Here is a 110,000-nt window from a genome sequence, read left to right on the forward strand (position 1 = left end):
CCAAGGCCCTGAATTGTGAACAGGGGATCAGTGCAGAGCCCTGCCTGCAATGTGAACCCTGTCTTGCCATTGAAGAAGGACGGTTCATTGATCTGATTGAAGTCGATGCAGCGTCCAAAACCCGGGTCGAAGACACGCGCGACCTGCTTGACAACGTCCAATACGCGCCCACCAGCGGCCGGTTTAAAATTTACCTTATTGACGAAGTACATATGCTGTCGCAGCATAGTTTCAATGCCCTGTTAAAAACACTGGAAGAACCGCCGGCTCATGTTAAATTCCTTTTGGCAACGACCGATCCGCAAAAATTACCCGTCACTATTCTGTCCCGTTGCCTGCAGTTTAATCTTCATCATTTATCACCTGAATTAATTAGCCAGCAATTGCAATCCATTGTCGACCAGGAAAAGCAACCCTGCGAACCGCAAGCCCTTGCTTTGCTGGCAAAAGCGGCGAAAGGCAGCATGCGGGATGCTTTAAGCCTGCTCGATCAGGTCATTGCCAGCGCCGATACCCTGCTCACAGCCCAAAAGGTGAAGTCGCTTTTGGGCTATACGCAACAGGATTATGCTCTCCCGCTTTTGCAGGCATTGATTCACCATGACGCCCCAGCCCTGATTCAGTTAAGTCGCACCATTGCACATGAAGGCGGGCATTTTACCTATGTGCTGAATGAGATGCTGGACTACCTGCATCAGATGACCCTGTGCCAGGCTCTTGCCGGCGAACACCCCTTGCTGCAAAGCCCTGAAGCCATCAAGGCATTGGCGCAGCAGGTATCGGCAGAAGACACTCAACTGTTTTATCAAATCGCACTGAAGGGCCTGGAGGATATGCCGCTTGCCCCCACGCAAACCATAGGCTTTGAAATGACGCTGCTGCGGATGCTGGCATTCAAACCGGCAGGCAAGAGCCCCTTGCCGCCGCTGGCTCATGAACTACCGGCTGTTTCAGAACGCCCGCAGCCCGTGCTCGACCCAGGCAATCCATACGCGGCAGGGCAGGCCGCCCGTCCCCTGTCACCGGCAAACCCGTCACCGCGTCAGCCTGAAGACATGACGCCTGTTCCTGAAAAGCCGTCTTTTGATCCAGGTCTGCCGATGGTGAATGAGGCGCCCGCAACGCAAGGGCCGAAACCAACCGAATCCAGCGACATGCGCTGGGACACGCTTCTGCCGCGCTTAAAATTAAGCGGTCTGGCGCAAAATGCGGTGGAAAATGCAGAATTGATCAGTAAGAATGGCCGCGAACTGGTTTTGCGGGTGGATAAGGGCCATCAATCGCTGTTTACCCCCGCCATTCAACAACGCATTGAGCAGGCTTTATCCCAGTTTTATGGTGAATCCATCAAGCTGATCCTGAATACAGACGGTCCTACGCAAGCCACACCCGCTCAAAAAAAACAGCAGGCTCAGCAGGTGCGCATGGAAATGGCCGAAAACAGCTTGCAGAACGACCCCTTTTTACTTGAGCTGCAACAGCAATTTTCAGCGGAAGTGGTTAAAAATTCTATTGTGCCCGCTGAAGATCCATTATAATTAAATTTACAACACGATTGAGAGGTAACGATGGATATTAATCAAAATCTGGGCAATCTGATGAAAGAAGCCCAAAAAATGCAACAACGCATGCAGGAAGCCCAACAGCAATTAAGTCAATTAGTTGTTGAAGGGGAAGCCGGCAGCGGTTCATTGAAAGTACGGATTAAAATGAATGGCCGCCATGATGTCACTGAAGTCCGAATTGGCCAGGCGCTCATGGAAGAAGACGTTGAAATGGTAGAAGATTTAGTCGCAGCCGCATTCAACAATGCTGTCCGCAAAGTTGAGGTTGCTTCTAAAGAAAAGATCAGTCAACTCACCGCCGGGCTTAACATCCCCACTGACTTTCTTAAAGACAAAGACGGGGAATAATCGACGTCATGAGTGCGTTGAATCGTCTAATCGATGCCTTACGCTGCCTGCCGGGTGTTGGACCAAAATCCGCGCAGCGTATGGTCTATCATCTGCTTAGGCATCAAAGACAGCGCGGACTGCATTTGGCCGCATGCCTTGAAGAAGCCATGCACAACATTAGCCATTGTCAACGCTGCAACAATTACACTGAAAACACCCTTTGCCACTTGTGCACCAATACCAATCGCGATTTCAGCCAGCTTTGCGTGGTTGAAAGTCCTGCCGATGTCTCCGCCATCGAACAAAGCAATGCGTTTAGCGGCGGTTATTTTGTTTTGATGGGGAAAATTTCACCGCTCGATGGCTTGGGGCCGGATGATATCGGTTTACCCAAACTCGTTGATTTAATCGCGCGTGAAACGATTCATGAGGTTATCCTGGCTTTAAGCCCTTCGGTGGAAGGACAAACCACCGTGCATTTTATTCATGAATTGCTTAAACCCATTGGGGTGCGAATTAGCCAATTAGCGCATGGTATTCCTTCAGGCGGAGAACTGGAATTTCTCGATGGCAATACCATAGGCAGCGCCTTAAAAAATCGGGCAGCCGTGCATGTCTAGAGTCAAGGCCATTGTCGTCTGTGGGTTTTATTTTTTAATGTTTTGTACCTTCAGCACACAGGCGGCATTTAATAAAAGCCTGTGGCCCATTTGGGAAGTTAATAATCCTCTCTCGACGGCCGTCATTGATCACAGCGACTGGCAAACCCTGCTGAATCAATGCGTGGTGACTAACGAAGAAGGAATTAACCTGGTTGATTATGCTCACCTGACGCCTAAACAGCATGAACGGCTTAAACGCTACATTAATCAATTATCAAAAATCGATATCGATGCCTACAACCGCGACGAGCAACTGGCTTTCTGGATTAATTTATATAATGCCCTCACCGTCAGCATCGTGGCCGATTACTACCCGGTGAGCAGCATAGAAGACATTAATATATCTCCCGGTCTGTTCAGCATTGGCCCCTGGGGAGCAAAGATCATTACCATAAACGAGACTCCTCTTTCTCTGGATGAAATTCATAATCGCATTATCCGTCCCATCTGGAATGATCCGCGCACCCATTACGCGATTAACAATGGCTCCATCGGCGCTGCGAATTTAAGTAAACAGGCTTACCAGGGTAAAACCATTGAGCGACAGCTTAATGACGCTGCAATGGAATACATCAACTCCCTGCGGGGCGTTCAGGTCATTGAAGGCAAGCTCATCGTTTCCAAAATCTACGAATGGTTCAGCGATGATTTTGGCGGCACCAAACTGGATATCATTAATCACATTAAATACTATGCCCGCGAACCTTTAAAAAGTCAGCTGAAACATGTCAATACCATTGAAAATTACATGTATAACTGGCATCTCAACAGCACCGTTGATCCATCGTGAAGAGAAAGGAACAAACCGCGTATTGGCATTATTTCAATCATTTCTTCCTTTTTAATTTAGTCTTTTTAGGATTGCAGTTTGCCTATATTTTAAGCCTGGGCAGCAGTTTTTTGCATGCCATCCCCTTGCCTTTCCAGATCTATCTTGAAATGGCACTCACAGGCGGTCTGCAAGTGGCACTGCATGCACTATTGGCGTTACTTCAGGCTTTCTGGCTATGGGCAATTCTGGCAGGCAAACGTCTCGAGGATAATCAACGTCTGCTTATGCTGCTTTATGCCCTGACTATTCTTTGGGTCCTTTGCCTTAATTGTTATTTCTTCCCTTTAAGTGAATTCAGCCGTTTGTTTTTACCGCCCATCCCTCTGGTCTTGATTCGATGGCTGCTTCTTGCCTTGTCTGCCTTTTTTCTGCTGCTAACCTTGCTGGGTTTGGCAAGGCTCATCCGAAAACAGCCACGCACAGCAGTGACCCTACTGACCACGGTGATAGCCTTCTCGCTTTTTATTATTCTCCCTGACGATGAAATAGTTGCCAAAAGCCCCACCAGCACACGGCCGAATATCATTATTATTGGTGTTGATTCCTTCAGCGCTGAACGTCTCAGTGCAACGGAGACACCCACACTTTTCCGTTTCATTAATCAAAGCGTACACTTTACTGACACCATCAGCCCCTTAGCCCGTACCTACCCGGCCTGGTCAAGTATTTTGACCGGCTTATACCCTATTCATCATCAGGCAAGGGAAAACTTAACGCCCGCCCAATTGGTTAAAAGTTCAGCCAGTATTGTCTGGCCGTTGCGGCAGGCAGGCTATTACACCGTTTTTGCCACGGATGATCGACGGTTTAACACGCTGGGCAAGGAATTTGGTTTTCAGGAAATCATCGGCCCCAGAACGGGGATTAATGATGCGCTGATTGGTACGTTTAATGATTTTCCCCTGAGTAATCTGCTGGTTAATTTTAAATTAAGTCGCTGGCTTTTCCCTTATAATTATTTAAACCGCGCCAGCCACTACACCTATTATCCGGCTACGTTTGATAAAGCACTGGCGGAACGAATTGCAGCGGCACAAACCCGGCAACCGATTTTTCTGGCGGTGCATTTCACGTTACCGCACTGGCCCTATGCCTGGGCACCCTCTTTACCGGCTGAGGTCGGGGACGAATACAGCGTCCTGGAACGGGGCAACCTTTATCATGCTGCCGTTCGCGAAACTGATCAGCAAATCGGGCGATTATTCGCACAGCTTCAACAAGGGGGTTACCTTAAAAACAGTCTGGTTATCGTTTTAAGTGATCATGGCGAAGCCCTGTATGAAGAAGGCAGCCGTAAAACCACCCTTGAGGGCTATCAGGGTAGAAAGCCCAGCCTGTTGGCCAGTTATTTTTCCCGCAAGACGTCAACCGAGCTGCAACGCAGTGCCGGCCATGGCTCGGATTTACTCAGTCCCTCCCAATACACCTGCCTGCTTGGCATCAAAATAACCCAGGCTAATCGCCCCCTGACCCAGGCAAAAACCATCAACACTCGCGTCGCTCTGATTGATTTAGCACCAACCATTGCCGCCTTTGTCGGCCTGCCTGAAAAATTAAAAACAGACGGTTTCTCCCTGTTGCCAAGCCTGTTAACTTCCAGCGAGCCCCCTGCCAATCGGGTGTTCATGCTGGAGAGCGGCATGCTTCCCAATCAATTCATTTCTCGGGAAAAAGCAAGACAATATGGGATTCTGTTATTTCGTGTTAATCCAGAAAATGGCCTGCTGGAACTGCGTGAGGACAAACTTGAAAGCATCAATGCCATGAAAATATACGGTGTTATCCAGGGCGATTGGCTATTGGCCTTATACCCGGATGACCGATTTTATATCCCGGTGCTGTTGCGTTTAAGTAACGGACAATGGACGGATAACCTACAGACACCCTTTGCCAACGCCTCTCCTGCCCAGTCTCTGCTGCGGCAATTGCTGCAATTTTATGCTCACGATTTATCGACTTACCCTGAAACCAGACCTAGCCTTCCACTTCCCTAAACAGGGCTTCGAGGCGTTGGTTAATGCGTGGTGCCGGTTCGGAATACAAGCTGATGACGCGTTTCAGCGCTTGCAGATTACGCCGCCCCGGTTTTACCTTTTTCAACCCCACCTGACGCTCATAAGGCACAGTGGTCATGCCGCGCTCATCAAGCGCCTCCCGCAATGCCTCCATGATGGTTTCCAGCACACTGTAAACATAAAAAACCGTGTCCCTTTCCTGAAGCGTTAAGGCGGGAAAATCGGTAATCTCCTTCCCTTGACAAGCCGCATTCAGGGTACGCATCAGATAGGAACTGTCCTTGTTGGCAAAATAACCGTACAAATCCAGGCAATCGTTGGTCGACAAGTGCTGATACAGCCGCTTTATTTGTTGATTGAACAACACATTCCCCTGGGTAACCGGAAACCCGCTTGCCAGCGATGCTTTAAGCGACATGGCCGCGTCAATCAGTCGGTTAGGATTAAACCAGTATTTGTAAGCCCGAAACATGTCGAACAGCTTCGCCTGTCCCAACGTCTCTTGCTGTTCAAGCCAGTGGGTTAGACGCCAATCCTTGATAACCTCGGTAATCAGTCCCTGGTATTTTTTTTCAGCTTCCACGGTAATTCCTTCCGGCAGCTCGCTGCCGTGGAAAAGAAAATCATGGCCGCTGTGAATGCCGCGCTGCCGCAAGGCCTGCAGTAATTGCTGGTGAAAAAAAACAATAAACTGATACAGGGTGTTGAATCGATTTCTGACCGAAATCATTTTTTCCGCATGCAGCGAAAAATCATAGAGATGGCCAGGATTAATCCAATAATAAAAAATACTGTTAATGAGTGATCGGAACTCAGGCAAAGCCAGACGATGATCCAGCTCAATCAACTGCTGCTCGTCAAGCTGTAAAAACAGATTGCCTGATGCCGCACTTTTTTCACCCGCCGTGTTGGCAAACCGCGTCATCGCCCACAACCACTCAGCCGGTGAATCGGCTTTTATAATCTGGTCAAATAATGTCAATAAAGGCAGTTGATCGGGCTTCCCGGCTTCAGCAGGGGTTGCCGGCTCTCTCCCCGCGAGCAGGCTTACCATGTCAAGGTAATGCCTTTTTACGCGGGCAAGCACAAGCATTTCCTCGCTTTTCGTCGCCGGGGAAAGAAGCAGTTGCCTGCACTTAAGCAGGTTCAAGTAGCTTTCTGAAACAGTTACACTGATGTTGAAAGTGTTCTTGTCTTCAGGGAAAGTTTGGTCAGGGACCGCCATCAAAGCCATGAATTCATCGTAAAGCGCAGCCAATTGCTGGCAAGAGGACGCAATGACCAGGCAATGCTCGGAAGAGAACTGTCCGCGGGTCATTAAGCGATGCAACCTGACCTCTCCCTGGCGAATAGCAAATTTAATCTTCGCTTTGTTGCGGCTGGCATTATCCACTAACCAGCTCAAACCCAATCGATTAAAAAGAGGCATCCCATTCCTCCGGCATCTGATAAGGCTTAAACGCTCGCAGCACCTTAATTTCAGCATAGCAGGAAATGATTGGATTTACTTCCCATCTTCTTCTAGGATCTAGATAAAGCGGTCAGAGGATATGAACATGAAGCCCCCACGATTTGAGGAGTTTTTGGCTATAAAAGTAGCCAATGGCCAACTCGCCCCGGAATTGCTGCCCGAACTCGTTGGCAAGGAAAGTGCCAATCGCATCCTGGACAACAGCATGAATGCCCAGGGAGCACCGGCCATAGGCGGCGGCCACATTGCCGTACAACATGGCGCCATCAGTGAAACACTGGGCAAAATTCCGGATCAAAAAGATCGATTAAGCATGGAAAAGGAACTGGTGGATACACTTAATCTTGAATCGTTCAATACGCAACAGGATAACCTTGAATCCGCCCTTCAAAATCAGGATACCGTTTCTGAAAACCCTGAGAATGACGAAAACGTAGACGATCATTGGGCGAAGCCGCATTAGCGTCGGCTTAAAAAAATCGCCAAATAAAAACCTTCCGGTATATAATCGTGTCCGAAACAAAACAGATCAAACGAGATAGTACGGATGGAGAGATTGTATGCTGCCGCATCGTAAATACTTACTGATTATTGACGATGCCCCCAAAGACCCACGACTGGAGGAGTATTTTGCCAAATTTAACTTCAGTCTGGTTCAGTACAGCGATACACGGCAGCTGGGTCAGGAAAACGAACCGCCAGAGGCCCTGCTTATTAACTGGCGGCTGCTTAAAGACAATGCCTTAACGATTGATATGCTCTATCACCGTTACCCGGCTCCCATTTTAGTCATCAGCGATAAAAGCAACGAGGAAATGTGTGTCAAAATGCTTGAGGCCGGAGCGGATGACTTTTTGGTAAAACCCATTCACCCGCGGGAATTGCATGCGCGCATCAGCGCCATCAGTCGCCGCGTCCAGCGCTTTGCCGATGAGGTCGAGCAGGAAAAAGAAGTCCTTGCCTTCGCCAACTGGCGTCTTTACCCTTCTTCCCGGCAAATTTTTGATGAACATCACCAGGAACTGCAACTCAGCGCCGGCGAGTATGATTTATTGCTGGCTTTTGTCAGGCAGCCGCAACAGATCCTCGGCCGTGAATTCCTGCTGCAGATTACCAAAAACAGTGATCTGAACCCTTTTGACCGCCGCATTGACGTGCAAATCAGCCGCTTGCGTCAAAAAATCGAAACCGATGCAAAAAAGCCTGCACTGATAAAAACCATCCGTAATGGCGGCTACCTGTTTACTGCGCGCGTGCTGTCGCTTAAGGAAGGGACGGAAAGTAAATAATCCCTTCCACTTGAACAAGTTGGTTAGTGGGTCATTTGCGGTTGCCTGACGTTTTCAAGGCCCAGTTGCTCCTTCAAGTTATAATTCCCACCGACTTTCACCGTTTGGGTATAAACCACGCCCATCTGTTGACGTGCCTCCATCAGTAACTCATGGAGCTCACCCAGTTGATCGACAACGCGCCCTTTTTTATTAAAACAATCCATATTGTCTTCAATGGCATCTATTAACGCCTGAGCAAAATGTTGCGGTGTGTCAATCGTGTGGCCATTTTTGGCTTTGCGATCATTGTCTTCCGGCGTGCCGGTCCCTTCACGATCACACAATTGATAACGCTCGATTTGGATTAATAACCTCGATGCGATAGCCACACGGGCTTCCTGCAGCTCCTTGTTATAAAAAAATCCACGGTTAATCACCTTATACCGTTGCGAGACATTACCGCTATGGTCATTTTCTGCGTCCACTTCGTCAATCAATCTGGCACGGCGGCTTAAATAATCCTCAAGTCTTGTGATTAGCTCTTCTCTTACTTTTTCAAGCTGGAAAGCAGAGCCCACGTGGTTTAAAGCCGTTCCAGTATTTAATTTCTGGGTTGCAAAGACGGCAGGAATATCTTCTTCAAATAAATTGCAGATGGCCGAATCAGAAAGCTTTCCTTTGGTCACCACACCCAACTCCGTGAAAACGCGGGCACTGTAGGCTACGGAGGCGATGACAGCGGAGACCGTTTTAGCAGACATGATCAGGTGCTGCATCTGAGTGAGCAGTTTTTTACAGGCTTCCTGCTTTTCTACTGCTACTTTTTCAACGAGTTTTTTTTGCCCCAATTGCGCGGTAATAGCAAATTTTAGTTCCCTCAGGTTTGGGGTTGAGACATGATTAAACGAGCGCGATAACAGTTCTTTATCAGCCTGATAAAGATGTTCAAAGATGGTGCGTCCAGTATTCATTCGCTCACCCATGGCAATCGATTCCAGATTGTTATTTTCCATCATTAAATCAACCTTATGGTGCTTATAAAAAGCATCATTGGTTTTTCTAACCAAATGAATCGTCAACGCCTTGTTGGTGGTCTTGAGCATGGGTTGTAACTCCCTCTCCAGCTTCAAAAACGCCTCAAGGGATTTGGATGAGGTATGGATTTTAGGCTGCAATTGTTTTTTGAAGGTAGCACGTGAGGTAAAGACGTCCGAAAAATAGCGCACTTCACGGCTTTGAAATAATTGAAACAGGTTAGTCATTGATAGATCCATCTGATAAAGGGAAAACTATTCTACAAAACTTACGTGCAGCCGGCGAGCATGTTAACCTATTGACAAATTGATCGGATTAAAACCAATTTCATTTTATGCTAAACTATGCCCTCCCCAACTGGATGATGGCAAAATCGTGTTAAAAATCCAATGGCATCGCCTGGTGCGTTCGCGTTATTACTGGCAAAAAGCAGCACTGATTCTGCTGATTGCCACCCTTGGCCTTTTCTCTATCCGCGCCTTGTTTCACTCCAAAGCCGTTCTCGAAGCGCCGGTTAATAAACTGGTCGAAATCGAGATCGTAAAAAAGCAGACGCTTAGACAAACGATTCACCTGTTGGGTACCATTCATCCTCAACACAGCACCGTGCTGGTAGCCAAAGAGTCCGGCATGCTGGATGCCCTGGTTCCTACCGGCCAAAAAATAAGCAAAGGCACCCTGATTGCCAAAATTGCCAATCCCGATCGTGAAAAAAACCTGCAATTGTCCACAGCGGCCGTTGAACTGACCAAAGCACAATACCAACGCATCAGTCCCTTAATTAAAAAAGGTTACGTCAGCACCAAGGAAGCAGAAGAAAAAAAGCAACTCTGGATTGATGCTCAGAAAGAATTGTCTAAAACCAAGATTGAACTGGATAACTCCCGTTTTTATGCCCCCTTTGACGGCATCATCGGCGCGTATAAAAAACGTGAAGGGGCGGAGGTCAATGCCGGTGAAGCCGTGGTGAGCCTCTATGATCCCTCCTCTCTGATTGTGGATGTGGATATCCCTTGCAGTAACTTAAGCGATATCCATGAAGGACAGCCCGTTTATGTTCAGGGTAAAACCTACGCCTTAAGCCATCTGCAAAAAATGCTCGATGAAGACTCTCACATGTGCCCTGCGGATGTCGCGATCCAGTGCGACGAGTGCCTGCTGGGCTCAACCGTTGACGTCGATTTGGTGGTGGCTGAAAAAAAAGACACCGTGGTTATTCCCTTTCAAGCCCTCTTTTTAAGAAACAGCAAACCTTTTGTTTACGTGGTCAAACAACGTCGTATTGAGCTGGTTGCAGTAGAAACCGGACTTAAGCAACAAGATCAAATTGAAATTGTCCAGGGATTAAAACCCGGACAACAACTGGTTATTCGAGGTCAGGAACGTCTTTACCCGGGCATGACGGTTGATGTTGTAAAACCTTCTGACGTCAAGGCCAGTGATCCATCATGAAACTGACCAGTTATTTTATTAAACATCCCGTCATTGCCATCGTCTTAAACAGCATGATTGCTGTTTTGGGCCTGCTTTGTCTTTATAATCTTTCCGTGCGTGAGTACCCGGATATCAGTTTTCCCACCATCACGGTGTATGCAAGCTACCCCAATGCCAGTCCCGATCTCGTCGAAACCTCCGTCACCAACATTCTTGAAGATCGCCTGGCCGGGATTGAGGGTCTGGAGACTATTACCTCCCAATCCAGCGCCGGCAGTTCACAAATCACGCTGGTCTTTCGGCCAACGACCTCCATGGACAGGGCTTTAAGCGCCACCCAGGATGCCGTGGGTATGGCCAAAGCCCTGTTACCGGCTCAAGTCAAATCGCCTTCCGTAGAACGCCAACGTAAATCCAATGGGTTGCCATTCATTGGCGTGTCATTAGAATCCTCTGTCCGTGATTTTGGTGAATTAACCCATTACGCCAACCTTAACCTGAAAAATGTGTTTCGCAGCGTTCAGGGCGTGGCGACGGTGGATGTCTGGGGGCAGCCTTACACGTACACGATTAGTCTTAAGCCGGAAAAATTATTTGCCTTTGGAGTGAACACCGATGAAGTCGTTAATGCGCTTGATAAAAGCCGCATTTCCCTGCCTGCCGGGAATTACCGCAATAAAATTCCGAGCACTTTAAATTCCACGCTCCATACCCGGGAAGATTATGAAAACCTCCTGGTCAAAACCAACTCCAAACACCCGGTTTTTTTAGGATCCTTAGCCGATGTGGCGCTGGAAACCGATAACAGCCAAATGCGGGTTCGGGTTAACGGCCATGCTGGATTGGTGTTATCCATTAATCGCGCCAGTGATGCCAACCCCATCGAAGTATCCAAAGAGGTTCGTAAAGTCCTTCATGGCATCCAGCAGAGCCTGCCCACGGATTTGCAGGTCAAAGTCATTATTGATCAGTCCGATTTTATTAATGCCTCCCTGAAAAATATTCGCTCTGCGATTGGCGAGGCCATTTTGCTGGTGCTGATTATTGTCTTTTTATTTTTACGTAACCTGCGAGCTACCATCATTCCTTTGATTACTATCCCTGTTTCCCTGTTAGGCTCTCTGCTGTTTCTTAAACTTTTTGGCTTCTCCATTAACTTAATGACGCTGCTGGCGATGGTGCTGGCCATTGGGCTCGTCGTGGACGATGCAATCATTGTCCTTGAAAACATCTGGCGACACATTGAGGAAGGCTTATCGCCTTTCGAGGCAGCCATCCGGGGCGCCAAAGAAATTGGTTTCGCCATTGTGGCCATGACCTTTACCTTGGCCAGCGTTTATCTTCCCATTGCATTCATTCAGGGCATGCTTGGGCAATTGTTTATTGAATTTGCGGTGGCCTTAGCCGGTAGTGTTTTTATTTCAGGCCTTGTGGCTTTAACGCTGTCACCTTTGATGTGCGCGCGTTTCTTAAGTAAAGACTCCAAAAACTGGTGGCCGCAGTTTGATGTGTTTCTTGAAAAATTAGCCGAGCCTTATGGCCATGCCCTTGAATTTATTCTGCATCGGCAAAAGCTCACTTTTGCCACCGCCTTAATCTCGATTCTCGCCTGTGTGGTGTTTTATCAATTAATTCCACACGAAACAGCGCCCAAGGAAGATCGCAGCCTGATTGGCATCTATACTCCTCCCGTTGCGGGTGAAGATCTGGCCACTCTGGATAACAAGATTGCCAAACTGGAAACCAAAATCAATGCACTTCCGGAATCCACCAATCGTCTGACCTTTATTGGTGATTGGGGTGGCAGCATTGTGTTGCCTTTAAAACCCCACGCACAAAGGCACCGTACAGCCAGCCAGCTGGTAGACGAGTTACGGCCTGCCTTTAATCACTATCCTTCCATTGATCCGCACGTGTGGAGCTGGGATACAGGCTTACCCGGCATTGATGATGCGGGAAGCGGGACAGAACTGGCTTTAATCATTTCCACCCCTGAAAGCTACAGGCAACTGTTTGATGAAACCGAAAAATTAAAGTCGGCGCTGGATAAAACACACTTGTTTGATGATGTCAGTTATGAACTTCGTCTCGACACCATGGGCTACACCATTGATCTCGATTACAACCAGTTGGCCAAGCTGGGTTTAAGCGCCAGCCAGGTGGCGAAAACCATTGAAGTCTTTTTCAGTGGAGACAAATCACAGACCTTTGAAAAAGATGGCGTCACTTATAACGTCACCATCAAAGGCAGTAAAGCGCCCTGGGCACTCAATGAACTCTACTTAACCACCCCTGAAGGCAAGCGGGTGTCTCTTGGGGCAATCACCACCATGCAACCCAAGGCACAACCGGCAACGCTTGATCACTATCAACAAATGCGCTCGACTACGCTGCATGTGCAATTAAAAAAAGGCGATGCCATGGCCCATGCTGCGAAAACGCTCTGGACTCAGGCTAAAGAAAACCTGCCGTCTCACTATAAATTAACCTGGACCGGAGCGGCCAAAGCCTTGCAGGAATCATCCCATGTCATGCTCTTCCTGCTGCTGTTATCACTCGCTTTCATTTATGCCATTCTGTCGACACAATTTGAGAATTTTATTGATCCCTTTATTATTCTGTTCACTGTACCGCTTGCCTGCTCAGGCGCCCTGCTATTTACCTGGCTGTTCGGTCAATCGTTAAATATTTATACGCAGGTTGGTTTGATTACACTGATTGGTTTGATCAGTAAACACGGTATCCTGATTGTCGAATTCGCCAACAAGTTACACCAAAACGGCGCGACCCTGCTCGATGCCATTCAACGGGCGGCGGTGTTGCGTTTAAGGCCAGTACTCATGACCACGGGCGCCATGGTGTTTGGTGCAATTCCGCTGGTTCTGTCGCATGATGCCGGCGCCGAATCGCGTCATGCCATCGGCACTGTACTGATAGGCGGGCTTTGTGTCGGGACTTTTTTTACTTTGTTTATTTTGCCGGCCGTGTACATCATTATCAAAGGCAAACGCCAGCAGGTAAAAACACAGTAATCGCTTAAGCAGCTTAAGCAGGGTTGGGGATTTTGATCATCCGCACCGTCTTGATGGTGTTATCGCCCACTTTCAAGACTTCAATCTGGTAGTGATCAATCTGCAAACAGCATTCAGGCGGCGGGATATACCCCAGATGCTCGATAATGACCCCGCTTAAGGTGCGAGGCTCCAAGGCCGGCAATTGCCACCCCAGCAGGCGTTTCAGATGCCTCAAGGTAATGCTTGCATCGACGATCACCGAGCCGTCGTCCTGTTCAATGATATCCTTGCTTAAAGCCGCAATGTCCGTAGTAAACTCACCGACCACTTCCTCGAGGATGTCTTCCATGGTGACTAAACCTTGCAGATCACCGTATTCATCCACCACAAAACAACTGCGTTTTTTCATTTTCTGAAAATTTAAAATCTGTGCATTGAGCGGCGTGGCTTCAGGAATAAAATAAGGTTCATCGGCAGCCTTGAGGAGGCTCTCCTTGTCCAGACGTTCCTCAACCATCAGGTTAAATAAATCACGCACGTGAACTACCCCAATTAAATGATCAATGGTACCGCGATACAGAGGCAATCGTGTGTGTTGCGCTGTTTCCAATTGGTCAAGCAACTCGTGCCAGGATTGATTTACATCAATGCCAACAATGTCGCTTTTCGGAACCATGATGTCTTCCACCGTCGCCTGCTCCAAATCCAGCAGACTAATCAGCATGCTTCGATGTTCCGTTGGCATTAATCCGCCAGCTTCATGCACTACCGAACGCAGTTCTTCACTGGACAGTAATTCCTTCTGGGCCTTATCGATGGAAATACCAAAACAGCGCAGCAGGGTATTGGTTATCCAGGTGACGGTTTTCACGAAAGGCGCAAGCAGGGTCTGCAGTATCGTCAGAGGCAAAGCGCTTTTGAAAGCGACGGCCTGGGGATGCAATGCTGCCAGCGTTTTGGGTGCCAGTTCGGAAAAAACAAGAATTACCAGCGTCAGGATAGCGGTTGCAATCGCCACCCCGGCATCGCCATAAAGGCGTTGACCGACTAAAGTCGCGAGCATGGAGGCAATAATATTGGCTACCGTATTGCCGATTAAAATGATGCTGAGCAGGCGGTCGGGACGAGCTAACAGGTTGTTAACCCGAATCGCTTGCTTATGCTTTTTCTTCACCATGTGGCGCAAGCGATAGCGGTTCAATGACATAATGCCAATCTCTGAACCGGAAAAAAAGGCCGACAGAATGACTAACAGCAATAGCAGCATGAACAATGTCGTCAGTGATAACTGCCCCATGGTTTCTCTTGGTAGTAAAATCAAACCGACATCATAACAAAAGAATTCTGCTTGGCAGAGAGTATTTTTTACGGGCGGCGAACCATAATAAAGTACTTTATGCTGTGTCGTATCCTTGTGGTATAATAACCACTTTTTTCTACAGGGTCATTGTCATGTTTGAGAATTTAACCGAGCGGTTGACGCATGCCTTTAAAACACTGAGCGGCCAGAGCCGTTTCACGGAGGAAAATACCCAGCAGGCTTTGCGAGAAGTCCGCCTCTCTTTACTGGAAGCTGACGTGGCCCTGCCGGTCGTTAAGGATTTTATCGCCCAGATTAAAGAAAAAGCCCTGGGCCAGGACGTGGATGTCAACTTAAAACCGGATCAGGCGCTTATCAAGATTGTGCACGATGAGTTGGTGCATCTTCTTGGCGATACCCGCGCGGAATTGAATTTCAAAACCCAGCCGCCCGCTGTTTTTCTGATGGCAGGTCTTCAGGGTTCCGGTAAAACCACCACCACCGCTAAACTGGCGCGTTACCTGAAAGAGACAGAAAACAAAAAAGTCATGCTCGTCAGCATTGACGTGTACCGCCCTGCCGCGATCGAGCAGTTGCGGTTGCTGGCAGAACAGCTGGATGTGGCTTTTTTTCCGGCTGAAAGCCATGAGCAGCCCGTTTCCATTGCGCAAAAAGCCCTGGATAGTGCACGCAAAAATTACGTCGATGTTGTCATTTTTGATACCGCCGGCCGCTTGCACATTGATACGGAAATGATGTCTGAAATCAAGGCCATTCATAAAGCCATTAATCCGGTTGAAACCTTGTTTGTCGTTGACAGCATGACCGGCCAGGATGCGGCCAATACTGCGAAAGCGTTCCATGAAGCCCTGCCGTTGACCGGGGTTATTCTAACCAAAACCGACGGCGATGCCCGTGGCGGCGCCGCGTTATCTGTCAAACACATTACCGGGCAACCCATTAAATTCATGGGTAGCGGCGAGAAAATCGACGCCCTTGAGCCCTTCCATCCCGATCGCGTTGCGCAACGGATTCTCGGCATGGGCGACATACTGACCCTGATTGAAGAAGTTGAGCGTAAAGCCGATAAGGCCACCAGTGAAAAACTGGCTAAAAAACTTAAAAAAGGCAAAAGTTTTGATTTGGAAGACTTCAAGCAGCAACTTCTGCAGATGAATAACATGGGCGGCATCACCGGCATGATGAGCAAACTTCCCGGGTTAAGCCAATTGCCCAAACAGGCGCTCAATCAAGTGAATGATAAAGCCATGGCGCAAACGATTGCCATCATTAACTCCATGACACCCAAAGAACGGCGTATACCCAAAATTATCGTCGGCTCCAGAAAACGGCGTATTGCCCAAGGTTCAGGGACTCAAATTCAGGACGTTAATCGCCTGCTAAAGCAGTATGAACAGATGCAAAAAATGATGAAAAAATTCACCAAACCCGGTGCAATGCAGAAAATGATGCGCGGTATGGGCGGATTAGCCGGTATGAAAGGCATGTTTCCGGATGAATTTAAATAATTATAGGAAGCTCTTCCCATACGGAGTTAATTTTCGTACAATACACGGCATTTTTACGTAACCACTCTTAACGAGGAAAACAATGGTCGTTATACGTTTATCACGAGGCGGCGCCAAAAAGCGTCCTTTTTATCACATGGTTGTTACCGATAGCCGCAGACGTCGCGATGGTAATTACATCGAGCGCATTGGTTATTACAACCCGGTCGCTCGTGGCCAGGAAATCCCTTTACACGTTGAAATGGATAAATTGGCTCACTGGCAAAGCGTTGGTGCACAATTGTCTGATCGTGTCAGCCAACTGATTAAGCAACACAAGAAGAGCCAAGCCGCTGAGTAACGTGAAAAAAACGATTGATTGGGTTGTTATCGGCCGCTTTGGCCGAGCTCACGGTGTGAAAGGATTGATTACTGTTCATTCATTTACTGAACCCCGTGATAATGTATTGCGTTATACCGACTGGCATATCCAACGCAATAATCAATGGCAACCTGTTAATTTGCTACGCGTTGATGTCACTGACAAGCAAATTCTTGCTCTGGTTGAAGGATGCGCTGATCGAGAACAGGCAGCCAGTTTGACTAATCTGGATATTGCTGTAAGCAGTGAGCAACTGCCTGAATTACCTTCGGGTGATTATTACTGGCATCAATTGATGGGCCTGCAGGTGATGAACCAGCAGGGCGTTCATTTTGGCACCGTGAGTGACATGATGCCGACGGGTTCGAATGATGTTATGGTGGTCCATGGTGAAAAACGCCATTTAATCCCCTACATTCCGGGCCGGTATGTTGTAGCGGTTGATTTAGAGAAACACGTGATTCTTGTCGATTGGGATGCTGATTTTTAATGATTCATCTCGGCGTCATCACATTAATGCCGGAGATGTTTGCGGTTCTTGAACATGGCGTTGTAGGTCGAGCCATCAGTCAGGGAATTGCCAGCGTCGATTATTGGAATCCACGTGATTGGGCTTCCAGGCCTTATCGACAAGTCGATGACAAGCCTTACGGCGGCGGCCCCGGTATGGTCATGATGTACGAGCCCCTGGCTTTGGCAATAACGCAGGCCAGACAGCAGATGCCGAAGCCATGCAAAACGATTTATTTGAGTCCCCAGGGACGAACCATTAACCAGGGCGACTTGAACAAGATAGCCAGCGAAAAGCAATCCTTGCTCTTTATTGCTGGCCGATACGAAGGAATTGATGAACGAATCATCGAAAAACACGTGGATGAAGAATGGTCCATCGGTGATTTTGTATTGAGCGGTGGTGAATTGGCAGCCATGATTTTTATTGATGCCGTGGTGAGACTGCTGCCGGGGAGTTTAGGCCATGCCGGTTCAGCCGAGCAAGATTCATTCATGAACGGCTTGCTGGATTATCCTCACTACACCAGACCGGCAACCATAGACGGCATGAGCGTACCGTCCGTCTTGTTGAACGGCAATCACCGCGACATTGAGCGGTGGCGGCGCAAACACGCTTTGGGGAATACCTGGCTGAAACGGCCGGGTTTATTGGAAACGATTAAATTCAATGAATTCGACCGGCAGTTACTGGACGAATTTAAATGCGAACACGGTGATCCTGATTAATAGGGAACACCCATTTGAGGAGTAACCATGACTAACATCATTGATGAATTGAATGCCGAACAAATGAAAGGCAAAAACATTCCTGAATTCAGCCCAGGGGATACTGTTCTGGTGCAGGTAAAAGTAAAAGAAGGAAGCCGTGAGCGTCTTCAGGCCTTTGAAGGCATCGTGATTGCTAAACGCAACCGTGGTCTGAACTCCGCGTTTACAGTTCGTAAAATTTCTCACAATGTCGGTGTAGAGCGTGTATTCCAGACTTACAGCCCAATCGTTGACAGCATTACTGTTAAACGCCGTGGTGACGTCCGACGCGCCAAGCTTTATTACCTGCGTGATCTGGCTGGTCGTGCTGCCCGTATTAAAGAAAAACTGACTGGTAAGAAAGAAGGGTAATTGCAAAGGCATCCTGTTTCGACAGGATGCCTTTCTTCCTGCCATGCTCAGTTTGACTGCCTATCAAACCCCGGTTGGCTGGCTTAATGTTCGGTACGATGAGCATTTTGTCTTTGGAGCTGTGTTCAGCCACACTCCGTTTGACAATGCAGCACCCACAACAACCCCCTTGTGCCTGACCATTGCCCGGGAACTTGACCATTATTTCAGCGATCCCCATTACCGCTTTCAGCTCCCTTTAAAGCCCCTGGGAACCCCTTATCAACAACGCGTGTGGAATGCTCTGCTGGTTATTCCGGTAGGCCGCACCGTCACTTACGGGGAACTGGCCAATACACTGCAATCCAGCCCACGTGCAATAGGGCAAGCCTGTAAAAGCAATCCCCTTGCTCTATTTATCCCCTGCCATCGTGTGGTCGGTAAGGACAACCCGGGTGGTTACATGGGGCATGCGAATGCCTTAAGTTACAAACATGATTTATTGTCGCACGAAGGCTATAACTGAGGACTTTGTTCCTTGTCTGTTTTGGTTTCTTTGGGCAACTCAACCTCAGCATTGCTAATCAAACGGCTAAACCAGCTTCCGATAAAAAAATGCAGGGATGTTTTGGTATTGTCGAGAAAATCCTCCAGCACGTTTTTAGGCGCCAATTTGGATAAATACAGATTTTCTTCCCAAATCTCAGGTCCCATTTCCCGGAGTTTATTGACATAGTCTTTCAGCAAATTCTCGCTCTCATCACTGCCTATTTTCTTTTTAAATTGGTCAAGTAAGGCCTGAACTACCCCTGACCTGAGCGCAAACGCCTTATCGGTTTGATTTTTTAATTCTTCGCCATAGGCCTCACACAAGTCCAACTGCAGCAAACGCTGTCTGGTGATTTGGATTTGTTTACAATACGGGTTGCTTTTGGTGAGCAGTGCTAATTCGTCGCTTTTCTTAAGCAATCGATCACGGTTGATTGAGGCAGTGAACGCCTCGGTTTCCTGTGAGACCAATTGCTCAATCGTTTTGAGATTATGCGTTACGGGTTGTTGTTTATACTCACTGAGGATTTGCAAATCCTCATAGACCAGGCATTGCATGGCGGCACTGACAAGAATGGTGGCAGCATAATCCAGCGATCCAGGCAACATCGAGGATTGTTCATTGATCAAGGCATATAACACAACAATGGCAGGAAGATCGTCTGCTTTTGAAAAGCCATGGTTGATTAGATCATAAATAGCCACGGGCAAGAGTTGATCAGCTGAGATCTGTTCATTTTTTCCGCCATACGATTGCTCGAGAAAGGAGACCCATTCCAGCGCGCTCAACAGCTCCCCCTTTCGCAATAAGGCTAAGTATTCCTCGGTCGATTCGAGCATTCCATCTCCAAATAGGTCGTCAGCAAGCTCTTAAAAAATAATCTATAGTCATAAAGAGCCTTTCAAATCGTAAGCATGCCCGTAGGTTAATAATAAGAACAGGCAAGGAGCAAGCCGCATGAAAACATTAAGTCTCGCAGGTATTTTAATCACATTGCCCCTAAGCACCGCAATGGCCAATTGCGATCTGACCCGTTTCCGATGGGATTGTGACATTCCCATGCAGGTGAAACCGTCGCATGCGGCACAATCCCTGGTTTATTGCGGCAACACGTACGGTTACCTGACGCCGGCGCAATTTGATGTGTTAACCCGCTACCATCGTCGCAGCGTCAATATGGTATTAAAAATTAATGGCGAATACGTCGACAGCCCCTGCGTTCCCGCACGAAAATACCCTTATTGGGATTAACAGACTGTCATTTATGGCATTTATGTGTAAAATTTCAGCACGTAATGAATGCCTGAGGGTGCTGTGATTGATTTTACCAAATTGACTGACGAGTTGCATGGGCAGGGTTACAGTCTTGTTGAGAATTTTCTCCCCGATACCACCCACCAGCAATTGCTCTCGCTGGCAAAAAAAATGGCCGAAACAGGTGAGTTTAAACAGGCTCGCATTGGACGCCAACTGGATACTTTGCACGATCAGAGCATTCGACGGGACAAAATTCGCTGGCTTCACGACACGCCGGAGCATGAAGCCATCGAAACCTATTATACCGCCATTCACCGGTTAGCCAGCACCCTGAATCAGACGTTTTACCTGGGCCTCGCTCACTTCGAAACCCATTTTGCGATTTATCAACCGGGGGATTTTTATCGCCGGCACGTGGATCAATTCATCAACACACGCGATAGGCGCCTCTCTTGTGTTTATTATTTAAACAATAACTGGCAAACCACCTGGGGTGGGGAATTGAAGCTTTATAATGCCAGGGAGGAACATCTGCAAACGGTACTTCCCCTGGGCAATCGTTTCATCTGTTTTGACAGCCAACTCCCCCACGAGGTCTGTATAACCCGCAAAACCCGTTACAGTCTCGCCGGTTGGCTTAAAACCCGAAGCAGCGCCCCGCTTAATTTATAAAATCAAAGAAACCTGATATTCTCGTGTGTAATCAGAATTCTCTACTTTGCAAGCGATATTATGTACGCCCTTGAAATAAACGAATTGCGTAAAACGTATGCCAATGGGGTAGAGGCTCTAAAAGGCATTAATCTTACGGTCAAAAAAGGCGACTTTTTTGCCCTGCTTGGTGCGAATGGCGCAGGCAAATCAACCACCATTGGTCTGATTACCACCCTGGTCACCAAAACCTCGGGTAAAATTTCAATCGACGGGTATGACCTGGATGAAAAACCTGATTTTGCCAAAGCCTGCCTGGGTCTGGTGCCCCAGGAATTCAATCTGAACATCTTTGAGGCCTGTGATCAAATCCTTATCAATCAAGCCGGCTTTTACGGCATTGGCCGTAAGCAGGCCAGGCAACAGGCAGACATTCTTTTACAGCAACTGGGCTTGTGGGAAAAGCGCCACAGCATTGTCCGGCACCTTTCCGGAGGCATGAAACGACGGCTGATGATTGCCCGGGCATTGATTCATCAACCCAGGGTTTTGATTCTGGATGAACCCACCGCCGGCGTCGACATTGAAATTCGCCGCAGCATGTGGGATTTTCTCACCCAAACCAACGCCCAGGGAACAACCATCATTTTAACCACCCATTACCTTGAAGAGGCCGAACAATTGTGTAAAAACATTGCCATCATTGATCAGGGCCAAATTATCGAAAACACGTCCATGAGAGCACTGTTGAAAACACTTCACCATCAAACCTTCGTATTGAACACCGAATCACCCATCACGGAGCTGCCATCCCTTGAGCCTTTCAGTGCCACCCTGATTGATAATCACACCTTCGAATTGCGGGTCGACAATCAGGTGTCGCTTAACGACGTGTTTTCAGTACTGAGCGAACGGGGTTTGCGTATCCACAGTTTACGTAACAAAACCAATCGCCTCGAAGAACTTTTTCTGGATTTAATTAACCATGACCATTAATCGTCAAGTTGTCGCGTTGTATACCCTGGTTCGCCGCGAATTAGTCCGTATGTTCCGCATCGCAAGCCAGGTGTTTTTACCGCCGGTCATTACCACTGCCCTGTATTTTTTAATTTTTGGGACCTTGATTGGCAATCGCATAGGCCCTGTCGGCGGCGTCTTGTACACCACGTTTATTGCGCCGGGCTTGATCATGATGTCGGTAATTACCAATGCCTACGGCAACGTCTCTACCTCGCTATTCAGCTCACGATTCCAGAAAAACGTGGAAGAAATGCTGGTCAGCCCCATGCACGACAGCCTGTTGCTGCTGGGCTATGTCCTGGGTGGTATTTTACGAGGAATGATCGTGGCGCTGCTGGTCTACCTTGTTTCCTGTTTTTTTGTGCGGATAGAACTTTACAGTCTCAGCATGACTTGCCTCGTGGTTATCCTGGTGTCTGCTATTTTTTCACTGGCCGGCTTTACCAATGCCATGGTCGCCCGCAATTTCGATGATGTCATGATTATCCCGACCTTCGTATTAACACCGCTGACTTATCTGGGCGGGGTTTTTTATTCAACGAGCATGCTGCCTGGCATCTGGAAGACGATTTCTCACTTTAACCCCATTCTTTACATGGTCAATGCACTGCGGCACGCCATGATCAATCAGGAAGAAATACCCATGACTGAAGCCCTGTTAATCATACTGGCCCTGCTGGCATTCCTGACCGGACTCAACCTTTACATGCTTAAAAAAGGGACTGGGCTACGCGATTAACCCGAGCGGGAAGAGCGGACGCCTGCCCGTTTTTCAATTCGCGCATGGGCAATTTTTTCATTGCCTTTTTGTTGCCTTGAAAATCGGATGTGTACATCGTGCAAATCATGCGCTCTATTAAAAAACAAACCAGTGTAGTTTTCTCTGGCAAAAGCCTTCCCGCGATTTAAAGTAAATTCCAGGGTAATCGCTTTAAACGCCTCAATGATTCTGGTTTTAGCGGCGTGAACCAGACGCTCCTGGCTTTCGGGAGTAAACTGTCTGCTATACCAGGGTTGAGGCTCGGGCGTATCAAGAAGCAACCAGGCTTCAGGCGTTGGGTGATCCATGATTTTGCTCATGATGCGTTTTTGTAAAAATTGCATTTTTGCAATGATTTTATTCTGACAAAAATTGCGCTGCAGGAGCCCATCGCCGGTTCCATCATTCGATTTACGTTCAATAATAGTCAGGCAATGGCCGCGAAGCGCAATACCGTCAAATTCCTGTCTGGCCTTTGTTTCCGGATCCATCACCGTAAAGGATTTATACAGGCTCAATGACAGCTTCTGGGTAAAATCCATGATCGTGTCCAACAAGCCTGCCGTGACATCATTCTCATCGATACCGCACAATCTGGCTATTTGTTCCCTTTGCTGCATTTCGAGTTGCGTATTTCTACCGCTTAAATCATCGTATTCGGCGCCAGCTGCAGTCAGCACGGCGGAGGTCAATGTGCTTATTGTCTCTTCCTCATCGGAATCGTAATCCAAAAAGGTATCGACAAAAGCAACGTCGGACTCGATACCCCTATCGGGATAGGGGTAAACCAGAGGCCCTACCATTTTAAACTGCGTGAGATTATTCACCCACTCCTGCAGGCTTCTGGCGTCGGAAGAGTCATGGCCTAACTCAAGAAAAGCCTGATTATAGTGCTGAAAACGCGTTGCTGGCGGCGGTAATGCGTCTTCCAATTGTTCGATTTGCAACGCCGTGTCTTGATATAAACTCTGGATTGCACTCTGAAGCTTGACCATCTCACCAGCCATGTATTTCCGGCAGGAAGCCCGCGCTTTATCCAGCAATTTGCCGTATTCTTTTTGCAGATGATTGCGTAGTTGTTCTTTCTCCCGGGTTGCCAGTTGCCTGATCGTGGAGTAGTTGTATTCACATTGCAGCAGACTTTGGTTAACAACATCAACAAAATGGCGGGAATAGCGGGCATACTCCCCGGAAAGTCCGGTGTGATACGCCAACAATTTAAGCTGCTTATCGAGGACTGCCAGTTCCTGGTGAAGGAATTTTTTTTCTGCCTGCAGGGCTTGCATCTGTTCACTTAACAGGTTTGCAGTCACAGGCTCGCGCGCTAATTGCTGCTGCTCTCCCTCAAGAAGTTGAATTTCCTTAGCTATTTTTTGCAATCGCTCGTTTAAAAATTTTCTGTATTTAAACTGTTCCTTGTCTTGAGAAGACAAGGACGCGACATGCGCCTTCAATAATTCCAGCGTCGTGTAATAGGCTCTATAAACAGCGGCATCACAATCATCGCTTTTTAGAGAAAAATTTTCCAGTTCTTCATTAAGCAGCTTTTTGCGTTTTTCAGTCAATTTTTCATAGCGTTTCAAGGCTGCTTTAAACGGTTGAAGACTTTCTACAGGATTGCCCAAGGACTGACCAGTCAAGTGAGCCCAGGCGTTATTAATGATTTTAATGTCGGCTTTGATTTCTTTGAGTTCGCGCAGGATTGCATCAAAGTCATCTTGAATCGCTAGTATTTCACCCAGCCTGAGAACCTTTTTTTCAAGCTCGGGCAAGGCATAACTGACATTCAAAAAAGGGCTTTTTTCTCTGAAAAATATTCAAAAGCCAACAATTCGTTATAAATGCAACTAAAATACCGGAATACCGCCGGAGAGGGGTAATGCTCCGTTCGCTGGCTATGCTTTGATTTTTTATCCAGTTCCTCTTTTTGCCGCTCAGGCCTACTGCTTGACACCCGATCGTCAAAATGGCCATGTAATCCTTCAGGGCCTTCGCTCTGCAGCACATCGTTCCAGTCGGTTTCTTCCAATGGCGGTTCTTTAACGACTACATTGTAACCGGCCTCAATAAACAGGGTTTTTGCCCTGCCAAACGCTTGATTGGCTGAAGAATTGTCCTTGTCATGATCTTTCAGGAAGACGACGGTCGCCCCGGGAGGGTAATGGGTTTTGACATACCCCAATACGGTCGGTAAAGCATCAACACCCATGGAGGCTAAAATGGCATGATTTTCCTTGATCGCATCGATAACTGCCACACTGGCCGCCGTTTCAACCCCTTCCGCGATGTAGACCTCATCCCGAGAGACACCCGGATTGACAATGGCCGCTTTCCCTAGACGCGGCGGATTGGTCGCGCCAATGTATTTTTTGCAATAGAATTTACGGGATTTACCCTGCGCCTTCTGGCCATCAGCCCCGACTTGAATGAGTTGTACACCCATTAAGCGATTATCAAGGTCATGAACCGGGGTCACCAGGTAATCACGGTACGGCTCGTTGTCATCCAGTTCCTTAATGCCCAAGGGACCGCGTAAATGTTTAAAGGACAGGCTTCTGGCTACTGTCGCCGGAATGTGTCGCGTGTCGACCAGGTATTTTTCTGCCGGAGTGTTGGCAATGGACTGAGACGATTCCCATAATCGCGTTGCCAAGGCTATTTTTTTCTCATCAATGAGAAACGCCTGTAATTCAGTAATGGATTTAATACGCATAAAGGAGAATAAGTAACCAAATTGGTCTTAATATCTCACATTCAGATTAACAAAAGCTTAAAACAACCATAATCCATCACAACTGGCCTTATTTCTCTTTCCTCCAGGGATTGACGCTCTTGTTTAGACTGGTATATGGTAAGTAAATGATCTTTAAATTTAACTTTAATCCACTTTGGACTCTGTTTAACGCATCTACATCTCGGGAATTGTTATAGAAAGAATTTCATAAAGCATCAGGAGGTCACCATGGGAATTTTGGACTCCCTCATCAGTGCAGTCGTCAGTCCAGGCAGCGGCCACGCCATCACCGGTGGATTAGGCTTGATACTCGGAACAGGATTTGGCGCCTATCTCCATTCGCTGAAAGCCAATTGCGAAAAGAAAAATTTAGTCCTTACCCTGGAACATCTTCCTAAAACCCATGCAGAGATCCTGAATGAAAACTGTAAAGAAATCATCGAGAGCATGCTCCAGGAACTGGATGCCCTCGATAAAGGCTGCGAATTACAACTTCAATTAGGCAGTGCACTGCGTGAACACATTGACACGTTCTGCTATTTACGCCAACGAAGCGGCAGTGAGTTTTTTCATATCCCAAAACTGCATGAAGGGGTTAAATCCCTGGATCTGAACCATTCGACTGCTTACGCCATTGAAAAAACAATCAATGAATATTTTGAAACCTACCTGAATGTTAACCGTCAGGTTATTAATTCAGAAAACCGTGCCGCTGCGGTGGCCGCGGTGCAAATCATGCGCAACACCTCCATCATCCTTGTGCAGATGATGAAATCATTGGCGAGTTTACCAGGCTATGAGAATGAATTGCGGCTGCTTAAGCTTAAAGACATCATGAAGAATTTCTACACCAACATTCTTCATAACAAACTATTGACCGGCAATTTCAATAAAAATCTCCACGAATACCTCATTACCACGACGAAACAACGCGAAACCCTGGCATTGCGGGTCCAGGGGCATTATGACCAATTAATTGACCAATTGATTCTTGAACAACGCGACATCAGCATCCAACAATTGGCGCAGCAATCATCCATTCAGTTGCATGGTTTGACCAGTACGTTTCTGGAATTGGTTGCCCGTTTATTCGATAGTCAGGCGGGCAAAGAATTTACAGAAATCACCACGTATAAAATGGCGCAGGGCATGTTAAGAGCCGATACGGCGCAAGCCACTGGCTCATTACCCTTCCCTGATAAAGGAATTTATACCCTGCTGAAACCTTTCGCGGTCATCGCTGAAAATTTAAATCAATTAAGTCATCAGGAGGATTTGCTTTCCTTTGTTCAATACCAGGACCTGTTCAGCGATCCCGCCCTACTTAAAGCAATAGCCAACTGGAATCAGAAATACCACTACCGCACATTAAGCGTCGAAGAGCAGGCGCTTCTCGCGGAAGACCTGGCCATGATCTGCAAATTGCTGTTCGTCTGCCAGGCCCTTGAAAAGAACTTTTTTCAATCCGCAGTCAATTACGGGCACCGCGGCCTGCTGGCACGCGGCGAGTATCAGGCGAAGCGTTTCATCATCTCTTTCTTTTACGAAGCGGCTCTGCAGCGCATCGAACATTTTTTTACACGCCACCCGGCTTTCTCGGAGTTACTGCACCACATTAACGATCCGAAATGGCTCGAAGCGCAGGGCATTCCCATGACAGGGAATGGACAATCGTTTGTCATCAAAACGGAAGAGGCTTCCGATAAAAGCCTGGTAAAACAGAATAAAGTGGTGACCAACTCCGTATTCCGGCGCTGCATTCAGATGTTGAATAGCCTGCGCGTGCGAATGGATTACATCCACAATGCATTTTTAGACAGGCATTACCTGGACACACCAGTGGGTACCGAGGATTCACCTGTTCAGACCCCTGAAAATCGCGTCTACCAGTTTAATGTCGTGCGGTTACTGGAAGAGTTCGGCCTGGTGGATAGTCTGGGGATCAACCTGTCCAGCAAAACCACGCCCAAGCCATCAATCGATAAAAACCTGCTGACCTCCCTGCAATTGACTTATTTTCAAATTCAGCAGGCCGAGAAGCTTCTGCTTGATCTTTCCGGCAAACTGCGATTACGGACCATTTATAACCCAACGCGGTTGACCAGCACTTACCAATTGCAATTTGACGATAACGTGGTGGAAATTGATGCGGTACTCTACGACTACCTGAGAAACATTGGCAATGCCCATTTTGGCTGGCTTGATGTGCCTCAAAACCGTTTGCTTAATTTAGTCACGCAGGAGCAGGAATTTCATTTTCATGAGACGAAAGGCGGCAATCTCGCAGCGTACATGACATTGAATCACCAGTTGACGCGTCTTTATGATTTAACCAAGCAGCAAGTCGCAAGCCAAACCAATGGCGCCATCGAAGCCTTTTTGAGTCGACTGCACGATGTGCTCGCTAACCGGCAGGTGGTGATTGAGCACGTGACGCTGGAATCAGAAAACCTTAAACAATTGGCTGCCAACAACAGTCGCTTAAAGTCCGAATACACCAAGAACCAGCAGCAAATCGCCGCATTAAGCCAGGATGTCAGGTTGCTGCATGGTCAGTTACAAACGACTCAGGCAACCATTGCGGAGTTAAAAGAAAAGACAGAGCAGAATCTTGCCCACATCGAAAAGATTGAAACGATTAATGGCAATATCTACACCTTGTTGCTGGATGAATTTAAGGACAACATCAATGATCTCAATGACATTAACAAGGATTTAAATGGCAAGCTGGATGAAATTCAGCAGTTACTGCGCGGCCATCAATCCAGTCAGATTCAAATGGCCAGCGAGGAAATTTATACGCTGAAGCAGAATATGCGAACGCGCATTGACATCATCCTGCAACGTTTTAATCGTTACGAGAAAAGCTTTGAGTGCGCCAATGATGAAATCCGCAAAGCATTCAGCCGTCTTAAAAGTAATATTTCCCAGGAAAAATTAATCATCGAAAAACTGGAGTCCCAGCTCAATCTGGCCTTACGGCAGTTGGAAGAGCAGCGGCAGAAAGCACAGTTTTTTACTGCAAAACAAGGGCAAATTAAAGTCATTGTCAGTGATTTTAAAACCCTCTTTGCCCATCTTGAAACCACGTTTCAACCACGGCTCACTTTTTTTAGTTCCTACCGCAGTATAAAAACTAAAAATTTAATGACGTTCATCGAAATCCTCCTCGCCAATCAGCGCCATCTGAAAGCGTCTATCGACAGTTACCGCAGCAAGACGGATTTTAACCGCACCATCGATGAGTTATTGAATCAGAGCGAGGTCATTAATTGTTATCATGGACTTGTCAACCGCAGCGTGTCGAAAAAAGTCTTTAAAGACATCATCGACCAGTTTCAACGCGGAACACTGGTGCAGACATTAAAAACACAAGGGGTAGCCTACCACGATGCCTGCATTAAGCTCAGCTATGACGGGGAACTGGTGTATAAAAACGAGCGCATGCCCTGCCCGGTGCAGCCCTAAGCGCGGGGTGCTTTGCGCTTAAATCCGAGCGCCTCCAGCCGTTCATCCACAGCAGGATGGGTAGAGAACGCACTGCTTAAGGATTTTACCGGGTCAAAGCTTGAGGGATCAAACAGGTAAGACGCCTGGCGCACCTGCTCATGGGGGGTATTGCCATACTCCTCGTTGTATTGCTCAGCGTGCTGTTCATGATCCTGACTGATTTTCAATAAGGCCCGGGCCATGGGCTCGTTATCGCGCATTAACTCCACCGCGCCAGAATCAGCCATGTATTCTCTCGTACGGCTTAAAAAGAGCGTTAATAACACCGTCAGGATGGGCAGAACATAACGCAGGAGAACAATGATGAGCACCAAACGGTTGTCGCCGCGGCGATCGCGGCGGTAAATGACGGAATAAAACAGCATGTCAATGACAATCAGCAAAATATTGCTCAATATGGCAACCATCAAGGTCAATTTGATGTCGAGATGGCGAATGTGGCTTAGTTCGTGAGCCATCACCGCCTGCATTTCCGCCCTGTCGAGCTTTTCCATCAGGCCGCGGGTAATTGCCACCATGGCTGATTTTTCGCTGTAACCGCTGGCAAAGGCATTCATGTAGTTGGCTTCAATAATAAACACCTTGGGCATGTAGTGTAATCCGGCCGAGACTTTCATCTCTTCAACGACGTTATACAGTTGCTTTTCCTGAAGATTCGCTGCCGTTTCGGGGGTAATTTCACGGTATTCCGTTCCCATCAGCATGATGCGATCATAGAGCGCGTAGGCAGCAAAAAGAGAAATGACAGCCACTGCCCCCATGGTTAAAGTCGCATACGGTACCGCCTTTAGCGTCAGCAACGCAAGGAAGCATTGCTCCAGTGAAAGACCGGGGTAGCTGGATTGCAGAATGACCACATCAACTAACAGCCCCACGCCTACGTAAATGGCGATGAACAGGAGAATCACCGTGCGGGTTTTCCGCTGGTTGCGCCTCAACTGTTCGCGCCAGTTACCGGTGGTGGCATGGTAATCGGACAGGGCCATGGTCTAACTCAGAACTTAACCGTGTAAGCTTCGTTCGCTTTAATCTGTTCCTCAGGCAACGCCCAATACTCAAATTGCTTGTCCAGAGCTGCCGGGAAAAAATTAACGACCATCGCTTCAACAAAGGATTTTTTCTTGGCGTAATACCGTTCAATGCTGTCGTTGTAGGCTTGTTTGGCATAGGATAGTTTATTTTCGGTATTGACGATTTCTTCCTGAAGTTGCAATACATTCTGGTTGGCTTTCAAATCCGGGTACTGCTCAAAAACCACGTTCAGCCCCGAGGCAATTTGGGAAATGCCATTTTCAGCAGCAATTCTGGCCTGCTCGTCACCAGCCGCCTTAGCCGCTTGCGCCTGATTACGCAGAGCCACCACGTCCTTCAGCGTGGTTTGTTCATAATCCATGTATTTTTTAACCGTCTCAATGAGCGATTCGAAGACTTTGAAACGTCGATCAAGCTGGATATCAATCTGGCGTTTATTGTTGTTAATGGCTTCAATCATGCCGATTAACGCGTTGTAAATACCAATCACCCAAAAGGCAATGATCACCGCAATAACGAGGAGTACGATTAGGAATTTGCCCATCTTTTGCATTCCTTTAATTATTACTGTTCAATAAGTTATAGCTCAAAGTAACAGGAAAATAAAATAGTTTAACCCCATTGCAGCATGATTATTAACGCTGTAAAGCCCACCCTTGCGGCTGCCAGACTGACTTAGGAAGCAGGTTACAGGCCATTGGCGCACGGATAGACATTCATGCGCGACTTTTCTGAGCCTGCGACAGCAATGGCTTTAAAAACTGCCCTGTGTAGGACTGTGGCGAGGCGGCAATCATTTCCGGTGTCCCCATCGCGATGATTTGACCGCCTTTGCTCCCCCCTTCCGGACCTAAATCGATAATCCAGTCGGCGGTTTTAATGACATCGAGGTTATGTTCGATAATGACGACGGTATTGCCCTGATCCCGTAACCTGAATAAAACAGCCAATAGCTGTTTGGTATCATGAAAATGCAACCCGGTCGTCGGCTCATCGAGAATATACAGGGTATTGCCTGTATCGCGCTTGGATAATTCCCGTGCGAGCTTAATGCGCTGAGCCTCGCCTCCTGATAAGGTCGTCGCGCTCTGGCCCAGACGAATATAGGATAATCCCACATCAATCAATGTCTGGCATTTGCGGGCCAGCACTGGAATGGCATCAAAAAATACCCGGGCATCTTCCACGGTTAAATCAAGGATCTCATGAATGTTTTTACCTTTATACTGGATCTCAAGCGTTTCACGGTTGTAACGCTTGCCCTTGCAGACATCGCAGGCGACGTAGATGTCCGGCAGAAAATGCATCTCGACCTTGATTAAGCCGTCGCCCTGGCAGGCCTCGCAGCGTCCGCCGCGGACATTAAAACTGAACCGGCCCGGTTGATACCCGCGAGCGCGGGCTTCAGGCGTGCCTGAAAACAATTCACGGATGGGTGTAAAAAGGCCGGTGTAAGTCGCTGGATTGGAGCGCGGCGTGCGGCCAATAGGGCTTTGATCAATATCAATCACCTTGTCGCAGTGTTCAAGCCCGGTCAGCGATTCAATCGTGCAGGGTGTTAGCAGATTCGCGCGATTTAAGCGGTTGGCCGCCAGCGGATAGAGCGTGTCATTAATTAGACTGGATTTGCCGGAGCCCGATACGCCAGTGATGCAGGTGATTAAGCCTGCGGGAATACTGGCATCCAGGCCTTTTAAATTATTACAGGTCACGCCTTTCAGGTGAATCATGCGTTTTTTATCCACACTCACCCGTTTTTCCGGCACCGGAATGGACTCCTTCCCAGCCAGGTAGCGACCTGTGAGAGAGGCTTTGTTAGCCATGATCTCCTCGGGCTTGCCGCTCGCTACGATCATGCCGCCGTGCACCCCGGCTCCAGGTCCCACATCCAGTACGTAGTCAGCCGCGCGGATGGCCTCTTCATCATGCTCCACCACGATAACCGTGTTGCCAAGATTACGCAAATGCAGCAGGGTTTTAAGCAGGCGGTCATTGTCGCGTTGATGAAGACCGATGGACGGTTCATCGAGAATGTACATCACGCCAACCAATCCCGAACCAATTTGGCTGGCCAAACGAATGCGTTGCGCTTCTCCCCCCGACAGGGTTTCGGCACTGCGGGCCAATGAGAGGTAATCCAGGCCTACATTGACCAGGAAACCCAACCGTTCCACAATTTCCTTATTGATTTTGGCGGCAATTTCCCCTTTGTAGCCGTCAAGTTGCAACCCTTTGAAAAAGTCATAGGCGTTTTCTATCGAATAGGCAGAAATCTCCGGCAGGTTTTTATTATCCACAAACACATGCCGGGCCTCTTCCCGCAACCGCGCCCCCTGACAGGTTTGGCATGGGCGTGAGGAAAGGTACTTGGCAAGTTCCTCACGAACCATGGAGGACTCTGACTCATGGTAGCGGCGCTGCATGTTGGGAATGATGCCCTCAAACGCATGGCGTCTTGACAAAAAATCGCCATGCGGACGCTGGTAGCGAAACTCAATGACCTCGCTGCCGCTGCCGTAAAGAATAATTTGCCGTATTTTTTCCGGCAAATCGATAAACGGTGTTTCCACATTAAACTGATAATGCTGCGCCAGAGACTCAAGCATCGGAAAATAATAGGTGGTTTTCCTGTCCCAACCGCGAATGGCCCCATCGGCCAGGCTTAACCTGTCATCATGAACCACGCGCTCAGGGTCAAAATACTGATCGACGCCGAGACCGTCGCAATCGGGGCAAGCGCCCATAGGGTTATTAAATGAAAACAGCCGCGGCTCGAGCTCGCTTAAACTGTAACCGCACTCAGGGCAGGCAAATTTGGAAGAGAACACCATCTCTGTGAAATCGTTGTCCAGCGACGCGACAATAGCGATGCCCTCCGCCAGATTAAGTGCATTTTCAAACGATTCGCTTAACCGTTGCGCAATATCGTCGCGCACTTTAAAGCGATCGACCACAACCTCAATGCTGTGTTTTTGCCGCAGAGCCAGTTTCGGCGGATCGTCAAGCTCACATAATTCCCCATCAATGCGGGCACGGACATAACCCTGGGCCTGCAATTGCTGAATCAGCTGCAAATGTTCCCCTTTCCGCTCGCGAACCACCGGCGCTAAAATCATGGCTTTGCTGTCTGCCGGCATGGACAAGACCTGATCAACCATCTGGCTGACCGTTTGAGCATGCAGGCTGATGTGATGTCTGGGGCAACGGGGCTCCCCCACCCGAGCAAATAATAGACGCAGGTAATCATAAATCTCGGTAATGGTGCCTACAGTGGAACGCGGATTATGCGATGTGGCTTTCTGTTCGATGGATATGGCCGGCGACAGACCTTCGATGGCATCCACATCCGGTTTTTCCATCATGGATAAAAATTGACGGGCATAAGCCGACAACGATTCCACGTAGCGGCGTTGCCCCTCGGCATACAGGGTGTCGAAGGCCAGCGACGATTTGCCGGAGCCTGACAGGCCCGTAATGACTGTGAGCTTATCGCGGGGAATGGTCACGTCAATGTTTTTCAGGTTGTGGGTTCTCGCGCCACGAATGGTAATGGAATGCATGGAAGTGCCGGATTAATTGAAAAAAATTACAAATTATATCTCTGCTATAATTCTTAAACCAATGTTTATTTTTGACAATAGTAGTTAATTATCAACCAAAATTGCTGTAATTGTTACAAGGAAACCATCGTGAAGAGTAGCCTATTGCGCAATTTTTTTCTACTATTCCTTTTTTCTCTGCCCGTTTTTTCTTATGCTGATGCCCAGGATGATGAGGTTGCCGCCTGGGCTCAGACCACGTTATTGAACACATTAACGGTTAATTACGACAGTTACGAAGAGGACATTGCTAGCAACCGCATCAATTACACTCAAAATGCCAGGGACGCGCTGCGCGGCTTTCTTGGCAATTACCTTTCCGTTATCGAAGAAAACCAGCTCTCTCTGCATCCACAGGCTTTGGGTAACGCACAAATTATCAATGAAGGTTATTTTTCCGGCATTCATTTCTGGCGGATTAATCAGGCCATTGCCATACCCGAATTAAGCATCCAGATTGCCTTTTCCATTGTGGTGGTTAAAGTCAATGGCGACCCTCCCTACCTGGTGCAAAGCGTCAGCATGATTAAGCAGCCTTATCCTTAACGGCGATGGTGTTGGAACCTGGCTAAAAAATGTTATACTGGGGAAATAGCCCCGGCCCTGCGAAATTCTATGCGCGCACTCATCCATTTAATTGCAAGCACCCTGCTGCTGTTGTCCGTGAATTTCGCTCATGCGGAAACGAACCTGAAAGAGATTGAACAGACGTTAAGCGACTCCGTCATTACTGCCAAAATTACCGCGAAATTCACCAAAAACCGTGATCTCAATCCGCTGAAAATCTCGGTAAGTACCCGCGATGGCATTGTCACCTTAAACGGCCACGTGAATGATCGGGAAGCCTTTGTTAACGCCCTTCGCCTTACCAAAAACACCAAGGGTGTCAAGTCCGTTGAAATTGAAAATTTAATCATTCAGCCGGTCAACACCTCGTTTACCGATGCCTACATCACTGCCAAAGTGGAAGCCGCCATACTGAAGGCAAAGGTGTTCGATGACGAAACCATTCCCCTGGTAGGGATTAACGCCACGACCAGCAATGGCGCTGTGACCCTGTCTGGCCGCGTTAAAACCAATAAATCAATCATCGCCATTGTGAAACGGGTGAATGCAGTCAAAGGCGTAAAAAAGATTATCTCCAATCTGGAAGTCAACCGGGAAAGCTAGAGCAAGTGTAGGACACAGGCATGAAACCAATAACCCGCTTTCGTATTTTTCTTTGGCAATTCAGTCATTTCAAGGTACCGTTAATCGGTTATCTGAAGCCTAAACTTTTATCCATCGATGATGCGCAGGTGGTAGTCAAACTTCCCTTAACCCGACGCAGCAAAAACCACTTGAATTCCATGTATTTTGGCGCACTGTCCGTTGGGGCTGACCTGGCTGGAGGTCTGCATGGTTTTTATTATGCTGAAAAAAGCGGGGTTAAAATCTCCCTGGTTTTTAAATCCTTTCAGGCGCAATTCATCAAGCGCCCTGAAGCTGATGTTTATTTTGTCTGCAACCAGGGCGAGGTGGTCAGGCAAATGATTGATGAATCCCGGCAGAGCGGTGAGCGCATCAATAAGCCGCTTACCATTGAAGCGTTTATCCATTATGACAGGGAACCAGAAGAGGTTGCACGGTTTATCCTTGAACTGTCACTTAAAGTAGTTGGTTGAGTCGGTCTCATGGTCGGTAAAAGACATCGCCTGTGGTTCATTCTGGTTACCGGAGTCACGCTTGTTTATGGACTTGTCTTTGCCATGCAGTTTAATAAATGCCTACGCCTTGATATCTCCGCATTTTATACAACCGCGCAGGCGCTGTCCCAAGGGCTTGACCCTTACCAGAATTTTGTTCCGGATTATTTACCTCATGCCAAAAAGCTGCCGGCCAATCTTAACCCACCCATTTTTTTACTTCTCTTCAGACCCCTTTCCCAACTCCCTTATGAGTACGCAGTCCCTGTCTGGTCCTTGTTTATTTTTGCATTGGGCATTTGGGGGGCGTGGCTTACGTTCAGGCTAGCCTTCCCCAAGCCCTTTATCAAAAGGCATGGGATCCTGTTGCTGGCTGTTTACCTGTTGTTGTTCAACACCCTCATGGATACCGTCATTGTCCAGATGGGGTCTGTGATCTTTTTCATGGTAATGGCAGGCTATTTCGCCTACACCCGCGGCCATGATCGCCTTGCCGGTTGTTTGTGGGGAAGCATTACCGCCATTAAACTCTTCCCAGGGTTGTTGTTTGTTTTTGCGTTCAGGCAACGACGATACACCGTCTGTCTGGCCATGGCCTTAAGTTTTATCGTTCTTTGGCTCATCCCCCTGTTCACCCACGGCGCCATTCTTTATGAGCAATACTTCACCATGATGAAGCGGGTATTATGGTATGGCGACAGTTGGAATGCATCCATCCATGGCTACCTGTACCGGCTATTGATTGACAATGTTCACCCTGACCCCGGGATTTTAGTTCTTACCAGGAGCCTGTACCTGGTGTTTTTTACCCTGATTTTTTACTGGTACTGCAAAGCCATCAAACCCGGGAATCATTCAGCCAATCCGCACTATGCGTTTTGTTTAACCCTGCTGCTCATGCTGCTGTTAAGCCCTTTTGGCTGGCTGTATTATTTTTCCCTGCTGCTGTTTCCCTTAGTCTTAAGCTGGCAGACACTGGTCACCTGCAGGGATATCCCGCCGCATTTAACGGCCCTCTGGTTTTTGGCCTTTTTTTTAGTGAACGTGCCACTGGATTATGTCATGTTTACCAAAATGCCTGATTTAATAAGCCGGATGACGTTGTACTCGCTCTTTTTTTATGGCCTGGTCTTGTTGATTTATGTAGTGACACGCCTTTTAGGCCGAACCTACCCCAAGACAGCATGGAGTCTGCATAAAAACCGCGAACTGGCTGTGCCGCTTTTTTTAATCCTTGCTCTGGGTGCAGTTATTCCTGTGTTTTTTTATGGTTTAAGCCTGCTGAAGCGCCTTAGCTAGCCCGGGTTACTGAAATAAAAACTGTTTTTACCCTCGCTTTTAACTTTGTACAACGCGGCATCGGCCTTCTGCAGTAAGGCTTCGGCCGTTTTGGCGGCAAAAGGATACACGGCAATGCCAATACTCACTGACACATTCACCTCGATACCGTCAATCACCAGGGGGTGAGGAATGGATTCTATCAACCGCTTCGCCAGCAACGAGAGAGCGGAATAGGAGCTGAAATCGGTCACAATCAGCAAAAACTCATCCCCCGCCAAGCGTGCCAAATAATCGTGGGCGCGAATCGATTGTTTAAAGCATTGACTGACCTCCACCAGCAATTGATCGCCTAAATGATGACCGTGGGTGTCGTTCACCTCTTTAAAATCGTCAAGATCAAGAAACATCAGGCCAACTTCGCTTTTGTTGCGCGTGGCACGGCTGATGGCCAGCTCAAGCATCTCCATGCAGGCTCGGCGATTAGGCAATTTGGTCAGTTCATCATGCAGGGCGAGATGCTGAAGCTGGGAATACGCCATTTTGCGTTCTACCGCAAGACTCATCTGTGAGGCCAACAGGTCAATCATGTCCAAATCTTCAATGGGTGCGGTATGGTTTTCGTCACTTAAAAATTCAAACACCGCATAAATCTCATTCGCTACGATAATGGGAAAGGCCAAAGCCCCGCTGAATTTAAAATGGGAGCAGTGCGCCTGTTCCAGCGAAAAGGGATTGGCGGTGGCAGAGGACAGCCATAGTGCTTTTCGCTCCTGAAAAACCTGACCCACAATGCCTTCCTTTTTACTAAACTCAAGGCTTTTCAGTGAGGCGCTGCAGGCTGCTTCTCCTTTCATCGGTTGGTGCCAGACCGACTCGACATACGGGGTGTCATTATTGACATAATACACCAGGCCTACCGCAAACCGGATCGCCTGACTGATTGTTGCGGCACAGAATTTAAAAGCATCCTGTATAGTGTCGGTTACCAGAATCATGCGGGTCGTTTTGTAAATGAGGTCAAGCTCAAGGTTTTTAAGTGATAATTTTTCCTGGGTAAATTTCAATGTCGTAATATCAATGTGGGTACCGACCACGCGGCGTATTCGACCGTCCGGATCGACAATGCCCTGTCCGCGGCAAAGAATCCACACCGGTTTGCCGTTACGATGGCGATAACGCACTTCCTGATGAAGGGGGTATTTACCTTTGGACACGATGTGTTTTTTAAGATTACTCTCAAGCAATTTAAAGTCGTCAGGAAAGGCGTTGTCGCGGAAAAAATCCAGGGTCGGCGTATAGTGGTCCCGTTCATAGCCTAAGGAACGCAATAATTTACTGGATAAAATACACTCTTTGGTCTCAAGATTAATATCCCACCAGCCATCTGTGGTTTCATCAAGGATAAGATCATAAATGGTCTTGTTTTCCTGAAATAGATTCTCACTGTATTTTTTTGAGGCCAGCTCTTCCTGTAAAGCTTTGATGTTGGAGATATCACGAAAACTGAACAGATAACCGATGGTCTGATTGTCCGCGCCAATGAATGGACTGACTTTAAGCATCATCCGGCTGGTGGAATCAAATTGATTGACCAAATCGAGTTCAAGGTTATTAATCACTCCGGTGGCAGCAATCCGATTCATGATGTTTTTTTCAAGCATGGTGTTTTTGATGTTCAGCACCTCAAAAACGGATTGCCCTAACAGACTTTTTTTACGGACAACACCCAGAGTGCGCATGAACGTCTGATTGCATTCCATTATCCGGCAGGTGCGATCCACAAAGAGGTAGAGATCAGGCGAATTGTCATAAATCCGTTGATATCTTGACTCCACTTCCAGCAGACGACGGCTTTTGTCCGTAATCGACGTTTTTAACTGCGTGTTGTCCGTGGCCACTTTATTGCGCAATAAATTAACCAAAGCCAGCAACGTGGTGAGGGCTAACCCAAGAAAAATGGTAATAATCGGCAACCAGGGCCTGTTTTCTGCCACGTAACGGGGCGAAGGCCAGAGTTTAAAAACCAGCGGTTCCGTCAGAAAATCCAACTGCAGAAGCTCGGTATAGGCCCAACGATTGATAAAAGCCGGACTTCCCTCATTGATCTGAGTGAAGAGAACGGTGGGGCCATAATGAATCTCCACACCGGTTAATTCGGAATCAGCCCGTTTCACCGCCCCCGACACAATGCGCTGCAGATTGTACAACATCCAACCCGGACGGCCTTGATTGTGCGCAAAGCATAAATAGGGAACAGCGCCGCTCGCTGCATGCTCAACGACCGTGATGCTCATACCCTGTGTTTTTAATCCTTGCTGACAAAGACTGATTAAACGCAGTAAATGCGGTTTTGACAAGTCATCCATTGACCCGTGCTGATACAGGGTTTCCTTACCCCAGACAATGGCTGCGAGCGTAGGCATGTCTTTTAAATAATTTCCCGCATCCTCGCTGATGGCTTCATCGTTGAACGCATGATGGTTCAAACGGGAAAAAAAGCGTCGGGTAGCCCAAAAGCTGTCATGCAGACTGACTTCAATTTCCTTGGCAATCAGCCGCGTATCGGCTGCAATTTTTCGCCGTAATTGTTCTGCCGCATCGTCTAAAAAATTCTGCCAGAGTAAAATAAAAAACAGAAACCCGGTCACCAGAATAGTCATGGTCTGAACCATGCCGTGTTTTGAATAAAATTTAAAGTGGCGGTAATAAAAGAGGATAGCGAGAGACAGGCTGAGCAGCATAAAACAAAAAGCAGACTGAGCTCCCATTCCGGGGTAGCCTGCCCAGTTGTAAATGAGCTGGATATCCAGCAGATAACCAAACAGCGCGGCCAGACTGAGACACAGCACCAGGGCAACAAGCACCAGTTGCAACAGTTTGGTCCCTGTTTTTTTAAATAAACAATACAAAAGAATAGCCGCGTTCAACAGCACAATGCAAAAGGCGGTATTAGGTCCCATACGAATGGGATACCCCTTGTCAACGGCGGTTTGCGGGATGAGAAACCAATAGTCAAGACCCAGATCCCAACCGCTTGCGTACTCTAACAGGGTAAAAAGACCGATAAGACCCGACAACAGACTTAAAAGCATCGCCAGTCGCTTTTTAAGCGCCAGTGCAAAAACAGCGGAAGACGTGAGGACAATGCAAAGCGCGGTATTAAAGCGCATAACCAGAGAGCCTGCGCCAAACGTCGCAAATTGCGGTGCACGTGTTATCCAGCCAACCATGATCACAACCGCGATCAAATACGCCGCCGCTGCCAGCGCGTAGCAAAAATAATATCGCTTTGACCTTAATCCATTCGCCGTCAAAACAGCATCCTTAAAGGAAATGATATCGTCCGCTTCCAGGTAAGTATAGCCGCAAAGGAAGCACTTCAGGCCCTGTTCATATCATAGCAATAACAGTGCCAGATATTATTTTATTCTCATCACAGCATTTGACAATTAGGGACTCGAAGACTAACGTTTTAAGAACCAAGCCACTGTTTTTCAATAATTTAAAACAATGATTGATCTCTGTATCAACACACAACCTGATGATGAGAGCTGCGGCCCCACCAGTCTGCAGGCTATCTATCGCTATTATGGACTGGATATCCCGCTTGACCAGGTGATTAAGGACGTGGAGCGCTCGCATTCCGGCGGAACACTTGCCCCCATGCTCGGTAAACACGCGCTCATGCATGGGTTTGATACCATCATTTACATTAACAACCTCAATATTTTTGACCCCACCTGGTTTGAACAGGGTGAAGCAAAGACCACTCTCCTGCTGCAGAAATTAAATACCCAAATGCGTTATAAACGCACGGCAGGAGTCCTTCAGGCAAGTAAAGCTTACATGGAATACGTGTCATTGGGCGGCATTTTGCGTTTCCGCACCCTGAGTGTTCAGCTGCTGAAGGATTACTTTAAGCAGGGCATCCCCATTTTGACAGGCTTAAGCGCCACGTATTTATACCGCAGCGCCAGAGAACGCTATACTAGTAAAGGTGAAGCTTATTACGATGATATTCGTGGGACACCCTGCGGGCATTTTGTTGTGCTTTGTGGTTATGATGCTAAAAAAAGGCTTATCGTAGTCGCCGATCCGCACCGTGAAAACCCGCTCTCACATGACAATTATTACAAAGTGAGCAGTCATCGTTTAATTAACGCCATCATGCTTGGTGTACTGACCTATGATGCCAATTTACTTATCATTCAACCAAAGAGCACCCAATGCAAACTATAATCGTTACGGATGACCCTGACAGTTGGCAATTTTTAAGCCCCTTAGCCGCCAACGTTCACGCGTCGGAATACCTTTCCAGCGAAAATTTCCTGCAAAACAATTCCCTGCGCGTCATTAACCTCTGCCAATCCTATCAGCATCAAACCATTGGCTATTATGTTTCGCTTCTGGCGCATGCACGGGATCACAAAGCCATTCCATCGGTACACAGCATCCAGGATGTCATGAACACCAGTTTGTCAAAGCTGATTTCTCAGGAAGTGGATGAAGAAATACAGCACAGTCTGCAGGACATCAAAGGCACCGAATTTGTTTTTAGTCTGTATTTCGGTCAGAACATGGCGAAATGCCATGCCGATCTGGCCAGAAAACTGCATGGGTTATTCCCGTTGCCGCTTATCCGCTTCACCCTGGAAAAGCGCAAGCAATGGCGGATTAAAAACCTTCAACCTTTGTCATTAAGCGGGGTTCCGGCACACCACCGCGAGTTCATGCGCCAGGCAGCGGAAAGCTACCTGTCGAAAAAACGGTTTCATCAGTGGCGTAAAAAACAACGTTACCATGATTTGGCTATTTTGGTTGATCCCACCGAACCCAATGCCCCATCCAACAAAAAAGCATTGGATTTTTTTGCCAACACCGGCGAAGACATGGGACTTAATGTTGATTTTATTGAGAAAAGCGACAGCAAATCCATTGCCGAATACGATGCGCTGTTCATACGTGCCACCACCTCCGTCAATCACTACACTTACCGTATGGCACGTCGGGCAGCACAGGAAAATATCGTAGTCATTGATGATCCGCAATCCATTATTAAATGCAGCAATAAAGTCTATCTTGCTGAATTAATGCGCAGTCATCAGATCCTGACACCGGAAACCACCTTCATCAGCAAATACGACAAGGAGCTGCCGCCGATTGAATTCCCCTGCGTATTAAAACGCCCGGACAGTGCCTTCTCTCACGGAGTCATCAAACTCGATGACTTTAAGTCCTTGCAAAAATCGCTGAATCAATTTTTCAAAAGCTCGGATCTGGTACTGATTCAACGGTTTATTCCCACTGAATTCGACTGGCGTATCGGCGTACTCGATAACAAACCGATTTTCGCCTGCCGTTATTTCATGGCCAGGGATCACTGGCAAATCTATAACTGGGATGCCCTGAGCGATAAATCGCAAGGCAATATCGATGTTCAGGGCAATTTTGCCATCCAGGGCAATCATGAAACGGTTCCCATTACCGATGTCCCGGACGGGGTCATCAAAACAGCCCTGAAAACCACCCGGCTTATTGGCGATGGGTTGTATGGAGTTGACATTAAAAGTCAGGGTGACAAGCATTATGTGATTGAAGTCAATGACAACCCCAACATTGATTTTGGTATTGAGGATCAGATTCTCGGTGAAAACCTCTATCAACAAATCATGACCGTCTTTTTACAACGCATTCGCAGGAAGCATGGCTATGGGTAATTACTCGCTTTTCTCTGTTATCGGACTCGAAATTGAATACATGCTGGTTGATAAAACCACATTAAACGTGCGTCCGCAAAGCGATACTATCCTGCAAGCCTTAGGCGGCGGTGAACTCGCCAACGAAGTGGCGCTGGGGGACATTGCCGCCAGCAATGAGCTGGTGATGCATGTGCTTGAATTAAAAAACAACGGACCAGCGCCTGTCTCACCGGCCATTGTCACGCAGTTTAGGGATGCGATTCAACGCTTGCAGCCACTTCTTGAGGAACAGCAACTCATGCTGCTGCCCACTGGCGCGCACCCCTGGATGGATCCTGCCGTGGAGACCCAACGCTGGCCACACGGCAATCGCCAAATCTATCAGCAATACGATCAGATTTTTAACTGCCATGGTCATGGCTGGGCGAATCTGCAAAGCATGCATGTCAATCTGCCTTTTGCCAATGACGATGAATTCAACCTGCTGCACAACAGCATCCGCCTGGTATTGCCTCTGCTGCCGTCCTTAGCCGCCAGCACCCCTTTCCTGGATGGCAAACGCACCGGCATGCAGGACAGCCGCCTTTATTTTTACGATAAAAACCAGCAACGGATCCCTGAAATTACCGGACTTGTGGTGCCTGAATTTGTCCAATCCGAAGCACAGTACCACCGTGACATTCTAACGCCGATGTATGAGGCTATACGGCCCTATGATCCTAAAGGCATTCTCCAACACGAATGGCTGAACTCCCGCGGTGCCATTGCCAAATTTGACTATGGGGCCATCGAAATTCGCCTGATTGATTCCCAGGAATGCGTGCAAGCGGATTATGCGATTGCCAGTGCCATTGTCGCTATCCTGAAACACTGGGTAAACCATTCTCATTACTTTCTGGATAATCCCTGCGGCACGGGGATTCTGGCGGCACTTTATCAGCAAAGCCTGCATGACGGCCTGGATACGCCGATAGAAAGTCGCGAATTAAGCCGACAATGGCAATTATCGCGAGGCGTTAGAACCTGCCGCGATGTCTGGGCAGTATTGATTGAACAGGTCAGTGCCGAGCTGGATTACTCGTGCCAGTCGGCTTTGGAAACGATACTAAGCCAGGGAAATCTCAGCCAGCGGATGGTACGCGCCTGCGGCAATGACATCAGCCATCACACCTTAAAGCGCTTATACCGCCAGCTAGGAGATTGTTTATTAACTAACCAACAACTGCACGCACTATGAAACCAATCGCCGTGGTTTTAAGTTGTGAACATGCCGTTAACCATGTCCCTGAAGAGTACAGGCCCCATTTTATGGCGCACGAGCATTTGCTCAACTCACACCGGGGCATCGATTTTGGTGCGGAAGCCATCGCCAGCTACCTGCGCGACGCGCTGGCCTGCGAGCTCGTCTCAGCCAAAGCCACACGGCTGTTGATCGATTGTAACCGCAGCCTGCACCATCGTCATTGCTTTTCTGAAATCACCTACCCTTTGCCAACCCATGAAAAGGAAACGATACGGCAACGATACTACCTGCCTTTTCGCCAGGACGTGGAAGCGCGGATTCATAGCCATTTGCAAGCGGGCAAACAGGTGTGGCATTTGTCGGTCCACAGTTTTACACCCATTCTTCATGAAATAACCCGCAACACTGAAATTGGACTATTGTATGATCCCAAACGGCAGCGGGAGAGGAATCTGGCAAGGCATTGGCAGCAACAGATTAAACACCTCGACCAGGGTCTTCGGGTCCGCCTGAATTACCCTTACCGCGGTGTCAGCGACGGTTTTGCCGCGTCCCTGCGTAAGAAATACTCGGCTGAAGATTACCTCGGTCTTGAAATCGAAAGCAACCAGGCCCTCGTGCATGAAAACCATGCCATTGCCCATCTGGCCTGTGTGTTGACAACCAGCCTGAGAATCCTGCTCGACAATTGGCAATCCATCAGTCATCAAACACTACCGCAAACTAGTCAGGGCGGTTGAGCTGTTTTAAGTGGCAACGTGCGGGGCCATTGTCCAGTTGCAGGGCATTACCGCCAGCATCCGTCATGAATTGCCCGGCATAACCTGACTTATTAGCCGTCTTCTGAGCTGAAATAAAAAGACGTGGACGGCTGCTGTCCTCGCTATCAACCGCGACGAGCAGCAGGTTATTATCTCGCAGGCTGTAAACACTGACCTTGACTGGGTAGACGAAATCAATCGACGGTGTATCCCCTACCTTATCAGGCAAGGCAAATACCAGGCGCTCACGCACCCCCTGAAGCACGCATTCCATGGTTTGTGTGCCCGCAAATACCGGGAAAACAACCCACACCAGAAGAACAACCAATCCTTTTTTCATCGCCAGGTTTCCTTACATTATGGTTTTTTTCGTGAACGACTTCTCCTGGAGGGAAAGAATAAATTGAGTAGTTTCCGCCAGATATCGCGAATCAGCTGGCGAATCAAGGTGTTTTTACTCAATTGCTCCAGTATGGACGGCTCTTGCCCTGACTTGCCACTGCTTACGTCATCCTGAACAGAGGGCTCTGCCGTCCGATCTGCAATACCCAGCTTTTCCGCCGCTGAGGGCGTGGATTGACGTTGGCCGTATTGAGTATACAGAGGCGATTGATGAAGAATGCCCTGGACCTGCGCATCGGTAATTGTCCCCATGCGCGATTCAGGCGCACGGATTACACACTGGATTAAAGGGGTGGGTTGGCCATTGCCATCCAATGCGCTGACCAGCGCTTCACCGATACCCAGGGACGTTAACAACTGTTCTGTCGCATAATGGGTTGACGGCGGAAAATTCTGCGCCACCCGTTTCATCGCCTGCCTGTCTTTGGCGGTAAATGCACGCAGGGCATGCTGGATTTTTAATCCCAATTGACTCAATACGGCTTCAGGAATGTCATTCGGCGTCTGGGTGCAAAAGACAAGACCAATGCCTTTGGAGCGGATTAACTTCACCATGGTCTCCAGTAAATTTAACAAGGCTTTACTGGCGTGATTAAAAATAAGATGGGCTTCGTCAATAAAAAGCACCAGTTTCGGCTTGAGCGGATCGCCAAGTTCCGGGGATTGACGGTACACATCCGACAGCAACTTAATCATGAAGGTAGAAAACAACAACGGTTTATCCTGCATGTCCATCAAACGCAGGATGGACACAATCCCGAGGCCGTCTGCCGTTGTTCGGAACAGATCAGTGACCTTAAAGGCCGGCTCCCCAAAAAAATCCCCGCCGCCCTGCGCTTCCAGTTCGATGATTTTGCGCATGATCGAGCCGACGGAAGCAGTCGACACGCTGCCATAACGCGCCTCCACGTCCGTGTTGCCCTCATCCGACTGCATGTATTGCAGGATGGCTTTAAAATCATTTAAATCAGTCAGCGGTAATTGACGGTCTTTAGCATATTCAAAAAGAATGGTGACCACCCCGGTCTGCGTCTCATTCACATCCAGCATGCGCGAGAAAAGCAACGCACCAAAATCATTGACTTTACCGCGAACCGGCACACCCTGCACCCCACGGTCCAAGGTTAGGAGCTCCACCGGAAACCCTCGGGGACCAAATTCAAGGTTTAGGGAATGGCTGCGGCTTTTTAAAAACTCATTGGACTCCCCGGGCACGGCCAGTCCGGACACATCGCCCTTGATGTCCATGACAAGACTGGGTACGCCGGCTAACGATAACTGTTCACAAAGCACCTGAATGGTTTTGGTTTTACCGCTACCGGTGGCACCGGCGATAAGGCCATGGCGATTGAGTGATTTCAGCACCAGGTTTACCGGCGCATCCTGAAGGATTGTTCCATCGAGCATAATCCCACCCAGTTGAAGGGCAGGCAGTTCGCTGGCCCGATAAGGCACACGCAAATCATCGTACATGGCAATCGTCCTTGTTGAACGCGTTATGAATTCTGGTCATTGATGCGTCTGTTGCTAAATCAATGGTCTAGGAAGTACATTACCCTTTGTCCTGACAATCGGGACACAGGCCGTAAATATTGAGCGCATGATCGGTCATCTTAAAATGCGCCTGCCTGGCAATGGCTTCCTGACGCTGCTCGATGATGTCATCAATGAATTCTTCCACCCGTCCGCATTTGACGCAGACCAGATGATCATGGTGCTCACCCTGACTTAATTCAAACACGGAATGACCGCCTTCAAAATTATGACGGGAAACCAACCCTGCGGTTTCAAACTGGGTCAACACGCGATAAACCGTCGCCAGGCCGACGTCTTCACCCATTTCTATCAAGGCTTTATAAACATTTTCCGCACTCATGTGATGATCGCGGGATTGTTCCAGAATCTGTAAAACCTTGACACGAGGCATGGTTATTTTTAGTCCGGCATCTTTTAATTGCTGGCTTTCTTCCATTCGTACTCCTACCTGGCTGATTTGCATGGGTCGCAGGTGTCTTTCTATTAATGACATGCTATTATGGCGAAATTTTTCAACACAGGCAAAAACTATGCGCTTCCGATTGTTTATTTTTACCGTCCTGATTTCCCTGCTGGTTTCCGGCTGTGCATCCTATGATTTTTCAAGGCGTATTGTGCAGCAGGGGAATTTGTTACCGCAGTCTAAAATTTCACGATTGACAATAGGCATGAGCAAACAGGATGCCGCCACGCTCATGGGAACCAGCCTGCTAAGTCCTACCTTTAACAATAACCGTTGGGATTATGCGTACACCTGGCGCAAAGGCAGCAACGCCCCCATTGTACGCAATGTCAGCCTTTATTTTGCCAACGGACGTCTGGTTCGCATTGAACATCATCCTTAACCGGCTAACCGCGCTGGCGGTTCTTGCCCCCGGCGCTTTTTGCCCGCTCCCGTCGTTTCTGCTTGGGGTCCATCGTTAAGGAGCGATACACCTCAATGCGGTCACCTTCCCTTAAACGCGTCGCTGCCGTCACCGGTTTTGAAAAAATACCCAGCGGCAATTGCTGCGTTTCGGGATAGTGCTCGTACAGTTGAGACTGCAACACCGCATCGCCAACGCTGGCCCCTGAGGGTAAAGTCAGTTTTTTATGAAAAAAACCCCCTGCCTCATCCATGTAAATGATTTCGACACTAACCATACAAGGACGCGGCCCGCTCACAAAAGGCATCCACCATTTTCTCTGTCACCTGCTCAAACACAGGACCAAGGAACATGGAAAACATGCGCCCGGCGAATTCAAACTCGAGGTCAAACGAGATCCTGCAACCTTCCGGTGTTTCATCGAAGCGCCAGAATCCCTCAAGATGACTGAATGGACCGTCCACCAGACGGATTTCAATCATTTTATTTTTCTGCAGCCGATTGCGGGTAGTGAAGGATTTGCTCATACCGGCGGCTGAGATGACCAAGGTTGCCTGCACTTCGTCTTCATCTCGATGGTGCACCTGGCTTTGGGAACAATAAGGTAAAAACTTGTCATAGTGTTCCACGTCATTGACCAGATTGAACATTTGCTCGCAACTGTAGGGGATAACCCGTGATTTTTTTACGATGGTCATTTCAAATGGCCCCTTATGAGCTGAATAAGCCACTGTGACAAATCCACTATTTCATTGGCACAAACGCTATGTTCCATCGGGTATTCGTGAGCGGAAATCGCAGTAAATCCCTTCTGATCGAGCCATTTAACGGTTTCTTTCGTCCAAAGCGGCCAGACGATGGGATCATAGGTCCCAAAAGCAAGAAAAAGCGGTGTTGTCGCTGGTAATTGCGGTTCACACTCCTTCATCAGAGGCAGGTAGGCCGACAGTGAAATAACGCCGCCAAGCGGCCTGGTCATGCGTAAGGCGGTATGCAGCGCCATGGCTCCGCCCTGGGAAAATCCGGCCAGGTAAATCTGTTCGCTGGTAAAACCTGTCGCCAGTTGCTGCTCAACCGCTGCACTAATCATTTTCTCCGACGTTAAAATGCCTTCCTTGTCTTCACGTGCGGCAAAATCCATGGCCAGGATGTCATACCAGGCGCGCATGGCCATGCCGCCATTGATGGTAATCGGCTGTACTGGCGCATCCAGAAAAACATGCCTCAGCATCAACTCATTAACCTGCAACTGCTCGGCCAGCCCGACCATGTCGTTTGCATCCGCGCCGAGGCCATGCATCCAGATGACGCAAGCCTGTGCCGGGTGTTTCGGATCGATATGAAACACTGTTACCCCTAATTCAGCAAAAGGCAAATTATCACCAAAGAACTGGTGTATAGCAAGGTTGCAGACCCTGTTGTCCTGTAAATTTTAGACCGATGCAGTGACTGGCGTGACAAAATAACGTTATTTCAGCGTTATCCCGTGAATTATTGTTTGTTCAGTAATGAAATATAGGATACAATATTGGACAATAAATGAACACACATTTTATTTTTAGAGCGAAGCCTGATGCCTTTAAAACCTGAACAGCTTAAAAAATACCAAGCGGACATTAAAAAAATAGTCCCCGGCGTGGTTAACCTTCATTTAAATGAATCGCAATGGCAGGATTTAAGCGATCGCATGCCGACAGACAAATCGCAACACCAGGCGATGCCGGGAAAAAAACTGACGTTTACGCGCATTGTTCTTGCTTTATCCAAAGTCACAGCACAGCATCCCAACCTCATCATTAAGCAAATCAGCAACAAACAACCGTCGCGCGCCTGTAAAAAAGAACCGACCCCGCAGACCGTTTTAAGACCCGGGAAACGAAAGATTGACCAGGTCCTTAATCCTGAGGATAACCAGTTTGTATCCGAAAAGAAAAAACTGACCACCCCTTTAAAAGAGACGGGGGTTGTAGGCAAGGATTCGCTTACCCACGTTACACCAAAGCATGGCTATACCCGTGAAGCCCTCACACCCGGCGGAACCCGCGTACGGCTTTTTTTCAGTAATTCCCGGGGCAGCCTTTATAAAAAAGTTACCCCCGTTGGCAACCGCATGAATCAGGGGAAAGTGGATCTTTCCAAAGCCAGAAAACGACTGTTTGACGAGAAACTGCCGACCACTCTTTATAAAGCACGTCCCAAAACGCAACGTTTTGTGGCCACACTCAATCAAATGCTTCCTGAGGGTCAAAGCCGCCTGTGCAGTCAAAAGCAATTAACACAGGCAACCTGCAAGGATATTTTTATCGCCCACGGTCATGACGAAGCCACCACAACCCATGGCAATCAATACCACTGGTCGCACCTTGTCGCCCATTTCTTGGGCGGCGACCACAGCATTGATAACTTAATTCCCGCCACCCGCCAATGCAATCTCAGCATTCTGCAGATTGTTGAACGGGAAATTGCGGACCGATTAAAATCAGGCATTCCGTCCATTACCATTACGGTCACACCCCATTATGACCAGGATGATTCCTTAATCCCCTCGGAAATCATTTATCGCCTGGAGTGGCTTAAAAAAGACTGCGACAACGAGTTTCATCACGAGGAAATACGCTTTAATCCAGCGTCTTACGGATTCCCTACCCGTTCCATGCGGGCGTCCATTGATTACCTGCGAAAAGCGGCGGAAGCAGAACAACCCGGGGAAAGCATGGAATCCGAGACAAACCAGCATAGCGCTTTGTTAAAGGTTTCTTTATAATCAAAGGCATTAACTCCCTTTGAGATACTGATGAAACTGTTCCGACATGGCGTGTTGCTGGCAACAATGACCCTGCTCCTGGCCGCTTGCGGGCAGAAGGGCCCGCTGTACCTGCCTGACCATAACCCTCAAAACTCATCGAAAGTCCGTTAGCAGCGAATCCATTATGGCCATTAAGTTCACAAAAATGCACGGTCTTGGCAATGATTTCATGGTCATTGACGCCATTCATCAGACACCGGATTTACGCCCCCGGACAATTGCCCGCCTGGCCGCGCATCATACCGGCATCGGCTTTGATCAATGCCTTATAGTTGAAAAAAGCACGAGCCCGGATACTGATTTTTTTTATCGCATTTTTAACGCTGACGGCCAGGAGGTCGGGCAATGCGGCAATGGCGCCCGCTGTCTGGCGCGTTTTCTTCATCATTATGGCTTAACCGACAAGAAGCGCATCACAGTGGCCACCCCCACCACCCGCATGCAACTTTTCCTCAATGACGATAAGACGGTCACAGTCGACATGGGGATACCCCGGCTTAATCCGGCAGAGATCCCAATGTTTGCAGTGGAAAAGTCATCGCATTACCCCATTCCGCTACTGGATGGCACTCAACTGCCGGTGCACGCTGTCAACGTCGGCAATCCCCATGCGGTTTTGGTGGTTGATGAAGTGGCCAATAGCCCGGTTGCTACCTTGGGTAAGGAAATTTGCGAGCATCGTTTATTCCCTGAACAGGTGAATGTCGGTTTTATGGAAATTGTCAATCCAAAGCAAATCCGGCTACGGGTCTATGAGCGCGGCTGCGGTGAAACCAGCGCCTGCGGCAGTGGCGCGGTCGCGGCTGTTGCCGCAGGACGTCTTTTCCATCAGCTTGAATCCACCGTGAAAGTGATCCTGCAAGGTGGTGAGTTAACCGTGGAATGGCCTGATATGAATAGCCCCATACAGCTGACGGGTCCAGCCGTTTTCGTGTATGAAGGAGTTTTGTTATGCGCATAGTGATTCTTGGTGCCGGTCAGGTTGGCGGTACGCTGGCACGTAATTTAACGCGCGAAAACAATGACATTACCGTGGTGGACCTGGACGAGGAACGCCTGCGGGAATTGCATCATCGCCTGGATATTCAGACAGTGCAGGGGTCGGCCGCACACCCCAATATTCTGATTGCTGCCGGCATTGAGCAGGCGGATATGCTGATTGCGGTGACCAACAGCGATGAAATCAACATGATGGGTTGCCAGATTGCCTACAGCCTGTTCCGCACGCCCACAAAAATCGCCCGCATCCGCTCGCAATACTATTTTGATTACCCACAGCTGTTCTGCAACGACCACGTGCCGGTGGATGTGTGCATCAGCCCCGAAAAACTGGTCACTGAACACATTGAGAATCTCATTGATTACCCTGGCGCAACCCAGGTGCTTGATTTTGCAGACGGCCGCCTGTTATTGATTACCATCAAACCGAAACCCGGGGGGGTGATGGTTGGCAAAACCATACAGCAGCTTTACCAGCATCTGGAACTTATCGATGTCCGGGTAGTGGCTATTTTCCGCGACAAGGAAACCTTGATGCCGGAGGAAAATTGCGAGATCAAAATTGATGATGATGTCTTGTTCGTCGCGCCCCCGCAGGCCATTCAGCAAGTCTTGATTGCCTTGGGCCGTTATACCCATCCGAACCGCCGCATTATTATTGCCGGTGGTGGCCATATCGGTACGAAACTCGCACAAACCCTTGAAGACCGCTACCGCATCAAAGTCATTGACCATAACATGACACGCGCCATGGATCTTGCCGGACAACTGAACAAGGGCACCGTTTTGCAGGGTGATATTGCTGACCGCGATCTGCTGCTGAATGAAAACATTGAATTTACTGATGTGTTTTGTGCCGTAACCAATGACGATGAAGCCAACATCATGTCCTGTCTCCAGGCGAAACGCTTGGGGGCCCGCCATACCATGGCTCTGGTTAATCGCAACGCGTATGTCGAATTGATTGAAGACAGCAGCATCGATCATGCCATTTCCCCGCAATTAATTACCATTGGCAGCATTCTGACTAAATTGCGGCGGGGGAATATGATCAAGGTCCACCGCCTGAACAATGGTGAACAGGAAGCCATTGAATTGGTTATCCATGGCGACCAGCAGACCTCGAAAGTCATTGGCCGGAAACTTTATGAAATCGATCTGCCGCAGGGTTGCTCTGTCATGGCGGTGATTCGGGAAGATAAAATCCTGATGAGTGATCCCAAACTGACGCTTGAGGCCGGCGATCACGTGGTGATTTTATTATTAAAAAAACGGTACCTGCGCCAGGTCGAGTCGCTGTTTCAAGTCAGCTTAACCTTTATGAGTTAAACGGGATTAGATCTCACCATGCAAATTAAAACCATACTGCGCCTGATCGGTTTATTGTTGATGATGTTCAGCTTCAGCATGGTAACCCCCCTGCTGATTAACGTCATCTTTCATGAAGACTTCTGGAAACCCTTTGTTACCGCTTTTGCCTGTACTTTTTTTACCGGAGCCTTACTCGCTTTTTCGTTTAATGGGCAGCAGACCGAGCTTAAAATACGCGATGGTTTCCTGATTGTCGCCCTGTTCTGGGTCGTGCTGTGTTCCTTTGCCTCCCTGCCTTTTATTTTTGCCATCAGTCATCACGATCACAGCATCACCGATGCGATTTTTGAATCGGTTTCAGGGTTTACCACCACGGGCGCCAGCATCATTCCCCATTTGGAGATGCTACCGCATGCCCTCTTGTTTTACCGTCAACAACTGCAGTTTTTGGGGGGGATGGGTATTGTGGTTCTGGCTGTGGCCATTCTTCCCATGCTGGGCGTCGGAGGCATGCAGCTTTATCGTGCCGAAACGCCAGGCCCAATGAAGGACAGTAAATTAACACCGCGCATTGCCCAGACTGCCAAAGCATTGTGGTCTATTTATGTTTTGTTAACGCTCTTGTGCATGCTCTGCTACTGGCTTGCCGGCATGGATTGGTTTGATGCGCTGGGAGAAAGTTTTGCCACCGTGTCCACCGGCGGCTTTTCCATGCATGACGCCAGTTTTGCTTATTATGAAAGTGATTTGATTGAACTCATCGCCTGCCTCTTTATGTTGCTCGGCGGCTCCAGTTTCGCTCTGCATTTTATGATCCTTAAAAAACGAAGCTTCAGGCATTACTGGGAAGACGAAGAGTTTCGCAGCTACATCGCGTTTTTAATCATTGTCATTGGTTTTGTAACCTGGAGCCTGGTGATCAATGGCTTTTTTGATGAAAAACACCATGCCCTCATCAAGAGCACGTTTAATATTATCTCCATGGCCACCACCACGGGCTTTATTTCTGCCCCCTTCAGCACCTGGCCTACCTACGTCCCTGTTTTAATCATGCTGGCGGCCCTGATTGGCGGTTGCGCCGCATCCACTAGCGGCGGCATTAAAGTGATTCGTGCACTGCTTATTTATAAACAAAGCCGGCGCGAGATGTACCATCTGCTCCATCCCAATGCCATCATCCCCATTAAATTCGGTAAACAGATTTTGCCTGAATCCATTCTGCAATCGATGTGGGGTTTTATTTCTGTTTTTTTAGGCTTGTTTATTTTCCTGATGCTGCTGTTTATGGCCCTCGGGAATGACTTCATGACGTCCTTTTCCTCCATGATTGCCGGCATGGCGAATGCCGGCGCCGGCTTGGGCACGGTCAGCCAAAATTTTGCAGGCTTAACCCGTGCCAGTAAATGGGTTCTGATTTTTGCCATGATTGCGGGGCGACTTGAAATCTTTTCCCTGCTTATTATTTTTTCCCGGCAATTCTGGCAAAAATAATGCCTGATTTTATTCATTAACATGACAGATTGATTTTTTTTTTTAAGACGTTATGCTGATGCTACTTGTCAAGGATTGAGTCCGGAACGCTGTCATCATTTTCCAGAGCTCAAGGCACAGGAGGCCACGTCCATGGGCGAACAATTTCTTAGTGTTTTTCTGTCAAAAAAAACCATCAGTGAATTACGCCAGCTTCTGCTCACCGAAAAGCCTTCTGTTCACGATCTGACGCAACTCATCGACCGACTTGATAAAGCACAGGCCTACGAACATCTCCGTCTATTGCTGGTTTTAGTCAGGGAGCAGGTCAATGAGGAGAGCGAGCAAAAGCAACTGCTGAACAGCATCAATTCCATTTTACTGGCTTATGCCTGTCAACACGATGACAGCCAGGACATGATGAACCGGCTCAATGAGCTAACGGCGTCGGCAGCCCCTGACGATGCGCTGTGGTCAGTGGTATTGGAAGAACTGTTGCAATGGATTAAGCAATCACGCACGTCTGAAGAAACCAAAGTAGTATTAAGCCGCCTGCCTCCCCCTGTTTGTGAAAAATTTTACCAACGCCTGCTTGAAACGGCTTCAGGCAAAGAGCACTGGGTCCCGTCCTTCATTCAGTTTGTTTTGTCTTCTGCCGAGGATCTTAAAAAAAGCCAGCACCTCGAAGTGTTAGCCCGCTGTCTGATTTTATCCCCTCTCCCGTGCACTACGGAGGATTTAAAATCGCTAAGCCTGTTATTAAGCACCCCGCAACTCATTGACGTAACCTTTCATTTGCGCGCGCTGGCATCCACTTATACCAGCAAGGACACCCCCAGCCATTCATCACCGCTTAAGCACCTTTATTTAAGCCATTACGAAGAATTGTTGATGTGCCTCACCATTCGGGCGACTGCGTCAGAATCAGAGTATCAGCAATTAACAGAGAACCATGCGGAACTGGCTAATTTACTGATGTCCAAGCAGTTAAAATTGCTGGACTCCGTGGAAGAGCAACGGAACCTGGTGTTTAAATTGCTGAAAAACTGTGCCCATTTCAACTGGCAGGATAAGCCATTTCACGCCTTTATTCTCGGGCAGATTGTCGATGTGCTGCAAGCCCTGTCAAGGGAACAGGCCGCCCTCGCGTTTAGCCAATACTATAATTACCATCATGACCGAAATTATTATGACGTCATTCGACTTCTTGATGCCCTTTTCGAACGAAAACCGGATGTTGAACTGATTCTCCACTGCCTGAAGCAGCATAATGATGTGGATAATTTCTTTATTATTAATTATTTGACCGCCAGCCGGACGCGCGACAATAAATTGCTTCGCGGCTGCCTGGACATGCTGGACATCAATCAACTGCTTAATTTTTGCGGGCCGTTTGCGGCGTTGGCGAATCTCTATCGTCACGAACAACCTTATTACCTTAGAATCTATTGCGACATCGTAATCCGGAAAATCACGCTGGCGAATAAGGTAAACAGCAACTTCCCTGAACTGGCAGCCGCTATTCCTGATCAGGCCTGGGATGAAATGGTCGATTTAGTCTTTAATCAGTTAAAGGGGCAACCTCAGGTACACTATGAATGGCTCATGGCCCTGCTGGGCAGTGGTGTGAATAAGGCCAAATTAATGCCCTATTGCCGCCTCTTGCTCAATCAGCCCATTTACGCCAATCAAAAGCAGGACATTTTAAAACAATTCTCCTGCAAGGAATTATTTGATTTCTACCTGTATCTGGTCCGAAATCAGGCAGGAGAAGAAGAATTTACCTGCTTTGTCGAACTGTTCAAGGAAACTGACCGAGAAACGGTGTTGCTTTACATTCTTTCCAATACGCCACTTATCAGCCGCACCTTCCTTGGTAAGTTGCTGGATTCCATTGAAATTAAAAACATCATTTATCTTGTGTGGTCACTGGTTGATTTAGCTCAAAAAGATGCCGAATACAAGGCCACGCTGGAGCAGGTGTTGCTTCATTTCTGCAACCGACTGCAACTAACCTATGATCTTAACGCACCAGTGCATCACTGGACCGATTGCTCAAACAACTCCCTTATTGCTGAACAGTTACTGTTAAGCCCCGCCTGTTTTCTTTCGCTTTGCTCGCGCTCGTCTTACCTGCAAAATTTCACACCGTCTCTGTTGCAGGGGATTGTTTGCCAGAATGTAGCGTCTGATCTTAAATTACGAATAACCCGTGTGCTGGATATCGCGAGACTTAATGAGGCTTCAGCGGATACGATAGCACTCAATTTACTCAGTCATTTTCGCGAGTCTCCCGCTGTCCTGCATGAACTGTTCGGCCATTTATCATTCATTGAAAGCAGTTTAAGCGAGGAAGGTAAAAAAAATTATAACCTTTTAAAGGCGAGTTGCTGGGCGTTGTTAAAACCCAAAGAACAGGAGAAATCTGTCGATGATGACAGTTCTGTCAAAATCCTGCTCACGTCTCAATTGACCGCCCCTCATCGTTTTGATGGCGTATTGACTACCTTGGCTAACAACCTTGCCCAAAACAAGGACGTGCATTTAAGTGCGTTGTACCTTACTCAGATTGAGCCTAAGAATTTTGATCAAATCAAGCCTGACGTAATGGTCTCTGTTTTGCTCCATTCCATGGATGACCGGACGCAGGAAAACTGGAAAAAGACAGCGCAGTATTTGCTGACTCAATCGCCGGAGAATGCCGTCGCTTTTTTGAAACGCTTAATCAGTGAATTAAAAAAATTTAAAAATAACCCTTTATTGGTGAATCAGTGTTTCCAGTTTGTCAGTCAATTGCCTTCGTTTGCAACCCTTCTGCCTTTATTCGATGACGAGCTCTTGCAGTGGCTGGTTAAAGAAAGCAATGAGGACTATCTGAAAAACAACTTCTGCGCATGGCTGAAGACGTTGGCTGACAAGCGGGGCCTTAACGACATTGCCCTGGGGCCTTTAATTTCCCGGTTGCCAGCCGATTCGCAATGGCTCAATGGCGTCTTGCAGCAACCAAGCTTAAGTCCCTACCTGCCCGCCATTTTTATTGAGTTGACCCGCCATGAGCGGTGTGAAGTGCATTGCATCTGTCTCTATCACCAGATTAATAAACTGGGTGCGGCTGAAAAACGCAAAGCCATCGACGCCATACAACAGCACATTGGGCAATCAGGACACCGACTCTCCATCGCCGCGCACGTATTAACCATGCTCATTCTTGATTTAACCGACATCCAATTTCACAATTTAAGTGACAAGGCCCTCATTCTTCAGCAACTGAAGCTCTTTCAGCAATGGATGAGCAATCGGGATGAAAACCCTTATTTCATCAAGGAACTTGAAAGTCAGTTGTTTAATCTCATCAATTTCCTTAACGAACGTGATATCCAGTGGCCGCGATTAATTTTAAGCGACAAAGCCTTTGCCTCGCTGGCTTTATCCTGTCTTTGCAGCGCAGAGGCCAAAACCATTGATCGCCATCCATTCACGACCCTGTTGTTGAATCACATGACTGTGACGCTTCATCCGGCTCTGACCAAAGACCGCATTTTTCAGAATTACATTAAACAATTGTTGCTTAATCCACCGGCGCTGCTGCAAGAAGATCAATTCACCCTGCTCTTTGATAAGCTGGACGCCGAAGAAGGCAGGCAACTTGCCCTGGAACTGCTCAAGCGGCCCGCGCTTGAAGACGTGCAATGGGCTGCCTTATTAACCTTGTCACGCGCATTAACGGTAAATGAACTATTTGCTATTTACGAAAAAAGTAAAACCCGCTTTGTGTTTGTGGATTTGATCGTCCGTCATCCGCAGGGGATTGGCCAACTCAATGCAATGCAAAAAAAATCGCTATTGGACAATCTGGACTCCGGAAAACAGCTGTTACGGATTTTAGACAGCCAGACCGGCATCGACAGCAAATTTGCCTTTGTGGCCGCCCTCTTTGACTACTTAGCTCGTACCAATACCTCACTGGAAGCCTGGCTTAACCGATTGAATGTTGACGGCCAGACCTTGGCCGCGCTGGCCAATTACACTTGCCATGAGGCGTATCAAACGCAATTACGGCAGCTGATTGAGCGAAATTCGTATCGCCAGCATGAAATCAGGGATTACCTTCATCATCCGACACTCGATATGCCGCTTAACCAGGAAGGGCTTCTGCATCAATTTGTCAAAACCCTCTGGCTTCATCCTGAACAGGGCCACTCATGCCATCCCACGCTCCTTAAAAGCCTCGATCTTAAGACGTTGAAAAACACGTTAAAAATTCAATCGCTGTTTCTGTCGCAGTTAAACAGCCTGCAAACCTTCTTTGAACCCTTTGCCAACAGCCAGGAAGTGGCAGCCGAAACGCTGGCTGCTGCGAGGTGGGTGCACCGTTTGCCGCTGTTCGGTGACGGCTTGCTTGAAATTATTTATTACTATCAGGCGTGTGATGATAAAAACATTAAAATCGCCATTGAAGGGACTAAACTCTACTCCAGTTTAATCAGGCCCCTGTTAGAACGCCTGCCACTCCAGGGATTATTTGACACCCAGCTTAATGAGCTTTATGCCCTGTTAAATGACTATGTGAAAGTTTTCCCCCCTGACAATTCCCACCGAAAATGGATACAAAGCCTCATCCATCGCTATGATTTCAGCCTGAAGAGTATGGAGCATGCCGCATCAACCCAGGTATACAATCTCTTCCTTCCAGGATGTAATCTGGGCAAAATGGTGAAAGGCAATGTCGCTCGCCTGGATTCCAAAACCATTCATCATCTCGTCACCAGCGAGCCCAAGCCGTTACCTGCGACCAGCATGTCCACCTTGTTAACCATGAGCGCCAGCCATCCCCTGTTATTGAAAGATAAAGAAATGCAAACCTGGCTTCTGGATTCTTTCCTGTTTTCCACCGCAGGCCGTTCCATTGATAATCCTTTGCTCCATACCTTGTTAAGCAGCGTTGACCCTGCGGGATTTACCGTCAAAATGCGGGAAATAAAGCAAAAAATGGACACATATCAACAGAGTTTCCTGTTCCTGCGGGAATTAAGAAAAGAAGTGGGTCTGTCCGACGTGGTTACATTATTATTAAAGCAGGACCAATCCAGGCTAAACCTCTTGTTGGAGGCCTGTGAGTTTGCCGAACTGCGTTACCTCACTCAGATTATTCTTCTGGTCCTGTACATGAAGCGTCTTAGGCTTACAACGGACCAGATCAACAGTTTACTGCCTTTACCGTCAATCAATACCCACGTGCTCGAATGGGTACAGCAGGATCTTGTTAAAACAGAGGGAATAACTTCTCTGCTGGTTGCACAACATCACTGCATCGAGCAGGAAGGGTTAACGTATCGTGCCGATAATAAAAACAGCGCCCGATTAAATGCCCTGGCAGCCACCATCATACGCCAGACCAGCCCCCTCCATTTCTACACCACGCTCAACAGCTACCTCGCTGTCTTTGAAAAAAAATACGACGACGAAAGCCGGGTAGCCTTCATCAGACTGCTGGAATCGCTCCTCAGTGAGGAGAAAAATCCAGCTGCGGTTTTATCCCACTTAAATCCAAAGCTGCTTGAGTTGGTCACTCACTACGTGCTCGATAACCAGGGTAAGCCGGTTTTCCTGCTGGAACAGTTGGCACTTAACGGTTATGGGCAAAAATGCCAGGCCCTGGCCAGAAGCAAATTGCAACAGCTCTTGGCCAACAGCCTGGCGATTGAGCCCGTGCCGGGTACACTGGATGAGTTGTCTCTGGAGCAATGGCGTCAACTTCCCGAATCAGACCTAGACACCCTGCTGCGCGTTCAGCACCTTCTGTATCTCATTGAACCAGCGGCTGAGTTAATCCCCTGGCGCAAACACCACCTGGACATAAACCCGCGTGTACGAGCCTGCTTCGGCGCGGACGCAAGCCTGTTTAAGCTGTTCACGCGGCTGGAGCAGGAAGCGCAGAAATTGCAAACCAAAGAGCAGTTACCGCTTAAATCCCTGGACAATTTACGCGCTGCCGTTGCTTTTTTAAAGCGGGAAAACAAAAGCCTGGCCTATCTGTCGATGGACAATTATCCGCAAAAAAGTCAATTCGCTGAACCGATCATTAATCAGCATTATTATCGGTTGTTTGCATTTCTAGGTGAAAACCCGGAGTCGCTCGTGGATGGCTTTATCGAATGGTTGGCCGCCCTGCACCCCGCAACACTTGATAAACAACAGTCATTAAACGAATTATTGCAGGACATCAGCAACAAGAACTTGGTGAACGAGCTTGCGGCGCGTCTCACCAATAAGACACTTCACCCCACGCAGGCCACGTGGATTTATACTCAACTCAAATCGTTTGCTATCCGCCGCGAACAACGCATTGAGATGGCCGCGACGGCCTTTGACTGGTCCTGGCTTCAAGAAGAAATCAGCACGTCATCGATGCCCGACAACTTAGCCCTGCTCAAAGCAGCCATGGCAAATGCCCGCCATCAGGAGGCTATTCTTGCCTCGGCAAAGAGTCAGCAGGCCTTTTTAAAATTGCTTACGGCTTTAAAATTTCCAGTCAATGAACTGATTCCATTGCTAAAAAACACCGTTCCCGCCTTGCGTTCCCTGATGGCCATTCACCTGCTAAGCCGGACAGATTACCTTGATAAACGAGGCGGCGAATCACTCCTTTTGTCATTAAACAATCTACCGGCTATGCTTCTGCCCCGGCGTCTGCAGAGCCTGACTCAGGCCATAGAAAAAAGCATGCTGACACAGGAGCTGCTGCAGGATCTGGCGGAGGAGTCTGCTGCCAGTTTATTTTGCTCCCCGTTGCATTTCCCTGGCTTTTCAGAAGCGATGGTGACCTTCCTGCTGAAACGTTTACCCACGCAACCCCGTGACAATCTCATCCGCTACTGGTTAAATCAGTACGCTACCTTCCCAGGCTCAGCGGGTCCCCTGATTGCTTTAGCCAATGCATGGAGTAAGCAGGTACTGACGACCCTTGGCGAAATGGACCCCGGCAAACGGCGCCCCCTGCTGATGACACTGATAGAGAAGCATCACCTGTTGTCAAATGGCAGCAAATTAAATGGTCTGGTTAGTTATTGCGACGAAACGCATTTGGCCTATGCCTTGCAACTGTACCTTCATGGACGTCAGGACATGCAGTCTTTAATTGATCTGATTAAAAATGCCTTGGCCACGATGGATGTGCAGAAATTATCCTCGCCGACACTGCAACTGTTGATTCGAGTGACAGAAGACAGTCATTTTGCCGATTTGCAGGCTCGCTTAAGTTCGGCGACCAGTGAGTACCTTCGCGAGAATGCCCTCAAAGGCAACTGCAGCCTCTTTTACGATGATGGCGTGTTGTCGATCCAGCGTTTGCGCAAGCCTTTAATCGATGACAAGGCAGAAAACGAGAAAGCGTCCCGGGGGCTCCTGGGCTTTTTATTCACCCCCGTGAACAAGGAACCGGAAGAATCCCCGTCACGGGATGAACCGGTTGTATTCAATGAAATGAAGGAAGAATTCAATTCCATTCTTTCCATTCATTATTTTTTAATTCATTATCGCGATAATGGCGAAGATTTAAAGCAGTTAATGACCCATTATCTGCAGTACTGCAGCCAGGAAAAGCAGGTTCATCATCTCCATGGAATCGCCTGGTTAATGAATCAAACCGGCCTTAAAGCACCCGTGCGTAAAATTCTGTTTGAAAGTTTCTGGAAATACCCTCAGGTTATGGATGGCAAAATTGCCTCCTGCCTTCTGCGCTATGATAGCATCAAAGTAGTCAAACGCCTGGGGCTGCAAAAAAAATACCTGGAATTATCCAACCTGTGCAGCCAGAGTTTACCTTACCTCGACCCTTATTCAGACACCGCCTCGATGGTACGTCTGGCGCAACAGGAAGCGGATTTTGAACAGGCATTAAGCATGACATCCTCTTTTTTACGGGAATGGCGTATCTGGTTCAAACGCTGCCTTTTTTATGGTTTCAGCGGCTGGTTTGTTCCTAAAAAACCGCAGTTTGTTACGCCGTTTGATGACGACCCCAGCCGTCTGGAACTGGTGTTTCCAGACTTGTCCGGCGATAAAAAGGAACCATCCAAAACCCATATCAAATCGTTAGCTGAACAGCTTCGTCAACTCGACAGTGACGCGTCCCTGGACGAGTTGACGGCATTCAGACAGGCCCTTGAGGTTTATGATTGGCAGGCTCAGAAACCGGAAGAATTATTGGTGCGTGAACAGACGGATCGCGTGTTCAGTGAACTGCTTCTTCGGGCTAAACGAATTGAATTTTCTCCCTGGCTCTCACACAACATGGATCCTTTTATTAAGAACCGCAAAACACTGCTTGCCATTTACAGCCAGAATGGCGATGAAAAAGCCCTGCGCTACCTATTGAATAAATCTACAGACGAATTGCCTTTATTTAAAGTGCTGGCGGATGAATGGTTTACATCGGCAGAGCCGCCGTTGCCGGAATCAAGCCACGTCGAACCAACGGATAACAGGCCAGCCGATCCTGGCCTTGTTGGTCAGTTCATTACCGCCACAGTCAATGCGGTGGTTTCTTTGCCCGGTTTGCCCAAATTATTATTCTGGGGCCCGGAGAAACCCCTTAAGACAGAGATGGAGCTCATCCCACCCAGCCAACCACCCATTTCCTCCAGCTGAGAGCAGAAGGCATTATTTTACCAATAGAGCAACAAATAACCCAAAGTGTTTATTTATTCCAAATATTGGAATATAATCACCCACTTTGGTGTTTTTACCATTTCTTTCTGGATAAAAAACAAGATCTTACGGAGTTAATGATGAGTCGATTTAAATTATTGGTATTGTTTCTTCTTTTTTCTTCAATGGCTGTTGCCATGCCTGAGCATCATGAGAAATTAAAAGGCACTGGCCTGCTGGCCAGTCAGGTTGTTGAAGGAAGCGCGTCGCTTTTCACCAACAAGGAAATCAGGGTTACTGCGGTAAAAAAATCAGGCAGCACCACGTACATTACCTTAAAGACCATGGATCAACGAGCAACCGCAACCCTGGCTATTCCTACACTGTCGACGCAGCAATTGCCTCTTGTCGCAGGACAGGTATTAAAAGTAACCAGTAATGCCGGAACTTATCTCCTCTATGCCGCCGGTCAGCTGGTTGCCGTTCTTCCACATGAATTTAATAAAACCCTTACCTTAAAAACCCACGCTTGATAATCAACCCGGCGTTTGCCGGGTTTTTTGCCACTTCATTTTGCTTTTTTTGTAATTATTAACTATTTTTAATTTCACTGAGACCATTAGCACACTCAGTACAAAAAATAATCAAGGAGAATGAAATGAATAAGGATATCTTTCAAGGCCGTTGGGAAGAAGTCAAAGGCAAAATGAAACAAGCCTGGGGTAAACTGACTGACGACGATTTACAGGCTATCGAAGGCGACCAACAAGAAATTTACGGCAAACTGCAACAACGTTACGGCTATAACCGTGAACAGGCTGAGAAAGCCATTAAAGACTTCCAAAACCGTTATCATTAATTTTCTCATTACAAGGAGAGTTACTATGAAAATCACCTCTTTTGTTTTTGCTGGCGTCATGCTGGCAACCACCAGCCTTTATGCAGCCAATACAGACATGACGTCCAACTGGGTCTGCACAACCAATGCCAGCAGCAGCGATGTTGAGTCAGATAAAGCAGCCGACAAACAAATGGCCGATAACGCCCGTTCTGCGGATGAAGCCTTTAATTTTGCCGGCCAACATTGCCGTGACTGCACAAAAATCACCTGTGAAGTCAAAGAGTAAGCGGCTTGCCTTCCATCCTCACGCAGGATGGAAGCACTTCCAGTGCCGTTTTCTCGCTGTGAAGAAGCCCTTCCGCATAATTCCTGCCTCCACGCCATTCCACCAAACTTTGCTTAAACTTAACAAAATAGATTTTGCTAATCATCAGTGCATGGCATAAGGTTATGTTAGTGGTAGTTGTTCCTGCTCGGCTAACAAGACATCGCCAGGAGGTCTGATTCGACCCGCCGTGTGCCAGCTTACCGTGAGTAAGACGCCTAACGCGAGTCATGTGACATCCACTTTGTGACCAGAACTGCTGCAGGACAACTTTCCACCCTTTTGGCATACTGCACCGCTATCGTTTATACTCTTCTTTTTCGTTGAATGATTTTCACCATGACTGAACCCACTAAACCTTACCGTAAACTTTGGCGATCCAGACGCGAAAAACGTATTGCCGGCGTTTGTGGTGGACTTGCTGATTATTTTTCACTGGATCCTTTCTGGATAAGGGCGGCTTTTGTGCTGCTATTTATCCTGGGCGGTTCATCCCTGCTTGTTTATGTCATTATGTGGTTGCTGATTCCACTCGAGCCTAGGGACTGGCGTTAACCGGTTGTTCATTAGTGACCGGCTCTTTTAACTTCCACCGCTTATGAAACCACAGCCATTGCTCGGGATGAGCCAGAATCATGCGCTCCAGTGCCTGATTATAGGCTAAGGTATTACGGTAAATCGATTCCTGGGTGGAACCGTAATCTGTCCATACCAATGGCTCAAAAAATTCAAGCACATGGCGGCCATTAGGCAGACGATGGGAAGCGGCCGGGACCACTGGGACCCCCGTATGGCGAGCAAAACTCGCCAGACTACGATAAGTCCCGGCTTTTTTACCAAAGAATTCCACCGCCACCCCATCACGGTTTTCCACGTAAGCATGTTGATCAAGCACAAAAATGACGGCATGGTTCTGCTCCAGCGCATCACAGACCTGTTCCAGGGAATTTTTACTGGGGATAACATTTAAACCCGCACGGTAATAACGGCGAAACATCATCCGCTCAATCCATTTATTGCCAAGCGTCTTGCGAATGAAGTGAAATTGGCCCTGAAACCGTTTGAAATTCAACACGCCGCCAATGGGGGCAAATTCCCAACTGCCAAAATGACCCGTTAAAACCAACACGCCTCGCTGGTTCGCCACGGCATTCAACATGTGCTCATGCCCACGCACTTCCACACGCTCTTTAAGCGCTTTTTCACTCATAAAACGGAGCAACAGGGTTTCTTTCAGCGACGTAGCCAAGTGGCCATAAAAGGCTTTGGCCAGGTGTTGTTTTTGTTTCAGTGTTAATTGTTCGCCAAACACCTGGTTGATATTCGCCATGACGATACGACGCCGATAGGGCAGGCAATGGTAGATAAACCGGCCGGCAAGCGTTAACTTCAAGGCGTCAATTTTTTCGGCGGCGTTATTCACAGGCTTTAATCACCACGCAGGCATTCATACTGGCAAAGCCGCGGTTAATCAGTACCGCATGGCGCGCTTGCGGTAGAGTACGGGTTTGGCTGTCAATGTTCAAGTCGGCACAGGCTTCGGAAATCGCGGTCAGATTGGCAATGCCTGGAACGCATTGCTGCCTGAGCGCCATGACTGTCAATACAGTATCCACCATGCCAGAAGCACAGATGGTATGGCCCATCGCCCACTTAAAAGCAGTGACCGGAATATCCTTTCCAAAGACCTGCCGAATGGCCTGCGCTTCACTGATGTCGGATTTTCTGTTGCCGTTACCGTGCGCGGCGACAAAATCAATGTGCCCGGCATCCACTCCGACGTTGCTTAAGGTGGTTTGAAGGAGTTGCGCTAAATGCGCACCGTCTTCATTCAATGAAAACAGACCGGAGGCTTCGGAGCCTGACAAACCGCCGGCAATTTCAGCATAGCATGTCGCGGCCCGCGCCGTTGCACTGGCTTCACTTTCAAGAACCAGGGCAGCTGCTCCCTCCGCGAGGATGGTGCCATCATGGTCGCGGTCGAACGGCTTTAAATGCCTGGCGCTGACGACGCCAAGCTTGTCATAGTAATACAAAGCCTGAGGTTCTATACCCATATCGTAAGCGACCACTACGGCGCGTTCAGCCTGGCCGCTTTGGATGGCATGGAATGCTTCCAGTAAAGCCTGGGTGCCGCCTACGGCATGGTTGGTGACGTTGTGATTAGGGCCCTTAAAACCATAGGTTATGCCAGTATAGGCCAGCACATTATTGGGTAAAATACGCAGCAGCCACATGGGGTGGACTTCGTTAAACAACTGAGCGGCAAATCGTTGCATGTCGCCGTCGGTTTTAGCCAATAAGGGCAAGAAATCGTATTGCTGAAAATATTTATTGCCGGGAGAGCCCACATACACACCGGTTTGTTCATCAAATGCCGTGGCTGAAGGCAGCGCGTCACGGTAGGCAATCATCTGACTGTGCTCGACCGCTTGCACGGCCGCATTAATCCCCATGACATCCTGGCGCGAAATGACTTTCATCAATTTGCGATCCGGCAGCATTTTAGCCGGCTGGAAGTGTTTAAGTTCTCCCCCCAGAGACGCAGGCCAATCGGCCAGATCCCATTGGCTAATTTTATCAATACCGCTTTGACCGGCAAGCACCGCGTCCCAGGTGGCAGCGGCTGTGTCGCCAGAAGCCGTCAGGGCGCTGTATCCGGTAATAAACACACGATTAGTCATGAGCTGCCCCTCCAAATTCCGGGTGCTTAAAGAGCAGGCTGCTGTTTGAGCCGCCAAATCCAAACGAATTGGATAATACCACACCAACCGCTTTTTCACGCGGTCCATCGACCACATAATCCAAATCACAGTCAGGATCAGGCGTCGTTAAATTGGCGGTTTGGGGGATATAGCCATGGTGGATGGACAAGACCGATAGGACGGCCTCCAGCGCCCCCGCTGCCGCGATCAAATGACCGGTTTGGCTTTTGGTCGAACTGGTCGGCAAGGTACGGGCACGCTCTTTAAACACCGCCTTGATGGCATTGGTTTCGCTCAAATCATTCATTTTCGTTGAGGTGCCGTGCGCATTGATGTAATCCACATCGGAAGGCTGTACACCGGCATCCTGCAGGGCCCGTTCAATGGCCTGGATAGCGCCGTCGCCATTGGGGTGCGAATCGGTAATGCGATAGGAACTCAGGGAATTCCCCTCGCCGGCCAATTCCGCATAAATCCGTGCACCGCGCTTTTTAGCCTTCTGCCATTCCTCAAGAATCAGGAAGGCCGCGCCCTCGCCAAGAACAAAACCATTGCGGGTGGCATCAAATGGCCGGCTGGCTGTCGTCGGCGTGTCATTGTAAGTGGACAGTGCGCCCAACAGGCAAAAACTGGATAAGCCCAAGGGATTAATCATTGAATCATACCCGCCGGCAAGAATGTAATCCGCCTCGCCGCGGCGAATGGCCTGCATGGCGAGACCCAGGGCCTGACCACCGGAGGCACAGGCGGTGTGGACGGAGGTGGCATATCCTTCAATACCAAACTGTTGAATCAACAGGGATAAACCTGAATTGGACGTGGTTTGACCGAAATCGGCAAGGCGGTAGAAATCACGGGCGTTTTCCTCAAGCAGCTGCCAGTTAATCTCACCCTGCTCAGCGCAGGCGCGCTGAAAACGCTGCAGGTAATCAAATTCGGCCGTCATCATGCCGCTACCCGCCACAACGCCCCAACGCGCGGCGTTGTGCTTTTCGGGCAAAATGCCGGCATCATCGAAGGCCTGTTGTGCCGCATGCAGGGCATATTGCGTAAACGACATGGCAAAACGGCTGTGTTTCCCCTGAAGGGCTGCCTTTGGCGTAAAGGATTTCACTTCGGCGGCGATGCAGGTTGGAAAGCCGCTGGCATCAAATTGTCTGATTTCAGCAATCCCGGATTCCCCAGCCATCAGATTAGACCAGGTCGCTGCCACATCGTTCCCCAAGGGGGAAACCACACCCAAACCGGTGATAGCTACACGTCGTTTACTCATAATCAATTACCTTCTGTGGTCATCACAACCTCTAAAACACAAACCCTGCGGCCATCCACTTCGCTGCGATAACTCAAGATCAATTGCTGCTCGTCCCGATGCTTGACTTTAAGGTAGCAGAGTAACCGATCGCCAGGCTGAACGAAATCACTCATTTTAATTTTACGCAACTCAACCACACGGTAAGTCACCGGAAAATCAGCCTGAGCCAGAAACTCACGGGCGAGATTGAGCTTGCACTCCAGCAATACGGTCATGGGCAGCACCGGTTTTCGGGGAAAATGATCGGGAAAATAGGAGGCCGAACGGCTGATTAATTTTTCAGCTACACATTCCACGCCGGGCACCGAGGAAAGAATACGGTCGAACCCCATGCAGGCTGTCGGGGTCACTGAACGGGCAGGGATTGCGTCGGGGTTAGCCTCTGAGGGTTGCCATTCGCCGGGCCGATTAATTTCGGCAAACTGGGCGCGGACCTCGTCTTCGGAAATAAACAGCGCCATAGGGAGCAAAGGGCCTAAAGCCCCTTCGACCGTGAAGATGGTTTCGCCGTTGACGCTGGCTTTACTGTGGTATTGTACGGAACTTTCATCAAGCCGCTCGATAAACGATTCAAGCAACAGGGTGTCGCCCACATAAGCCGGTTTAAGCGGGCGGGCACTGGCCACCACACCCGCAACCGGCCTTGCCGTAAACTGGTTCATGGCCATGACATTCCAGGCGGCCAGTTGCCCTAAGGTTTCACCGATGAGCGAGGAAGGAAAGCATGGCTTGCCCTGTTCATCACGCACAAGGTAAGCATCATCGCAGGTGACATGCTTCACACCGCGAACCCACTCCCCCGGGACAAGCTCAAGGATTCTGTCAACAAATAAAAAGCGCATCAGGCCACTGTTTCAGTTGTTTTTTGATCATTAACGGCAGCAACGACTAATTTGCAAAACGTTTCGACCGTAAACAACATGGGAATTTCATTGACCTTCAGGTTGGCTTTGAAATGCTCAGCCGGCACTTCACTTAAATAGTTCTTCAACGCCTGCATGCCTTTGACTGTTAACACGCCGCCTTTCTCAAACTCGTCTTCAGCCAAATCACCGCGGGCATTCTTTTCCAACTGACCACGGGGGATTTTGATATTGAATTCTTTTTCGAGTTGGAAAACCAAATCGAGAAAATCAATGGATTCCGCCCCCAAATCAGCAATCAGACGGCTTTGTTTTGTTACGTCTTCTTCATCGATCACCAACACGTCTGCGATAATTTCCCTGACCTTGGGGTACACGCTGTCTACATTCATATTCTATCCTCAGAGCTCATCTAGTTAGAAAAACTCCAGAGTATATCATAATTTTTTCATTGACAGCTATGCCAAATTGCGTTTAACTAATTGCCCCGCAGTATGCGCCCGGTTCGTCCCTGCTGCACAACATCCATATCCACCTCGTCCTTGCCATTCAATAAATTATCAATTTCCCTGATTTTTTCACTTTTGGAATACCCTTTGCCAAAACAGTCACCAAAAACATAACTGAAAAAACGGTATTCAAACAGACGGTTTTCCAATTTCGCTTTATGGGCCTTTAGCTTCTCGATTTGCCCGGTTGAAAGTTCACGTGGGGCATGCGTTATCGAAGCGCTTGCTTGTTCATGACGGGTGACCGATGCTTTTTCACTTCTTTCTGTTTTTTCAGGTGCCGGATTTGCAACAGCAGTCAACTTCACTGTGAAGGTTTCTGTGAACAACCCCCTTCTCACACTCAGTTGGATTGAGGCATGAGTAAAAGAGTCTTTAGAAACTAAAAATTGAGCCTTCCCCTCTTGTCCGGTGATAGCCAGATTTGCATTTACACTATGCTGATTCTCGTCCTGGTTTAGAATAGGGCAAGGGCGCCAGTTATTGTCAACCCATTCGCTAATATCATGCAGTTTATACATGGGTGTCCATCGCACTCGATACAACCCATTTACCGGATCTTTAAATAGTAAGAATGTAACATGTTTATCTCTACTCCAACGTTAGTCTAAATTTTACATCAGCAATATTAAGGAAAAATTATCGTTGTTAATATTCCCATAAGACAGAGAGAATACAATATGGCCACCATGTTAAATATATAGATACACTGCATGAGCAATATTCAAATTTACCTCGTTTTCAAGAAACCCCGTTTTTTTACTTCCGAACCCATCCTTGAGCAATTGAAAGCCTTTGCGGAACTGGGTTTCAGTGTGCCGCTGCAAAAGTTATTCATAGGGGACCCCACTAAGGGTTTACCTGCTCTTGGTTTTAAAGGTGAACGCCACCTTCAATTCCTGAGTCAACTCATTACCGAGTTAGAGGCGCTTCAGGCAATTGAAAAAATAGATACCAAAAAAGCACGGAGTGACTATTCAGTATTTGCTCATTATTTGCGGGTCAGGATAGGGTATAAAGAAACCGTTCAAAATCAACTGGGCAAGGAATTCCAACTGCTTACAGAGGAAGAACTCAATCAGGAAAGCAGTTTGTTACAAAATGTAACCACCCGTGCTCAACTTTTCAAAGAAAAAGTGCTTGCGCTGCGTGATAACGAATTACTTCAAAAAGCCATGCTGTATGTGCAAAGAGCCGGGGAGGTTTACCAGCAGGCACTCCGTGTTTTGCAAGCCATTGAAGAAACCGCACAACAGGCATTAAAGAAAAATGAGCCAGTCGAAAAAGACATCCAGTTTATCCAGGAAAAGATCCGCGCAATTGACACCCTGAGTGCTGCGTTTGACAAGCTGGGATTACAAAACGAACTTGACAGCTGCCATGATGCCAAAACGAAAGAGGAACTCACCGAACTGGTGAAGCTAATTCAGCAGGAAAAAGCAAAAGTTATCGCCACGGGTGAATTGGCGAAGCAGGCTTTATCCAAGGTTGTAAACCATAATGAATACCTGAACAGCAAAAACGCTGTGGTCGAAGAGAAATCGACCACAGCGGCTGAAATTATCGTCGAGCCCGAAGTCGTCGAAGAACAGCGTTCCCCAGTGGCCAATAACCCGACCGACGTTCCTGACGTAGACCAACGCCAGAAGACTGGACCGCAAGAGAATGCCCAAGCGCCCGAACAAGAGGATGAGTCGGTTTTAAAACACAGGGAAACCCTCAAACAACAACTGGTTATCCTCATGACACTCGTCAGCAATTATAAAACCCAGCTCGAGTCTGAGAAAAAGGATTTCGTTACCCGCTTCTTCCATCAGTCTCGAAAAGACAACAAAATTACTTACTGCACGCAGTTATTGTCTTCGTTTGAAAACACAGCGATTACGCCTGACAGTTCGCTCCAGGACATCGTTAATAAGGCGCATCAAAACGCGATAAAGAAAGTCGGCTCCCCCTCGCTGCTGACGGCCGGCGGCAGCTATATCGGCACCAGCCGCCTGCTTGCCGTGCAACGGCTGCTGGGAATTGAGGATGCCTGGAAGAAAGGCAAGTCGCGGTTTATTGCCACCACCCAGTCGGACTTTCATGGGTTAAAAACGACGGGGATTGTCGAAAACGTCAGGGGAGTTGTCGTCAACTTTTTTGCACGCGGGCAAGACGTTTCCCAATTTAAAGACCTCTGTGAAAAAGTGGCACCCGCAACACCCTCAAAAACCAGCAGCAAAACAGCGGTCTAATGACCGCCGCTGCTGATCAGGTTCTCTAACCCACACGGCTATACCCTGCATCGACAAACAGGGTATGGGCATTGATCATCGATGCCTCCGGCAGGCACAGCAGGAACACGGCATTGGCAACATCAGCCGGGGTTAACGGCCTGTCGGCCAGTGCGTGGGCCTGGTATTCATCCAACAGCTGTTCGCGGTTAGGGAAATGCTTCAACGCATCGGTATCGACTACACCAGCCGACACAGTATTGGCTGTGATGCCGTACTCTGCAAGCTCAAGACTTAATGAGCGCACCAGCGCTTCCAGTGCCGCTTTCGACGCACCAATAAAGGCATAATTGGGAATGGCGCGCTCTGCCCCGAGACTGGATAAGGCGATGACCCGCCCCCCGGCCGGCATGAGTTCACGGCCTTCGGAGACCAGGTGATTCAAAGCCAGGGCATTGGTTTCCATGCACCAGCGCCAATGCTTGGTCGACATGGTTAATGCCGGTTTTAACACCCCACTGGCGGCGTTACTGATTAAAAAATGCAACTGCTTGAAATGGTTACGGAATTGGACAAACATGTCTTTGACGGATTGATGATCCGCTACATTGGCCTGCAGGGCGACCGCTTTTCGTCCCATGGCTATTAGCTCATTCACCAGCTCATTGGCCTCATCGGAACTGTTGTAATACACAATGGCGATGTCACAGCCCGCCTGCGCCAGTTTCAAGGCCGTCGCCTTGCCTATCCCGCGGGCGCCGCCGGTTATCAGCGCCACTTTATCTGCAAAAATCAAACTCATTCGTCACCGTTTCATCAATAAAATTTGCCAAACTACAGCGAATTACCCTATTCTGTCAACGGCCAGTTGATAATCTCTCCTTGTCGAGGCGGTGCTAAATTTGTACCATCAGCAGAATCAGTAAAGAATGACAATGTCTCATGAACAATTCCTGGATAACGAGCGTTTTTCCCATTGCAGCTATTTTTTCGTTTCGCATGCTGGGACTTTTTATGTTAATCCCGGTTTTTACGGTCTTTGCAGGGCAGCTTGAAGGCGCTACCCCTGCCCTCATGGGCATAGCCCTGGGAAGTTACGGTTTAAGCCAGGGCTTGCTGCAGATGCCGTTTGGCCTGTTGTCGGATCGTTGGGGCAGAAAGCCTGTCCTGACCTTAGGCTTGTGCCTGTTCATTGCCGGCAGTATCCTGGGTGCCTTAACCAGCACTATCCATGGCATGATCGCGGCCCGAATTCTTCAGGGTACGGGCGCGATAGGCAGCGTGCTGATTGCCCTGCTTGCGGATTTAACGCCGGATGACCAGCGCACCAAAGCCATGGCGGTCATTGGCATGACCATCGGCACGTCGTTTAGTCTGGCCATGATTGTAAGCCCGGCCATTACCCACCATTATGGATTACCGGGTATTTTTTATTTGACGGCGCTTTTAGCCTTTGCAGGACTTGTCTTGCTGCACGGTGTTATTCCTACGCCGGCACGCGAACGGTTTCATCATGACAGCGAAACCAGCCCTTCGCTGCTGAAAACCGTCTTTTTCAATCCGCAGCTGCAACGATTGAACGCCGGTATTTTTCTGCAGCATTTCATATTGACCGCTACGTTTTATGCCGTCCCGCTCCTGCTTAAGCATCAGGTTAAATCCGACCACTTTGCCCAAGCCTGGCAATTTTACCTTCCGTTGATGATCATTGCTTTTATTGCCATGGTGCCGTTTATCATTCTGGCTGAAAAAAAGCGGCAGATGAAAGCGGTGTTTCTGGCTTCGGTGGCAACCAGCGGCATTGCCCAATTCCTGCTGGCAATTGGCGGGGACCACTGGCTGAGCTTATGGATTTTTATGCTGTTGTATTTCACCGCGTTCAACATCCTTGAGGCCGTCTTGCCCTCGCTGATTTCGCGCCAGGCCGATCCCCACAGTAAAGGCACGGCAATGGGTATTTATTCAAGCAGTCAGTTTTTGGGTATTTTTTCAGGCGGCACAACCGCGGGGCTGCTTTATCAGTATGCTGGCAACCAGGCCCTTTTTTATGTCAATGCCTTGCTTTGTATTGTGTGGCTGTTCATTGCTCGAACAATGAAACCGAATCGCTATTATTCGACGGTGATTATTAATTGTGAATCTTACGCGCCCGAGACATTAATCGCTGCCCTTTCGCAATTGCAACAATTGCCCGGCGTTAAGGAAGCCATTTTTGAACCGGATGAAAACGTGCTTTATTTACGCGTGGATCAACAGAATTACCAGTCAACCCGTGTTGAGGATTTCCTGGCGTCTCGCCCAGCGCCGTCTTCGATCAAAATCAACTAATTTGCATAAAATTACGCAGATTCAGGGTAAACCTACGCAAACCCAACGAGATTGGGTATAATGTTTGGCAACAAAAGCACCAGGAGAAAAGAATGGCACGCGGGATTAATAAAGTTATCCTGATTGGTAATGTGGGCGGCGATCCGGAAGTTCGATACATGCCCAATGGCAATGCGGTAACCACCTTATCCGTTGCAACCAGCGAAACGTGGAAAGACAAACAAACCGGCGATAAGCAGGAACGTACCGAATGGCACCGCGTGGTTTGTTTTAACCGTCTGGGCGAAATTGCCGGTGAATACTTGCGCAAAGGCTCCAAACTTTATGTCGAAGGCAGCTTACGCACCCGCAAATGGCAAGATCAACAAGGTCAAGACCGTTACACCACTGAAATTGTCGCCACGGACATTCAAATGCTCGATGGCAAAGGCGGTTCAGCCGGCGGCTTTGACGAGATGCCTGGCCAAACCATGGGCGCTCCAGCTTCGTCATCGCCTGCGCGTAAGAGTCAGCACCAGACCGCAGCCCAGGATGCCTTTGACGAACTGGATGATGACATCCCATTTTGAAAAACCACCGTCCGTCCTAACCTCGCTTCGAGGTTAGGCCAGCATGCCGTTCATCTCATTCGATAGGTCTCACCAGTGCCCTCTTCGTCTATACTCATTCAATGAACGAGTTCCTTTCTTATATCCACCACTGGGACCTGCTTCCCGATGGCGAACCTATTATTACCCACACCAGCAGGCTGCTTCCGGTTCTTTATAATCACCAGCCAGCGATGCTGAAAATAGTCACGATAGAGGAAGAACAACGCGGTGGGGAACTCATGGTTTGGTGGCATGGGCAAGGGGCAGCCCGCATCCTGGCACATCATCAGCAAGCCTTTTTAATGGAGCGTTCGATGACACTCCCCTGCCTTATTCAGCTGGTCAAACAAGGAAACGACACTGAAGCCAGTCGAATTCTGTGTGGCGTGGTAAAACAACTGCATTCGGCTTCATCGCCTGAGCATCCACCCAGACTCGTATCACTTTGCGACTGGTTCAAGGCCTTAGAGCCTGCTGCAGCAAATTATGGTGGAATATTCAGCAAGGCACTGGTTGCAACCAGGGGGTTGTTAAACAATCCTCGCGACCAGGTCGTACTGCATGGGGATATCCATCACCGCAATGTCCTTTATTTTGGTAACCGCGGCTGGCTGGCCATTGATCCCAAAGGCCTGATTGGCGAGCGGGGGTTTGATTACGCGAATCTTTTTTGTAATCCGGATCATCAAACCGCCACGACCCCCAACCGTTTGCAAAATCAGCTTAGGGTTGTCGCCGAAGCGTCTCAATTGGAGCCCACTCGCTTGCTGAAATGGATTCTGGCATACGCCGGGTTGTCTGCCGCCTGGCACCTCGAGGATGGAAGCAACCCTGAGTTGGCTTTACAAGTGGCAGAAATTGCTTCTTCGGTATTGGATTCTAATCCATGAGCAGGATCCATTAAGCCCGATGGCGCACACTTTCAATTCCTGAATCAAATGAATTGACAAGTCCAAAAAACCAGCATAAAAGTCATTTTTTTGTAATAGATGAGGCACGAATGGTCCCCTGCAGTAATGCATTCAAACAATTAATTTTTCCTGGTGATTATTGGATACCGACCACCATTAGGCAATCATTCCTACCTTCTTTAAAAATTGGCATGGGTAGTCATTATGCCTGATTCTCTGCATCGTGCCGCCAATTATCTAGCCGCTCGAAAAGCATGCCAATATGCTCGTCGTTTTGTCGTGAAAGGAGCCACACAAGGCATTAACAACACCTATACATCCCAACAAAGGGTTAGTTTGGAGAGTGCGGTTTCCGATCTGAGGGAATGTTCTTTGGCTAAGGATCCTTATAATCTTGAGACCGACCTTTCCATACACATTTTCTACAAAGTGACCGAACTCTGCAAAAAATTCTCCTTGGGCAACTGTTTCGAATTGTCACTCCTCTCACTGGAATACCTGGTAATGAATGAGCCTGATGTCAGGGCTGAGGTTTTTACACTAAGCGGTGGAGATCATACTTTTCTGGTAGTGGGCCGTAATCCTGCAAGCCAGATCCACTCACCCGAGACATGGGGTAAAAATGCATTTTTCTGTGATCCCTGGGCTAACAAAGTATACCCTGCACACAAATACCCCATCCATTTAAGAAACCATTACTCAAGAACCTACTTAAACAACACAACAGAGGATTTCCTTAATCACACCGAAAAATTCGACAAAACCCGCCATGTCTTTAAGCGCATGGATACGTTGACAACAACCTATCTTAGAACAGCAGATGCCCCTTTACATAAACAACAAATAAAAAGTCTGTTTGAACAAAGGGCCACCAGTATTCAGCACGCCATCCAATCATTGATTGCCGCTCTGCAACCCATCGCCCAATCAATAGAAGAAGAGTACGGCGCTCAAGATGCTAAACACGTCATGATTAAGCGTTTAGTCAGCGAGCTTACTGTGCAAATTGACTGCATCACCGCCATTATGAAGCAGGGCATAGATTTTAAAGAGTCTTACCTTAACGTTCGCATGACATTACAGGATTACCTTAAAGAACACACAATCCGATACTGGAAGTCGATGATCTTATCGGAAAGCGATAGAAACACACTCTTCACTTACCATTATCCCTTATCACCCAAGACCATCTGGATGCAATTTTTTCAAATCCCACCTAAAACGGCCGCAAAAGTAATGGATCGTTTAGAGAAGGCCCAAGATGAGTTGCAAGCGCACCTGCATCCATTCTAGCCGCGGAACCTCGGCACTGGATGTCTATCCGTCGCAGTGGTTTAGCCTCTCCCCCTGGGGTGCCCGCCTGCGTGGGCAACACAGGAGAAGTGAGGGTGGTAGAAGCCGCCAAGGCAAATCCATTTGATGTCTTGTAGGAGGGAAATCATTCGGTGACCCTCGGGCCTAATCCCCAAACAAAAACAACAGGGATAGCACTCAGGTTGTATCCCATAGTTAATTGATTGGGCCTCACCTCTATAGGCGATAGACACCGAACACAAGGGAAAACAGAAGTCATAAAAAAAACCCGCCGAAGCGGGTCTTATAAGCTAATAAATCAGTTATTCATCGGAATCTGATTCAACGGGTCGATCAACCAACTCAATAATAGCCATAGGTGCATTATCACCCGGTCGAAAGCCGCATTTTAAAACACGTACATAACCACCAGGACGCTCAACATAACGCGGACCCAAGGTAGTAAATAACTTGCCCACAGCACTTTTTGAACGAAGACGATCAAATACATGACGTCTACTGGCAACTGAATCCTTTTTGCTGACAGTAATCAATGGCTCAATGAACTTTCTTAATTCTTTCGCTTTTGGCAATGTAGTTTTAATTAATTCATGCTCAATCAAAGAACAGCACATGTTTGAGAACATGGCTTTTCTGTGACTGCTTGTACGGCTAAAACTACGGCCTGTGTTACGGTGACGCATGGGTAAGACTCCTACTATTAATCGCCAAGGTTAGCTGGCGGCCAATTCTCAAGTTTCATCCCTAATGATAAAGATCGTGATGCAAGAACATCTTTAATTTCGGTAAGGGATTTCTTTCCTAAATTGGGTGTTTTTAATAATTCATTTTCTGTTTTTTGCACCAGGTCACCGATAAAATAGATATTTTCTGCCTTCAAGCAATTAGCAGAACGGACCGTCAATTCCAAATCATCTACCGGTCTTAATAACACTGGATCAAAATCATTACGCTCTTTGTTATCGGAACGCGACTCCTCAAACTTCATGTCCACAAAAGCATGCAATTGCCTTTGCAGGATCGAAGCAGAGATGCGAATCGCTTCTTCAGGATCCAAAGTACCGTTCGTCTGTAAATCGATCGTTAACTTATCCAGGTCAGTTCGATTTTCAACGCGAGCGCTATCCACAAAATAAGCGACTTTGATAACAGGCGAAAACGTATTATCAATTTTTAATTTACCTACAGAACGATGCTCAGCTTCATCGTCAAAATGACGAATGAATGAATCAGTGGAATGGAAGCCTACACCGCGTTCCACTTTCAGAGTCATGTTCAGTTTGCCATTTTCATTCAAATGGGCAATAACCAGATCAGGATTTACAATTTCGATGCCGTGGGTTAATTCAATATCCCCTGCAGTCACGACGCCCGGACCTTGTTTGCTCAGAGTCAGGTGCGCTTCCTGTCCGACGGTCATCTTGATAGCAACCTGCTTCAAGTTTAACAGAATATCGACAACATCCTCCTGTACGCCTTCAATAGTGCTGTATTCATGTAATACACCATCGATAGAAACTTCTGTAATCGCGCTTCCCGGCATAGAGGACAAGAGAATGCGTCTCAACGCATTTCCAAGCGTGTGGCCATAGCCACGCTCAAGAGGCTCCAATACGATACGAGCATGATTAAGCGTTTCTGATTGTACTTTCAGTACAGATGGCGTCAGCATTTCATTTATTTCAGTATACATTCGGCTAGTCTCCGAGCTTACTTAGAGTAAAGTTCTACAACTAAATTAACATTATAGGATGAAGACAAGTCATTTAATGTGGGTGCCGTTGCAAAAGTACCCTTAAAAGCACTGCTATCAACAGTTAACCAATCGCACGCACCACGTTGCTCAGACAAGGCAACTGCCGCTTGAATACGACCCTGGCTTTTTGCCTTCTGACGCACAGAAACGATGTCACCTGCTTTAAGCAGATAAGAAGGAACATTAACCAACTCATCATTTACCAGAATAGCCTTGTGAGAGACCAATTGTCGAGCTTCAGCACGAGTACTGGCAAATCCCATGCGATAAACGACGTTATCAAGACGGCTTTCCAGCAGAACCATCAGGTTTTCACCTGTCGCACCTTTCTGACTTGCTGCCTTTTTGTAATAGTTTCGGAATTGCTTTTCCAACACACCATACAAACGGCGGATTTTTTGTTTTTCACGCAATTGTAAACCGTAATCACTTAAACGTGGTCGATTACCACCGTGTTGACCAGGCAATTTTTCAGATTTACATTTTGATTTATGGTCGCGTACGCCACTTTTTAAATAGAGGTCTGTTCCTTCTCTACGAGATAGCTTACACTTTGGACCAAGATATCTAGCCATTAATTACTCCTGAATCTCTTAAACACGTCGTTTTTTAGGTGGTTTGCATCCATTATGAGGTATGCCTGTCACATCAGTAATTTCAACAATTTTGAAATCCTGCGCTATCAATTCGCGAATAGTGGATTCACGACCGGGGCCAGGTCCATGGACGAACACTGCGACAGACTTCATACCATATTCCTTTGCAACCGCAGAAGCCCTTTCAGTAGCAACCTGAGCAGCATAAGGGGTACTTTTTCTTGAACCACGGAAGCCTGAACCCCCGGAGGTTGCCCAACATAATGCATTACCCTGACGATCAGTAAACGTAACAATCGTATTGTTGAATGATGCGTGAACATGTACGATTCCATCAGAAACGACACGTTTAACTTTTTTTCTAGTCTTTTGCTTTGCCATCTTATTATCCTAAATTAATTACTTGTACCTTTACGGCGACCTTTTCGTGTACGAGCATTGGTTTTCGTACGTTGGCCCCGTAGCGGTAAGCCTCTGCGGTGACGCAACCCGCGGTAACAACCCAGGTCCATAAGACGCTTGATATTCATTGTAACAACACGACGCAAATCACCTTCAACAGTCATCTTGGCAATTTCAGTACGCAACGCTTCCAGCTTTTCTTCAGACAGTTGCGAAACTTTGGTTGCGGTGTCAATGCCAACCGCCTCACACAATTTTTTTGATGTGGTTTTGCCAATTCCGTAAATCGACGTAAGTGCAATCACTATGTGTTTGTGATCCGGTATATTCACACCTGCAATACGAGCCATTAAAATCTCTCCGAACGTTATTTTGTTCTGCCAGAAAGGGACAGAAGAATACTATTTTATTGATCCAAAATCAAGCAGGAATTTAACCTTGCTTTTGCTTATGCCTTGCGTCTTTACAAATAACTCGTATAGTTCCGCTACGCTTAATAATTTTACAGTTACGGCAAATTCGTTTAACTGATGCTCTAACTTTCATTAATAACTCCGATAATAATCATAAAAGACCGGGCAACTTAGTCCCTTTAAAATTGGCCTTTTTCATCAATGAATCATATTGCTGTGTCATCAAATGGGCTTGTACTTGCGCAACAAAATCCATAATTACAACGACGATGATTAAAAGTGAAGTTCCGCCAAAATAAAAAGGCACATGCCAGGTATACATCAAAATTTGTGGCAATAAGCAAACCAGTACCAGATAGATAGCTCCGATTAAAGTCAGTCGAGTCATCACGGAATCAATGTATCGGGTCGTTTGTTCACCAGGCCGTATGCCGGGAATATAGGCGCCGGATTTTTTCAAATTTTCAGCTGTATCCTTTGGATTGAAGACCAACGCTGCATAGAAAAATGCAAAGCCAATGATCGCAATCGCGTACACAATTAAATACAGCGGTTGACCAGGTGATAAAGCCATTCCTACATCAGCAAGCCAACTCATCCCTTTGGTTTTAGAGAAAAACTGAGCTAACGTTGCGGGCAGTAAAATAATACTGGAAGCAAAAATCGGCGGAATAACTCCTGACATATTAATCTTCAGCGGCAAGTGACTGGTCTGTGCAGCATAAACTTTGCGGCCATGCGTACGCTGTGCATAATTAACACGAATACGACGCTGCGCTCGCTCCATGAACACTACAAAGCCGGTAACCACGACGACAATAATACCAATCAGAACCAATGACAATCCCTGCATCTGCCCTTCACGCACTTGCTGAAACACCGAGGCAATGGCATTGGGCATGCTGGATACGATACCTGAGAAAATAATTAATGAGATACCGTTTCCGACCCCCTTCTCAGTAATTTGCTCTCCCAACCACATGAGAAACATGGTTCCTGTGACTAACGTCACAACAGAGGTAAAATAGAAAAAGAAATCAGGGTTAAGTGCAATATGCTGACCAGCCAACCATCGAGACATACCTAATGACTGGAAAATTGCCAGCAACAACGTCAAGTAACGTGTGTATTGATTAATCTTGCGACGACCAGTTTCACCCTCTTTTTTTAATTGTTCCAACTTAGGTGAAACAACTGAAAAGAGCTGAATGATAATTGATGCGGAGATATAAGGCATAATTCCAATCGCGAACACTGTCACACGGGATAATGCACCGCCCGAGAACATGTTGAATAAACCAAAAATGGTATTCTGTTGCTCACCAAAGAAATTTGCCAGCTTTTGTGGATCCAGACCAGGGACCGGAATATGAGCCCCTAACCGATAAACGAGGATTGCTAAAACCACAAAAGTTAATCTAGCCTTCAATTCAGCCAATCCACCCCTGGATTGGCCAGCTATTTGCCTCGCATTATTCATAGTCACTCTTCTATGCTTCCGCCAGCCTGCTCAATTGCACTGCGAGCACCTTTCGTAACACGCAATCCTTTTAATTTGACAGGGACAGTGATTTCACCAGAATGAATGATTTTAACGCTTTGAATTGCACGGCTGATTAATCCAGCTGCGCGCAAGACTTCGATATCAATCACTTCTGATTTAATACCAGCCAACTCTGACAAAGTTACTTCGTCGACCGTTTTCGCAATTCGAGACTTGAAACCCATCTTGGGTAATCGTCTCTGAATTGGCATTTGACCGCCTTCAAAATTAATCTTATGGAATCCGCCAGCGCGAGCTTTTTGCCCTTTATGGCCTTTACCACTGGTTTTACCCAGACCGGATCCAATACCACGACCAAGACGACGTTTAGATGGTCTGGAACCTGGATCAGGAGAAAGTGTATTTAAATTCATTATGCACATTCCTCAACTTGCAACATATAGTTAACTGCATTAATAAGACCGCGAATAGCAGGAATGTCTTTATGAACGACACTGCTGTTTAACTTTCCAAGGCCTAATTGCTTGACTATAGCGATATGTTTAGGCTTTCTACCGATAGTACTTTTGACTAAGGTGATTTTTAAATTTTTACTTTTGCTCATGATTAGTCTGCCATTATCTCTTCAACAGTTTTACCGCGTTTGGCGGCCACATAATCTGGCGTACCGATATGAGTCAAAGCACCAATCGTTGCTCGAACAATATTGCTTGGGTTAGTCGAACCAATGCTCTTTGCAGAAATATTTTGTACACCCAGAACTTCCAATACTGCACGCATTGCACCACCAGCAATAATACCGGTACCTTCACTTGCAGGCTTCATGAATACTTTCGATGCGCCATAGCTCCAGGTAATTTCGTGATGAATGGTTTTTCCTGCCAAGGGAATGTAAGTCATGTTCTTTCTGGCTTGCTCCATCGCTTTTTGGATAGCAATAGGAACTTCACGCGCTTTACCACGTCCATACCCGACCTTTCCTTTGCCATCGCCAATAACAACAAGAACAGCAAAACCAAATACACGTCCACCTTTCACTACTTTTGCTGTACGAGTAACCGATACTAACTTTTCTTGGTATCCATCACTCATTTTTTGATCTTCAACAAATGCCATAACCGTTCCTTAAAAATTCAAACCAGCTTCGCGGGCGCCGTTGGCCAATGCCTTAACACGGCCATGATATTTATATCCGGCACGGTCGAATGAAACGTCAACGATTTGTTTCGCCTTAGCACGCTCACCAAGCAATTTACCAACTTGCTGTGCCTGTTCAACTTTCGTTCCAGACAGGGAAGATTTTAACTCTTTATCCACTGTTGAAGCAGACACCAGAGTGACATCACCTTTTTCGCTGCGAACAACAATTTGAGAGTAAATATGGGACGCACTGCGATAAACAACTAATCGTGGACGATTAGAGCTTTTCAACACTGCTTTCGCTTTTAAACCACGTCTAATACGTGCAACCTGCTTTTTCATGATCTAAACCTTATTTCTTCTTGGCTTCTTTACGAGCAATCTGTTCGCCAGCAAATTTAACGCCCTTACCCTTGTAAGGCTCTGGCGGTCTGAAGGCTCTGATCTCAGAAGCTGCCTGACCTAACAATTGCTTATCAATACCACGTAAAATGATTGTCGTATTGTTTGGGGTTTCGGCCGTAACACCAGCAGGCAAAGCGTATTCTACTGGGTGGGAAAAACCTAAAGACAATGTTAATGATTTTCCTGCCGCCTGGGCACGGTATCCAACACCAACAAGTTCAAGTGTCACATCAAAACCAGTCGTGACACCCTTCACCATATTATTAACCAATGCTCTGGTTGTCCCAGCCTGGGCCCATCCATTCGGATCATTCGAGGCGGGTTTAAAGAGTATCAGATTGGCATCATCATCACTTGGAGCCACACTGACATGCTTATTTAAATGTTGTGTAAGTTCCCCTTTAGGACCTTTAACTGTTAATTGGTCTTTAGCCACCTGAAGCTGAACATTGGCAGGCAGTCGGACTGGGGCTTTTGCTACTCTAGACATAATTTTCCTCGCAACTATTAGGCTACTTCACAGAGCACTTCGCCGCCAACCCCATTCGTTTTGGCCGCCTTGTGAGTCATGACGCCTTTTGAGGTAGACAGGATAGCCACACCGAAACCAGAGACTGATCGTAAATCTTTAGATGATTTATATACTCTTAAACCAGGTCTGCTGATACGTAAAATACGCTCAATAACCGGACGTCCATGGTAGTATTTAAGATTAATGGTCATGGACTTCAGATTATTCGCCAAAGGCTCAACAGAATAGTCAAGAATATAACCTTCTTCTTTTAATACTCGAGCAATCTCTTCTTTCAATTTGGATGAAATTAAAGAGACACTCTGATGTTTAGCTTGTTGACCATTGCGAATTCGTGTCAACATATCAGCTACTGGATCATGCATACTCACAGTTGTTCTCCATAGAATAAAAATTACCAGCTGGACTTGCGGCCGCCTGTGACATTGCCAGTCATGAGTTCCTGTCTTAAGCAAATTCTGCATAAACCAAACTTACGATAAACGGCATGAGGTCGACCACATTGCTGGCAACGTGTAGTGTGTCTGACAGGATTTGAATTTAATGGCAGCTTGGCTAATTTTGCCTGAGCATCCATAATTGCATCAAAATCCTGAGAAGATTTAATTAAAACTTTTAATTCTTTTCTGCGCTCTGCGTATTTTTCTATTAATGCTTCCAAGTTTTTAGTTTTTTCGAGCTTCGATTTTCTAGCCACAATAATACCCTTCTTAGTGTTTGTCTCTGTCTTTCAAAGGCAAATTGAATGCTTCTAGTAAAGCCTTTGCTTCTTCATTGGTTTTTGCACTTGTAGTAATACAAATGTCCAAACCGCGAATACCATCAGTCTTATCGTAGTCAATTTCAGGAAAAACGATTTGCTCATGAATACCCATACTGTAATTACCAGTACCATCGAAGGACTTGGGGTTCAAACCACGGAAGTCTCTTACACGGGGCAAGGTAATAGTAATCAGTCTGTCCAGGAACTCATACATGCGCTTACGGCGCAGAGTCACTTTACAGCCAATTGGCCAACCTTCACGAATTTTGAATCCGGCAATTGATTTTCTTGCCTTGGTCACAACTGGTTTTTGGCCTGAAATAAGGGTCATGTCTTTCACAGCGTGTTCCATGACTTTTTTATCACCAACCGCTTCGCCGACACCCATATTCAATGTAATTTTAGTAATCTTGGGAACTTCCATTACACTTTTATAGCCGAACTTTTTCATCATTACTTCGACTATTCTATCTTTATATAACTCTTCAAGTCTTGCCATTTCAGCCACCTAATTAGACCAAATCAATAACTTCGTTATTGGATTTAAAGTATCTTACTTTGATGTTATTGCCATCTTTTTCAATAAATTTAAAACCAACTTTGTCAGCTTTTTTGGATACTGGGTTATACATTGCCACGTTAGATACATCTAAAGCAGCCTCCAGCGAAACAATACCGCCCTTTTGGTTAATTTGAGGATTAGGCTTAACATGTTTCTTGATCAGGTTCGCTCCTTCAACAACGATACCTTTATCACTAACACGTTTGACTTTACCGACATGGCCTTTACTTTTTCCGGCGATAACAATGACAGTATCACCTGATCTAATACGCTTCATATCTAATCCTTCTTACAAAACTTCTGCAGCTAAAGAGATGATTTTCATAAATCGTTCTCTAAGCTCACGAGTAACCGGGCCAAATATACGTGTTCCAATAGGCTCGTCCTGGTTATTCAGCAATACAGCTGCGTTACCATCAAAACGGATGAGCGAACCATCATCACGACGAACACCTTGACTGGTTCTCACGACTACGGCCTTCATTACCGCACCCTTTTTTACTTTACTACGTGGAATTGCATCTTTAATGCTTACTTTAATAACATCACCGACACGAGCATAGCGTCTGTGTGAACCACCAAGCACCTTGATACACATCACTTTGCGTGCGCCGCTGTTGTCTGCAACATCAAGCACAGTCTGCATTTGTATCATTCTTATCTCCAGCTCTAAATTTCGACCAGAAAAAGGTTGCTGATTATATCAGCCCTTCTGGAATTTTAAAAGTGATCAAGTGAAATTAAGAAATAACTTCGACTAAAACCCAACTTTTTGTTTTAGAGAGGGGTCTAGATTCGCGTATTCTTACGGTATTACCAATTTGTCCAACTTGCTGTTCATCATGAGCGTGCAGCTTTGTTCTGCGCTTCATAATTTTTCCGTATTTCGGATGCTTTACAGTCCTTTCTACCATGACAACAATAGTTTTTTGCATTTTATTGCTAACAATTTTACCAACTATTGTTCTTGCGTTTGATTCACTATTTGACATCACTCTTTCCAACCTTTTCTGTCATAATGGTTTTAACTCTCGCCACCGCTCTTCTGACTTGAGAAACAAGATGGGTCTTATCTAAAGAACCATTTGCCTTCTTCATACGCAGTTCAAACTGTTTTTTGCGCAGAGTTAATAATTCGGCGTTCAGTTCGTCAGATGATAAATTTCTAAGCTCTTCAATCTTTTTCATTACATCACCGTTCTTTCTTCAAATATAACCTTGAAAGGTAGTTTGGCTTTAGCAAGATTAAACGCTTCCATAGCCAATTCTCTGGTAACGCCTTCCATTTCAAACAACACTTTACCGGGTTGAACCTGGGCAACCCAGTATTCAACATTACCTTTACCCTTACCCTGTCGGACTTCGAGAGGCTTTTGAGTAATTGGCTTGTCAGGAAATACACGAATCCAGATTTTACCACCACGCTTAATATGGCGGGTCATGGCTCGACGAGCAGCCTCAATCTGTCGCGCAGTCAAACGGCCACGCTCAAGTGCTTTCAAACCAAATTCCCCAAAGCTTACTTTACTGCCGCGTTGGGCAAGTCCGCGGTTGCGGCCTTTCATTTGTTTACGATATTTTGTACGTTTAGGCTGTAGCATGATTAAAAATCCTCACTCATTTACTGCTTTCAGCATTACGATTCTTTTGGGGCAGAATTTCGCCTTTGAAAATCCAGACTTTAACACCGATGATGCCATAAGTTGTCTTGGCTTCTGCAGTTCCGTAATCAACATCTGCACGGAATGTATGCAATGGCACACGGCCTTCACGATACCACTCACTTCGGGCAATCTCAGCACCACCGAGACGACCACTTACGCAAATCTTGATACCTTTAGCGCCTGCCTTCATTGCTGAAGTGACTGCACGCTTCATTGCTCTTCTGAACATGACGCGTTGCTCCAACTGCTGAGCAATGCCTTCGGCTACGAGCGTTGAATCCAGCTCAGGCTTACGTACTTCTTCAATGTTCAAATGAACAGGTACACCCAGTTGTTTGGCTATATCGCCGCGCAGAGATTCAATACCACCGCCTTTCTTGCCGATAATAACGCCAGGGCGAGCAGTATGAATAGTAACAACTGCATTATTAGCCGGGCGCTCAATCTGAATACGGCTAACGGCTGCAGCCATTAATTTTTTCTTAAGATCTTTTCTTAAGTTAATATCCTGATTAAGCAATCGGCCATAATCTCTACTGGCATACCACTTGGAATTCCAGTCTCTAATAATACCTAAACGGATACCTATAGGGTTTACTTTCTGTCCCATTGCTATTCCTCGTCAGACACTTTTATAGTGATATGGCATGTACGTTTGCAGATGCGATTGGCACGACCCTTTGCTCTTGGGCTAATGCGCTTTAATGTCATCGCTTCATCGACACAAATCATACCTACTTTTAATTCGTCAATATCAGCACCGTTGTTGTTTTCCGCATTCGCAATAGCAGACTCCAACAATTTCAGCATTAACTGGGCGCCTTTTTTAGGAGTAAAACGTAACACGTCTAACGCTCCTGAGACATCCATTTTGCGAATCATGTTTGCAACCAATCTGCCTTTTTGGGCAGACAATGGTGCATTTCTTAATTTAGCTGTAACTTCCATCATTGCCTCTTACTTACCTTTGGCTTTTCTGTCGCCAGAGTGGCCTTTGAATGTACGAGTCATAGCAAACTCACCTAATTTATGACCGACCATATTGTCAGTAATGAACACAGGAACGTGATCCTTACCATTATGAACAGCCAATGTCAGATCAATCATCTCAGGTGTTATTGTTGAACGTCTTGACCAGGTCTTAATTGGTTTTTTTGATTTTGACGCAATAGCCGCTTCAACTTTTGCTAACAGATGACCATCAACGAAGGGACCTTTTCTAATAGAACGTGGCACTGTGATATCCTCTTAACTAATTATTTCTTCTTGCGACCTCTGACGATGAAACGGTCAGTGCGCTTGTTACTACGGGTTTTATAGCCTTTGGTAGGTACACCCCATGGAGTAACCGGATGTCTACCACCTGAAGTTCTACCCTCACCACCACCATGTGGGTGATCAACCGGGTTCATGGCCACACCACGTACAGTGGGTCGAATACCACGCCAACGTTTTGCACCTGCTTTACCTAAAGATCTTAAGCTGTGCTCGCTGTTGCTTACTTCACCAATGACAGCTCTGCAGGCGGTCAATACTTTACGCATTTCACCTGAACGAAGTTTTAAAGTGGCATAAGCCCCTTCTTTAGCAACGATTTGACCGCTGCATCCAGCACTTCTTAACAGTTGCGCGCCTTTACCCGGCTTCATTTCCACGCAATGAATTGTGGTACCAACAGGGATATTACGCAGCGGCAAACAGTTTCCTGTGCTGATCGGCGAGTCTTCACCACTCACAATCGTTTGGCCTGCTTCCAGACCTGCTGGAGCAATGATATAACGACGTTCACCGTCTTTATAGACGATAAGGGCAATTAATGCTGAACGGTTGGGATCATACTCAATACGTTCAACACGGGCTTCAATGCCGTCTTTATTGCGTTTAAAATCAATAATACGGTACTTGGCACGCACACCTCCACCAATGTGGCGGACAGTAATACGGCCCTGGTTATTTCGACCACCCGTTTTGTTTAATTTTTCAACCAGAGCAGAATGGGGTTGACCCTTATGGATATGATGGTGGACAACCCGTAATTCACCGCGTTTTCCTGGTGATGTTGGTTTCGATTTTAATAATGCCATCTTAATCTGCCTTATTCTGTCACTGTAAAGTCAATATCATGACCTTCATGTAATGCTACAAATGCTTTTTTCCAATCGTTTCGCTTGCCACTTAACTGCTTGAAGCGCTTGTTTTTGCCTTTAACGTTCATGACTGTCACGCTTTTAACCTTGACTTTAAACATTTGCTCGACAGCCTGTTTAATTTCCTGTTTGGTCGCAGTCTTTAAAACTTTAAACGTGAATTGCTTGAACTTGTCAGCCATTACAGTTGCTTTTTCAGAGGTGTGTGGTTCTTTGAGAACCATTAATAAGCGCTCTGCATTCATTGTAACAACTCCTCTAAACTCTTCACTGCATCGCCAGTCATTAATACTTTCTCGAATCGCAGCAGGCTAACCGGATCAACCGTGTTAACGTCGCAAATATCATATTGATGCAGATTGCGAGAAGCCAAATATTCATGCTCACCCACTTCATTCATCACAATTAATGCATTGGATAAATTCAAGTCCTTCATTTTAGACAGAAAATCTTTGGTCTTATGCGTTTTACACTCAAAATCGCTAACTACAACCAGACTGTCTGTTCGGTGAAGTTCGGAGATTATACTACGCAAAGCACGTTTGTACATTTTTTTGTTAAGTTTTTGCGAATAATCTCGTTTCTTTGATGCAAACGTGACACCACCAGAACGCCAGATTGGACTACGAATCGTACCTGCTCTAGCACGCCCCGTTCCTTTTTGACGCCATGGCTTTTTGCCACCACCTCTTACTTCAGAACGTGTTTTTTGGGCGCTGTTACCGCTGCGCGCGTTGTTCATGAATGTAACAACCGCTTGATGAATCAAGCCTTCATTGTAACGATAATCAAAAACATCATCACTTACGCTAAGAGCAGTGTTTGTATCTTTTGTCTTAAGTTCCATTATTTGCCCCTTACTTGCTTCTTAACCGCGGGCCTTACTTCAATTCGTGCACCAGGGCATCCGGGAATGGCACCCTTAATCAAAAGAAGATTACGGTCACTATCAACACGAACCAACTCCAGGCTTTGAGTCGTGCAACGCACATTACCCAAGTGGCCTGCCATTTTCTTACCTTTGAACACGCGTCCAGGTGTCTGGTTTTGACCAATAGAACCTAGAACACGGTGAGATCGGGAGTTACCGTGCGTAGCATCCTGAGTACGGAAATTATGGCGTTTTACACCACCGGCGAAACCCTTACCTTTGGTAATCCCGGATACATCAACATATTGTCCGGCAGTAAAAACATCAGCAACAGACAGGGTTTGCCCCACACTGTAACCATCTAATGCTTCAACTGGAAATTCACACATCATGTCACCAGCTTCAATTTGCGCTTTGGCAAAATGGCCAGTTAAAGGCTTGCTTACATGGCTTGCCTTTTTTGTTCCAGCAGTAATTTGAATTGCTGTGTAACCATCAGTCTCAAGCGTTTTAAGTTGAGAAATACGGTTAGGCAATACCTCAACTACAGAAACAGGTACAGATACACCTTCATCTGTAAAAATTCGTGTCATGCCTACTTTTCGGCCTACTAACCCATTAGTCATTGTAACACCTCGTTAATATCCCTGGCCCGGATTATTCATCATCCAGGCTAATCTGAACGTCAACCCCGGCAGCCAAATCAAGCTTCATTAGCGCATCAACCGTCTTCTCAGTGGGATGTACAATGACAACAAGGCGTTTATGGGTACGTAATTCGTATTGATCACGCGCATCTTTGTTAACATGCGGTGAAATCAATACAGTAAATTTCTCTTTCTTAATTGGCAAAGGTATTGGCCCACGGATTTGTGCGCCAGTACGTTTTGCTGTTTCTACGATTTCGCGAGTTGACGAATCAATCAAGCGATGATCAAATGATTTCAGACGAATCTTGATATTTTGTTGGTTACTCATTTTACTCACTCGATGATTTTAGCAACAACACCCGCACCTACGGTACGGCCACCTTCACGAATCGCGAAACGCAGACCTTCGTCCATCGCGATGGGTGAATGAAGATTTACGGTCATCTGGACGTTGTCTCCAGGCATAACCATCTCAACACCTTGCGGCAGATCACAGGAACCGGTTACGTCAGTTGTTCGGAAATAGAACTGTGGACGATAGCCGTTGAAAAATGGCGTATGGCGACCACCTTCATCTTTTGACAGAACGTAAACTTCTGCTTCAAACTTGGTGTGCGGCTTGATCGTGCCTGGCTTCGCCAGCACCTGACCACGCTCCACTTCATCACGCTTCGTACCACGTAACAGCACGCCCACGTTGTCGCCTGCTCGCCCTTCGTCAAGCAACTTACGGAACATCTCAACGCCAGTGCACGTTGTCTTCTGAGTATCACGAATACCCACAATTTCAACTTCTTCACCGACTTTAACAATACCGCTCTCTACACGTCCAGTCACTACTGTACCGCGACCAGAAATAGAGAATACGTCTTCAATCGGCAACAGGAACGGCTTGTCAATGTTACGCACAGGCTCGGGAATGTAGGAGTCCATTGTCTCAACCAGTTTAACAATCGCTGGCACTCCAATCTCGCTGGTATCGCCTTCTAATGCTTTTAATGCAGAACCAACAACAATAGGAATATCATCACCGGGGAATTCATAACTGCTCAGAAGGTCGCGCACTTCCATCTCAACCAGCTCTAATAACTCAGGATCGTCAACCATGTCGGCTTTGTTCATGAACACAACAATGTACGGTACACCAACCTGACGAGACAACAGAATGTGTTCGCGTGTTTGAGGCATCGGACCATCCGCAGCGGAAACCACCAGTATCGCTCCATCCATCTGAGCAGCACCCGTAATCATGTTCTTCACATAATCCGCGTGTCCTGGGCAGTCAACGTGGGCATAGTGTCGGTTCGTGGATTCATATTCTACGTGCGCCGTAGATATCGTAATCCCTCGCTCTCTTTCTTCCGGTGCAGCATCGATCTGGTCGTATGCTTTTGCCGTGCCGCCATGCAGGCCTGCCATAATCGTTGTAATCGCTGCCGTCAGCGTTGTCTTTCCATGGTCTACGTGACCAATCGTTCCAACGTTTACGTGTGGCTTCTTACGCTCAAACTTTTCCTTCGCCATTTCTCTATACCTCGTTAACTTTAACTTTTATTGTTTCTTGATGATCGCTTCAGCAATGTTATTAGGAGCTTCTGCATAGCGTGAAAACTCCATGGAGTAGGTTGCTCTACCCTGTGTTGCCGAACGTACATCGGTTGCATATCCAAACATTTCAGCCAAAGGCACTTCCGCTCGGATGACTTTTCCTGCAGGAGAGTCTTCCATACCCTGAACCAACCCACGACGTCTGTTGAGATCACCCATCACATCACCCATGTAATCTTCAGGTGTAACGACCTCGACACTCATAATCGGTTCAAGCAGAACAGGTTTCGCTTTTGCGGCTCCTTGTTTGAAACACTGAGAACCAGCAATTTTAAATGCCATCTCACTGGAATCCACTTCGTGGAAAGATCCATCAAACAGAGTCACTTTAACATCGACTACTGGATACCCTGCAATAACACCATTTTGCATCTGTTCCTGGATACCCTTGTCAACTGCCGGAATGTATTCTTTGGGAATCACACCACCGACAATGGCATTGACAAACTCGTACCCTGCCCCTGCCTCGTTTGGCTCAATTTTAAGCCATACATGTCCATACTGACCACGGCCGCCTGATTGGCGAACGAATTTACCTTCCTGTTCAACAGAGGCTTTAATCGTTTCGCGGTAGGCAACCTGTGGCTTCCCAACATTCGCTTCCACGTTAAATTCACGCTTCATGCGATCCACAATAATCTCAAGATGTAACTCACCCATTCCCTGAATAATTGTTTGTCCTGACTCTTCATCAGTATGAACACGGAATGAGGGGTCTTCCTGAGCCAGCTTACCTAGCGCAATCGACATCTTTTCCTGGTCAGCTTTGGTTTTTGGTTCTACGGCAACCGCAATCACTGGATCAGGAAAGTCCATTCTTTCAAGAATAACCACTGAATCAGAATCACAAAGGGTATCACCCGTAGTTACGGTTTTTAAGCCAACTGCTGCAGCAATATCACCCGCGCGAACTTCTTTGATTTCTTCACGGGAGTTGGCATGCATTTGAAGGAGACGGCCAATACGCTCTTTTTTACCTTTAACCGAGTTGTATATCGTGTCACCGCTTTTAAGCACACCTGAATAAGTTCGAAAATAGGTCAATGTCCCAACAAAAGGGTCCGTAGCAATTTTAAATGCCAACGCAGAGAACGGTTCGTCATACGATGCTCTACGTCGAATCTCTTCGCCATGCTCGTCGTGTCCTTTAATAGCCGGAATGTCTATCGGTGAAGGCAGATAGTCAACAACGCCATCCAATACAGCCTGAACCCCTTTATTTTTAAAGGCTGAACCACAGAAGACAGGTACCATCTTATTGGCAATGGTCCGTTGTCTCAATGCTTTTTTGATTTCCTCTTCCGTGAACTCGGCGCCTTCCAGGTATTTCTCCATTAGCTCTTCAGATGCTTCGGCAGCGGCTTCGATGATTAAGCCGCGGTATTCCTCACATTGGGCAAGCATAGTGTCCGGAATTGGCTTGTATTCAAAAGACATGCCTTTGTTTTCTTCATCCCAATGAATGGCCTTCATTTTAATTAAGTCAACCACACCAACAAAGGCTTCTTCAGCACCAATTGGCATTTGAACGACAACAGGATTTGAACCCAGGCGTTGTTTAATTTGACTGACTACGCGCAAGAAGTTTGCACCCATACGGTCCATTTTATTGACAAACACAACGCGTGGAACACCGTATTTGTCAGCCTGACGCCATACGGTTTCAGATTGCGGTTCAACTCCAGACACGGCATCAAACACCACCACAGCCCCATCGAGAACGCGTAACGAACGCTCCACCTCAATCATAAAATCAACGTGCCCTGGCGTATCAATAATATTAATACGATGGCGAGCATATTGCTTGTCCATTCCAGCCCAGTAACACGTCGTAGCTGCAGAGGTAATCGTGATTCCGCGTTCCTGCTCCTGAACCATCCAGTCCATGGTTGCAGCGCCATCATGCACTTCGCCAATTTTATGTGACATACCGGTGTAATACAGAACACGCTCGGTGGTTGTTGTCTTACCAGCATCCACGTGGGCGGCAATACCGATGTTTCTGTATAGTTCTAACGGAGTAGACACGACGTAACCTCTCTGTTAATTCCATCTAAAATGTGCGAAAGCCTGGTTAGCTTTGGCCATTTTATGAGTGTCTTCACGTTTTTTCACAGCAGAACCCTTGCTTTCGAATGCATCGATTAATTCGCCTGCCAACCGTAACATCATTCCCTTTTCGCCGCGTGAACGGGCAGCCTGGACTATCCAGCGCATGCCAAGCGCAATGCTTCTATCCATACGAACTTCAACAGGAACCTGGTAGGTCGCACCGCCGACTCGTCTTGAGCGCACTTCCACACTGGGTCTTACGTTATCAAGGGCCTGCTCGAAGTAATGAAGAACATTAGCGGAACCAGCACTGGATGAACCAGACTCGCTGTCTTCGTCGTTCTTTTTGCTTTTTTTAATGCGCTCATTCAAGAGATCAAGGGCGCCATAGGTAATCTTTTCGGCAGTTGATTTTTTACCGCTTACCATCAGGACGTTAATAAATTTGGCTAAAAGTTCGCTATGATGCTTTGGATCAGGCAAAATTTCGCGTTTGGGTACTTCTCTTCTTCTTGGCATTTCAATTTCCTACAATCAGATTATTTCTTGTCTTTCGGTTTCTTGGTACCGTATTTTGAACGACCTTGTTTACGATCGTTGACACCAGAGGTATCCAGACTTCCGCGAACGGTATGATAGCGCACACCAGGCAAGTCTTTTACCCTACCGCCGCGAATTAATACAACAGAGTGTTCCTGCAGGTTATGGCCTTCGCCACCGATGTAGGAAGATACTTCATAACCATTGGTCAAGCGCACACGTGCTACCTTACGCATAGCTGAGTTTGGCTTTTTAGGGGTTGTAGTATATACACGAGTACATACACCTCGTCGTTGTGGACAGGATTGCAAAGCAGGGACCTTACTTTTCTCTTCGATGTCTCTGCGAGGCTTTCTTACTAACTGATTAATAGTAGCCATTTATTGTTAACTCCGAACTTTATCTCTTGTCTATATTTTGAATGCATAAGGAGGCCGGATTCTATATAGCTCCGGCAGATTTGTCAAGTTAAACCTGCCGGAGTTATATCAATCCCAGCTAATCATCATGATTGTCTGCGTTCAACGCTTCACTTAATGCATGCTCAACATCACTTGCAGTGACGGTATGTGCGGTATGCTCAGTACTTGCAGCTCTGGCACGTCTTGCCTTGCGGCCCTGGTGATAGGCATAGCCTGTTCCCGCAGGAATCAGTCGACCGACCATCACATTCTCTTTCAAACCACGAAGATCATCGACCTTGCCGCTAACAGCCGCTTCAGTAAGTACCCTTGTGGTTTCCTGGAATGACGCCGCTGAAATAAACGATTCTGTCGCCAGAGAAGCCTTGGTAATACCCAGCAATATGGGGGTACCATGGGCAGGCTGTTTGCCTTCAGCAACCAGTTTGTCGTTTTCATGCAGCATCACGCTTTCTTCAACATGCTCGCCTACCAGGAATTTCGAATCACCGGCAAACGTAATTACTCGTTTACGAAGCATTTGTCGAACAATGGTTTCGATATGCTTGTCGTTGATCTTTACCCCCTGCAGGCGGTAAACATCCTGAACTTCGTTAACGATGTAATTGGCCAGCGCCCCGACACCAAGCAAACGCAGTATATCGTGCGGATTAAGCGGACCTTCTGCGATCACTTCACCACGCTCAACATGCTCACCCTCAAACACCGAAATATGACGCCATTTTGGTATTAATTCTTCATGGAACTGATTTTCTGAAGCCGTAATAATCAGTCGACGTTTACCTTTGGTTTCTTTACCAAAGTTAACCAGTCCTGATGTTTCAGCCATCACCGCAGCATCTTTAGGTTTTCTGGCTTCAAACAAATCAGCCACACGCGGAAGACCCCCGGTAATATCACGCGTCTTGGAACGCTCCTGAGGAATACGGGCGATAACATCACCCACACCCACACTATTGCCGTCTTCAAAGTTAATGATTGCATCGACAGGAAGATAATACTGAGCGGGGACGTTGGTTCCTGCCAGATAGATGTCTTCACCGTCATCAGACACAAGCTTAACCATAGGACGCATGTCACGACCAGCAGAACTTCGTTGCTTGGCATCAATTACTACAATGTTACTCAGACCCGTTATTTCGTCGGTCTGACGATTCATGGTCATGCCTTCGATTAAGTCAATGAATTTCAGCTTACCGCTTACTTCGGAAATAACCGGGTGAGTATGCGGATCCCAGCTGGCAATAACCTGACCGGCCTCTACTGCCATGTTGTCATGAACAGTGAGTACAGAACCATAAGGTAATTTATAGCGCTCACGCTCACGGCCAAAGTCATCGACAATCGACACCTCTCCGGAACGCGATACAGCGACCAGGTTGCCATTTTCGTGAGTAACCGTCTTAATGTTATGCAGACGAATAACCCCTTTATTCTTAATCTGAATATTATTGGCAGCCGTTGCCCTGGATGCCGCACCCCCGATATGGAAAGTACGCATGGTTAACTGAGTACCGGGCTCACCGATGGATTGCGCGGCGATAATACCCACGGCTTCCCCGGTGTTCACCAGGTGACCACGCGCCAGATCGCGCCCATAACATTTGGCACACAAACCAAAACGGGTTTCACAGGTAATGGGTGAGCGAACCAGAATTTGATCGACGCCAAGCTTCTCAAGCTTTTCTACCCAGTCCTCATCCAGTAAAGTCCCGGCGGTTACAACCGCGTCTTCCTGATTGGGGATGTAAACATCAGTAGCAACCACACGCCCCAATACCCTTTCGTGCAAGGGTTCAACAATATCGCCGCCCTCAATAAGAGGCTGCATGAGAATGCCATTTTCGGTACCGCAATCATCCTGGGTTATCACCACATCCTGAGCGACATCCACCAGACGACGTGTCAGATAACCCGAGTTCGCTGTTTTTAGTGCAGTATCGGCCAAACCTTTACGGGCACCGTGAGTCGAGATGAAGTACTGGAATACGTTCAGTCCCTCTCGGAAGTTCGCTGTAATCGGCGTCTCAATAATGGAGCCGTCCGGAGCCGCCATCAATCCCCGCATACCAGCGAGCTGGCGAATCTGGGCCGCAGAACCCCTCGCCCCGGAGTCAGCCATCATAAAGATGGGGTTAAATGATTCCTGACGCGTTGTATTTCCAGCACGATCAACCACTTCTTCGGTCGCGATTTTGCTCATCATCGACTTGGCCACCATTTCATTGGTACGCGACCAGATATCGATGACCTTATTATAACGTTCACCATTGGTTACCAGACCAGAACGGAATTGCGATTCGATCTCACGCACTTCATTATCAGCCTGCTCAATAATGACGGCCTTGTCGTCTGGAATCTCCATGTCTTCAATACCAATCGATGCACCGGCACGCGTAGCGTATTTAAACCCGGTATACATCAGCTGGTCAGCGAAAATAACGGTTTCTTTCAGCCCAAATTTACGGTAGCAATGATCAACAACACGCGAAATGACTTTTTTAGTCATCGTACGATTGATTTGCGAGAACGCCATTCCTTTAGGCAGAATATCAGCCAGAATTGCACGGCCTACCGTGGTATCCACGAGATGAACACCGCGGTTACCACCGTTATCGCCGTCTTCATCATCTTTGGGCATGCGTACTTTAATTTTGGCATGAATGTCGATGTAGCCAGCCTCATAAAAATTCTGAGCCTCCTGGGCGCTGGCAAAAATTTTGCCCTCCCCTTTGGCATTGATGCGCTCGCGTGTCAGGTAATAAAGTCCGAGCACCACGTCCTGGCTGGGAACAATAATCGGCTCACCGCTCGCAGGAGACAGAATATTGTTAGTGGACATCATCAGCGACCGGGCTTCCAGTTGCGCTTCCAGGGTTAATGGAACGTGCACAGCCATCTGGTCCCCGTCGAAGTCTGCGTTATACGCGGTACATACTAACGGGTGAAGCTGGATCGCTTTTCCTTCAATTAACACGGGCTCAAAGGCCTGGATACCTAAACGGTGCAATGTCGGTGCACGGTTTAACAGAATGGGATGCTCGCGGATCACGTCATCCAGAATATCCCAAACAATTGGCTCTTCACGCTCGACCATTTTCTTGGCGGCTTTAATCGTGGTAGCAAGACCTCTGAATTCAAGTTTGCTGAAGATAAAGGGTTTGAACAGTTCCAGCGCCATTTTTTTCGGCAGACCGCACTGGTGCAAACGCAAGGTCGGACCGACTACAATCACGGAACGACCAGAATAGTCAACGCGCTTACCCAAAAGGTTCTGACGGAAACGACCCTGTTTCCCTTTAATCATGTCAGCCAGTGACTTTAATGGACGCTTGTTGGTCCCTGTAATCGCTCTGCCACGCCGGCCGTTATCCAGCAGCGCATCAACGGATTCCTGCAGCATACGCTTTTCGTTACGAACAATGATGTCCGGTGCGTTCAGATCCAGTAATCGCTTCAAGCGGTTGTTGCGGTTAATGACGCGACGGTATAAATCATTCAAATCGGATGTAGCAAATCGCCCGCCATCCAGAGGGACTAAGGGCCTTAAATCAGGAGGCAAGACGGGCAGGACATCCATAATCATCCATTCCGGTTTGTTACCGGACTCATAGAATGCCTCGATTAATTTTAAGCGCTTGGTGATTTTCTTGATTTTGGTTTCAGAATTGGTGGTAGGCAATTCTTCACGCAGAGTGCGTATTTCTTCTTCAAGATCAATCTGACGTAATAAGTCACGGATAGCTTCTGCACCCATGCGGGCATCGAATTCATCTCCGTATTGCTCCATCGCTTCCAGATACACTTCATCATTCAGCAATTGACCGCGTTCCAACTCGGTCATACCGGGATCGACCACGACAAACGCTTCAAAATAAAGAACGCGCTCAATATCACGCAGTGTCATATCCAGCAAAAGACCAATTCTGGACGGCAGTGATTTCAGGAACCAGATATGAGCCACTGGACTAGCCAGCTCAATGTGCCCCATACGTTCACGGCGGACCTTGGCCAATGCCAGTTCTACACCGCATTTTTCACAAATAACACCGCGGTGCTTGAGTCGTTTGTATTTACCGCACAAACATTCGTAATCTTTCACCGGACCAAATGTTTTTGCGCAGAATAAACCATCACGCTCCGGTTTAAATGTACGGTAATTAATGGTCTCGGGCTTTTTTACTTCCCCATAAGACCAGGATCGAATTAATTCAGGTGAAGCCAGAGCGATTTTAATCGCATCGAATTCTTCACTTTGCCCTTGTTGTTTGAGGATACCCAGCAAATCACTCATTACAGGTGCTTTTCTCATTGGGTCGCTGCTTAGATTAGCCAAGTCTATGCCTCCAAAAATGTGTTTATCAGAATTGATCGCTGAACGTGTTAGTCGTGGTTCAGTTCGATATCAATACCCAATGCTCTAATTTCCTTCAGTAATACATTGAAGGACTCAGGCATTCCAGGATCCATACGATGATCACCATCAACTATGTTTTTATATATCTTCGTTCGTCCTCCGACATCGTCTGATTTCACTGTTAACATTTCCTGCAACGTATAAGCCGCGCCATAAGCTTCCAATGCCCATACCTCCATCTCACCGAAACGCTGGCCTCCGAATTGAGCCTTACCGCCAAGTGGCTGCTGAGTAACCAGACTATACGACCCGGTGGAGCGGGCGTGCATTTTGTCGTCGACAAGGTGATTCAGTTTGAGCATGTACATGTAACCGACGGTGACGGGGTTATCAAATGTCTTGCCCGTACGTCCGTCAATCAGCATGGTTTTTCCATCAGCAGGCAATCCAGCGAGCTCAAGCATGGATTTAATTTCTGCTTCATTGGCGCCATCAAACACAGGTGTCGCCATGGGGACGCCGGCACGAAGGTTGTCAGCAAGAATAGCGACTTCGTTGTCGTCAAGTTTTTCGAGGTGAACACGTTGAACGCCATCATGATTGTAGATCTTGCCCAGGAATTCACGAATCTGCTTAACGGGCTTATTGCTGTCGACCAAATCGGCAATCCGCTGCCCCAAACCTTTGGCAGCAAGCCCTAAGTGCGTTTCCAGAACCTGACCAATGTTCATACGGGACGGTACGCCCAATGGGTTCAATACGATATCAACGGCAGTACCATCCGCCATGTAAGGCATGTCTTCCACGGGAACCACAATGGAAATAACCCCTTTATTACCGTGACGACCAGCCATCTTATCACCTGGCTGAATGCGACGCTTGACTGCGAGATACACTTTAACAATTTTTAGAACGCCGGGAGCCAAATCATCGCCCTGAATAATCTTTTTACGGCTATCGTTAAAGCGCTTTTCCATTTCTTTGCCAAGCAATTCAAGTTGTTTGGACAATTGCTCCAGTTGTTGGCTGATGACTTCGTCATCAACACGAACATCAAACCATTTGCTTCTGTCCACTTTCTCCAGATAGGATTCGGTGATTTTAGAGCCCGGCTTGATGCTGGATGGACCACCTGCTGCCGTTTTACCCAACAACAAATTATAAACGCGGTGATAAATGTCTTCTTCGCGGATACGTCGTTCATCGATAAGATCTTTACGGACGCGGGCCAGATGTTCTTCTTCAATACTCTTGGCACGCTCGTCTTTTTCCAGGCCATCCCGTGTAAACACTTGAACATCAATCACGGTTCCGTTCATGCCGGAAGGGACGCGTAAGGAAGAATCTTTTACATCAGACGCTTTCTCACCGAAAATGGCTCTTAAGAGTTTCTCTTCCGGTGTTAATTGTGTTTCGCCTTTTGGCGTGACTTTACCAACGAGAATATCGCCGGCGGATACTTCAGCACCAATGTATACCACGCCCGATTGATCGAGGTTGGCCAATGCTGATTCACCCACATTAGGGATGTCCGCGGTAATTTCTTCCGTTCCAAGTTTGGTATCGCGAGCGATACAGGTTAACTCTTCAATATGAATCGTGGTAAAGCGATCTTCCTGGACAATACGCTCTGAAATCAAAATCGAGTCTTCGAAGTTATAACCGTTCCAGGGCATGAAGGCGACCAGCAGGTTTTGTCCCAGTGCCAATTCACCCATGTCAGTACACGGACCATCAGCAAGAACATCACCCTTCTGAATGCGATCACCAGTATTGACAATGGGACGCTGATTAATACAGGTATCCTGGTTGGAGCGGAAATATTTCGTCAGGTTATAAATGTCTACCCCGGTTTCACCCGCGGTGGTTTCGTCATCGTTAACGCGGACAACGATACGAGATGCATCAACCAAATCAATCACACCACCACGTTTAGCAACCACAGAAACACCGGAATCAGAGGCCACTGTACGCTCCATTCCCGTACCTACCAGCGGCTTTTCAGAACGCAGTGTGGGTACCGCCTGACGTTGCATGTTAGATCCCATCAAGGCACGGTTCGCGTCATCATGCTCCAGGAAAGGAATCAGTGAGGCTGCCACGGATACGATCTGCTTGGGTGACACATCCATGTAGTTAATTTTATCCGGGGTCGTCAATGAGAATTCATTCTGATGACGGCAAGGAACCAAATCAGCAAGGATTTTGCCTTTTTCGTCTACTGCCACGCTGGATTGAGCAATGTATTGATCGACTTCTTCAATCGCCGACAGGTATTCAATTTCGTCCGTAACATGGCCATCGATTACTTTACGGCAAGGTGTTTCAATGAAACCGTAGTCGTTGGTGCGTGCGTAAACAGAGAGCGAATTGATCAGACCGATGTTTGGACCTTCAGGCGTTTCAATGGGGCAAACACGGCCATAATGGGTGGTGTGAACGTCGCGGACTTCAAATCCTGCGCGCTCACGGGTTAACCCGCCTGGGCCAAGGGCCGAAACACGGCGCTTGTGAGTCACTCCGGAAAGTGGGTTCACCTGATCCATAAACTGCGATAACTGGCTTGAACCAAAAAATTCTTTGATGGCAGCAGAAACAGGCTTGGCGTTAATCAAATCCTGAGGCATCAGGTTTTCAGATTCAACCAGGCTTAAACGCTCTTTGACCGCACGCTCAACACGAACCAGGCCCACACGGAACTGGTTTTCTGTCATTTCACCCACGCTGCGTACACGTCGGTTACCCAAATGATCAATATCGTCAACCATGCCAATACCGTTGCGAATATCAATCAATGTTTTGATAACTGCAAGAATATCCTCTTTCGTTAACGTACCTGGGCCCTGATCTTCTTTGCGTCCAACGCGTCGATTAAATTTCATACGGCCGACTGCGGATAAATCATAGCGATCTTCAGCGAAGAAAAGGTTTTTAAATAAGGCTTCCGCCGCTTCTTTTGTTGGCGGCTCGCCAGGACGCATCATGCGATAAATTTCAACCAGCGCTTCAAGTTGGCTGTTGGTGGGATCAATTTTTAAGGTGTCAGAGATATAAGAACCATGATCCAGATCATTGGTGTAGATCATTTCAAATGACAAAATGCCATGCTGAGCCAACTGATCCAACAATTCAGAGGTGACTTCATCATTGGCATTTGCCAACACTTCACCTGTTTCAGTATTAACAATGTTTCTGGCGAGTATTTTTCCGACCAGATAATCCTGCGGGACCACGAGATCCTGCATGTTACTCTTTTCCATCATTTTGATATGGCGGGCAGTAATACGGCGACCCTGCTCAACAATCAATTCACCCGTTTCAGGAACAGCAATATCAAAGGATGCAATTTCACCGCGCAGACGAGCAGGAATGAGATTGATGTGGAATTCACCATTACGCAGTTGGCAAACGGTCGATTCAAAAAATTCAGCGAGGATATCTTCAACTTCATACCCCAAGGCACGTAGTAAAATGCTGACTGGCAGTTTTCTACGGCGATCAATACGCACAAAAACACAGTCTTTGGGATCGAATTCAAAATCAAGCCATGAACCACGGTATGGGATAATACGGGCGGAATAAAGCAGCTTACCGGAAGAGTGCGTCTTTCCGCGGTCATGTTCAAATATAACCCCGGGCGAACGATGTAACTGCGAAACAACAACGCGTTCAGTACCATTCACAACGAAAGTACCAACGTCAGTCATTAAGGGAATTTCACCCATGAATACATCTTGTTCACGGATATCCTTGATGGGCTTTGGTTCACCAGCCGCATCTTTATCAAGGACAACAAGTCTGATTTTAACACGCAGAGGAGCTGAATACGTTAAACCACGTAATTTACACTCTCTCACGTCAAAGGCGGGTTCGCCCAATTTGTAACCCACGTATTCTAAGCGGGCATTACCAGAAAAACTTTCAATAGGAAATACGGATGAGAACGCTGCATGCAAACCTGTTTTCTGCTCTGAGTTGGCTTTAGAATCAGCTTCCAGAAAATCTCTATAGGACTTTAATTGAATGTCCAGGAGATTGGGAATCGCCATCTTGTCAGCTTGCCTGCCAAAGCTCTTACGGAATCGTTTCTTCTCAGCGTGAGAATAGTGTTGAGGTTTAGCTTCTGCAGTTGCCATGGTGGTTCCTCTGTAAATTATTGATCATCAAACACACAAACCCAGCCATGTAACCATGGCCGGGTTCTGAAATAGAGACGTATAATTATTACTTAACGTCAACAGTCGCGCCAGCTTCTTCCAGATCTTTCTTGATGCTAGCTGCTTCGTCTTTTGATACACCTTCTTTAACAGTGGCAGGTGCACCTTCAACCAGGTCTTTTGCTTCTTTCAAGCCTAAACCGGTGATGTTACGAATGACTTTAATGACGCCAACTTTGTTAGAGCCAAAGCTTGTCATAACCACGTCAAATTCTGTCTTTTCTTCAGCAGCAGCAGATGCACCAGCAGCAGCGGGGGCAGCGACAGCTACAGCAGCAGCGGCAGCAGAAACGCCAAATTTTTCTTCCATTGCCTCGATCAGCTCAACAACTTCCATTACGGTCATGTTAGAGATTGTTTCAAGGATCTCATTTTTTGATACAGCCATTACTAGCTCCTAATTAAATATAATCGATTATCGGAATTTTACTGTTCTTTTTTGTCTTTAATTGCAGCAACCGTTCTAACCAGTTTGGCATGCGGTTCAGCAAGTGTTCTGACAAATTTCTCAATAGGCGCTTTCATCACAAACATCAGTTTGGCTATTGCCTCGTCTTTCGTCGGCAAGCTGGCTACTGCATCTAACTGATCAGCGCCATAGACTTTACCGCCTACAGACAATGCCTTGATTTCAAGCTTGTCAAATGTTTTTACGAAATCCTTTAAAAGTCTTGCCGCGTCACTAGGTGCTTCAAGTGACAACGCGATAAATAAAGGACCAACCAATTTGTCGCTCAAGCAGGAAAAATCCGTGTTTTCAAATGCTCTACGGGTTAATGTATTTCTTACAACCCTTAGATAAACACCGGATTTGCGAGCCTGGCTACGCAATTGGGTCATTTGGTTTACAGTCAAACCACGATAATCAGCAACCACAGCTGAAATAGCCTTAGAAGCAACTGCATTTACTTCTTCGACAACAGCTTTCTTTGCAGCTAATGTTATCGTCACGTTAGTGACCTCCTAAGTTGTGCAAATCGTAATGATTTGACAGTTATGGTGGCCGTCTCAGAAAAATCTCTGTTCCGGTTCACCGTCTGCGCAGGGTAATTAAGCATTTCTGCACCTGCGGTCTTCGACGGCATGGAACGAGTCTATGCCGTGAATTCGAAATTCGGGTCAGATATATTACACAGGTAATGATGCAATATCAATAGGTAATCCAGGACCCATTGTGGTTGACAAGGTAATTTTCTTCAAATATACCCCTTTAGATGAAGCCGGTTTTGCCTTTTTCAAGTCAACCATTAACGCGGTGATGTTTTCAATGAGATCATCGGGAGTGAAATCAATTTTGCCAACAGTACAGTGAATAATACCGTTTTTATCGGTTCGATAACGCACCTGCCCTGATTTAGCATCGGAAACGGCTGCTTCCACATTTGTTGTAACCGTACCGACTTTGGGGTTAGGCATCAGCCCGCGTGGACCGAGAATTTGACCTAATTGACCCACAATGCGCATGGCATCCGGTGTGGCAATGACCACATCAAAGTCGAGCTCACCCGCCTTGATTTTGTCTGCCAAATCTTCGAAACCAACCAGATCCGCACCTGCATTCTTAGCTTTGGTTGCATTGTCACCTTGTGCAAACACTGCAACACGAACGGTTTTACCCGTACCTTTTGGCAGATTGGTTGATGTTCTAACGACTTGATCGGATTTTCTTGGATCGACGCCAAGATTAACGCTGATATCCACGCTTTCTCTGAATTTGCTGCTTGCAAATTCTTTCAGAATCTCAATGGCTTCAGCCGGATTATACAAATAATTGGTTTTAACCTTTTCACGAATTTTCTGTTGTTTTTTACTTAAACTTGCCATGGTAGTGCCCCTTATTATCAACCTTCAACTTCGATTCCCATGCTACGGGCAGTTCCAGCAATGGTGCGCACCGCTGCATCTAAACTTCCGGCAGTTAAATCGGGTTCTTTTGTTTTGGCAATTTCTTCGAGCTGAGCCCGTTTCAATGTTGCCACCTTTTTTGTATTGGGGTTACTACTACCGCTTTGCAGACCCGCTGTCTTTTTCAATAAGACAGAAGCTGGGGGCGTTTTAGTAATAAAGGTGAAACTGCGATCACTGTAGACAGTAATAACAACAGGGATAGGTAAACCTTGTTCCAAACTCTGTGTTGCCGCATTAAAGGCTTTACAGAATTCCATAATGTTTACGCCGCGCTGACCCAAAGCAGGACCTACTGGTGGACTGGGATTAGCCTTTCCTGCCGGGATCTGTAACTTGACATAACCTTCTACTTTTTTAGCCATGATGACTCCTTATGGGTATAACGCCAATGTCTGATTTGGCAATCAGTGTTTGGCTTCCCGTTACTAACAAAATCAGGTCTTCTCAACCTGACTAAACTCCAACTCAACAGGAGTGGAGCGACCAAAAATGAGAACAGCAACACGCAAACGGCTCTTCTCATAATTGACCTCTTCGACAACGCCGTTAAAGTCAACGAAAGGACCTTCCTTCACTCTAACCACTTCGCCTGGTTCAAACAGAATTTTAGGTTTAGGCTTGGTAACACCATCCTCAACACGCTGTAGAATAGCACGCGCTTCTTTATCGCTAATGGGGGTAGGCGTCTGGCTTGTGCCGCCAATAAAGCCGAGCACGCGTGGAATAGCTCTGATCATATGCCATGTGGCATCATCCATCACCATGTTGACAAGAACATATCCAGGGAAAAATTTACGGGTGCTTTTACGCTTTTGACCCGCTCTCATTTCAACCACTTCCTCAGAGGGGACCACCACTTCGCCTATTTTATCCTGTAGATGGTGGTGCTCTGCTCGCGACTTAATTTCGCGCATTACAAAATTTTCATAGCCCGAGTAGGCATGAACAACATACCACTGCTTTGATTTCTGTTCTTCAACCTTGTTCTGTTCTTCCACCTTAATCTCAACCTAAATGTGTTATTTTAGCAATGACCCACATCATTGCAGAATCAACGCCCCACAAGATAAAACCTGTCACAGCGACCATGATCATAACAATGGAAGTAGTCTGTACGGTTTCTTGACGGGAGGGCCAAACCACTTTTTGTAGTTCTACTTTGGCTTCGTTTGCAAACTCAAAAACCTGCTGCCCTTTGTTGGTAAAGAATGCAAGTATAGCACAACCGACCAGCCAACCGATCCATATAATTATTTTAACTGGCGCGGAATAGGAATAATAATAAGTAACAAAAAAAGCACCCGCAGTTAGTGACAGTATCCCTAACCACAAGATTGCTTCTTTGAATGTAAATCTTGAATTTGATGAATTAGTCATATGTATTCTGTTAGTTGGCAGGCCAGGAGGGAATCGAACCCCCAACCTGCGGTTTTGGAGACCGCCACTCTGCCAATTGAGCTACTGGCCTAACTTAACATGTCGGGTGCAAACCGTGTTTGCACCCAAACCATCCATTACTCGATGATTTTAGCAACAACACCCGCACCTACGGTACGGCCACCTTCACGAATCGCGAAACGCAGACCTTCGTCCATCGCGATGGGTGAATGAAGATTTACGGTCATCTGGACGTTGTCTCCAGGCATAACCATCTCAACACCTTGCGGCAGATCACAGGAACCGGTTACGTCAGTTGTTCGGAAATAGAACTGTGGACGATAGCCGTTGAAAAATGGCGTATGGCGACCACCTTCATCTTTTGACAGAACGTAAACTTCTGCTTCAAACTTGGTGTGCGGCTTGATCGTGCCTGGCTTCGCCAGCACCTGACCACGCTCCACTTCATCACGCTTCGTACCACGTAACAGCACGCCCACGTTGTCGCCTGCTCGCCCTTCGTCAAGCAACTTACGGAACATCTCAACGCCAGTGCACGTTGTCTTCTGAGTATCACGAATACCCACAATTTCAACTTCTTCACCGACTTTAACAATACCGCTCTCTACACGTCCAGTCACTACTGTACCGCGACCAGAAATAGAGAATACGTCTTCAATCGGCAACAGGAACGGCTTGTCAATGTTACGCACAGGCTCGGGAATGTAGGAGTCCATTGTCTCAACCAGTTTAACAATCGCTGGCACTCCAATCTCGCTGGTATCGCCTTCTAATGCTTTTAATGCAGAACCAACAACAATAGGAATATCATCACCGGGGAATTCATAACTGCTCAGAAGGTCGCGCACTTCCATCTCAACCAGCTCTAATAACTCAGGATCGTCAACCATGTCGGCTTTGTTCATGAACACAACAATGTACGGTACACCAACCTGACGAGACAACAGAATGTGTTCGCGTGTTTGAGGCATCGGACCATCCGCAGCGGAAACCACCAGTATCGCTCCATCCATCTGAGCAGCACCCGTAATCATGTTCTTCACATAATCCGCGTGTCCTGGGCAGTCAACGTGGGCATAGTGTCGGTTCGTGGATTCATATTCTACGTGCGCCGTAGATATCGTAATCCCTCGCTCTCTTTCTTCCGGTGCAGCATCGATCTGGTCGTATGCTTTTGCCGTGCCGCCATGCAGGCCTGCCATAATCGTTGTAATCGCTGCCGTCAGCGTTGTCTTTCCATGGTCTACGTGACCAATCGTTCCAACGTTTACGTGTGGCTTCTTACGCTCAAACTTTTCCTTCGCCATCGGAAAATCTCCCCTAATAAATGATCATAATTTTGGTGCCCACAACTGGACTCGAACCAGCGACCTCTTCCTTACCAAGGAAGTGCTCTACCGCCTGAGCTATGTGGGCCTTAAGCATCAGACACAATACATCCATGAGAAAATTAAATACTTGGAGCGGGTGATGGGAATCGAACCCACGCTATCAGCTTGGAAGGCTGAAGTTCTACCATTGAACTACACCCGCGTGCCTTTCTTTTTCTCAACTGGTGGAGGGGGAAGGATTCGAACCTTCGAAGGCTGAGCCGTCAGATTTACAGTCTGATCCCTTTGACCGCTCGGGAACCCCTCCAAAAAAAACGCCATTTTCTTTCAGGAAATGACTAAAGTCAAGTGCTTTAGCGCATGGGATTAGACTAAGTGGTGCTGGCACCAGGAATCGAACCCGGGACCTACTGATTACAAGTCAGTTGCTCTACCAACTGAGCTACGCCAGCATTACTCGCTTCTAATGTAGACTATCCTCGTCTACTGTGTGCCACATACAATGGTCTTGTTTTCTAAATAAAGCCCTGGCGATGACCTACTTTCACATGAGGAAGCCTCACACTATCATCGGCGCGAGTCTGTTTCACTTCTGAGTTCGAGATGGATTCAGGTGGTTCCAAACTGCTATGGTCGCCAGGAAAACGATTTAAGCGTCATGGTTGTCTCTGTGTTAACGGAGATGGCCATGAGGCCGGTAAAAAATAGAGTCACATTCATGTTATCCACATAACCTGAAGCGCATCAGGTTATATGGTCAAGACAATCAGCCAATTAGTACGAGTTAGCTTCACGCATTACTGCGCTTCCACACCTCGCCTATCAACGTCGTAGTCTTCAACGGGCTTCATGGGAAAACTCATCTTGAGGGAGGCTTCCCGCTTAGATGCTTTCAGCGGTTATCCCGTCCGAACTTAGCTACCCGGCAATGCCACTGGCGTGACAACCGGTACACCAGAGGTTCGTCCACTCCGGTCCTCTCGTACTAGGAGCAGCTCCTCTCAATTTTCCTACGCCCACGGCAGATAGGGACCGAACTGTCTCACGACGTTCTAAACCCAGCTCGCGTACCACTTTAAATGGCGAACAGCCATACCCTTGGGACCTGCTTCAGCCCCAGGATGTGATGAGCCGACATCGAGGTGCCAAACACCGCCGTCGATATGAACTCTTGGGCGGTATCAGCCTGTTATCCCCGGAGTACCTTTTATCCGTTGAGCGATGGCCCTTCCATACAGAACCACCGGATCACTAAGACCTACTTTCGTACCTGCTCGAGCCGTCACTCTCGCAGTCAAGCACCCTTTTGCCTTTACACTCTTGGTACGATGTCCGACCGTACCGAGGGTACCTTTGTGCTCCTCCGTTACTCTTTGGGAGGAGACCGCCCCAGTCAAACTACCCATCATACACTGTCCTCATCCAGGATTACTGGACCAAGTTAGAACCTCAATAATAACAGGGTGGTATTTCAAGGTCGGCTCCATGCGAACTGGCGTCCGCACTTCTTAGCCTCCCACCTATCCTACACAGTTATCATCAAAATCCAGTGCAAAACTATAGTAAAGGTTCACGGGGTCTTTCCGTCTAGCCGCGGGTACACTGCATCTTCACAGCGATTTCAATTTCACTGAGTCTCGGGTGGAGACAGTGTGGCCATCGTTACGCCATTCGTGCAGGTCGGAACTTACCCGACAAGGAATTTCGCTACCTTAGGACCGTTATAGTTACGGCCGCCGTTTACCGGGGCTTCGATCAAGAGCTTCTCCGAAGATAACCCCATCAATTAACCTTCCGGCACCGGGCAGGCGTCACACCCTATACGTCTTCTTACGAATTTGCAGAGTGCTGTGTTTTTAATAAACAGTCGCAGCCACCTGGTCTCTGCGGCCCTCAACAGCTTTGTTGCGCAGGCAACTAACCATCAAGGGCGTACCTTCTCCCGAAGTTACGGTACCATTTTGCCTAGTTCCTTCACCCGAGTTCTCTCAAGCGCCTTAGTATTCTCTACCTGTCCACCTGTGTCGGTTTGCGGTACGGTTTCCTATAAGTTATGGCTAGCAGCTTTTCCTGGAAGCCTGGCATCAATGACTTCTCTGTACCCCGAAGGGTCAGAACCACTTCGCACCTCCGTGTTAACAAGAGACCGGATTTGCCAAGTCTCTCCACCTACGTGCAAGTACCGGGACAACCAACGCCCGGCTCACCTAGCCTTCTTCGTCCCCACATCACCACTTATAGAAAGTCCAGGAATATTAACCTGGTTCCCATCGACTACGCCTTTCAGCCTCGCCTTAGGGGCCGACTCACCCTGCTCCGATTAACGTCGTGCAGGAAACCTGGGACTTCCGGCGTGAGGGTTTTTCACCCTCATTATCGTTACTCATGTCAGCATTCGCACTTCTGATACCTCCAGCCCACTTCTCAATGAACCTTCATCAGCTTACAGAACGCTCCCCTACCACGTGCACTAAGTGCACATCCGCAGCTTCGGTGTATGATTTTAGCCCCGTTACATCTTCCGCGCAGGCCGACTCGACCAGTGAGCTATTACGCTTTCTTTAAAGGGTGGCTGCTTCTAAGCCAACCTCCTG

At 47.4% G+C, this 110,000-nt stretch carries 108 protein-coding genes, 5 tRNA genes and 2 rRNA genes (2 of these 115 only partly in view); 44 read left to right on the forward strand and 71 right to left on the reverse strand.

The genetic code is table 11. The features are described from left to right. The 5 genes in view from dnaX to GH742_RS13360 are tightly spaced (at most 30 nt apart) and all read left to right on the forward strand, a layout consistent with a single transcriptional unit that may run on beyond the window. A protein-coding gene (dnaX, locus tag GH742_RS13340; protein ID WP_203455374.1) for a DNA polymerase III subunit gamma/tau crosses the window boundary here: on the forward strand, positions 1-1,538 show its 3' portion. The gene continues 175 nt to the left of window position 1, outside the view; 1,538 of the gene's 1,713 nt are visible here — the last part of the coding sequence; its start codon lies off the left edge, out of view; its stop codon occupies positions 1,536-1,538. Positions 1,539-1,568: 30 nt separating this feature from the next. Continuing rightward, positions 1,569-1,913, forward strand: a complete 345-nt coding sequence (locus tag GH742_RS13345; RefSeq protein WP_203455375.1) for a YbaB/EbfC family nucleoid-associated protein — start codon at positions 1,569-1,571, stop codon at positions 1,911-1,913. Positions 1,914-1,921: 8 nt separating this feature from the next. Further along, the gene (gene recR / locus GH742_RS13350; RefSeq protein ID WP_203455376.1) at positions 1,922-2,515 is read left to right on the forward strand and encodes a recombination mediator RecR; all 594 of its coding nucleotides are present in this window, start codon (positions 1,922-1,924) and stop codon (positions 2,513-2,515) included. After that, positions 2,508-3,347, forward strand: a complete 840-nt coding sequence (locus tag GH742_RS13355; RefSeq protein WP_203455377.1) for a DUF547 domain-containing protein — start codon at positions 2,508-2,510, stop codon at positions 3,345-3,347. The genes recR and GH742_RS13355 overlap by 8 nt, the downstream gene beginning before the upstream one ends. Beyond that, positions 3,344-5,383 (forward strand): sulfatase-like hydrolase/transferase, encoded by a 2,040-nt coding sequence (locus GH742_RS13360; RefSeq protein WP_203455378.1) that lies wholly within the window; start codon positions 3,344-3,346, stop codon positions 5,381-5,383. The genes GH742_RS13355 and GH742_RS13360 overlap by 4 nt, the downstream gene beginning before the upstream one ends. On the opposite strand, the gene GH742_RS13365 is transcribed toward GH742_RS13360, so the two are convergent. Continuing rightward, entirely contained in the window at positions 5,364-6,833 is a 1,470-nt protein-coding gene (locus GH742_RS13365) for a hypothetical protein (RefSeq protein WP_203455379.1), read from the reverse strand. The genes GH742_RS13360 and GH742_RS13365 overlap by 20 nt on opposite strands. Before the next feature lie 127 nt (positions 6,834-6,960). Between GH742_RS13365 and GH742_RS13370 the strand changes: the two genes are divergently transcribed. Together GH742_RS13370 and GH742_RS13375 are read left to right on the forward strand one after the other, a co-directional pair. Next, the gene (locus tag GH742_RS13370; protein WP_203455380.1) at positions 6,961-7,338 is read left to right on the forward strand and encodes a hypothetical protein; all 378 of its coding nucleotides are present in this window, start codon (positions 6,961-6,963) and stop codon (positions 7,336-7,338) included. 100 nt (positions 7,339-7,438) lie between these two features. Continuing rightward, positions 7,439-8,164 (forward strand): response regulator transcription factor, encoded by a 726-nt coding sequence (locus GH742_RS13375; RefSeq protein ID WP_203456965.1) that lies wholly within the window; start codon positions 7,439-7,441, stop codon positions 8,162-8,164. A 23-nt stretch (positions 8,165-8,187) separates the two neighbouring features. Here the strand turns inward: GH742_RS13375 and GH742_RS13380 are convergent, their stop codons facing one another. After that, positions 8,188-9,408, reverse strand: a complete 1,221-nt coding sequence (locus tag GH742_RS13380; protein WP_203455381.1) for a hypothetical protein — start codon at positions 9,406-9,408, stop codon at positions 8,188-8,190. 148 nt (positions 9,409-9,556) lie between these two features. Here GH742_RS13380 and lpeA point away from each other — a divergent pair, with 148 nt between their 5' ends. After that, the gene (lpeA, locus tag GH742_RS13385; RefSeq protein ID WP_203455382.1) at positions 9,557-10,633 is read left to right on the forward strand and encodes a multidrug efflux RND transporter periplasmic adaptor subunit LpeA; all 1,077 of its coding nucleotides are present in this window, start codon (positions 9,557-9,559) and stop codon (positions 10,631-10,633) included. Next, complete coding sequence (gene lpeB / locus GH742_RS13390; protein ID WP_203455383.1) at positions 10,630-13,647, forward strand: multidrug efflux RND transporter permease subunit LpeB; 3,018 nt, start codon at positions 10,630-10,632, stop codon at positions 13,645-13,647. Before lpeA ends, lpeB begins: the two co-directional genes overlap by 4 nt. A 13-nt stretch (positions 13,648-13,660) precedes the next feature. Here the strand turns inward: lpeB and GH742_RS13395 are convergent, their stop codons facing one another. Then, positions 13,661-14,926: an HlyC/CorC family transporter gene (locus GH742_RS13395; RefSeq protein ID WP_203455384.1), complete on the reverse strand. Its 1,266-nt coding sequence runs from the start codon at positions 14,924-14,926 to the stop codon at positions 13,661-13,663. 155 nt (positions 14,927-15,081) lie between these two features. Here GH742_RS13395 and ffh point away from each other — a divergent pair, with 155 nt between their 5' ends. The 6 genes from ffh to GH742_RS13425 all read left to right on the forward strand — a co-directional run bounded on the left by ffh (position 15,082) and on the right by GH742_RS13425 (position 18,956). Further along, positions 15,082-16,458 carry a signal recognition particle protein gene (gene ffh / locus GH742_RS13400; RefSeq protein ID WP_203455385.1) on the forward strand — a complete coding sequence of 459 codons (1,377 nt, stop codon included), beginning with the start codon at positions 15,082-15,084 and terminating at the stop codon, positions 16,456-16,458. 82 nt (positions 16,459-16,540) lie between these two features. Further along, positions 16,541-16,798, forward strand: a complete 258-nt coding sequence (gene rpsP, locus GH742_RS13405) for a 30S ribosomal protein S16 (protein ID WP_108294493.1) — start codon at positions 16,541-16,543, stop codon at positions 16,796-16,798. Position 16,799: 1 nt separating this feature from the next. Then, on the forward strand, positions 16,800-17,309 hold the full coding sequence (gene rimM / locus GH742_RS13410; protein WP_203455386.1) for a ribosome maturation factor RimM: 510 nt from the start codon (positions 16,800-16,802) through the stop codon (positions 17,307-17,309). After that, positions 17,309-18,058 (forward strand): tRNA (guanosine(37)-N1)-methyltransferase TrmD, encoded by a 750-nt coding sequence (trmD, locus tag GH742_RS13415; protein WP_203455387.1) that lies wholly within the window; start codon positions 17,309-17,311, stop codon positions 18,056-18,058. Before rimM ends, trmD begins: the two co-directional genes overlap by 1 nt. Positions 18,059-18,085: 27 nt before the next feature. After that, on the forward strand, positions 18,086-18,451 hold the full coding sequence (gene rplS, locus GH742_RS13420) for a 50S ribosomal protein L19 (protein ID WP_058532411.1): 366 nt from the start codon (positions 18,086-18,088) through the stop codon (positions 18,449-18,451). A 43-nt stretch (positions 18,452-18,494) separates the two neighbouring features. Further along, a complete protein-coding gene (locus GH742_RS13425) occupies positions 18,495-18,956 on the forward strand; it encodes a methylated-DNA--[protein]-cysteine S-methyltransferase (protein ID WP_203455388.1) in 462 nt (153 codons plus the stop codon). On the opposite strand, the gene GH742_RS13430 is transcribed toward GH742_RS13425, so the two are convergent. Beyond that, the gene (locus GH742_RS13430; RefSeq protein ID WP_203455389.1) at positions 18,947-19,819 is read right to left on the reverse strand and encodes a helical bundle domain-containing protein; all 873 of its coding nucleotides are present in this window, start codon (positions 19,817-19,819) and stop codon (positions 18,947-18,949) included. The two genes, GH742_RS13425 and GH742_RS13430, sit on opposite strands and share 10 nt — an antisense overlap. A 118-nt stretch (positions 19,820-19,937) precedes the next feature. On the opposite strand from GH742_RS13430, the gene GH742_RS13435 reads away from it, so the two are divergent. The 4 genes from GH742_RS13435 to GH742_RS13450 are packed head-to-tail and all read left to right on the forward strand — an operon-like array spanning position 19,938 to position 22,647. After that, positions 19,938-20,231 carry a hypothetical protein gene (locus tag GH742_RS13435; protein ID WP_108294483.1) on the forward strand — a complete coding sequence of 98 codons (294 nt, stop codon included), beginning with the start codon at positions 19,938-19,940 and terminating at the stop codon, positions 20,229-20,231. Positions 20,232-20,279: 48 nt separating this feature from the next. Next, a complete protein-coding gene (locus GH742_RS13440) occupies positions 20,280-20,909 on the forward strand; it encodes a 2OG-Fe(II) oxygenase (RefSeq protein WP_203455390.1) in 630 nt (209 codons plus the stop codon). 60 nt (positions 20,910-20,969) lie between these two features. Next, entirely contained in the window at positions 20,970-21,884 is a 915-nt protein-coding gene (locus GH742_RS13445) for an ABC transporter ATP-binding protein (protein ID WP_203455391.1), read from the forward strand. Next, the gene (locus GH742_RS13450) at positions 21,874-22,647 is read left to right on the forward strand and encodes an ABC transporter permease (protein WP_203455392.1); all 774 of its coding nucleotides are present in this window, start codon (positions 21,874-21,876) and stop codon (positions 22,645-22,647) included. Before GH742_RS13445 ends, GH742_RS13450 begins: the two co-directional genes overlap by 11 nt. Here the strand turns inward: GH742_RS13450 and GH742_RS13455 are convergent. Continuing rightward, entirely contained in the window at positions 22,644-24,458 is a 1,815-nt protein-coding gene (locus GH742_RS13455; RefSeq protein WP_203455393.1) for a hypothetical protein, read from the reverse strand. The two genes, GH742_RS13450 and GH742_RS13455, sit on opposite strands and share 4 nt — an antisense overlap. After that, positions 24,455-25,381, reverse strand: a complete 927-nt coding sequence (locus tag GH742_RS13460) for a toprim domain-containing protein (protein ID WP_203455394.1) — start codon at positions 25,379-25,381, stop codon at positions 24,455-24,457. The genes GH742_RS13455 and GH742_RS13460 overlap by 4 nt, the downstream gene beginning before the upstream one ends. A 249-nt stretch (positions 25,382-25,630) precedes the next feature. Between GH742_RS13460 and GH742_RS13465 the strand changes: the two genes are divergently transcribed. Further along, a complete protein-coding gene (locus tag GH742_RS13465) occupies positions 25,631-28,870 on the forward strand; it encodes a hypothetical protein (protein WP_203455395.1) in 3,240 nt (1,079 codons plus the stop codon). Here the strand turns inward: GH742_RS13465 and htpX are convergent. From htpX to uvrA, 3 genes are all read right to left on the reverse strand, one after another. Next, positions 28,867-29,898, reverse strand: coding sequence for a zinc metalloprotease HtpX (gene htpX / locus GH742_RS13470; protein ID WP_203455396.1), 1,032 nt, complete (start codon positions 29,896-29,898; stop codon positions 28,867-28,869). The two genes, GH742_RS13465 and htpX, sit on opposite strands and share 4 nt — an antisense overlap. 8 nt (positions 29,899-29,906) lie before the next feature. Next, positions 29,907-30,488, reverse strand: coding sequence for a LemA family protein (locus tag GH742_RS13475; RefSeq protein ID WP_203455397.1), 582 nt, complete (start codon positions 30,486-30,488; stop codon positions 29,907-29,909). A gap of 172 nt (positions 30,489-30,660) precedes the next feature. Further along, positions 30,661-33,504 carry an excinuclease ABC subunit UvrA gene (gene uvrA, locus GH742_RS13480; protein ID WP_203455398.1) on the reverse strand — a complete coding sequence of 948 codons (2,844 nt, stop codon included), beginning with the start codon at positions 33,502-33,504 and terminating at the stop codon, positions 30,661-30,663. 129 nt (positions 33,505-33,633) lie between these two features. On the opposite strand from uvrA, the gene GH742_RS13485 reads away from it, so the two are divergent. The 4 genes from GH742_RS13485 (at position 33,634) to GH742_RS13500 (ending at position 36,527) form a co-directional block, all read left to right on the forward strand. After that, positions 33,634-34,089: a DotI/IcmL/TraM family protein gene (locus GH742_RS13485; RefSeq protein WP_203455399.1), complete on the forward strand. Its 456-nt coding sequence runs from the start codon at positions 33,634-33,636 to the stop codon at positions 34,087-34,089. Between the two features lie 69 nt (positions 34,090-34,158). Continuing rightward, positions 34,159-34,713 carry a BON domain-containing protein gene (locus tag GH742_RS13490; RefSeq protein ID WP_203455400.1) on the forward strand — a complete coding sequence of 185 codons (555 nt, stop codon included), beginning with the start codon at positions 34,159-34,161 and terminating at the stop codon, positions 34,711-34,713. A 20-nt stretch (positions 34,714-34,733) separates the two neighbouring features. After that, positions 34,734-35,207, forward strand: a complete 474-nt coding sequence (locus tag GH742_RS13495; RefSeq protein WP_203455401.1) for a PaaI family thioesterase — start codon at positions 34,734-34,736, stop codon at positions 35,205-35,207. A 9-nt stretch (positions 35,208-35,216) separates the two neighbouring features. Continuing rightward, positions 35,217-36,527, forward strand: coding sequence for a glycosyltransferase family 87 protein (locus GH742_RS13500; protein ID WP_203455402.1), 1,311 nt, complete (start codon positions 35,217-35,219; stop codon positions 36,525-36,527). On the opposite strand, the gene GH742_RS13505 is transcribed toward GH742_RS13500, so the two are convergent. Further along, the gene (locus GH742_RS13505; RefSeq protein ID WP_203455403.1) at positions 36,524-39,823 is read right to left on the reverse strand and encodes a diguanylate cyclase domain-containing protein; all 3,300 of its coding nucleotides are present in this window, start codon (positions 39,821-39,823) and stop codon (positions 36,524-36,526) included. The genes GH742_RS13500 and GH742_RS13505 overlap by 4 nt on opposite strands. Positions 39,824-40,019: 196 nt before the next feature. On the opposite strand from GH742_RS13505, the gene GH742_RS13510 reads away from it, so the two are divergent. Genes GH742_RS13510 through GH742_RS13525 form a run of 4 tightly spaced genes read left to right on the forward strand, consistent with a single transcriptional unit; the run spans position 40,020 to position 44,191 of the window. Then, a complete protein-coding gene (locus tag GH742_RS13510) occupies positions 40,020-40,748 on the forward strand; it encodes a C39 family peptidase (protein ID WP_203455404.1) in 729 nt (242 codons plus the stop codon). After that, positions 40,736-42,226, forward strand: coding sequence for a RimK family protein (locus GH742_RS13515; protein WP_203455405.1), 1,491 nt, complete (start codon positions 40,736-40,738; stop codon positions 42,224-42,226). Before GH742_RS13510 ends, GH742_RS13515 begins: the two co-directional genes overlap by 13 nt. Further along, complete coding sequence (locus tag GH742_RS13520; protein ID WP_203455406.1) at positions 42,219-43,445, forward strand: glutamate-cysteine ligase family protein; 1,227 nt, start codon at positions 42,219-42,221, stop codon at positions 43,443-43,445. The genes GH742_RS13515 and GH742_RS13520 overlap by 8 nt, the downstream gene beginning before the upstream one ends. After that, the gene (locus tag GH742_RS13525; protein WP_203455407.1) at positions 43,442-44,191 is read left to right on the forward strand and encodes an N-formylglutamate amidohydrolase; all 750 of its coding nucleotides are present in this window, start codon (positions 43,442-43,444) and stop codon (positions 44,189-44,191) included. The genes GH742_RS13520 and GH742_RS13525 overlap by 4 nt, the downstream gene beginning before the upstream one ends. On the opposite strand, the gene GH742_RS13530 is transcribed toward GH742_RS13525, so the two are convergent. From GH742_RS13530 to fur, 3 genes are all read right to left on the reverse strand, one after another. Continuing rightward, the gene (locus GH742_RS13530) at positions 44,175-44,552 is read right to left on the reverse strand and encodes a hypothetical protein (RefSeq protein WP_203455408.1); all 378 of its coding nucleotides are present in this window, start codon (positions 44,550-44,552) and stop codon (positions 44,175-44,177) included. The two genes, GH742_RS13525 and GH742_RS13530, sit on opposite strands and share 17 nt — an antisense overlap. A 17-nt stretch (positions 44,553-44,569) precedes the next feature. Further along, the gene (locus GH742_RS13535; RefSeq protein WP_203455409.1) at positions 44,570-46,087 is read right to left on the reverse strand and encodes a helicase HerA-like domain-containing protein; all 1,518 of its coding nucleotides are present in this window, start codon (positions 46,085-46,087) and stop codon (positions 44,570-44,572) included. 79 nt (positions 46,088-46,166) lie between these two features. Beyond that, positions 46,167-46,586: a ferric iron uptake transcriptional regulator gene (gene fur, locus GH742_RS13540; protein WP_203456966.1), complete on the reverse strand. Its 420-nt coding sequence runs from the start codon at positions 46,584-46,586 to the stop codon at positions 46,167-46,169. Between the two features lie 94 nt (positions 46,587-46,680). Here fur and GH742_RS13545 point away from each other — a divergent pair, with 94 nt between their 5' ends. Beyond that, positions 46,681-46,995 carry an outer membrane protein assembly factor BamE gene (locus GH742_RS13545; RefSeq protein WP_058532435.1) on the forward strand — a complete coding sequence of 105 codons (315 nt, stop codon included), beginning with the start codon at positions 46,681-46,683 and terminating at the stop codon, positions 46,993-46,995. A gap of 4 nt (positions 46,996-46,999) precedes the next feature. Here the strand turns inward: GH742_RS13545 and GH742_RS15895 are convergent, their stop codons facing one another. Genes GH742_RS15895 through GH742_RS13560 form a run of 3 tightly spaced genes read right to left on the reverse strand, consistent with a single transcriptional unit; the run spans position 47,000 to position 48,316 of the window. Then, positions 47,000-47,293, reverse strand: coding sequence for an RnfH family protein (locus tag GH742_RS15895; protein ID WP_203455410.1), 294 nt, complete (start codon positions 47,291-47,293; stop codon positions 47,000-47,002). After that, positions 47,286-47,714, reverse strand: coding sequence for a type II toxin-antitoxin system RatA family toxin (locus tag GH742_RS13555; RefSeq protein WP_203455411.1), 429 nt, complete (start codon positions 47,712-47,714; stop codon positions 47,286-47,288). The genes GH742_RS15895 and GH742_RS13555 overlap by 8 nt, the downstream gene beginning before the upstream one ends. Next, positions 47,711-48,316 carry an alpha/beta hydrolase gene (locus tag GH742_RS13560; protein ID WP_203456967.1) on the reverse strand — a complete coding sequence of 202 codons (606 nt, stop codon included), beginning with the start codon at positions 48,314-48,316 and terminating at the stop codon, positions 47,711-47,713. The genes GH742_RS13555 and GH742_RS13560 overlap by 4 nt, the downstream gene beginning before the upstream one ends. Positions 48,317-48,589: 273 nt before the next feature. Between GH742_RS13560 and GH742_RS13565 the strand changes: the two genes are divergently transcribed. From GH742_RS13565 to GH742_RS13610, 10 genes are all read left to right on the forward strand, one after another. After that, on the forward strand, positions 48,590-49,780 hold the full coding sequence (locus tag GH742_RS13565; protein ID WP_203455412.1) for a DNA/RNA non-specific endonuclease: 1,191 nt from the start codon (positions 48,590-48,592) through the stop codon (positions 49,778-49,780). A 30-nt stretch (positions 49,781-49,810) separates the two neighbouring features. Further along, positions 49,811-49,933: a lipoprotein gene (locus tag GH742_RS13570; protein ID WP_203455413.1), complete on the forward strand. Its 123-nt coding sequence runs from the start codon at positions 49,811-49,813 to the stop codon at positions 49,931-49,933. Between the two features lie 13 nt (positions 49,934-49,946). Further along, positions 49,947-50,783, forward strand: coding sequence for a diaminopimelate epimerase (dapF, locus tag GH742_RS13575; RefSeq protein WP_203455414.1), 837 nt, complete (start codon positions 49,947-49,949; stop codon positions 50,781-50,783). After that, the gene (trkA, locus tag GH742_RS13580; RefSeq protein ID WP_203455415.1) at positions 50,774-52,150 is read left to right on the forward strand and encodes a Trk system potassium transporter TrkA; all 1,377 of its coding nucleotides are present in this window, start codon (positions 50,774-50,776) and stop codon (positions 52,148-52,150) included. The genes dapF and trkA overlap by 10 nt, the downstream gene beginning before the upstream one ends. An 18-nt stretch (positions 52,151-52,168) precedes the next feature. After that, positions 52,169-53,623, forward strand: a complete 1,455-nt coding sequence (locus tag GH742_RS13585; RefSeq protein WP_203455416.1) for a TrkH family potassium uptake protein — start codon at positions 52,169-52,171, stop codon at positions 53,621-53,623. Between the two features lie 132 nt (positions 53,624-53,755). Further along, positions 53,756-62,251: a hypothetical protein gene (locus tag GH742_RS13590; RefSeq protein WP_203455417.1), complete on the forward strand. Its 8,496-nt coding sequence runs from the start codon at positions 53,756-53,758 to the stop codon at positions 62,249-62,251. 137 nt (positions 62,252-62,388) lie between these two features. Then, positions 62,389-62,784 carry a hypothetical protein gene (locus tag GH742_RS13595; protein WP_203455418.1) on the forward strand — a complete coding sequence of 132 codons (396 nt, stop codon included), beginning with the start codon at positions 62,389-62,391 and terminating at the stop codon, positions 62,782-62,784. Between the two features lie 125 nt (positions 62,785-62,909). After that, entirely contained in the window at positions 62,910-63,110 is a 201-nt protein-coding gene (locus GH742_RS13600) for a CsbD family protein (RefSeq protein ID WP_108294419.1), read from the forward strand. A 25-nt stretch (positions 63,111-63,135) separates the two neighbouring features. Beyond that, positions 63,136-63,378, forward strand: coding sequence for a hypothetical protein (locus GH742_RS13605; protein ID WP_203455419.1), 243 nt, complete (start codon positions 63,136-63,138; stop codon positions 63,376-63,378). A 378-nt stretch (positions 63,379-63,756) separates the two neighbouring features. Next, complete coding sequence (locus GH742_RS13610; protein WP_203455420.1) at positions 63,757-63,972, forward strand: PspC domain-containing protein; 216 nt, start codon at positions 63,757-63,759, stop codon at positions 63,970-63,972. Here GH742_RS13610 and GH742_RS13615 read toward each other — a convergent pair. The 6 genes from GH742_RS13615 to GH742_RS13640 all read right to left on the reverse strand — a co-directional run bounded on the left by GH742_RS13615 (position 63,956) and on the right by GH742_RS13640 (position 69,330). Next, complete coding sequence (locus GH742_RS13615) at positions 63,956-64,840, reverse strand: lysophospholipid acyltransferase family protein (protein WP_203455421.1); 885 nt, start codon at positions 64,838-64,840, stop codon at positions 63,956-63,958. The genes GH742_RS13610 and GH742_RS13615 overlap by 17 nt on opposite strands. Next, positions 64,833-66,101 carry a beta-ketoacyl synthase gene (locus tag GH742_RS13620; protein WP_203455422.1) on the reverse strand — a complete coding sequence of 423 codons (1,269 nt, stop codon included), beginning with the start codon at positions 66,099-66,101 and terminating at the stop codon, positions 64,833-64,835. Before GH742_RS13620 ends, GH742_RS13615 begins: the two co-directional genes overlap by 8 nt. Next, entirely contained in the window at positions 66,094-67,395 is a 1,302-nt protein-coding gene (locus tag GH742_RS13625) for a beta-ketoacyl synthase (RefSeq protein ID WP_203455423.1), read from the reverse strand. Before GH742_RS13625 ends, GH742_RS13620 begins: the two co-directional genes overlap by 8 nt. A gap of 2 nt (positions 67,396-67,397) precedes the next feature. Continuing rightward, positions 67,398-68,279, reverse strand: coding sequence for a 3-hydroxyacyl-ACP dehydratase FabZ family protein (locus tag GH742_RS13630; RefSeq protein ID WP_203455424.1), 882 nt, complete (start codon positions 68,277-68,279; stop codon positions 67,398-67,400). Next, entirely contained in the window at positions 68,279-68,692 is a 414-nt protein-coding gene (locus GH742_RS13635) for an acyl carrier protein (protein WP_058532451.1), read from the reverse strand. The genes GH742_RS13630 and GH742_RS13635 overlap by 1 nt, the downstream gene beginning before the upstream one ends. An 86-nt stretch (positions 68,693-68,778) precedes the next feature. Next, positions 68,779-69,330 carry a hypothetical protein gene (locus tag GH742_RS13640; protein WP_203455425.1) on the reverse strand — a complete coding sequence of 184 codons (552 nt, stop codon included), beginning with the start codon at positions 69,328-69,330 and terminating at the stop codon, positions 68,779-68,781. A 192-nt stretch (positions 69,331-69,522) separates the two neighbouring features. Here GH742_RS13640 and GH742_RS13645 point away from each other — a divergent pair, with 192 nt between their 5' ends. Beyond that, positions 69,523-71,046 (forward strand): hypothetical protein, encoded by a 1,524-nt coding sequence (locus GH742_RS13645; RefSeq protein ID WP_203455426.1) that lies wholly within the window; start codon positions 69,523-69,525, stop codon positions 71,044-71,046. 25 nt (positions 71,047-71,071) lie between these two features. Here the strand turns inward: GH742_RS13645 and fabL are convergent, their stop codons facing one another. Then, on the reverse strand, positions 71,072-71,827 hold the full coding sequence (gene fabL, locus GH742_RS13650) for an enoyl-[acyl-carrier-protein] reductase FabL (protein ID WP_203455427.1): 756 nt from the start codon (positions 71,825-71,827) through the stop codon (positions 71,072-71,074). Positions 71,828-71,967: 140 nt separating this feature from the next. Between fabL and GH742_RS13655 the strand changes: the two genes are divergently transcribed. The 4 genes from GH742_RS13655 (at position 71,968) to GH742_RS13670 (ending at position 76,147) form a co-directional block, all read left to right on the forward strand. Beyond that, positions 71,968-73,353, forward strand: a complete 1,386-nt coding sequence (locus tag GH742_RS13655) for an MFS transporter (protein ID WP_203455428.1) — start codon at positions 71,968-71,970, stop codon at positions 73,351-73,353. 92 nt (positions 73,354-73,445) lie between these two features. Next, positions 73,446-73,922, forward strand: a complete 477-nt coding sequence (gene ssb, locus GH742_RS13660; protein WP_203455429.1) for a single-stranded DNA-binding protein — start codon at positions 73,446-73,448, stop codon at positions 73,920-73,922. A gap of 101 nt (positions 73,923-74,023) precedes the next feature. After that, a complete protein-coding gene (locus GH742_RS13665; RefSeq protein WP_203455430.1) occupies positions 74,024-74,833 on the forward strand; it encodes an aminoglycoside phosphotransferase family protein in 810 nt (269 codons plus the stop codon). Positions 74,834-75,058: 225 nt separating this feature from the next. After that, the gene (locus tag GH742_RS13670; RefSeq protein ID WP_203455431.1) at positions 75,059-76,147 is read left to right on the forward strand and encodes a hypothetical protein; all 1,089 of its coding nucleotides are present in this window, start codon (positions 75,059-75,061) and stop codon (positions 76,145-76,147) included. Positions 76,148-76,470: 323 nt separating this feature from the next. Here the strand turns inward: GH742_RS13670 and rplQ are convergent, their stop codons facing one another. The 48 genes from rplQ to GH742_RS13910 form a co-directional block, all read right to left on the reverse strand. Next, positions 76,471-76,851, reverse strand: a complete 381-nt coding sequence (gene rplQ / locus GH742_RS13675; protein WP_058532460.1) for a 50S ribosomal protein L17 — start codon at positions 76,849-76,851, stop codon at positions 76,471-76,473. A 17-nt stretch (positions 76,852-76,868) separates the two neighbouring features. Beyond that, positions 76,869-77,861 (reverse strand): DNA-directed RNA polymerase subunit alpha, encoded by a 993-nt coding sequence (gene rpoA / locus GH742_RS13680; protein WP_203455432.1) that lies wholly within the window; start codon positions 77,859-77,861, stop codon positions 76,869-76,871. Positions 77,862-77,878: 17 nt separating this feature from the next. After that, positions 77,879-78,499: a 30S ribosomal protein S4 gene (rpsD, locus tag GH742_RS13685; RefSeq protein WP_203455433.1), complete on the reverse strand. Its 621-nt coding sequence runs from the start codon at positions 78,497-78,499 to the stop codon at positions 77,879-77,881. Between the two features lie 18 nt (positions 78,500-78,517). Continuing rightward, positions 78,518-78,901, reverse strand: a complete 384-nt coding sequence (rpsK, locus tag GH742_RS13690; RefSeq protein WP_108335305.1) for a 30S ribosomal protein S11 — start codon at positions 78,899-78,901, stop codon at positions 78,518-78,520. A 14-nt stretch (positions 78,902-78,915) separates the two neighbouring features. Then, entirely contained in the window at positions 78,916-79,272 is a 357-nt protein-coding gene (gene rpsM / locus GH742_RS13695; RefSeq protein ID WP_108294389.1) for a 30S ribosomal protein S13, read from the reverse strand. Positions 79,273-79,354: 82 nt separating this feature from the next. Further along, positions 79,355-79,468 (reverse strand): 50S ribosomal protein L36, encoded by a 114-nt coding sequence (gene rpmJ, locus GH742_RS13700; protein WP_010946099.1) that lies wholly within the window; start codon positions 79,466-79,468, stop codon positions 79,355-79,357. Between the two features lie 18 nt (positions 79,469-79,486). Continuing rightward, complete coding sequence (gene secY / locus GH742_RS13705; RefSeq protein ID WP_203455434.1) at positions 79,487-80,815, reverse strand: preprotein translocase subunit SecY; 1,329 nt, start codon at positions 80,813-80,815, stop codon at positions 79,487-79,489. A 2-nt stretch (positions 80,816-80,817) separates the two neighbouring features. After that, the gene (rplO, locus tag GH742_RS13710) at positions 80,818-81,252 is read right to left on the reverse strand and encodes a 50S ribosomal protein L15 (RefSeq protein ID WP_203455435.1); all 435 of its coding nucleotides are present in this window, start codon (positions 81,250-81,252) and stop codon (positions 80,818-80,820) included. Continuing rightward, the gene (gene rpmD, locus GH742_RS13715; protein ID WP_058532466.1) at positions 81,252-81,443 is read right to left on the reverse strand and encodes a 50S ribosomal protein L30; all 192 of its coding nucleotides are present in this window, start codon (positions 81,441-81,443) and stop codon (positions 81,252-81,254) included. Before rpmD ends, rplO begins: the two co-directional genes overlap by 1 nt. Before the next feature lie 2 nt (positions 81,444-81,445). Further along, on the reverse strand, positions 81,446-81,955 hold the full coding sequence (gene rpsE / locus GH742_RS13720; protein WP_058532467.1) for a 30S ribosomal protein S5: 510 nt from the start codon (positions 81,953-81,955) through the stop codon (positions 81,446-81,448). A 9-nt stretch (positions 81,956-81,964) separates the two neighbouring features. Next, positions 81,965-82,321 (reverse strand): 50S ribosomal protein L18, encoded by a 357-nt coding sequence (gene rplR, locus GH742_RS13725; RefSeq protein WP_203455436.1) that lies wholly within the window; start codon positions 82,319-82,321, stop codon positions 81,965-81,967. Between the two features lie 10 nt (positions 82,322-82,331). Beyond that, positions 82,332-82,874: a 50S ribosomal protein L6 gene (gene rplF, locus GH742_RS13730; protein ID WP_203455437.1), complete on the reverse strand. Its 543-nt coding sequence runs from the start codon at positions 82,872-82,874 to the stop codon at positions 82,332-82,334. 17 nt (positions 82,875-82,891) lie between these two features. Further along, positions 82,892-83,287, reverse strand: a complete 396-nt coding sequence (gene rpsH / locus GH742_RS13735; protein ID WP_058532470.1) for a 30S ribosomal protein S8 — start codon at positions 83,285-83,287, stop codon at positions 82,892-82,894. A gap of 23 nt (positions 83,288-83,310) precedes the next feature. After that, positions 83,311-83,616 (reverse strand): 30S ribosomal protein S14, encoded by a 306-nt coding sequence (gene rpsN, locus GH742_RS13740; protein WP_370569565.1) that lies wholly within the window; start codon positions 83,614-83,616, stop codon positions 83,311-83,313. Positions 83,617-83,626: 10 nt separating this feature from the next. Further along, positions 83,627-84,178, reverse strand: coding sequence for a 50S ribosomal protein L5 (gene rplE, locus GH742_RS13745; protein ID WP_203455438.1), 552 nt, complete (start codon positions 84,176-84,178; stop codon positions 83,627-83,629). Between the two features lie 13 nt (positions 84,179-84,191). Continuing rightward, a complete protein-coding gene (gene rplX / locus GH742_RS13750) occupies positions 84,192-84,518 on the reverse strand; it encodes a 50S ribosomal protein L24 (RefSeq protein ID WP_108294377.1) in 327 nt (108 codons plus the stop codon). Between the two features lie 12 nt (positions 84,519-84,530). Continuing rightward, positions 84,531-84,896 (reverse strand): 50S ribosomal protein L14, encoded by a 366-nt coding sequence (gene rplN, locus GH742_RS13755; protein WP_058483721.1) that lies wholly within the window; start codon positions 84,894-84,896, stop codon positions 84,531-84,533. Positions 84,897-84,981: 85 nt separating this feature from the next. Then, positions 84,982-85,233 (reverse strand): 30S ribosomal protein S17, encoded by a 252-nt coding sequence (rpsQ, locus tag GH742_RS13760; protein WP_058532473.1) that lies wholly within the window; start codon positions 85,231-85,233, stop codon positions 84,982-84,984. Continuing rightward, entirely contained in the window at positions 85,223-85,429 is a 207-nt protein-coding gene (gene rpmC, locus GH742_RS13765) for a 50S ribosomal protein L29 (RefSeq protein ID WP_203455439.1), read from the reverse strand. Before rpmC ends, rpsQ begins: the two co-directional genes overlap by 11 nt. Next, the gene (gene rplP / locus GH742_RS13770; protein WP_058532475.1) at positions 85,429-85,842 is read right to left on the reverse strand and encodes a 50S ribosomal protein L16; all 414 of its coding nucleotides are present in this window, start codon (positions 85,840-85,842) and stop codon (positions 85,429-85,431) included. Before rplP ends, rpmC begins: the two co-directional genes overlap by 1 nt. Before the next feature lie 16 nt (positions 85,843-85,858). After that, positions 85,859-86,515, reverse strand: a complete 657-nt coding sequence (gene rpsC, locus GH742_RS13775; protein WP_058532476.1) for a 30S ribosomal protein S3 — start codon at positions 86,513-86,515, stop codon at positions 85,859-85,861. Positions 86,516-86,517: 2 nt separating this feature from the next. Continuing rightward, the gene (gene rplV, locus GH742_RS13780; protein WP_108294519.1) at positions 86,518-86,853 is read right to left on the reverse strand and encodes a 50S ribosomal protein L22; all 336 of its coding nucleotides are present in this window, start codon (positions 86,851-86,853) and stop codon (positions 86,518-86,520) included. 9 nt (positions 86,854-86,862) lie between these two features. Beyond that, complete coding sequence (gene rpsS, locus GH742_RS13785; RefSeq protein ID WP_058526618.1) at positions 86,863-87,141, reverse strand: 30S ribosomal protein S19; 279 nt, start codon at positions 87,139-87,141, stop codon at positions 86,863-86,865. Between the two features lie 20 nt (positions 87,142-87,161). Next, positions 87,162-87,989 carry a 50S ribosomal protein L2 gene (gene rplB / locus GH742_RS13790; protein ID WP_203455440.1) on the reverse strand — a complete coding sequence of 276 codons (828 nt, stop codon included), beginning with the start codon at positions 87,987-87,989 and terminating at the stop codon, positions 87,162-87,164. 11 nt (positions 87,990-88,000) lie between these two features. Beyond that, positions 88,001-88,297, reverse strand: coding sequence for a 50S ribosomal protein L23 (gene rplW, locus GH742_RS13795; RefSeq protein ID WP_203455441.1), 297 nt, complete (start codon positions 88,295-88,297; stop codon positions 88,001-88,003). After that, positions 88,294-88,899 (reverse strand): 50S ribosomal protein L4, encoded by a 606-nt coding sequence (rplD, locus tag GH742_RS13800; RefSeq protein ID WP_203455442.1) that lies wholly within the window; start codon positions 88,897-88,899, stop codon positions 88,294-88,296. Before rplD ends, rplW begins: the two co-directional genes overlap by 4 nt. Beyond that, the gene (rplC, locus tag GH742_RS13805) at positions 88,899-89,549 is read right to left on the reverse strand and encodes a 50S ribosomal protein L3 (RefSeq protein WP_203455443.1); all 651 of its coding nucleotides are present in this window, start codon (positions 89,547-89,549) and stop codon (positions 88,899-88,901) included. Before rplC ends, rplD begins: the two co-directional genes overlap by 1 nt. Positions 89,550-89,580: 31 nt before the next feature. Then, positions 89,581-89,901: a 30S ribosomal protein S10 gene (rpsJ, locus tag GH742_RS13810; RefSeq protein WP_058526623.1), complete on the reverse strand. Its 321-nt coding sequence runs from the start codon at positions 89,899-89,901 to the stop codon at positions 89,581-89,583. 5 nt (positions 89,902-89,906) lie between these two features. Further along, complete coding sequence (gene tuf / locus GH742_RS13815; RefSeq protein ID WP_108294347.1) at positions 89,907-91,097, reverse strand: elongation factor Tu; 1,191 nt, start codon at positions 91,095-91,097, stop codon at positions 89,907-89,909. Between the two features lie 27 nt (positions 91,098-91,124). After that, complete coding sequence (gene fusA, locus GH742_RS13820; RefSeq protein ID WP_203455444.1) at positions 91,125-93,209, reverse strand: elongation factor G; 2,085 nt, start codon at positions 93,207-93,209, stop codon at positions 91,125-91,127. Between the two features lie 15 nt (positions 93,210-93,224). Beyond that, positions 93,225-93,752 (reverse strand): 30S ribosomal protein S7, encoded by a 528-nt coding sequence (gene rpsG / locus GH742_RS13825; RefSeq protein ID WP_203455445.1) that lies wholly within the window; start codon positions 93,750-93,752, stop codon positions 93,225-93,227. Positions 93,753-93,772: 20 nt separating this feature from the next. Then, entirely contained in the window at positions 93,773-94,153 is a 381-nt protein-coding gene (gene rpsL, locus GH742_RS13830) for a 30S ribosomal protein S12 (RefSeq protein ID WP_058526626.1), read from the reverse strand. A 118-nt stretch (positions 94,154-94,271) separates the two neighbouring features. Further along, positions 94,272-98,489 (reverse strand): DNA-directed RNA polymerase subunit beta', encoded by a 4,218-nt coding sequence (gene rpoC / locus GH742_RS13835; protein ID WP_203455446.1) that lies wholly within the window; start codon positions 98,487-98,489, stop codon positions 94,272-94,274. An 89-nt stretch (positions 98,490-98,578) separates the two neighbouring features. Further along, the gene (gene rpoB, locus GH742_RS13840) at positions 98,579-102,688 is read right to left on the reverse strand and encodes a DNA-directed RNA polymerase subunit beta (protein ID WP_203455447.1); all 4,110 of its coding nucleotides are present in this window, start codon (positions 102,686-102,688) and stop codon (positions 98,579-98,581) included. A gap of 88 nt (positions 102,689-102,776) precedes the next feature. Further along, positions 102,777-103,157 carry a 50S ribosomal protein L7/L12 gene (rplL, locus tag GH742_RS13845; protein WP_058526629.1) on the reverse strand — a complete coding sequence of 127 codons (381 nt, stop codon included), beginning with the start codon at positions 103,155-103,157 and terminating at the stop codon, positions 102,777-102,779. 38 nt (positions 103,158-103,195) lie between these two features. Next, a complete protein-coding gene (rplJ, locus tag GH742_RS13850; protein WP_203455448.1) occupies positions 103,196-103,720 on the reverse strand; it encodes a 50S ribosomal protein L10 in 525 nt (174 codons plus the stop codon). 177 nt (positions 103,721-103,897) lie between these two features. Continuing rightward, on the reverse strand, positions 103,898-104,593 hold the full coding sequence (gene rplA, locus GH742_RS13855; RefSeq protein ID WP_203455449.1) for a 50S ribosomal protein L1: 696 nt from the start codon (positions 104,591-104,593) through the stop codon (positions 103,898-103,900). A 17-nt stretch (positions 104,594-104,610) separates the two neighbouring features. Further along, entirely contained in the window at positions 104,611-105,039 is a 429-nt protein-coding gene (gene rplK / locus GH742_RS13860; RefSeq protein WP_203455450.1) for a 50S ribosomal protein L11, read from the reverse strand. A 72-nt stretch (positions 105,040-105,111) separates the two neighbouring features. Further along, complete coding sequence (gene nusG / locus GH742_RS13865) at positions 105,112-105,591, reverse strand: transcription termination/antitermination protein NusG (RefSeq protein WP_304607801.1); 480 nt, start codon at positions 105,589-105,591, stop codon at positions 105,112-105,114. A gap of 91 nt (positions 105,592-105,682) precedes the next feature. Continuing rightward, positions 105,683-106,054: a preprotein translocase subunit SecE gene (secE, locus tag GH742_RS13870; RefSeq protein ID WP_203455452.1), complete on the reverse strand. Its 372-nt coding sequence runs from the start codon at positions 106,052-106,054 to the stop codon at positions 105,683-105,685. A gap of 15 nt (positions 106,055-106,069) precedes the next feature. Beyond that, positions 106,070-106,145 (reverse strand) — tRNA-Trp (locus tag GH742_RS13875). A 46-nt stretch (positions 106,146-106,191) separates the two neighbouring features. After that, positions 106,192-107,382, reverse strand: coding sequence for an elongation factor Tu (tuf, locus tag GH742_RS13880; protein WP_108294347.1), 1,191 nt, complete (start codon positions 107,380-107,382; stop codon positions 106,192-106,194). A 33-nt stretch (positions 107,383-107,415) separates the two neighbouring features. Then, positions 107,416-107,491, reverse strand: a tRNA-Thr gene (locus GH742_RS13885). 43 nt (positions 107,492-107,534) lie between these two features. Beyond that, positions 107,535-107,608: transfer RNA gene (locus GH742_RS13890), tRNA-Gly, on the reverse strand. 20 nt (positions 107,609-107,628) lie between these two features. Next, positions 107,629-107,713, reverse strand: a tRNA-Tyr gene (locus tag GH742_RS13895). A 69-nt stretch (positions 107,714-107,782) separates the two neighbouring features. Continuing rightward, positions 107,783-107,858: transfer RNA gene (locus tag GH742_RS13900), tRNA-Thr, on the reverse strand. A gap of 73 nt (positions 107,859-107,931) precedes the next feature. Then, positions 107,932-108,047 (reverse strand): 5S ribosomal RNA (gene rrf / locus GH742_RS13905). A gap of 112 nt (positions 108,048-108,159) precedes the next feature. Then, positions 108,160-110,000, reverse strand: a 23S ribosomal RNA gene (locus tag GH742_RS13910); it runs 1,054 nt beyond the window's last position.

The organism is Legionella sp. MW5194, assembly GCF_016864235.1.
Taxonomy (GTDB): Bacteria; Pseudomonadota; Gammaproteobacteria; order Legionellales; family Legionellaceae; genus Legionella_C.

Coding starts and splice junctions, on each gene's coding strand:
- GH742_RS13345 (WP_203455375.1), top strand. CDS start 1,569: ATGGATATTAATCAAAATCTGGGCAATCTGATGAAAGAAGCCCAAAAA.
- recR (WP_203455376.1), top strand. CDS start 1,922: ATGAGTGCGTTGAATCGTCTAATCGATGCCTTACGCTGCCTGCCGGGT.
- GH742_RS13355 (WP_203455377.1), top strand. CDS start 2,508: ATGTCTAGAGTCAAGGCCATTGTCGTCTGTGGGTTTTATTTTTTAATG.
- GH742_RS13365 (WP_203455379.1), bottom strand. CDS start 6,833: ATGCCTCTTTTTAATCGATTGGGTTTGAGCTGGTTAGTGGATAATGCC.
- GH742_RS13370 (WP_203455380.1), top strand. CDS start 6,961: ATGAAGCCCCCACGATTTGAGGAGTTTTTGGCTATAAAAGTAGCCAAT.
- GH742_RS13380 (WP_203455381.1), bottom strand. CDS start 9,408: ATGACTAACCTGTTTCAATTATTTCAAAGCCGTGAAGTGCGCTATTTT.
- lpeB (WP_203455383.1), top strand. CDS start 10,630: ATGAAACTGACCAGTTATTTTATTAAACATCCCGTCATTGCCATCGTC.
- GH742_RS13395 (WP_203455384.1), bottom strand. CDS start 14,926: ATGGGGCAGTTATCACTGACGACATTGTTCATGCTGCTATTGCTGTTA.
- ffh (WP_203455385.1), top strand. CDS start 15,082: ATGTTTGAGAATTTAACCGAGCGGTTGACGCATGCCTTTAAAACACTG.
- rpsP (WP_108294493.1), top strand. CDS start 16,541: ATGGTCGTTATACGTTTATCACGAGGCGGCGCCAAAAAGCGTCCTTTT.
- trmD (WP_203455387.1), top strand. CDS start 17,309: ATGATTCATCTCGGCGTCATCACATTAATGCCGGAGATGTTTGCGGTT.
- rplS (WP_058532411.1), top strand. CDS start 18,086: ATGACTAACATCATTGATGAATTGAATGCCGAACAAATGAAAGGCAAA.
- GH742_RS13425 (WP_203455388.1), top strand. CDS start 18,495: ATGCTCAGTTTGACTGCCTATCAAACCCCGGTTGGCTGGCTTAATGTT.
- GH742_RS13430 (WP_203455389.1), bottom strand. CDS start 19,819: ATGCTCGAATCGACCGAGGAATACTTAGCCTTATTGCGAAAGGGGGAG.
- GH742_RS13435 (WP_108294483.1), top strand. CDS start 19,938: ATGAAAACATTAAGTCTCGCAGGTATTTTAATCACATTGCCCCTAAGC.
- GH742_RS13440 (WP_203455390.1), top strand. CDS start 20,280: ATGCCTGAGGGTGCTGTGATTGATTTTACCAAATTGACTGACGAGTTG.
- GH742_RS13445 (WP_203455391.1), top strand. CDS start 20,970: ATGTACGCCCTTGAAATAAACGAATTGCGTAAAACGTATGCCAATGGG.
- GH742_RS13450 (WP_203455392.1), top strand. CDS start 21,874: ATGACCATTAATCGTCAAGTTGTCGCGTTGTATACCCTGGTTCGCCGC.
- GH742_RS13460 (WP_203455394.1), bottom strand. CDS start 25,381: ATGCGTATTAAATCCATTACTGAATTACAGGCGTTTCTCATTGATGAG.
- GH742_RS13465 (WP_203455395.1), top strand. CDS start 25,631: ATGGGAATTTTGGACTCCCTCATCAGTGCAGTCGTCAGTCCAGGCAGC.
- htpX (WP_203455396.1), bottom strand. CDS start 29,898: ATGGCCCTGTCCGATTACCATGCCACCACCGGTAACTGGCGCGAACAG.
- GH742_RS13475 (WP_203455397.1), bottom strand. CDS start 30,488: ATGGGCAAATTCCTAATCGTACTCCTCGTTATTGCGGTGATCATTGCC.
- uvrA (WP_203455398.1), bottom strand. CDS start 33,504: ATGCATTCCATTACCATTCGTGGCGCGAGAACCCACAACCTGAAAAAC.
- GH742_RS13490 (WP_203455400.1), top strand. CDS start 34,159: ATGCGCGCACTCATCCATTTAATTGCAAGCACCCTGCTGCTGTTGTCC.
- GH742_RS13495 (WP_203455401.1), top strand. CDS start 34,734: ATGAAACCAATAACCCGCTTTCGTATTTTTCTTTGGCAATTCAGTCAT.
- GH742_RS13500 (WP_203455402.1), top strand. CDS start 35,217: ATGGTCGGTAAAAGACATCGCCTGTGGTTCATTCTGGTTACCGGAGTC.
- GH742_RS13510 (WP_203455404.1), top strand. CDS start 40,020: ATGATTGATCTCTGTATCAACACACAACCTGATGATGAGAGCTGCGGC.
- GH742_RS13515 (WP_203455405.1), top strand. CDS start 40,736: ATGCAAACTATAATCGTTACGGATGACCCTGACAGTTGGCAATTTTTA.
- GH742_RS13520 (WP_203455406.1), top strand. CDS start 42,219: ATGGGTAATTACTCGCTTTTCTCTGTTATCGGACTCGAAATTGAATAC.
- GH742_RS13525 (WP_203455407.1), top strand. CDS start 43,442: ATGAAACCAATCGCCGTGGTTTTAAGTTGTGAACATGCCGTTAACCAT.
- GH742_RS13530 (WP_203455408.1), bottom strand. CDS start 44,552: ATGAAAAAAGGATTGGTTGTTCTTCTGGTGTGGGTTGTTTTCCCGGTA.
- GH742_RS13535 (WP_203455409.1), bottom strand. CDS start 46,087: ATGTACGATGATTTGCGTGTGCCTTATCGGGCCAGCGAACTGCCTGCC.
- fur (WP_203456966.1), bottom strand. CDS start 46,586: ATGGAAGAAAGCCAGCAATTAAAAGATGCCGGACTAAAAATAACCATG.
- GH742_RS13545 (WP_058532435.1), top strand. CDS start 46,681: ATGCGCTTCCGATTGTTTATTTTTACCGTCCTGATTTCCCTGCTGGTT.
- GH742_RS15895 (WP_203455410.1), bottom strand. CDS start 47,293: ATGGTTAGTGTCGAAATCATTTACATGGATGAGGCAGGGGGTTTTTTT.
- GH742_RS13555 (WP_203455411.1), bottom strand. CDS start 47,714: ATGACCATCGTAAAAAAATCACGGGTTATCCCCTACAGTTGCGAGCAA.
- GH742_RS13560 (WP_203456967.1), bottom strand. CDS start 48,316: ATGCATGGCCTCGGCGCGGATGCAAACGACATGGTCGGGCTGGCCGAG.
- GH742_RS13565 (WP_203455412.1), top strand. CDS start 48,590: ATGCCTTTAAAACCTGAACAGCTTAAAAAATACCAAGCGGACATTAAA.
- GH742_RS13570 (WP_203455413.1), top strand. CDS start 49,811: ATGAAACTGTTCCGACATGGCGTGTTGCTGGCAACAATGACCCTGCTC.
- dapF (WP_203455414.1), top strand. CDS start 49,947: ATGGCCATTAAGTTCACAAAAATGCACGGTCTTGGCAATGATTTCATG.
- trkA (WP_203455415.1), top strand. CDS start 50,774: ATGCGCATAGTGATTCTTGGTGCCGGTCAGGTTGGCGGTACGCTGGCA.
- GH742_RS13585 (WP_203455416.1), top strand. CDS start 52,169: ATGCAAATTAAAACCATACTGCGCCTGATCGGTTTATTGTTGATGATG.
- GH742_RS13590 (WP_203455417.1), top strand. CDS start 53,756: ATGGGCGAACAATTTCTTAGTGTTTTTCTGTCAAAAAAAACCATCAGT.
- GH742_RS13595 (WP_203455418.1), top strand. CDS start 62,389: ATGATGAGTCGATTTAAATTATTGGTATTGTTTCTTCTTTTTTCTTCA.
- GH742_RS13600 (WP_108294419.1), top strand. CDS start 62,910: ATGAATAAGGATATCTTTCAAGGCCGTTGGGAAGAAGTCAAAGGCAAA.
- GH742_RS13605 (WP_203455419.1), top strand. CDS start 63,136: ATGAAAATCACCTCTTTTGTTTTTGCTGGCGTCATGCTGGCAACCACC.
- GH742_RS13610 (WP_203455420.1), top strand. CDS start 63,757: ATGACTGAACCCACTAAACCTTACCGTAAACTTTGGCGATCCAGACGC.
- GH742_RS13620 (WP_203455422.1), bottom strand. CDS start 66,101: ATGACTAATCGTGTGTTTATTACCGGATACAGCGCCCTGACGGCTTCT.
- GH742_RS13625 (WP_203455423.1), bottom strand. CDS start 67,395: ATGAGTAAACGACGTGTAGCTATCACCGGTTTGGGTGTGGTTTCCCCC.
- GH742_RS13630 (WP_203455424.1), bottom strand. CDS start 68,279: ATGCGCTTTTTATTTGTTGACAGAATCCTTGAGCTTGTCCCGGGGGAG.
- GH742_RS13635 (WP_058532451.1), bottom strand. CDS start 68,692: ATGAATGTAGACAGCGTGTACCCCAAGGTCAGGGAAATTATCGCAGAC.
- GH742_RS13640 (WP_203455425.1), bottom strand. CDS start 69,330: ATGTATAAACTGCATGATATTAGCGAATGGGTTGACAATAACTGGCGC.
- GH742_RS13645 (WP_203455426.1), top strand. CDS start 69,523: ATGAGCAATATTCAAATTTACCTCGTTTTCAAGAAACCCCGTTTTTTT.
- fabL (WP_203455427.1), bottom strand. CDS start 71,827: ATGAGTTTGATTTTTGCAGATAAAGTGGCGCTGATAACCGGCGGCGCC.
- GH742_RS13655 (WP_203455428.1), top strand. CDS start 71,968: ATGAACAATTCCTGGATAACGAGCGTTTTTCCCATTGCAGCTATTTTT.
- ssb (WP_203455429.1), top strand. CDS start 73,446: ATGGCACGCGGGATTAATAAAGTTATCCTGATTGGTAATGTGGGCGGC.
- GH742_RS13665 (WP_203455430.1), top strand. CDS start 74,024: ATGAACGAGTTCCTTTCTTATATCCACCACTGGGACCTGCTTCCCGAT.
- GH742_RS13670 (WP_203455431.1), top strand. CDS start 75,059: ATGCCTGATTCTCTGCATCGTGCCGCCAATTATCTAGCCGCTCGAAAA.
- rplQ (WP_058532460.1), bottom strand. CDS start 76,851: ATGCGTCACCGTAACACAGGCCGTAGTTTTAGCCGTACAAGCAGTCAC.
- rpoA (WP_203455432.1), bottom strand. CDS start 77,861: ATGTATACTGAAATAAATGAAATGCTGACGCCATCTGTACTGAAAGTA.
- rpsD (WP_203455433.1), bottom strand. CDS start 78,499: ATGGCTAGATATCTTGGTCCAAAGTGTAAGCTATCTCGTAGAGAAGGA.
- rpsK (WP_108335305.1), bottom strand. CDS start 78,901: ATGGCAAAGCAAAAGACTAGAAAAAAAGTTAAACGTGTCGTTTCTGAT.
- rpsM (WP_108294389.1), bottom strand. CDS start 79,272: ATGGCTCGTATTGCAGGTGTGAATATACCGGATCACAAACACATAGTG.
- rpmJ (WP_010946099.1), bottom strand. CDS start 79,468: ATGAAAGTTAGAGCATCAGTTAAACGAATTTGCCGTAACTGTAAAATT.
- secY (WP_203455434.1), bottom strand. CDS start 80,815: ATGAATAATGCGAGGCAAATAGCTGGCCAATCCAGGGGTGGATTGGCT.
- rplO (WP_203455435.1), bottom strand. CDS start 81,252: ATGAATTTAAATACACTTTCTCCTGATCCAGGTTCCAGACCATCTAAA.
- rpmD (WP_058532466.1), bottom strand. CDS start 81,443: ATGAGCAAAAGTAAAAATTTAAAAATCACCTTAGTCAAAAGTACTATC.
- rpsE (WP_058532467.1), bottom strand. CDS start 81,955: ATGGCATTTGTTGAAGATCAAAAAATGAGTGATGGATACCAAGAAAAG.
- rplR (WP_203455436.1), bottom strand. CDS start 82,321: ATGAAAAAGCAGGTTGCACGTATTAGACGTGGTTTAAAAGCGAAAGCA.
- rplF (WP_203455437.1), bottom strand. CDS start 82,874: ATGTCTAGAGTAGCAAAAGCCCCAGTCCGACTGCCTGCCAATGTTCAG.
- rplE (WP_203455438.1), bottom strand. CDS start 84,178: ATGGCAAGACTTGAAGAGTTATATAAAGATAGAATAGTCGAAGTAATG.
- rplX (WP_108294377.1), bottom strand. CDS start 84,518: ATGAAGCGTATTAGATCAGGTGATACTGTCATTGTTATCGCCGGAAAA.
- rplN (WP_058483721.1), bottom strand. CDS start 84,896: ATGATACAAATGCAGACTGTGCTTGATGTTGCAGACAACAGCGGCGCA.
- rpsQ (WP_058532473.1), bottom strand. CDS start 85,233: ATGTCAAATAGTGAATCAAACGCAAGAACAATAGTTGGTAAAATTGTT.
- rpmC (WP_203455439.1), bottom strand. CDS start 85,429: ATGAAAAAGATTGAAGAGCTTAGAAATTTATCATCTGACGAACTGAAC.
- rplP (WP_058532475.1), bottom strand. CDS start 85,842: ATGCTACAGCCTAAACGTACAAAATATCGTAAACAAATGAAAGGCCGC.
- rpsC (WP_058532476.1), bottom strand. CDS start 86,515: ATGGGACAGAAAGTAAACCCTATAGGTATCCGTTTAGGTATTATTAGA.
- rplV (WP_108294519.1), bottom strand. CDS start 86,853: ATGGAAGTTACAGCTAAATTAAGAAATGCACCATTGTCTGCCCAAAAA.
- rplB (WP_203455440.1), bottom strand. CDS start 87,989: ATGGCATTATTAAAATCGAAACCAACATCACCAGGAAAACGCGGTGAA.
- rplW (WP_203455441.1), bottom strand. CDS start 88,297: ATGAATGCAGAGCGCTTATTAATGGTTCTCAAAGAACCACACACCTCT.
- rplD (WP_203455442.1), bottom strand. CDS start 88,899: ATGGAACTTAAGACAAAAGATACAAACACTGCTCTTAGCGTAAGTGAT.
- rplC (WP_203455443.1), bottom strand. CDS start 89,549: ATGACTAATGGGTTAGTAGGCCGAAAAGTAGGCATGACACGAATTTTT.
- rpsJ (WP_058526623.1), bottom strand. CDS start 89,901: ATGAGTAACCAACAAAATATCAAGATTCGTCTGAAATCATTTGATCAT.
- tuf (WP_108294347.1), bottom strand. CDS start 91,097: ATGGCGAAGGAAAAGTTTGAGCGTAAGAAGCCACACGTAAACGTTGGA.
- rpsG (WP_203455445.1), bottom strand. CDS start 93,752: ATGCCAAGAAGAAGAGAAGTACCCAAACGCGAAATTTTGCCTGATCCA.
- rpsL (WP_058526626.1), bottom strand. CDS start 94,153: ATGGCTACTATTAATCAGTTAGTAAGAAAGCCTCGCAGAGACATCGAA.
- rpoC (WP_203455446.1), bottom strand. CDS start 98,489: ATGAGTGATTTGCTGGGTATCCTCAAACAACAAGGGCAAAGTGAAGAA.
- rpoB (WP_203455447.1), bottom strand. CDS start 102,688: ATGGCAACTGCAGAAGCTAAACCTCAACACTATTCTCACGCTGAGAAG.
- rplL (WP_058526629.1), bottom strand. CDS start 103,157: ATGGCTGTATCAAAAAATGAGATCCTTGAAACAATCTCTAACATGACC.
- rplA (WP_203455449.1), bottom strand. CDS start 104,593: ATGGCAAGTTTAAGTAAAAAACAACAGAAAATTCGTGAAAAGGTTAAA.
- rplK (WP_203455450.1), bottom strand. CDS start 105,039: ATGGCTAAAAAAGTAGAAGGTTATGTCAAGTTACAGATCCCGGCAGGA.
- nusG (WP_304607801.1), bottom strand. CDS start 105,591: ATGCGCGAAATTAAGTCGCGAGCAGAGCACCACCATCTACAGGATAAA.
- secE (WP_203455452.1), bottom strand. CDS start 106,054: ATGACTAATTCATCAAATTCAAGATTTACATTCAAAGAAGCAATCTTG.
- tuf (WP_108294347.1), bottom strand. CDS start 107,382: ATGGCGAAGGAAAAGTTTGAGCGTAAGAAGCCACACGTAAACGTTGGA.